Source organism: Nitrospirota bacterium (assembly GCA_016178585.1).
Classification (GTDB): domain Bacteria; phylum Nitrospirota; class Nitrospiria; order JACQBW01; family JACQBW01; genus JACOTA01.
This window is the reverse complement of record JACOTA010000013.1, coordinates 1-100,094: the sequence shown is the minus strand read 5'-3', so window position 1 is coordinate 100,094 and position 100,094 is coordinate 1. Positions and strand designations below refer to the sequence as shown.

Below are 100,094 nucleotides of genomic sequence, written 5' to 3'. Positions count from 1 at the left end.
TCATCCGGAAAGCGGTGGAAGAGTATGGATACAGTCAGAGGGAGGTTGCAGATTATTTGGAGATGCATTACTCTTCCGTTAGCCGGATTGTCAATGGGAATAAGATGGAAAATTCAATAATAAAGACCTGACCCTCTACCCCATGCGAAAAATAATCAAGGAGAAAAAATGAAAAGATCGTTCTGTCTGGTTGTTGTTTTAATACTGGGAATATTGCTATTGGGATCGAGCTGGGCTCTTTCCGTGGATTTAGGAAAAGATGGAGGAGAAATTACGCTGGAGAAGGCGGCAGCGGTGGGGGACGAAAAACGTGTCATAGAGCTATTAAACAAAGGGGCGGACGTTAATGCCGGGGATCAGGAAGGGAATACTCCGCTCCACCGGGCGGCCGGGGCCGGTCATCCCAGGATTGTAAAAATTCTTTTGGCCCATCATGCGGAGGTGAATGTCAGAGATAACGAGGAAGATACGCCGCTTCACTGGGCCGCCGGAGGAGGGCACCAGGAAGTTGTAGAACTTTTGTTAACGCATCGGGCAGAAGTCAACGCCCGGGATAAAAATCGGACGACTCCGCTTCATCGGGCGGCGGGATGGGCTCAAAAAGGGGTGGTTGAACTCCTTTTGAAACATCATGCAGAAGTAGATGCCCGGGATAAAGACGGAACCACTCCATTGCACTGGGCCGCCGGAGGAGGGCACCAGGAAGTCGTTGCGCTATTATTAGCCCATGGTGCGGATGTCAACACCAGAGATAAAGATGGCGGAACAGCGCTTCATCGGGCGGCAGGGTGGAACGTGAAGGAGGTTGCAGAGCTCCTTTTAAGTCACAAGGCGGATATTAACGCCAGAGATCATGATGGAACCACTCCCCTGCATTGGGCGGCTGCAGGAGGACATGAAAGGATGGTAAGTCTCCTTTTGGCTCGCAAGGCGGATGTCAATGCCAGAGATAATGATGGAGATACCCCTCTTCATAAGGCCGCGGGGTGGACCGACAAGAAAATCATCCAGCTTTTATTATCCTTTAAGGCAGATATCAATGCGAGGAATAATAACGGGGAGACCCCTATGGATGAGGCTGTCACAGGCGGAAATCCGGAAGTGTTTGATCTCCTTAAGCAACATGGCGGAATTGAATAGAATGAACAATGGTCAATATCACACAGGCTCAGAAAAAGGAGAATTTTCCTACCTGTCTTGAGGCTCTTGATGGAATTTGAGTTTTTAAGTTCGCTGGTCATTATTTTTGGTGTTTCCGCTTCACCATTGGTATTGAGTTTTCAGTCGCAAACCTTTCCAAAATGAAGAAGGCGGTGATTGTCGGAGGCGGCGCTCAGGTCTTTCTGACCATTACCTTATCTGCGGCCATTGCTTATTGGGCGACCGGCAACATTTATCAATCTATTTTTCTCGGTTTTATCATCGCCTTAAGCAGTACCGCGATCGTTCTGAAGATGCTTTCTGAAAAGGGAGCGATGGATTCTCCCCATGGCCGTATCATGACCGGGATATTGATATTTCAAGATCTCTGTGTGGTGCCTCTCATGCTCCTTACGCCGGTTCTCTCAGGAGAGGAAGTCAATTATACCAACCTGTTATTGAAATTGGGAAAGGCGATGATGATCATCGGGATCATCCTTTTTTCAGCCAAATGGGTTGTTCCAAAGTTGCTCCATCACGTTGTCTCTTCCGGAAGCCGGGAACTCTTCATGACGATGATTATCCTGCTCTGTCTCGGTATTCCTCTTTTGACTTCAAGTTTTGGACTTTCGCTTTCGCTTGGAGCGTTTCTGGCCGGGCTTGCCATTTCAGAGTCAGAATACGCCCATCAGGCTACGGCAGATATCCTTCCGTTTAAAAACAGCTTTATCGGTTTATTTTTTGTATCGGTCGGAATGTTAATGGATTTCGGCTACATGACCCACAATCTTTCGCAAATTATTATTACGGTTATTTCGATTTTTCTGCTTAAGTTCGTAACCGGTACCGCCTCTGCGTTAATGATTGGAACCCCTTTGAGGACTTCGATGCACTCTGCCCTCGGCATTTTCCAAATTGGAGAATTTTCATTTGTTCTTGCCATAGCCGGAAAGGAATTAGGCATCATCTCAGAGGAGTTTTACCAGTTATTTCTCTCCTCTTCGGTGGTAACTATGATCGCAACCCCCTTTATCATGACCGTGGCACCTTCCGTCTCCGGTTGGATCGCGTCACGGCCTGTTTTGAGGGGTCTTACCCGGCTGAAGAAAATTCCTAAAGATGACCGTTTTCCGCGAAAAAAAGAGGGCCATGTCATTATTATCGGATTCGGGCTTAATGGAAGGAACCTTGCCCGGGTTTTGAAAGAGTCTGAGATTCCTTATGTGATCCTTGAAATGAACAGCGATACTGTGAGAGAAAAGAAACACAAGGGAGAGCCGATCTATTATGGCGATGGGACGAGTCAAGAGATTCTCCATAAGCTGGGGATCGAGAAAGCCAGGCTTCTTGTCGTGGCCATATCAGATCCTGCTTCTACACGGCGGATTGTTTCAACCGCGAGGCTTGAGAACCGGGAGATTTATATTATCGTCAGGACAAAATATGTTGCCGAGGTTGATGACCTGAAGGTGCTGGGCGCCGACGAAGTTATTCCGGAGGAGTTCGAAACCTCGATTGAAATTTTTTCGCGGGTTTTAAAAAAGTATCATTTTGGGGACAAAGTTATTCAGGATATGATCGATAAAATTCGGCAAGACAGTTATACCGCATTGCGGAAAGGGGAGCTTCCGAAATGAGCGTTTCATAGAAGAGCCCATCTAAAGCAACCTGTGAGTTCGAATGAAGTATTCTTGTTCCCTCTTGATCATCCTGATCTTTTTTTTAAGTGTTTCTAAAACGGCGTTTCCCGAAGGCGCCGATTCCTCCCTGACTCTTTCGAAGGCGGTGAGTCGGGCGTTAGAAGAATATCCCGCTATCCGGGCGTCGAGAGCCAGCCATCAAGAAGCAGAAGCAACGCTGGGGATAAACTCGGCAACGTATCTGCCTCTGGTCAAGTTAAACGCTTCAGCCACGCAGTTTGAAAAGCCGATGATCGTGACCCCTCTGCACAGTTTTGGCCTTTCCCAGGTTCCGCAGTTTGATCAAACGCTGTATCAGGGAGGTTTAATGGTTAACTATTTGCTCTTTGATGGCGGGGTACGCAATGCAAGGGTTCAACAGGCCCGCGCCCAGTTGGATTCTGCCGATACCGATCTTAGCGTCGTAATCCAGGACGTCATCGCGCGGGTGGTTTCAACCTACCTGGCCATCCTGACCAATCAGAAAATTCTTGAAGGCCACAACCAACGGATAAACGCACTTAAAGCGGAACTTTCCCGGGTTCAGCAGTTTTACAAAGCTGGCCGTTCGCCCCGGGTGGATATCCTTAAAGTTCAGGCCTCCATAGCAAATGCTCAGGCCGATCAGGTTAAAAACATAGAGAAATTAAATCTATCTAATAAGGAGTTAAGCCATCTTCTTAATGTTTCACTTGAAGAAATAAAATATTCAAAATTGGTTCCGGTCGGGCTTTCAAACCCGTTTCTTGATCCTCAAGAAAATTTAAAAAAAGAGGGGGGACAGTCGAGTCTGTCGGTAAAGCAGAGGCATAAAATAGAAATTGCTGACGCTGGTTTGGGAGCGGCGAGGGGAGGGCGTTGGCCGGACCTTAATCTCGTCGGCAACTATTTATATTTTGGGAGCAGTCAAAGCGAAAAAGCGGTGGAATGGCAGGCAGGAGCGCAATTGTCTTATGTTCTCTTTAACGGTGGAGCCATCCGGCTGGAAATGGCCAGGGCCGAAGCGGTGAAACAAAATGCCTTAGAGCGGCTCAGGCTGGCAGAAATTCAGACCCAACAGGAGATCGACCGGGCCGTTTCTGCCATCGAAGAAGCCCATGCCCGGGTGGAAAGCCTGGAGACTTCGGTAGAGCGATTGGAAGAGGTGGCTCGAATTGAAAAATTGCAGTTGGAAACGGGTTCTGTGACAGAAACAGATTACCTCAACGCAGAGACTGATCTTCTGGTCGCGCGTAATAATCTGATCGAAACACGTTATAGTGAAATTTCAGCCTATGTGGAATTGAGACATGTGACAGGACATCTTAATCTTCGCTGGTTGACTGAAACCGTAAAGGACTTGCCATGAACAAAAAAAAGAGAATGATCCTCCTGGTGCCGGGTGTTCTTCTTATCGGGCTGGCGGTTGGATATTTTATTAAGCGGCAAGGCCTGGGACCCAATGAACTGGTGGTATCAGGGGTTGTGGAAGCGACTGACGCAAAGCTCGGGTTTCAGGTGCCGGGCCGGATTGAAACCCTTACTGTCAAAGAGGGGGAAACGGTAAAAAAAGGGATGGAGCTGGGGTATCTCGACCGGACCGAGGCCGAAGCCCGCCGCCAACAGGCCGTTGCCCAGGTTGCCGGCGCCCGCGCAATGCTTCGGGAGCTTGAAAGGGGTTTTCGACGGGAAGAAGTTTCCCAGGGAAGGTCGGGATTTTCAGCCTCTTTGGATAAAGTCAAAGATGCTCAAAGAGATTTTGACCGGGCCAAACAGCTTTTCGACGGGGGAGCAATTAGCCAGGAGGCTTTCGATAAGGCAAAATTTGCGCTCGATTTGGCGAAGAGCCAGAATGCGCAGGCTGGGGAACAGCTGAAAATGTTGGAATCGGGTCCTCGAAAGGAAAAAATTGAAGCTCAAAAGGCGCAGTTAAAACAGGCTGAAGCGGCGGTAAGCCTGGCTGAGGCGGTGTTGGCCAATATGGTGATTGTTGCCCCCTTTGACGGGTTGGTGACCGTTCGCCACCATGAATCGGGTGAAATCGTTCCGGCTGGATCGCCCATTATCACTTTAATGAATCCCGACGACCGTTGGGCGAAAATTTATATTCCTGAATATCGGATGGGAATCGTTAAAATCGGTCAGCCGGTTACCCTCTCCGCAGACACCTTCCCGAAGAAAAGGTATCAGGGAGAGGTGACTTATATTTCCTCGGAAGCTGAGTTTACCCCCAAGACGGTTCAAACCGTTGAAGAGCGGGTCAAATTGGTTTACGCCGTAAAGGTACGCATTAAAAATGATCCTGCCTTTGAACTGAAACCGGGCTTGCCTGTTGATGTTCACCTGAATGGGCATGATGCAGGATAAACCCTTCGTCCAAATCGATCAGCTTTCGCGCAACTTCGAAAGCAATGTCGCGGTGGATCATCTGACCTTTAACGTCAATCAGGGAGAGCTATTCGGCCTTGTTGGACCGGATGGAGCGGGAAAGACAACCACTTTGAGGATGCTGGCGGGAGTTTTAAGACCCACCTCGGGGGATGCCATGATCGGTGGTTTTAGCGTCGTCCATGACTCCGAAAGGGTCAAACACGAGATTGCCTACATGTCTCAACGGTTTGGTCTTTATCACGATCTGACCGTTTTGGAAAACCTGATCTTTTATGCTGACCTCTATCAGGTTTCCAGGGCCGAGCGCGGCGCGCGGATGGAGAGGCTCTTTTCTTTTTCAAATCTGAAACCGTTTAAAGACCGTCTTGCGGGACAACTTTCTGGCGGAATGAAACAAAAGCTGGGGCTCTCGTGCGCGCTGATTCACCAGCCGAAACTCCTTTTGCTGGACGAGCCGACCTTTGGCGTAGACCCGATTTCGAGAAGAGATCTCTGGCTGTTCGTTCATGACATGGTTGCCGGGGGGGTAACAGCCATTATCAGCACCGCCTATATGGATGAAGCGGAACGTTTCGACCGGGTTGTCCTTTTACAGGAGGGGCGGATACTGACGATGGATTCGCCCGAGGCGATGCAGAAAGGTTTGGAAGGGGAAGTGATTAAGTTGAAAGTGGAAAATGTGCGGGAGGCCCGGACTATTATCGAAAAACTCCCGCAGGCGAGGCGTGTGGCTATTTTTGGGGAACGGCTCCATATCACAGTCAAATCTTTTGAGGAAAGCGGCCCGGAAATAGAAGCCGTCCTCCGCCAGGCGGGCATTCCAATTCTGGATCAACGGGTTTCGGTTCCGACCATGGAGGATGTTTTTATCGATCATGTTGAAAAAATGAAGAAGAAAAATGCCTGAGTTAGAAAATAAATCTGTGTCGGTTGAAGGATTAACGAAACTCTTTGGAAGTTTCACGGCTGTCGACAACGTGACCTTTCACGTTCGAACCGGGGAGATTTTCGGTTTCCTGGGTCCCAATGGCGCCGGGAAGACCACGATCATAAAGATGCTGACAGGTCTTCTGCATCCCACCCGTGGAACCGGCAGCGTTTCTGGATTTACCCTGGGTAAAGAAACGGAAGCCATTAAACGGAGCATCGGCTATATGTCCCAGCTTTTTTCGTTGTATGGCGACCTCACGGTAGAAGAAAATATCGCGTTTTTCTCAGGATTAAACGGAGTGGCCAGAGAAAACCGATCGGCAAGACGCGATTGGGTGCTGGAAATGGCCGGTCTGACCGAACATCGGAATCGGATGACCCGGGACCTTCCCCTCGGCTGGAAACAACGTTTGGCTCTCGGTTGCGCCGTCTTACACGAACCGAAAATCCTTTTTCTTGACGAGCCAACCTCCGGCGTAGACCCCGTTTCGCGACGACGGTTCTGGGACCTGATTGATCTCCTCGCCGGGGAGGGAACCACGACCCTGGTCAGCACCCATTACCTGGAAGAGGCTGAATATTGCCACCGGCTTGCCCTGATGAACCGGGGAAAACTGATTGCCTTGGGATCGCCCGATCAACTTCGGGCCGGTATGAGCGGACAGATTTTCGAATTACGAACGGGCGATGACCTGGGGGCTGTAAAACTCCTCCAGGGGTCCCCCGGGATTAAGGAGGCGGCTCTTTTTGGACGAGCTCTTCATGTGACGGTTGAAGACCCCTCCCGGGTGATCGATTCAATCCCCCTTCAGCTTTCTGCCCATGGGATCACGGTGAATCAAATGGAGAAAATAACCCCCTCTTTGGAAGATGTTTTTGTCTGTCTCGTTCAAAAAGAAGGGGGCGCCCGTCTGGGTTGATGGAGCTTTGAAATGTTGAATATGACCCGTTTGTTGGCCATTACGCGTAAAGAGATCCTCCAGCTTCGCAGAGACAAAAGGAGCCTGATTCTTGCCTTTCTTCTACCGGTATTTCTTTTAATTTTATTTGGATATGCGATTAGCTGGGATATTAAAGACGTTCGGACGGCGGTCCTGGATCAAGACCATTCTGCGCTCAGCCGGGAGCTTTTGGATTCTTTTCAATCCTCCGGGTATTTTTCAATTGTCAGGACTCTCAGCCGGGAATCTGAAGTCTCCTCTTTATTAGACCGCGGCCAGGTTGCGATCGTCCTTATTATTCCTCCTGATTTTGAGGAAAAATTCGGGACGGGAGAGGGCGCTAAACTTCAGGCCCTGGTCGACGGAAGCGATGCCAATACGGCGACGGTTGTTCTCGCTTATACCCAGGCGATTGTAAGGGCCTTTTCTCCAAATTTCGAAGCGCAAGGAACGACCTTTCAACCCCTCATCATAACGGAAAGCCGGATCTGGTACAACGAAGAGCTCCTTAGCAGGAACATGATTGTGCCCGGACTGGTTGCTGTGATTATGATGATTATCGCGGCGATGTTGACCTCGCTCACCATTGCCCGGGAATGGGAAAGGGGAACCATGGAACAGCTGGCCGCTACCCCTGTCTCGCGGGCAGAGGTCGTGCTGGGAAAACTTCTTCCGTATCTATTAATCGGTTTGGTCGATGTCCTTCTCTGTACGGTTTTGGGTGTCTTTCTCTTTGAGGTCCCGTTTCGTGGAAATTCTCTTTTATTCATGGTTTTAACCCTTTGTTTTTTGACAGGGGCTCTGGGTTTGGGAATGTTTATTTCCGCCGTGGCACGGTCCCAACTGCTGGCGACGCAATTAGCCATGGTGCTCACGTTTCTCCCGGCTTTTCTTCTTTCCGGATTCATGTATGCCATTAATGTAATGCCGAAGGCGCTTCAGATGATTACCTACTTCATTCCAGCCCGTTATTTTTTGGTGGTCACCCGGGGAATTTTCCTCAAGGGGGTTGGCCTGGAGGTGCTCCGGCTCCAGGGATTTCTCATGGTCGTTTTTGCTTTATTGGGGATTCTCCTGGCCATCCGATTTTTTAAGAAGGAACTTTAATGGGCATTTCAAATAAGTTTGATCGGGTATGGCAATTGGTCTGGAAGGAGTTCCGGCAGATTTTCAGGGATCCCCGTTTAGCCCGGCTGATTTTCGTAGCGCCGATCATTCAACTGGTTATTTTCGGTTATGCGGTTTCGACCGATATTCGAAATACGCCGGTTTTTGTTGTGGATCACGACCCGAGCCGGTTTTCAAGAGAGGTCGTTGAGGCCTTGACCGTTTCAGGCTTTTTCAAGGTGGTTGGGCGATCCGACAAACCTTCTGATATCGTTAAGGCGCTGGACTACGGAGACGCGATGATGGGCGTAGAAATCCCCGTTGATTTTACAAAGCGGCTGGAGGAGAGAAGTGGAGCGGAGATCCAGCTTTTATTTGATGGAACCAACTCCAACACAGCGATGGTTGCCCGTTCGTATGCCGAGCGGATTGTGCAGAACTATGGAAACCGGTTTGGGGTCGTAGAGAGGCCGTTGACGATCGATTTGCGGGAGCGGGCGTGGTATAATCCTTCTCTCGTCAGCCGGAATTATTATGTGCCGGCGGTTGTGGGGATTATCATCCTGCTGGTCTGCCTTCTCTTGACTTCGCTCGCCATTGTGCGCGAGCGGGAAATCGGAACCCTGGAACAGATTCTTGTTAGCCCCTTGACGGCGGGTGAACTGATCACAGGCAAAACCATTCCCTTCGCCATAATCAGCCTGGCCGATATGACCCTTGTGACCGCAGTCGCACTCCTCTGGTTCAGGATTCCGTTTGAAGGAAATTTTTTTAACCTGTTTTTCGCGAGCATTCTTTATATTCTTCCAGCCCTGGGAATTGGATTGTTTATCTCTACCATTTCGAATACCCAGCAAGAAGCTTTTATGACGAGTTTTCTCTTTTTTCAACCAGCCGTTCTTCTTTCCGGGTTTATGTTCCCTGTTTCCAGCATGCCCGATTTTTTCCGCTGGCTGACTCTTTTGAATCCGGTGCGCCATTACCTGGAAATCGTTCGGGGAATTTTTCTGAAAGGGACGGGTCTGCTGGAGCTATGGCCGCAGTATACGATTCTTTTAATCATGGGGGTCGCGACCCTCTGGTTTTCGGCCCTGAGGTTTAAAAAAAAGGCTGTGTAAAAGGCGGCAAAAAGGAAAAACAGCCGTCTATTGGATTAGACAGGTAAAAATCTCTTTTAAAATCAAAGGCAATCCCCTATTCTTCTTTTCCCTGTCTAATTTTTTAGACATGTTTGGTTTTTAGATCGACAGTGGAAGCGTTTACATAGGGTATAGAGGGACGATAAAAGTCTCATAACTCATGATTATTTAATAATATTTTTTAAATTATTTGAAGTCTTTGATTCCTCCCGTTGTATGGCATGGTGGTTGCAGTTTTTTAGAGTATGATCATCTTTTCACTTAATTTCAATTTGCCATGGGAGTTAAGAAACGGACTTTCTCCTGAAGGCAAACTTATTCCGTGACAAAGGAGAAATTCATATGAATCTCGTGCGATGGGATCCATTTAAGGAAATTGCCGAGGTCTCCGATCGGCTAAAAAATATTTTTAGCGGAACGTTGCCCCGGCGCGTAGGGGACAAAGAAGCTCTCACACTGGTGGATTGGGTGCCAGTGGTCGATATTAGTGAAACAGAGAAGGAGTATTTGATTCAGGCCGAGTTGCCTGAGCTGAAGAAAGAGGAGGTTAAGGTTTCAGTCCAGGATGGTGTGCTGACCCTTCAGGGAGAGCGCCATCAGGAGAAAGAAGAAAAAGGGAAAAAGGTTCATCGGATTGAACGTTCGTATGGATGTTTCGAACGGAGTTTTACGATTCCCGGTGATGCGGACGAGAATCAGGTTTCAGCCGAATTTAAAGAAGGCGTATTGAATATTCACCTCCCCAAATCGGAAAAATTGAAACCAAAAACGGTGGAGGTGAAGGTAACCTGATCGACCCTTTAGGGAGGAGGTTATTAATGAAAATACCATTACAGATCACTGTCCACAATCTCTCGCTTTCCGAGGCGGCTGAGATAGATATTCGGGAAAAGGCGGCGAATCTTGATTCTCTTTATCCTAACATTACCGGTTGCCGGGTGGTGGTAGATGCTCCTCACCGACACCAGCAGAAGGGGGTGTTATACAACGTCCGGATTGATTTGACCGTTCCAGGCAAGGAGTTCATTATCAGGCGGGAAGCGCATGAGGATGTCTATGTTTCCATTCGGGACGCCTTTGACGCCGCGCGGCGTCAACTGGAAGAATTTGACCGGCGTCAGCGGGGCGTTGTGAAGACCCACGGAGAGGTGTTGCCGGTCGCCCAGGTTATTCGCCTCTTTCCAGAAAAAGGATATGGGTTTATTGAAACCCATGACGGACGCGAAGTTTATTTCCATCGTAACAGCGTTTCAAATGGAAATTTTGAGCATTTGAAAGTTGGATCTGATGTCCGTTTCGTGGAAGAACTGGGAGAAAAGGGGCCTCAGGCAAGCACCGTCCAGGTTCTGGGAAGGCTCCACTGACCGTCAAATGTGTCATTTCAAGTAAAAATGTCATCACTAAAACCCGTTCATTTCAGGGGATTCGTCTCCTGGAATGAACGTTTTTCCAACCCACCGAAGTTTACCGTAACGTCTTTATTAAATTTTTATTTTCTTGAGATCAACCTTACCCACCCCCAGTTTTTTAAAATAGCCGTCTTTTCAGGCCAGAGGAGGGAGTTTCCGTCACGGGTCAAAACGTCTCCCGTTATTTCTCCTCTGTCGTGATTGCAATGGCCTGAAGCGCTCATGAAACGCGTTTCAGGCAGGTGGTTTGTCTAGTAAAGGGTTGTTGGCGTACGCCCCATTCCTCCAACCCCCTCCCCTGGCCTTGGTCCCGGTTTTATGGACGAAAGTTAAGTTAGGAATTGAACTGAACCGACCGTTTAAAGTATAATAACCAAGATAACAGCATCTTTCTGGAATCCTTTAAATAACGAGTATCAAACATGATTAGTCAAGAGACATTAACCTCTTTTATCCGCAAAATAATGCCTGATGCGGTTGTCGAGGTCGTGGATCGAACAGGAACCATGGATCATTTTAAAGTGTCCATTATTTCTAATGGTTTTAAAGGAAAAAATCTGTTAGACCGGCAGCGGTTTGTGTATCAAGCTTTAGATGAGCCAATGAAAGATGGCAGAATTCATGCACTTGAAATTAAATCTTATACGCCTGAGGAGCGTCCGAGCTAGCTCTGGGAGCGTTTTTACAGCGGACATAAGCTTTTAAAACATAGCTTTGCTGCAGAACTGCTCGCGAGCAAGCTATGTGGGATGGGATGCACTGCCGCAGGTAGGCGTGAGTCTCAATAAAAAAAACAAAGGAGCAAAATTAAAAATGGAAAATTCAATCGAACAGGAAATTAAAAAAGAAATTGCTGAAAATAAAATTTTAATTTATGGAAAAGGAACCAAGGGGATGCCCCAGTGTGGTTTTACCATGGAAACGATTAAATTTTTCAGCAAATATGGTTATCCTTTTGAAGTGGTTGATGTTTTAAGAAGTCCGGAAAAGAGGACCTTGCTTTCACAAATGACCAATTGGCCCACCCTTCCCAAGGTTTTTATTAATGGGGAGTTTTATGGTGATACAGATATATTGGATGAAATGGAAAAAAAGGGGGAGGTTAAACCTCTTTTAGATAAGTCATTTGGTAAAATAACTTAAACGGTCACATTTAAAGTGTTACTTAAAGTAAAGGTTTAACAATGTCAAAAGAAAATAAAAACAGCCGGGTGATTTTAGAAGGCACGGACAGAGCTCCTTCTCGGGCGATGTTAAAGTCCGTTGGTTTTACCGATAAGGACCTGGATCGTCCGATTATTGGAATTGCCAATACCTGGACAGAAGTCGGACCTTGTAACTACCACCTGAGACGTCTTGCAGAGAAAGTAAAGGAAGGTGTCCGGGCCGCCGGGGGAACCCCGATGGAATTTAACACCATTACCATTTCCGACGGAATTACCATGGGAACAGAAGGGATGAAAACGTCTCTTATCAGCCGGGAGGTTATTGCCGATTCCATTGAATTGGTAGGCCGGGGGAATATGTTTGACGGCGTCGTTGCCCTTTCCGGCTGTGATAAAACCATTCCCGGAACCGTGATGGCTTTGATTCGGCTGAATGTGCCCTCGCTCATGCTTTATGGCGGGTCGATTATGCCCGGTCATTATCACGATAAGGATATTACCATTCAAGATGTCTTTGAGGCAGTAGGGGCGCATGGAAAAGGGAAAATAAGCGATCAGGAATTAAAAGAAATTGAAGAAACCGCCTGTCCTGGTGCAGGCGCCTGCGGGGGCCAGTTTACGGCCAATACGATGGCTACCGCGATGGAAATTATGGGAATCTCGCCGGCCGGAAGTGGAAGCGTTCCCGCGATGGATCCTAAAAAAGATGAAGTGGCTTTTAAGGCCGGGATCACCGTTATGGAAATGGTTAAGAATAATATTCGGCCGAGCCAGATTATTAAACGCCATTCGATTGAAAATGCGATCTCTTCTATCGCGACAACCGGAGGTTCGACCAACGGCGTTCTTCACCTTCTTGCGATTGCCAAAGAGGCCGGAATTCCCTTAAAAATTGAAGACTTTGAGGATATTAGTTCAAGAACTCCTTTACTTGTTGATTTGAAGCCGGGAGGACGGTTTGTCGCAAACGATCTTTACCAGGCCGGTGGAATAACCCTGGTCGGCAAGAGGTTATTGGATGGAGGAATTCTTCATCCTGATGAAATGACGGTTACCGGTCGAACCATTGGGGATGAAGTTCGTCAGGCTAAAGAGACGCCCGGACAAAAGGTGGTTCATCCGCTTTCAGACCCGATTAAAAAAACCGGAGGACTGGTGATTTTAAAAGGAAATCTTTCCCCGGAAGGTTCTGTGGTGAAACTGGTGGGCTACGAAAGACTTTTTCACGAAGGACCCGTTCGTGTGTTTGATCGCGAAGAAGACGCGTTTAAGGCGGTTCAAAAAGGGGAGATCAAGGCTGGCGACGTGGTAGCGATTCGATACGAAGGTCCGGTCGGAGGACCCGGAATGCGCGAAATGTTAGGCGTGACCAGCGCTCTTATGGGAGCAGGCCTGGGAGATTCCGTAGCTTTATTGACCGACGGGAGATTTTCCGGGGCCACCCGCGGCCTTATGGTCGGGCATGTCGCTCCTGAGGCCGCTTGCGGCGGGCCGATTGCCGCCCTGCGGGATGGCGATATCGTTACGTTTGACATCGCAAAAAGAGAACTGCGTGTAAACTTGACCGGAGAAGAGATCAAAAACCGGTTGAAATCCTGGAGTCCTCCGCCGCCCCGCTATAAAAGCGGTGTGATGGCGAAATATGCCAGGCTGGTTTCATCTGCGGCAACAGGCGCCACCACAGGGTAATTGTTTTGTTTAAACCGGCTGACGGATTTTGTATTTTTTTGTTACAAATTGAGAAACAAAAATTTAACCTTCCATCTAAAATTTTCTAATTTTTTAAAATTTTAAAAGTAAAATGCCTTGATTTTGTTTGACAAATCAAAGGTTTTTGATATTCTTTAAGGAGTTTATTTAAATAGCCTACATTTTTGTTAGTCCGGTTTAAGTTCTTATTTGAAGTAAGGAATTATGTTCTTTTTTCATCAAAAAAAAGAAGTCTCGGCAGAATCCTATCTCACCTTTTTTATCATTACATTTTTTTATTTTGCAATTTTAATTTTTTTGTCAACTGATTGGTATTAGTAATCTGATAAGAGGAAAAAGAATATATGGCATCTAAAAATGGTAAAAACTATGAGCGACGAAAGCAGAATACCAATGTTGAGTTCAATGATCGTAGAAAAACGGAGCAAAGAGGGCAGGAAATGGTTGTTTCTGAGGATCGGCGGCGGTTATCTTCTCAAGTTCGTAGCCATGAGCGGGAAGTTTTTAAAATTCCCGTAAGTTTACAGATAGAAGAAAAAGAGATACGAGGATATACACATGATATCAGTCCGACAGGCCTTCTTGTAATCTGTGACATGAAATTAAGGATAGACACTCCGATAACGCTTCAATTTTCATTTGGAAATGTGTGTAATTTGAATATATCAGGGCTTATTGTTTCTTGTCGCGGAAATTCAATTGGGATTAAATTTTCTGAGATTCGGGAATGGGAACAAAAAATATTGGATTTTGCCGTAAAAGAACTAAAACAAAACCCATACACTAAAGATCAATCTGTTTTAAATATTATCATTTCCCAAAAGAAATTGGATGATACCTCAAAGCTAGAGGGAAAATCTAAACAGTCTCGCCGTTCTTCCGCTCACACTTCTAAATTTATAGGATGGGGATCCTTTCTCCCTTCTAATGAAATTCTAGCAAAGGATATTAACCTAAGGGTTAATGCCAAGGGATATAAAAACGTAGGCGAAGTAGTTGAAGCTCTCACGGGAATAAAATCCAGACGGTATGCAGATTCAGATGTTTATCCCTCCGATTTAGCTGCGCTCGCGGCAGAAGAGGCTTTAAAGAATGCAGGTATGGACCCGATGGATCTAGATGTTATTATTTTCTGCGGAATTTCAAAAGATTTCGATGAACCGGCAACAGCGGTTGTGGTTCAAGATAAAATTGGGGCAAAAAATGCTTATTCTTTTGATTTAACCAATGCTTGTAATGGTTTTGTCTCTGCTATAGATTTGTTGGATAGCTTGATATCTTCCGGCCGATGTGAGAATGGCATAGTGGTGTCCGGGGAAAAAATTTCAATAGCCATAGATTGGGCACCTAAGACTAAGAAGGATTTTAAATTAAACATTTTTTCATACACGATTGGAGATGCCGGAGGAGCGGCCGTAATGAGCCGGACTAAAACAGGAGAAAATAGGGGAATCCAAGGACGATGGTTTTCTACGGAAAGTTCTTATTGGAGATTAGCTTTAGCAGGGACGTTAGAGGGTTTTAATTCCCATAATAAATTCTTTCGATCTGAAGGATTAGATCTGGAAAAAGCAGCAATAAAATGTGTTCCTCAGGGAATTGAGGAAATCACAAATCAACTTGGTTGGTCAGTTTCCTCAATTGATATGGTTTTCCCACATCAAATTCCAGTTACATTAACCGAAAATTTATATCATAAAACCTTAGGGATTGCTCCCGAGAAACTTTTTTGGACATTCCCAAAATATGGAAATCTTGCCACCGCAAGTATGCCAGTTGCTGTTTGTGAAGCAATTAAAGCCAATAGGGTAAAACCTGAAGATAAAATATTATTTCTTGGTGTGGCCGCTGGTTTTAGCATTGGAATTGTAGGGCTAAGATTTTGATGAATACTTTTCTTTATCATTTATTGGGGGGGTTGTATTTAACCTCTTTTACTACATTCCTTCTAGGCCTTTTCGTTTTATCTAAAACAAAAAACAGATCCCTGGGTTTAATTTTCTTTTTCTACTGTTTTTCCCTCTCCTGGTGGAGTTTTCTTGAGGCTTCGATTACGTCAAGTTCCGATCAAAAAAGTGCATTAATACTTGGGAGATTAGCGGAATTTGGCGCTTTCTTTATTCCAACTCTTTTTGTTCATTTCGTCACCATTCTTTTACAGCTGAGATTTTCCTTTTTGAAAATACTTACTTTTTATGGTTTAAGTATGTTTTTTAGTTTTCTTTGTTTTACTCCCCTTTTGATTTCCAAGGTTGTTCCAAGAACCGATATTAATTTTATGATAATTCCCGGGCCTTTATATATTCCCATGCTTTTCTTTTTTGCTTTTTGTGTAATTTATGGGAATTTTAAACTTTTTGACGCTTATAAAAAATCAAATTCACCGTCGAAAAAAATACAGATGGGATATCTTTTCTGGAGTTCTATTTTTGGTTATATAGGGGGAAGTTCTAACTTTTTATTGGTATTTGATCTAAAAGTGCCTATTTTAAATGAATACGGTACTTATGCTGTTCCCATTTATGTTGGAGCAACTACTTATGCGATTGTCCGATATCAATTAATGGATATTCGGACAGTTGTCCATAAAACAGCGATGTGGCTTGGTATGTCTTCATTGGTTTTAATTCCAGTTGGAATCGGGTTTTATTTCGGGCATGGTGTAATACAAACCTTGTCCCCACTTCAACATGGCTTGCTGGTTGGGGTCCTTGCTATTTTATTAATTCCTTATGTAAAAGGTATTCAGCCTCGCATTGATAATATTTTTCATCGGCGAAAATATGATATGCAGGCAATTATTCAAGGATTGGTGCGGGAGCTTGCGGCATTAAAAAACCTTGATCTTTTAATCGCAAAAATTGCTACCAAAATAAAAGAAGCGCTTTATGTTTCCAGAATAACGATTATCGTTTTGGATGATAAGAATCAGAATTTTAAGGTGATTGGAGCCGAAGAAAAACTTCAATTGGATGACCCTTGTTTGTCCTGTATTAGAAAACTGGACGGGGTGATTGAATGGGAAGAGATAGAGTTAAACCCAAAATTTGAACCCATTCGTCAAGTGGCAAAATCTTATTTTCAAAAATTTGACGCGAAAATTGTCCTTCCTTTAATTCATGATGGAAAATTAATAGGTGCTATCAATTTGGGAGAAAAAGATAACTTAAAGTCTTTTTCGAAAGTGGATATAGACTTTTTATCCAATTTAAAGACCGAAGCCTCAATTGCGCTCAGTAACTCTTTGCTTTATGACAATGTCAATAAAATGTCTAAAGAGCTAAAACAATGGTCTATTGAACTGGAACAGAAAGTCGATGAACGGACCAGTGAATTAGCTGAACGTAAAAAGGAACTAGAAGAGTCTTATGAAAAATTAAAAGAACTGGATCAATTTAAGACCGAATTTTTTGCCAATGTGAACCATGAACTCCGCACGCCGTTGACGTTGATCCTTCTGCCGGTCGAGATGGCTTTGAATAAAGATTATGGCGAACTTTCTCCCGCCCTTGAAAAAAACCTGATGATGGTAAAAACGAACGGGTTCCGTTTATTGAATCTCATTAATGGACTCCTTGATCTGGCAAAAACAGATGCAGGTAAAATGGAGTTATTTAAAAACAAATATGATTTAAGCCTGATTACCCAGGGCATTGTCTCTTCTCTTGCCTTAATGGCTGATAAGAAAAATATTAAGTTAACCTTTTTGGCCAAATTCCCCCTTCCTGAATTTTATTTTGACAGGGAAAAAATCGAAAGAGTTTTAATTAATTTAATTTCAAATGCTTTGAAATTTACAGATCCAGATGGCCTTGTTGAAGTGTCTTTAGCCCAAAAAGAAGGAAAAATTGAAATCAGAGTGAAGGATACGGGGATCGGTATTCCTGAAAGTTTTCGAGAAAAAGTGTTTGAAAGGTTTACACAGGTAAATAGCTCCTCAATTCGAAAATACCAGGGAACCGGCCTTGGGCTTGCTCTTTGTAAGGAATTTGTAGAGCTTCATGAAGGAAAAATTTGGGTGGAAAGCGAAGAGGGAAAGGGGTCGACTTTTGTTTGTCTCCTGCCGGTCGTTGCGAATATTGAGGAGGGCGGGTACCCAATCGACCGGAGGGTCAAGGATTTTGAGAACGCGGAAAAACGCCGGAACGTCGATTTAACCAAATCGCTCTCTATAAACGCTTTGTACCAATCGCCTGATTTATCAAAACCGGAGGAAATACAGGAAACGCCGGTTGAGAATGGAAATAAAAAATATCAAATTTTAATTGTCGAAGATAACCTGGAAATGCAGGCCTATATTCGCTTTATTCTTAAGGATGACCATCTCATTTTAACCGCCAAAAATGGAGTTGAGGGAATTGAAAAGATTAAACTCTTTAAGCCGGACATGATCATCTCTGATTTAATGATGCCTTTAAAGGACGGGTATCAGCTTTGCCGGGAGGTTAAAACAGATAAAGAAACCCGTCATATTCCCGTTATCCTCTTGACCGCGAAGTCTGATGTTTCATGCAAAATCGAAGGCCTTGAAGCGGGAGCGAATGAGTATCTCTCAAAACCTTTTAATGCCGAAGAGTTAAAAGCCAGGGTAAGGTCGCTTCTTCAATTAAAGGCGCTGGAAAAAGAAAACGCTCAAACAAAAAAAATGGCGGCAATGGCGGTAATGGTAGCGGGTGTGATTCATGAAATTAATAATCCGATTAGTTTTACGAAGACCTCCTGGCAGACAATTTCCGAAGCCCTTGATCAATTAAAGACCATCGCGGCCGATTCGAATTTAGAAGCCCATCGGGAAGAAGTGTCCGAATTAATGGGATCAGCCGATCTGGCCCTTGAAATTGTCAAAAAGGGGCTGGATCGCATTCAACATGTCGTGGGCCGTCTGCGAATCTTTGAAGGGAACCGTTCTCTTGATTTTGAGCCGGTCAATATCAATAATTTAATTACCCGCCTGGCGGGACAGCTCTTAGTCTTAGATAGAACCGGAGGGTTATCAACGGATAAAGAAACGATTTTTAAAAAAGATTTTCATGTTGAAACTCTCATCGAAGCGATCCCTGTTTTGTTAACCCAATCTTTGGAAGTGATCATGGATAATGCTTTAAAAGCCACAGAAGGGGCGGGCCCGGTGTCGATTAAGACCTGGGAAGAACCAGGAGAAAAAGTATTTATCTCAATTAAAGATCGTGGCAAAGGAATTAAAAAAGAGAAACTCGAACATTTGTTTGAACCATTTTTCACGATGAGAGACGTGGGAGAAGGGATGGGTCTGGGCCTTTTCCTTGCTTATCAGGTCGTTCAAGCCCACCATGGCTTTATATCCGTAAAAAGCCAGGAAAATGTTGGCACCGAAATGATCATTCAGTTGCCGGTCAGCCAGCCTAAGCCTGATTTTCTTCCAAACGAGCAGTCCGTTCAATCTAGCCTTTAATTTTCTTTGACGGGTTGCTTTTTTAACACCCTGCAAGGGTTATAAAAATGACTGAAATCGATTTCAAACAGTATCCGATTCTTTTCGTGGATGATGAGGATCTGGCCGTCAGCAGTTTAAAAAAATATTTCGAAAAAGAGTTTACCGTTTTTACCGCCACGCAAGGGGACGAAGCCCTTGACCTGATTGACCGCCATCCGGAAATCGTCTTGATTTTAACAGATCAAAGAATGCCCAAAATGACAGGTATCGAACTTTTGCGAAAGGTCATGGAAAAACGGCCGGATATCATTAGAATGCTGATGACGGCTTTTACCGATTTGAAGACCCTCATCAATGCCGTTAATCTTGGCCAGGTGTATCAATACGTTGAAAAGCCGTATGAACCGAGTCAACTTAAACAATATTTAAAGAGCGGAATCGAGAGATATTTTCTGATTAAAGAGAGGGACGGTCTTTATTCTGAAAAAGTTGGAACGATGCAGAAAATGGCCAGAATGAACCGGTTGGAGGCCATCGGGATTCTCGCGGCAGGAATGGCGCATGAAATCAACAACCCTCTTGTCGCCATTCAAACTTTTCTGGAAATGGCGCCTAAGAAAAGGACGGAAGCCGATCCCGATTTTTGGGACACGTTTCATAAGGTTGCGACCAAAGATGTCATCAGGATTCGAAAAATCGTTTCTAAATTATTGACTTATGCGAAAAATAAAAAAGAAACCCGGTTATTCCTTGTAAAAACAGATTTAAACAAATTAATTAAAGAAACGATTGTTCTTTTGGAAAAAGAGGCGGCGAAGAAAAAGTTGTTGATCAAGGGAGAGTTTATCTCAGCGTTGCCCCTTATTTCCCTCGATATTGAAAAAATGAAACAGGTGATAATTAATTTAATTTTAAATGCCATCCATGCTGCTTCTGAAGGGTTTATCACAATAAAAACGGCAAACCTGGATGAAAATTTCGTCCAGTTCTCCATTTCCGATACGGGCATTGGAATTTCCGAAGAAAATATGGAAAAACTGTTTAATCCATTTTTTACCACCAAAGAAGCCGGAACCGGTTTAGGCTTGATGACCTGCCATGACATCATTGACAAGCATCGGGGATTCATTAATGTCAAATCTGTTTTATCAAAAGGAACAACCTTTATCATTCAACTTCCGGTCGACCCGGAAAAACATGAAAGACGCAAAAATCCCCGTTAAAATCCCTTAAAAAAACCCGCCGATTTTCGCGAGCCCGTCAAAATTCATCCATGGCCTTTGTTTTTTAAAGATGTTATAATTTTTATATGTTAAGAGCGGGCATTCAAGTACAAGAAATCGTTGATAAAGTTTTGGAATATAGTCCGAAATCTGATGTGGCTTTGATTAAAAAGGCCTACGAACGTTCGTTGGGAGCTCACCAGGGACAGATCCGAAAATCGGGAAAACCCTATGTGGAGCATCCACTTGAAGTGGCCCTCATCCTGACCCAGCTTCGGCTTGACGTCCCCTCCATCGTCGCCGGGCTGTTACATGACACGGTAGAAGATACGACCCTGACCCAGGAAGAGGTGGCGCAGGAGTTTGGGGCGGCAGTGGCCTATCTGGTAGAAGGGGTGACCAAGATTGGGAAAATTAATTTTTATAGCGACGAGGAAAAGCAGGCTGAGAACTTTAGAAAAATGTTGTTATCCATGTCGAAGGATATTCGGGTCATCTTAATCAAGCTCGCCGATCGACTGCATAATATGCGAACCCTGGAGTTTCTTCCCGAAGAAAAACAAAACCGGATAGCCAGAGAAACATTAGAGATTTATGCTCCTCTTGCAAATCGGTTGGGTATCGGATGGATGAAAGGGGAATTTGAGGATCTGTGTCTCCGGTATTTAAAGCCCGATATTTATTTCAGCCTGGTGAAAAAAATTGCGAAGAAAAAGGAAGACCGGGACGCTTTTGTCAAAGAAGTCATTGAAAGCATTAATAAAAATTTAAAGGAAAATCACTTTTCAGCCGAGGTGACCGGACGGTCCAAGCATATCTTCAGCATTTACCAAAAAATGGAAAAAAATGGTATTTCCTTTGAAGAGGTTTTTGATCTTGCGGCAATTCGGATTATTACCGATACCAAATTTAATTGTTATGCCATTTTAGGTTTAATCCATTCCCTATGGAGACCGGTGCCCGGTCGGTTTAAGGACTATATCGGCGTGCCAAAATCGAACCTTTACCAATCTCTTCATACTACGGTGATTGGACCGCGGGGCGAGCGGGTGGAGTTTCAGATTAGAACTGCTGAAATGCATCAACTCGCTGAAGAAGGGATCGCCGCTCATTGGAAGTATAAAGAAAAAGGGAGTTTTGACGAGAAAAATGATGCTGTTTTTGCCTGGTTAAGGCAGTTAGTGGAATGGCAGCAGGATCTTTCCGATAACCGGGAATTCATGAATTCCGTAAAGATGGATCTCTTTACGGAAGAGGTTTATGTGTTTACCCCCAAGGGCGCGGTCAAAGAGTTAGTCAAGGGGTCAACGCCGGTCGATTTTGCCTACAGCATTCATACCGAAGTCGGCGATCACTGCGCCGGTGCAAAAGTAAACGGCAAGATCGTGCCTCTTCGATATGAGTTGAGGAACGGCGACATGGTTCAGATTATCACTTCTCCAACCCAGCTTCCGAATAAGGATTGGTTGAAGTGGGTTAAAACACCAAGAGCTAAAACGAAAATCAAGCATTGGATTTCCGTTGAAGAGCGCAAGCGAAGCCTGGAAATCGGTAAAAAACTCCTCGAAAAAGAGTTAAGAAGAAATCATTTAAGCCCTGCCTCAATCTTAAAAGCAGATATGTTTCAAACCATATTAAAAGAACTGGGCGTTTTATCTTTAGAAGAATTGTGGGTTTCGTTAGGATACGGCAGAATTTCGCCTCACCAGGTCATCCAAAAACTTCTTCCCGAGGCCTCTTTTAAAGAAGGGCTAAAAGATAAATTAGTTCAGAAACTCGGCATGGAGAAACAAGGCGTTAAGATCACAGGGATGAATGATATTTTAATTCATATTTCCAAGTGTTGTAATGCCGTTCCGGGCGATCCGATCATCGGTTTTATAACCCGCGGAAGGGGATTGTCGATTCATTCCGTGGAATGTCCGAATATTGACGAACTGGATTATGACAAAGAACGAATTGTCGACGTCGATTGGGAAACTAAAACCGATTCAACCTATCCGGTTAAAATTTCGGTCTTAACGGTGGATAAGCCTGGAATTCTGGCCAGCGTTTCTCAGGCCATCGCCTCTTCGGAAGCTAATATCACCCATGCTGAAATTACGACCTCCGCCGAAAATAAAAAAGCCAGTTTGATCTTTATTATTGAAATTAAGAATATCCAGCATTTGGACAGGGTTTTTAAAAATATCGAAAAAGTGGATAGCGTCGTCCAGGTTCGCCGGGTCCGCGGCTCATGAATTTGTACCAGAGTCAGAAGGCTTATTTTAAAACGGCCTATGAGAAGGAGAAAACCCCATGGCCGAATTCCAACCCCACTCCCCAGGTTAATGAATTTTTATCTATTATCAAGAGAAATCTCCCGTCTGGAAAAATGCTTGATATGGGGTGCGGAGAAGGGCGCCATTCCGCTCTCTTTCAAGAGAACGGTTTTATCTCGTTTGGTGTCGACTATCAACCTCAGGCGTTGAAAAAAGCCTTGCTCCGAATCCGCGAAGCCAGTGGAGAGAAATCCGGCGGACCTTATTTTCTCGCCGGGGATATCTTTAATCTCCCCTTTTCACCCCAAAACTTCGATGTCATCCTCGATTACGGTTGTCTCCATCATATTCGAAAAAGAGACTTTAAAATTTATTTAGGCATTCTTTTAAAAATGCTGAAACCGGGAGGATTTTATATTCTATCCTGTTTTTCAACCGGGTATAAGCATTATCCAGGAGAAAAACGGACCCGGGACTGGCTGACGCATAAGGGGCATTATGACCGATTTTTCAACCAATCAGAATTTCCGATTCTTTTTGGCGCGGACTTTGATATGATGAGGCTCCTGGAGGAAAAAGAGGGAATTCATGAATTTTTCCACGTCCTGATGAGAAAAAAATAGCGTCATTGTAGGGGCAGGCCCCTGTGCCTGCCCTGTATGAAAAAGGGGAAACGGTTTGTCCGATATTTATTTTATCAACGGTCAATTTCTTAAGCTCGAAGACGCCAGGATCTCAATTAACGACCGGGGATTCCAGTTCGGAGACGGTGTTTACGAGGTTATTCGCAGTTATAACGGGAAGGTTTTTCATCTTGAAGAACATTTAAAACGGTTTGAGAAGAGCGCTTCAGAAATTGAGCTTCCGCTTCCGGTATCTTTAAATGAAATTCAGCGATGGATTCAGGAGGCTTTTTCAAGATCCCAATACCCGATGGCCAAAATATATATTCAAATGACCCGGGGACTTGCGGAGAGGAGCCACCCGTTTCCGGTTAAAATTCAGCCAACTTTTTTAATTACGGTACTGGAACTGCATCCCCTCTCGCCGGTTTTGACGCAAAGAGGAGTTGAGATAATCACCACGGAAGATTTACGCTGGGGACGCTGCGATATTAAATCGCTGAATCTTCTTCCAAACGTTCTTGCCCAGCAAAAAGCTAAAAAAGCGGGGGTGTACGAGGCTTTAATGATCCGGAATCAGCGAGTGACCGAGGGATCGATCAGTAATTTTTTCATGATTAAGAACGACACCTTAATCACTGCTCCTCTCAGTCATTTTATTCTACCCGGTGTTACCAGAGACCTTGTTTTAAGTCTTGCCCGTTCTTTAACCTTTAAAGTGCTGGAAAGGGATATTTTCGTTCAGGAGCTTTATCAGGCTGATGAAGCCTTTATCAGCGGAACGACCATCGAAATTGTTCCGGTCGTCAAAGTCGACGGAAAACAGATCGGCAATGGGATTCCGGCGGGCATGACTCAAACGCTGATAAAGGAATTTCAGGCCCTTACTCTGGCTTGATTTTTCATTGGTAAATTTGTTGTTGCAATTGATATTATTTTTATGATACAAATATCACTCGTTGTAGGGGGTTTTTTTGAAAGTGGGCTTGTCTTCTGCCCACTTTTTTTGTTTAAAATCCTGGGGTTCCAACAAAGAATTTTCTATGATGCAGGATCAGCTTTCCCAGATAAAAAACTCCATTATTTCGATCTTAAACTCACTCAATCTGGAATTGGTTGATCTCGAATACCTTGGGAATGCCCGAAAGGGGATATTGAGAGTGACGATAGATAAGCCGGGGGGGGTGACCCTGGAAGAGTGTGAGAAGGCAAGCAGAAATATCGCGCCGGCGCTGGATGTTTACAATATCATTGACCATTCTTATGTTCTTGAAGTATCTTCTCCTGGTCTTGACCGCCCGTTAAAAAACCCGGAAGATTTTCAGAAGGCGGTGGAAAAATTGGTTCGAATAAGAACCGTTCCCCGAATCAATCCCCAGGCAGTTTTTGTGGGACGGTTGATTTCAGTGCAGGAAAATGGGACAATTGAGGTTTTAATCGAGGGCAAAAAGGAAGAAAAAATAACGGTTTTATTTAAAGATATTGCAGCAGCAAACCTCGAAGTCGAGTGGTAGGACTGAAGCAATAGAGTACTGAAAGACCTGGCCGTTGATAACGGGTCAGGGTAAAAGGGGAAAAAATGAATCGAGAATTACTTTCAGTCATTCAACAAATTGAAAGAGATAAAGGTATACCGGGAGAAAGGATTATAAAAGCCGTGGAATTGGCTTTAATGTCCGCCGCCAAAAAGAAATTCGGTTCTTCCGAAAACGTGCAGGTCAAACTGGATCCGGAAACGGGTGAGATTGAAATGGTCTCACTTAAGAAAATTGTTGAAGACGTCATAAACCCCAAGACTGAAATCTCGCTCGAAGAAGCGAAAAAGGTTGATGAAGGGGCTGAATTTGGAGATGAAATCGGGTTTCTTCTCGAGATGGAAGATTTTGGACGTATTGCCGCTCAGGCCGCCAAGCAGGTTATCTTTCAAAAAGTCAGAGAGGCCGAATGGGACGCGGTTCAAAAGGAATATGGCGGCCGGGTCGGTGAAATCGTTACCGGGACGATTTTAGGGCAGGAACGGCGCAACTATATCGTGGAGATTGGAAAAACGGAGGCTTCCTTGCCGAGACAGGAACAAATGCCCCGTGAGAATTTTCATCGCGGAGATCGGATACGGGCCTATCTGCTCGAAGTGAGAAGCTCTTCAAAAGGCCCTCAGGTTATTTTGTCAAGAAGCACCCCGGCTTTTGTCGCAAAGATGTTTGGGTCGGAGGTTCCCGAGATCGCCGAAGGAATTGTTGAAATTAAGGCTGTGGTAAGGGAAGCGGGAGATCGGACTAAAATAGCGGTTTCCTCAAAAGACCCGGCCGTTGATCCGGTCGGCGCCTGTGTCGGGGTAAAAGGGTCCCGTGTGCAGTCCGTCGTAAGAGAATTGAGAGGCGAGAAAATAGATATCATTACCTGGACGGAAGATCCGCGGACTTTTATCGGTGAAGCCTTGAGTCCCGCAATTGTCGAAAAAGTCGGAATTAACGAAAAGGAAAAGTCCGCGATCGTTGTTGTAGCGGATCAGCAGCTTTCTCTGGCAATCGGGAAGAAAGGCCAGAACGTCAGGCTGGCTTCCAAGCTGACGGATTGGAAGATTGATATCATTAACGAGAGCGAATATGAAAAAGAGCGCTCGAAAGAGAGAGAAAAAGAGGTTTCTCTTGCGTTCGCACAGGAACACAAGGCTCAGGAACTCAAGGAACAACTCTCCCTTTCCCAGAATGTTTTGCCCAGAATATCTGATCTGCCCGGCGTGGGTGAAAAACTGGAAGAAGCTTTAAAAGAGCATGGTTTCGATACGTTAGAAAAAATTGCCGGGGCCACAGAAACTCAATTAAGCGATATCCCGTTAATTGGGGAAAAAACCGCAAAAAAAATTATAGAGTCGGCTATTGATATTTTAAGAATCAAGCAGAGTACGACGTAAGAGAGAAACCTCGCTTTTAAGGGATTTTTGGAAAATCAGGCATGAGAGTTTTTGAGTTAGCTAAAAAATTAGGCATAGGGAGTAAAGATCTTTTAACGGTGCTTCACGATTTAGAGATCAAGGCAACCAATCATATGAGTTCGATTGAAGCTGGAGATATCGATCTCATTACCAAAAAAGTAACCGGAAAAAAGGAGACTGCCAAAAAATCAGGTTCCGCGATAAAACCAAGCAAAGAAAAACAAAAACCATCGGGCCAAAAAATCGTTGAAGAGAAACCGGTTGAAAAGAAACCGAGGATGCTCTTAAAGAAAAAGGCCAAAGTTGAAGAAGTAATTGAACCCCCGGTTTCAGCCCCTTTACCGGCATTAGAAGATTTGAACTCATCGATTTTACCGCAGGAAACCTCCGATGTAAGACCCCCTGAAATTCTCCGCGGGCCGAAAAGCGATGAAATTTCACACCAGGAAAAAGGCGCGGTTCCCCCGGCCGCCGACGCGTTGACGGGAAAACCTCTATCTCCCGCCGCTGAAAAAACGGATGAAAAACAGAAAAAGAAAACGGTCGAAGAAGAATTGTTGCTCCAAAAAGAAAGCCTTGCTAAATTCAAAGACAAATTCAAGAAGGTCAAGAAATCGAAGGAAAAGGACGCGACCCTCACCCAGGTTCCTTCAGAGACCCGTGACTGGCAAGATTTCAAACCGATTCACAAGAGGGATGATCGAAAAGCGGGACGAAGAGTTCACTCGCCCGCCCCTGTCATTGATATAACAAAACCGAGAAAAAAAGTGATTAAACTGATCGAGGGAACAACCGTTAAAGAATTCGCGGAATTAACAGGAATTAAGAGCGGAACGCTTATTTCAAAATTAATGGAAATGGGGGCGATTTCCACTCTCAATCAACCCATTAACCTGGATGCGGCTTCTTTGATCGCCGAAGGGGTTGGAATTAAGATTGAAGTTGTTCTTGATAAAACAGAAGAAGAAATAATCGATTTTCAAGAGGATAAGGCGGAAAATTTACAGCCGCGGCCCCCGGTCGTGACGATCATGGGTCATGTGGACCATGGTAAAACGTCTTTATTAGATGCCATCAGGCAATCCAAGGTGACCGATTCGGAAGCCGGGGGAATTACCCAGCATATTGGCGCGTATGTGGTAAACGTCGGGGAGAAGAAAATTTGTTTCCTGGACACACCGGGACATGAAGCTTTTACGGCCATGAGGGCAAGGGGCGCCAGGGTCACCGATATTGTCATTTTGGTGGTCGCGGCCGATGATGGCGTAATGCCTCAGACGATTGAAGCCATTAATCATGCAAAAGCCGCCAATGTTCCCATTATTGTGGCTATTAATAAAATTGACAAGCCTGAAGCAAATGTGGATAAGATTAAGAACAGCCTTTCAGAATATCAGTTGATATCCGAAGCATGGGGAGGTCAAACGATTTTTGTTGAGGTTTCCGCTAAAAAGAAAATCGGGATAGACACCTTGCTTGAAATGATTCTTCTCCAGGCTGAAGTCCTCGAGTTAAAAACTGACCCGAATAAGTTAGGAAAAGGCACGATTGTTGAGGCCAAACTCGACAAGGGCAGAGGTCCTGTCGCTACGGTTTTAATTTCTGAAGGGAAGATTCAGATCGGAGACTTTTTTGTAACGGGAATTTACTCAGGAAAAATTCGGGCATTGATTAACGACCGGGGACAGCAGGTGAAAGAGTCGGGTCCATCCTGTCCTGTCGCGGTGATCGGGCTTGACGGGGTTCCTCATGCCGGCGATTCTTTTTTCGTCGTTAAAGAAGAAAAAGTCGCCAGAGAGATCGCTTCCTCAAGAGCTTTGAAGCAACGGGTGGTAGAGATGAACCTGACAAAAAAAGTGACTCTGGACGAGCTGTTCGCTCAAATCAAAGACGGTGAAGTTAAAGAATTAAAACTCGTGATCAAAGGGGATGTGCAGGGTTCTGTAGAAGCTTTAAGGGAATCTTTAAATAAGTTAATCACACCTGCGGTTAAGGTGGTTGTGATTCATAGCGGCGTGGGTGGAATTAACGAAAGCGATGTCTTGCTCGCTTCCGCGAGTAATGCCATCATTATTGGTTTTAATGTAACGGCTGAATCAAAGGGCTCCCAGCTGGCTGAAAGAGAAAAGGTCGATATTCGCTTTTATAATATCATCTATAACGCCGTGGCAGATGTTAAAGCCGCAATGGAAGGACTGCTTGAACCAACCCTGAAGGAAAGGATTCTCGGAAGGGCCGAAGTGAGGCAAACCTTTTCGGTGCCGAAAATGGGAACCATTGCCGGGTGTTATGTGGTCGAAGGGGTCATTACCCGGTCTGCCGTGGGCGTCCGTTTGATCCGCGATAATATCGTTATTTATGATGGCAAACTCGGTTCTTTAAGAAGGTTCAAAGACGACGTGAAGGATGTGCAAACGGGGTATGAATGCGGAATCGGCATTGAAAATTATAATGACCTTAAGCCCGGCGATGTGATCGAAGCGTATACGATTGATAAGGTTGCGGGAAAGCTTGATTAATGGGATTAAATGATTATAGGAATTTTAAGCGTCAGCATTCATATACCAGGGAGTCAATCTTTAAAGGATAAAAGACAGGTTATAAAAAGCGTGATGGAACGGACCAGAAACAAATTTAACGTCGCTATAGCTGAAATCGGAGATAATAACTTGTGGCAAAAAGCAGTTCTTGGAATTGTCTGTATAGGGAATGAAAAAAAGTTCATTAATCAGGTCATTGACAGCGTTCTTAATTTCATAAGATCTTTTCCTTCTCTCTCTCTGATTGATTTTCAAATAGAACTTTTATAATTGATTTTGAAGTTTTGAGAAAATGAACAAGGGAAACACGTATAAGAGAGCAGAGCGGGTCGGGGATCAGATTCGGGCGGAAATTGCTGACATTATCTCAAAAAAAGTTAAGGATCCCCGGATCGGGCTTGTGACCGTGACTTCTGTTGTTTTAACGGATGATTTAAAAAACGCCAAAATTTTCATTTCTCCTTCTATGGGCGTTGAGGGGAAAGAATCGTTAAAAAGTCTCTCTCGTGCAGCTGGATTCATCAAGAAAGAGTTGGGAAGCCGGTTACAACTCCGTTTTATACCGGAGTTGGTGTTTAAATTAGAGGCGGATTCGTCTTCGCGTTTATTGGAATTGTTGGAACAGATTAAAAATAAGTGAAGTAACAGGCTTAGCCTGTGACGGACTTGGGAATGGTCGTAGTTAGACCGAGCGTAACGCGGGGTTCGGGGGCAATGAGAGTGATTTTCTCGAAGGCCCCTGAGTATAATAGGAGGAATCAAATTCCGGAGACAATCATGGATAAGGCGATTCAGATTATTAAGAAATATCAAAATTTTATGGTCACCACCCATTGCAATCCTGAAGGAGACGCACTCGGTTCGTCGCTGGCTTTAGCGTTATTTTTAAAGCAACTGGGTAAAAATGCCAGGGTTGTCATCCATGACCCCATCCCTTATTTTCTGGAGTTTTTACCCGAAAAAAACATCATTTTTCAATCTGAGACGATTGATGAAAGATTTGATGTCATTTGCGTATGTGATTGCGGAGATATTGCAAGGACAGGTTATTTTAAAAACCCGGCGCCCGGCGAGAAAATCAACTATCCGGCCGCTGAGGTCATTAACATCGATCATCATGTTACGAATAAGAACTTTGGCACCGTCAACTGGATTGAAGGTGAAGCCAGCGCTACGGGTGAAATGATTTATGATTTAATCCATGCCATGAACGGAACGATCACGCCGGAAATCGCAACCGCGATTTATACGACGGTTATTACGGAAACCGGTTCATTTCATTATTCTAATACGACTCCCAAAATGTTTAAAATAGCTTCTGAATGCGCGGAAAAAGGGATTGACGTGAATCTCATCGCGTGCGGGATTTTTGATACCAGTTCAAAAGGACGTCTCACCCTCCTGGCAAAGGTTTTAGAAACCCTGGAAGTGAGCAAAGAGGGTAAAGTCGCAACCGTCTTTGTCACCGGTGATATGTTTAAGAAAACAGAAACGACGGCAGAGGATACGGAAAACTTTATCAGTTTTCCAAGGTCTATTAACGGGGTTGAAGTGGCGATCCTTTTTAGAGAAAATAACCCAAAAGAATATAAGGTGAGTTTACGGGCACAGAAAGATCTGGACGTGTCCGAAATCGCCGAGTCGTTTGGAGGCGGGGGACACAAAAAGGCGGCAGGGTGCACCATTCAGGGAACCCTGTCTGAGGTGAAGGAGAAAGTTCTTCAAGCCGTTGGAAAAAGGATAAAACATTTGTGATGGTGGAGGGTGTTTTAAATATCGACAAGCCCGCGGGATGGACTTCCCATGATGTGGTCGCCAGGCTCCGGAAAATCCTCAAGGTTAAAAAAATCGGACATGCAGGCACCCTTGATCCGGATGCGACCGGTGTTTTAGTGGTTTGTGTCGGGAAGGCCACAAAAATCGTCGAATATTTAGTAGGCCTGGATAAAGAGTATGAGGCGGTGATGAGGCTGGGTGAGACGACGGATACCCAGGATGCTTCAGGAGTCGTTTTGGAAAAAGCCGCCTGGGAGCATGTGACGGACAAAGATCTTTTAAATTGTTTTAGCAGGTTTACTGGAGAGATCACCCAAATTCCTTCTGCCTATTCCGCCATTAAGGTTCGGGGAGTTCCTTCCTACAAATTAGCCAGAAAGGGAGAGGAAGTTGAGATCCCCCGGCGGAAGGTCAAAATTTACAAAATAGAATTCCTCAAAAGGGAAGGTGCGGACATATTCTTTAAAGTTCATTGCTCAAAAGGGACTTATATTAGAACCCTATGTCATGATATAGGGCGCGATATTGGCGTTGGGGCGCATTTGCGCGCATTAAGGCGAACCCGTTCGGGAAGTTTTCTCATTGGGGATGCCTTGTCTCTGGAATATTTATCCGGTTTGATGGAGACCGGCCGGTTGGATAAGAAATTTTATGGAATGGACGAAGTCATGGCCGGTTTTCCTTCGATTATTCTCGATGAGGAAAGGGAGAAAAAAACTGTCCATGGAAATCCTGTTTTTTTAAACGCTGAACAGGGTGCAACTCTTCTGTCCGGTAGTTTGGTCAGGCTTAAGAACCAGAACGGCAGTTTAATCGCCCTCGGAGTATTGGAAGGGGAGAAACTTAAAAAAGTAAAAATAGAAAAGGTTTTAATTCATTAAGAAAGGAGTCTAGGGGAGTCTTATGTTAGCTAAAGAACAAAAACAGGAAGTCATTCACCAGTTTCAAACTCACAAGGATGATACGGGTTCTGCGGAAGTGCAGATCGCGATTTTAAGCACCCGGATCACTTATTTAACCGAGCATTTTAAAATTCACAAAAAAGATCATCATTCCCGCCGCGGGTTGATTCGATTAGTGAGTCAAAGAAGAAAAATGCTTGATTATTTAAAACGGTCAAACCTTGAAGGTTATCAACAAATTATTTTGAAATTAGGAATCCGCAAGTAACGTCCACACCTTCCTCTTTCGGAAGGGTGGCTTTAAGAATATAAAGGGTTTTTAGAATTTTAAAGGGAAAAGAGAAAAAGAATGGTGCATAAAGTTGAAATGATGCTGGCCGGCAAGAAGCTGATCCTTGAAACAGGGGTGTGGGCAAGACTTGCCGATGGAGCCGTAAAAGTCCAATATGGAGATACCGTTGTTTTGGTCACTGTGGTAGCTTCGAAAAAAAGTAAACCCGGAATTGATTTTCTTCCTCTCACGGTGGATTATCAGGAAAAAGCCTACGCGGCCGGAAAAATCCCGGGAGGTTTCTTTAAAAGAGAAGGAAGGGCTTCAGAAAAAGAAATCTTAAATAGCCGCCTGATTGACAGACCTCTCAGACCGTTGTTTCCGCAATTCTTTTATAAGGATGTGCATGTGGTGGCTTCTGTCTTATCCGCGGATCAGAGCGCCTCAACCGATTTTCTCGGAATCATCGGCGCTTCAGCGGCCCTTTTGATTTCAGATATTCCTTTTACAGAACCTGTGGGGGCCGTTCGGGTGGGGAGAGTGAATGACGACATCGTCATCAACCAGGATGCTTCGGAAGCAGATAAAAGCGAATTAAACATGATTGTAGCGGCGACGAAAGAGGCCGTGATGATGGTCGAAGGGGGTGCCCTGGAACTTTCTGAGGAGGTGGTTTTAAAATCAATTAATCGCGCCCATCAGGAAATCCAAAGCATTTTGGAAATTCAAAAAGAGCTTCAGGCAAAAGCCGGGAAGAAAAAAGAGAAAGTCCTTTCCGTTGAAATTAATTCAGAACTAAGAGCCGGAGTTGAAAAAGCGGTTTTAAACCAGATTCGGGAAGCTGTGCAAATTACTGAAAAGAGTCTCCGGCAGGAGGCCCTGGATTCGATCCTGGCTAAAGTTCAGGAAGCTTCTAAAACTGAGGACAAAAAGGAAAATGAAGATCGAGTGCGGGATATTAACGTGATTTTTCACGATTGCGAGAAAGCGCTTGTGAGAAAAGGGATTCTTGAAAAAGGGATACGTTCCGACGGCCGTGGAACAACCGACATTCGCAAAATTTCTGTCGAAGTGGGAGTATTGCCAAGGACCCATGGGTCAGCCCTTTTCACCCGCGGAGAAACCCAAAGTTTGGCGGTTGTGACGCTTGGGACTTCCGACGATGAACAGAGAATTGACGGCCTGGAAGGGCCGACGACGAAGAGCTTCATGCTTCATTATAATTTTCCTGGTTTTAGCGTTGGCGAAGTACGCGCAATGAGAGGTCCGGGAAGGCGGGAAATCGGTCATGGCGCTCTGGCGGAGCGCGCGATACGGGCGGTCCTTCCTGACAAGAGCAAATTCCCTTACACGATTCGCATTGTTTCGGATATTTTAGAGTCGAACGGATCCTCCTCAATGGCGACAGTTTGCGGCGGCATATTGGCGTTAATGGATGGAGGCGTTCCTATTAAAGCGCCGGTTGCCGGAATTGCCATGGGGTTAATTAAAGAAGGACAAGAGACTGTGATTTTGTCGGATATCCTGGGCCAGGAAGATCATCTCGGAGATATGGATTTTAAAGTGGCCGGAACCCGGAATGGAATTACTGCCATCCAAATGGATATCAAAATTGGAGGACTTGACAGTACCGTGATGGCCCGGGCCCTGGATCAAGCAAAGGCTGGAAGATTGCATATTCTGGAAAAAATGGACGCTGCTCTTTCCGAACCCAGAAAAGAGTTTTCAATTTATGCTCCCAAAATTTTGATCATGAAAGTGAAGCCCGAAAAGGTTCGAGAAGTCATAGGGCCTGGCGGTAAAATGATTCGAAGTATCATTGAAAGAACCGGGGTTAAAATCGATATCGCGGACGATGGAACCATTTCAATTGCTTCCAACGATGACGCTTCCGCAAAAGCTGCGGTGGAGATCATCAATAAAATCACCGAAGATGTTGAAATCGGAAAGCTCTATCTCGGAAAGGTTAGTAAAATCATGGACTTTGGAGCGTTTGTTACGATTCTGCCCAACGTCGACGGGCTTGTTCATATATCCCAGTTAGCCCATCATAGGGTAAAAAATGTTACGGATGAAGTCAAGGAGGGAGACGAGTTTCTCGTTAAAGTTCTTGAGATCGACAAGCAGGGAAAAATCAGACTCAGCCGTAAGGAGGCGATGGCAAATAAAGAAGGTCAAGAGGCCGGTTGACCCTCTACCGGAAGCCTTTTTCCGCCGCCCAAATCCCAATGTTTAAAAAAATGGTTTTAGATAATGGGATCCGGCTTGTCACCGAAAGGATTCCGTCGGTAAAATCTGTTTCCATCGGAATCTGGGTTAATGTCGGTTCCAGAGATGAAGAAGGGAAGGAGCACGGGCTTTCCCATTTTCTGGAACATATGTTTTTTAAAGGGACCCGGAAGAAATCGGCCAAAGAACTTGCCCAGGACATGGATTCTCTGGGCGGGGAGATGAACGCTTTCACCTCGAGGGAAACCACGACGTTTTATACTAAAGTCCTGGATGAACACCTGCCCAAGGCGATTCAAATCCTCTCAGATGTTTTTCACCATTCGATTTTTGATCCAGACGAAATCAAAAAAGAAAAAAAGGTTATCCTCGAAGAGATCAAGATGGTTGAGGATGATCCGGAAGAACTTTTAAATGATTTTTATCTGGAACAGGTCTGGAAAAAAAATCCTCTTGGACGCACCATTCTTGGAACCCTCGACACGGTTTCTTCACTTAAGAGGGAAGATATTCTTTATTTTCTTGAGAAATATTATCATCCCTCACAAATTGTCATTTCCGCGGCGGGGAATTTTAACCCGACCGTACTTTTCAGGCTTCTTAACAAAACCTTCGGAAAGTATAAAAACCAGACACCCTTTGTTCCCAGGAGGATTCCTCCCCGGATGGAAACCGGCGTATTCAGCAAGAAGAAAAATCTTGAACAGATTCATTTTTGTCTGGGGCTGCCGGGGGTTTCTCATACTGATAAAACCCGGCACGCCCTTTATGTATTAAATACCGTGTTGGGAGGGAGCGTCAGCTCCCGCCTTTTTCAGGAAGTCAGAGAGGAACGAGGGCTGGTTTACTCCATTTATTCATATCTTTCCTTCTTTCAAGATACCGGTTTATTTACGATTTACGCGGGAACCAGCGTTAAAACAGTCCGTCAGGTTGTCCAGATCATTCTTAAGGAACTCAGGAAACTGAGGAATGAAGGCATTAGTTCCTCGGAACTTAAAAAGGCAAAAGACCATTTAAAAGGAAGCATGATGCTGGGGATGGAAAGTACCAGCAGCCGGATGGCCCAATTAGCGAAAGATGAAATTTATTTCGGACGTTTTTTTACTCTGGAAGAAGTCATTCAGGATATTGAGGCTGTTTCAAAAACTTCAGTCCATCAAATCGCCCGGCAGGTCTTTGATCCCGCTTTTTATTCGTTAACCTCACTCGGTCCTTTAAGTAAAACAGATTTGGGTCTGGATATTTTGTCTTCCTGATGAACCTGAAAACGTCCGCCCCAAACCGCTGTCATTGGACTTTTTTCCTTCCACTGATTTTGACCGGCCTTCTGGCCAGCGCCTTTATTTTTCTCTCCATTCAACCGGCCTTTGCCGGCGACATTCAAACCTACTACGGGCCTGAAGACCATCTCCAGTCTCACATGATCTCTTTATACCAAAACGCTGAAAAGTCAATTTACATCGCCTGTTTTAACATGACCTCTAAACCCATTACCAGAATGCTGATAAGAGCCAGGAAAAAAGGGATTGACGTCCGGATTATTACCGATCATGGGGAATTGGAAAATGAGCATACCCGTAAGGCGATTCATTCCCTGCGTCAGGCCGGGATTCCGATTAAGGTAAACCGGCATGAAGGGTTAATGCATATTAAACAGGTGATTATTGACGATCAAATCAACACTTCCGGTTCATTTAATCAAACCTGGAGCGCCAACACGCTGAATGATGAACGCTTGGACGTGATTATTGATTCTTCTAATACCCGGAAGGCCAGAGAAAAATTTTTATCGATGTGGAATGATCATGTCCGGTTTGTTGACTTCAAGGATTGATGGTCTTGTAAAAATTCGTCATTCCCGCGAAAGCGGGAATCTAGGGAGAACATAACGACTTGAAAAAACTGGATTCCCGTTTGCACGGGAATGACAAAAAAACCACTTTTTCGGTCTAACTACGACCATTCCACAATCCGTCTCAGACTTTTTACGAGACCGTCAGGATTAATTCGGATCGATTACGGCCAGAAATAAAGAATAAGGCGCAACAACAGGTTTGTAATAAGTCCTGCCAAGCAGTCATCCAGCATGACCCCCCAGCCTCCTTTTAGCGATTGAACCTGAGCAATTAGAAATGGCTTTTTAATATCCAGAAACCGAAACAAAATAAAAGCGGCCAACAGAAGATTCCAATGAAATGGGATGAGGTAAAGGGATATCCAGACTCCGACGATTTCATCCACCACAATAATTCCAGGGTCTTTCTGCCCAAGGGCTTTTTCAACCGAAAAAGAACACCAGACTCCCAGGCTAAATAGACTCAAAATCATCACGATTTGAATCACCGGGGAGAATGAAACTATTGGATAATATAACAATATGCCAACCCTAGACCAGCGATAGACTTCGCACCCACTTATTAATCATGTCATTGCGAGCACCGAAGGGTGCGTGGCAATCTTATCGTAAAGTCTTGAGATTGCTTCACTTTGTTCGCAATGACAGCTTTCTAACTCTGTTCTTGGGAACCATTCAGTCAAGGGTTTTCAAGGACCTGGAATGACCGTCTCTCCGACGCCGACGAAGTTATCCTCATTTCTGGACTTTACATTATGGAGGGATCAACAAACTTCGCCGAAGTCTCCGTTCAGGTCACACCAGGCCCTTTCGTGTGTATCGCCCCGTTTCACTGAAGGATTACAATAAGTCATTGATTTAACTTGACTTAAAGAGGCTTTTTTTGATAAGTTTCCATGCTAGACTTGAAAGCAAAAGGGGTATAATAAAGTGAAGCACTTGGCTTTGCCAGTCCGTAACGCGGGGTTCGGGGGCATTTGGAGCCTCCGAGCCTGCTTTGGGAGCGATCCCGTAGCGGACATATGGTTTTAATCATTTCTCCGCACGGGCCCCTGAATATAATCGAAAAGGAATTTTAGGAATGGCGAAAAAAATAAATTTTGTTGTAAAAGTTACCGATGCAAAACTGCTTGATATCAAAAAAGCGCTTGAAGCCAAAAATATTAAATTAGACAGCATTATCGAAGTTTATAAAGAAGAGATTGTCGATCCATCTGCAACAGCAAAGGCCCCTGAACAGCCCAAAGCGGTTGCGGCAGCTCCGGCCGCTCAACCGGCGGTATCCTCCTCTCCTCCTTTGAAAATTTCGCCCGATTCGGCCAAAAAAGAAGTGCCCAAACCGTCGTCAGATTCTTCCCCGGCTTAACCTTCTGGATGGCTGACTCTCAATTTAAAGAAGAGCTTCTGTCTCTAATGGATCAAAAAGACCATTGGGCATGGAAGTTCTTTTCCCAGGAAAAGATTTCAAAAGATCAGTTGAAAACTCATTTTAAACAGGAATATCGTGTTTACGTGCGGGATTTTCCCATTTTTTTGAGCCGGATTTACAGTAAAGGTCCCCCCACAGACGTTCGTCATGACCTCGCGGAAAACATTTACGAAGAAGAAACAGGAGGGCTTTCTAAAACGGGTCCGCATCCTGTTTTGTTTCTCCAAATGATGACGGGTTTAGGTTTTGATCCTTTGGAATTTCAAAATGTCGAAATGCTTCCGGAGAGTATAAAATACCGGAATTGGCTGGACGAGGTCACCTCCGATGGCGTATGGTATGAAGCGGCTGCAGTCATTGCCATTTTTGTAGAGGGAAGTGTAAAGGATCGGCAGGAAATTCAATCTTCAGGTCAGACCTCGCACCAGGATATTGAAAACACGATTTTAATACACCCTTTGGTTAAAACTCATGGTGTGAATCCAAAAGATATGGATTTGGTTAGAGCTCACAATCTTGTTGAACGGGGCCATCGGAAAGCCGCCTGGAAAATGGTTCTCGATTATGTCGATACGTCTCTCAAACAGAAAAAGATCAAAAGCCTGATTCAGAATACCCTGGACCTCTGGTTGGCATACCGTGACGGAGTTGCAAAGGCGTGTCACCTTATTTCATCCTGAAAATGGAGAGTGTGGTCTATGGTAACGATTGAACAGCATATCATTCAGCAGCAAAGGAAATTTCCGGAATCGACAGGCGATCTTTCAGATTTGCTTTATGATATCGCCCTGGCGGGAAAGATTCTGTCCAGGGAGGTCAACAGGGCGGGTCTGGTCGATATTATGGGATCAACCGGAAAAATGAATATTCAGGCCGAGGAAGTGCAAAAGCTCGACATTTTTGCCAATTCTGTTTTTTTCAAATTATTTGAAAAAAACGGAAGAGTCTGCACGTTTGGGTCTGAGGAAGACGAAAAATGTATTTGCATGGAATCTGATCAAATGTCGGGTAAGTATGCCGTTAATCTTGATCCGCTGGACGGTTCTTCCAATATTGATGCCAATTTGCCGATCGGCACGATTTTCTCCATTCATCGGAAAGTTTCTGTTGGTAAAACGGGGACCGAAGAAGACAGCCTGCAGAAAGGCTCTCTCCAGGTGGGCGCAGGTTATCTCGTTTATGGATCCTCCACGATGTTGGTTTATTCCACCGGACAGGGTGTGCATGGGTTTACCTTAGACCAGGCCTTAGGGGAATTTCTTCTTTCGCATGAAGATATGAAGTGTCCTGAACGCTGTACGATTTACAGTATTAACGAATCAAATCATCATTATTGGGACCGGGCGACCCAGGAATATGTCAGCTATGTCAAGTCGGTCGACCCGGCAACACAAAGACCTTACAACGCGCGTTATGTCGGGGCATTGGTGGCTGATTTTCATCGGAATTTGATCAAGGGTGGAATTTTTCTTTATCCCGTGGATCATAAAGACCCGAAAAGAAGCACCGGGAAGTTGAGGCTCCTTTTTGAAGCGGCCCCCCTTGCGTTTATCGCGGAACAGGCCGGGGGTTATGCGTCCACCGGTACAGAAAGAATTTTGGATATTCAACCGGAAACCCTTCACCAGAGGGTTCCTTTAATTATCGGAAACCGTGAAGAAGTTCTAAGGTACGAAGCCTTTATCAAAAAATACCAAACCTAACTTCGCTGAATCTCGGATTCCAAAGAGGGAGGTACCGTCACTAAAGGGATGATTTTTTTGACCTGGTCGTAGGTATCGATAGATTTTAATTTTTTAAAAAGAAAGTCGAATTTATCTTCTAAAGCTTTTCCGATCTTTTCTTTGGCTTCTTCTGGAAGGTTTGCGATCTGTTTTTTAAAGAAGCCAAATCCCTTTTTCCGGGTTTTATAAATAAATTGTTCATCCGTTTCGTTCGGTTTTTTCTCCTCGCTTAAATTGGTCCGAAGGTATTGATAAATCTCTTCTTTTAAGGCGGGAGGGAATTTTGGGTGGTCGTACATCAGGTTTTGAAACCCCGTGGCGAGATGAATTTCAGATGTTCCGGTATCCGGAAAACGATCAAAGGCCTCATCGGGCAACGTAGAGGCGCCGTGCTGAACCGCTCCGGAAATATGATATTTTTCCCTGGCGATTTTTGACAGACTTTTCAACGTTTCGAAATCGAGTTTAACTTTCGCGATTGTTCCATCTGCCAGGGGAATTCCCCCATGGGATGTGCCTGTCTGTATGCTGATTTTACTGATTCCTGTTTTTCGATGATACCGATTTATCAGAACGTCAAGGTAATTATCCATATAAACTTCTAATTCCTCAACGGTGCTGTTTTTTCCTCCGACTTCGCCGATTTCTCCCCCGATTGAAATGGTTACGCCTTTCGGTTCGAGGGAACGAATATAATTGCTTAACTCCGCGGCCAGTTCAAAATTGACTCTTTGTTGTTCCTTTATCGCGGGTTTGTTTAAATCGACCAGGGTTGAGGAGTCGATGTCGATGTTATAAAAACCGGCTTCGATCGCCTCTTTAATCAAGGTTTTAAGCCCGGCTACCTCTTCTTTTGGATCTTCAAGATATTTTTTGGCATTGGCTTGAAAGTGATCGCCCTGAATAAAAACCGGGCCTTCGTATCGTTCTCTCATAACGGCGGCTAAAATGACAACGGCAAATTCGCTCGGGCTCTGTTTGGTGTATCCGATTTCAGATTTTGCGATTTCGAAGATAAAAGTTCCAGAGTGGTTCTTTTTGGCGGCCCGAACAATAGCCCGCGCAACCTCGTAAGTCAGGCCTCGAATATTAATCGCGGGGACGGTGTACCCGCCTTCTTTTTGATTTCCCATCGCTTCATAAAGGTTTTGAATAGAGGAAGGGATTGCTTTTAATTCGCACGCCGCTTTTTTGAGGAGCCAGCGCGCGGTCCCCTTTACTTTTTTATCAGGATTGAAAACAGCCTGGTAAACAAGCGAATCAAGGGCTTCTTCAATAAACCTTGATTTGTCTAATAGCGTCAAACCCTCCTGATCAACTTTTAAAATATCCGAAAAGTGGCGATATAAATGGTCAATAGATTGATGTAATTCCATAGCATTACTCATTAATCAGGTTCACCTCAATCTTTCGGATTAAAGAAAAAGCAGGTTCGAGGGAAGGGTTAATTTCAAAAGGAGGGACACCCGTTATAGTAGGTTTGGTTTCCCTAGAACTGACAAAGGAGTAACCGCACAGGAAATTGACATCCGCTAAATCTTTTGGATCGATGGGAAATGCCCCGCAGGGTTTAGGTCTGCCGATATCATAAATTTTACAGCGAGACTGTTCTTCCGATCCTTCCAGAAAGACACATTTAAAAACCAGGGTGCAACACTTTCCGCAACCGACGCACTCTCCGACTCGAGTGGCTTCAGCTTCTTTGACATAGTCAGGGTTAAAGTAACAGAGGTAGGTCCGTCTTATTTTATTGAGGACCATTTTCCACCAGGAAGGCGTGGAAAGGGTTGGGCGAAACTTTAGACGGCGTTTAAAAAAAGACATAAATTATTCCTTATGAATCCTGTCGATGATTTACTTTGTAAACAGGTGTTGTTGCTGAAAATTGATATAGGTCTATCATATTAAGAGGTAATGGTAATGGCATATCCTAGCACAACAAAATTCAGACAATCAAGGGAATTTGAGCGTTAGGCCTTTCTGGAGATGCAGTAAATTAGACGATCCGTCTTTTATTTCTAAGACATAACGTGAAGGAAGTTCCGGTCCGAAGACCTCGCACGGATCGTTCGAACAGGGCGGGGCCGATTGAACGATTTCGATTATTTCCTTTTTTTCATTCAACCAGATAATATCGATCGGGATTAACATGTTCTTCATCCACATCAAATGAGGTTCTGTGGTTTTAAATAAAAAAAGCATTCCTTCATTCAGGCCGAGGCGGGAACGCCCCATCAACCCGGTGGATCGTGCCGTGGTCGTGTCCGCGACGACGGCTTCGATTTTTTCACCCCCCGGGAGGATAATGCTGATTTTTTTTTGATCAATGTTGGCCGTTTGCGAGGCATCGACAGGCCGGCCCAGGGCAATAAACAGATAAAAAAGGAGGAGATAAAAAAACCGGGACATAAAGGTCTCTTTCATTTAAGGGTAAATCAAAAGGACATGTTTTTTTGATTGCTCCCAGGTGGTTGGAAGCGGTTTTGCCTGTTCGCCGTCAAATTCCACGGGGACCGGCGTTTCGGACTCGGCTTCTAATTGACTGAAAAAGATAAACGGGGTTTCCGAAAGTGTCATGTGACAACGGAATAAAAACGCAAAGAAAAACCTGGCGATGCTCCAAATTCCTTTTTTGGTAAAAACAAAAACCCCCATTTGACTTTCCTGCAACGAAAGAGTGCCGGCCAGGGTGAAAGGTCCAATTTTAGCTTTTGCCTTCATCACGAGTAATCCGTAACACCGGCAGGGTTTTCCGTCAATTCTGGCGGTTATGGGAGAAAAAGGGTATTTCCACCCAACGGCAATTCCTACCATGATATAGGAAAGAAAACCGGTTATCTTTTTAAGCCGGGGGTGGTGGAAGTCTGTTTGATAAGAGACGAACGCGTCAAAACCTGCGCCGGAAACCAGAAAAAATCTATGGTCATTAATCGTTCCAGGATAGACCGGAATGACCTTGCCGTTAAGAACCTGATCGACGGCCTTTATCGGATCAAGGGAAAGCCCTATCTCCCTCGCCAACCCGTTTCCAGTCCCAACCGGAATAATACCCAGCAAGACGGCCGTACCGTAGAGTTGGTTGGCCACCTCATTAATGGTTCCGTCTCCGCCGGCACAAAAGACCAGCTCAACTTTTTTAAGGAGGCTGTTTTTGACCAGAGCAGCGGCGTCTCCGCTTTTTTGAGTAAATACAATTTCGAGTTCAGGAAGGTAATCTTGAAGGTAAGAAATGACCCGGGGGATAGCTCTTCTTTTATGAAGGGGACCTGAATTGGGGTTAACAATCAAGAGGGTTTTTAACGAATTCAGTCGCATCTGCCGCATTATACAACATTTTTTAAAGTGCTTGAAAAAATAATGAGGTTATTATACAAATATGTCAAATGTCTTCAGTCGATATCCTTAAAGGTAAATTAAAAGCGCAAAACCGGGAAATCTGGGCCGTTGGCGGAGGAAAGGGAGGAACCGGAAAGACCTTCTTATCCGGAAACCTTGCGATTTCTCTCACCCGATTAGGGAAAAAAGTCATTTTAATTGACGCGGATTTAGGCTGCGCCAATCTTCATACCTGTTTGGGAATTTCCGTGAAAGGGGCCACCCTTTCGGATTTTATACGGGGAAAAGTAAAGTCCATCCATGAAGTTTTGCTCGAAACGCAAATACCCAATTTATCGCTAATCAGCGGGGCCCAGGATTTTTTGGAAATCGCGAATCCAAAATATCGCGAAAAAATGAAGCTTATCCGGCAGATTCAGGAACTCGATTTTGAGTACATCATTCTTGATTTGGGGGCGGGAACTTCTTTTAATATTTTGGATTTTTTTCTGATTTCGGATGTCGGAATTTTGACGGTCCTCCCGGAGCCGACGTCCATCGAAAACGTTTATCGGTTTATCAAAAGTTCTTTTTACAGGCGGTTTAAAAAAGTTGTCAAAGATCCCGCGATTAAAGCCGTTATTACGCAGGCGATGGACCAGAAAAATGACCTGGGAATTCGAACTCCTTTTGATTTAATCGAACAGGTGGAAAAAATCGATTTTGAAGTCGGAAGGACATTAAAGGAACAGATTTATAATTTCAAACCTAAAATCATCGTTAACCAGGTACGGTCAAAAGATGATATCGCGCTCGGTTTTTCGATGCGTAGTTCCTGTTCCAAATATTTTGGAATTCAGATAGAATATGTAGGCTATGTCGAATATGATGATTCGGTATGGAGGGCAACGAAAATGAGCCGTCCGCTGATGCTCGAATATCCCTATTCCACTTCGGCGCAGGGGATTAATCGAATATCGCATAACTTATTAAAAAAAGAACAGCTAAGTTTTGACTTTTTAGTCCAGTGAAGCAACTGGCTTTGCCAGTGACGGACTTTGGAATGGTCGTCGTTAGACCGAGACGGACTTTGGAATGGTCGTAGTTAGACCGAGACGGACTTTGGAATGGTCGTAGTTAGACCGAGTGGAACGCGGGGTTCGGGGGCATTGAGTGTCGTTTGCGAAGGCCCCTGAATAGAATGGATGAAGCAACTGGCTTTGCCAGTGCGGAACGCGGGGTTCGGGGGCATTGAGCGTCGTTTGCGAAGGCCCCTGAATAGAATGGATGAACAGATACCAGGATTCTAATTATTACGAGCTGCTCGAAGTCCCGCAGGATGCGACTTTAAAGCAGATTAAAACCGCTTATTTTTTAGCAAAAAAGACTTTTGGAGAAAAGAACCTCGCAACGCTCTCGCTTTTCTCCGAGGAAGAAAGAGCCGCCATCTGGCTGAAAATCGAGGAAGCTTACCACATTTTGTCTGATTTTGACCGGAGGAAAAGTTATGATATCTTTCTTGCGAGAGGATCAGATTCTCCTGATCCATGGGCTCCGGTTCAGAAAGAGTCTGAACTCAAAACGCCGATTTCGTTTCCCGATTCAATAACAGGTTCTTTTTTAAAAAATCTCCGTGAGCAAAAGGGAATTAGCTTGCAGAACCTGGTGTCACACACCCGGATCGGAGTGAATTATTTGGTGGCAATTGAGGAAAACCAATTTAAAAATTTTCCCGCTGAGGTCTATTTAAAAAGTTATCTTTCAGAATACGCCAAATATTTAAACGTTGACCCCAAAAACCTTACCCGGAGTTATCTCAGGCATTATCATTCTCAGGATATTAAAAAGAAATAACTTTTTAACAGGGGTTTTTATTAAATCATTAAATGGCTGTTCTTATAGATTCCCCCAAAATGCTGATTATTTCATGCAACTGGCCGGGAGAAGCGGATAAGGGGGGCATTAAAACAAGAATGTTCCCCAGAGGCCGAATTAAAAGGCCTCTTTTTCGGGCCTCCTGACAGACCTTCATACCTTTTTTTTCTTTTAACATGAAAGGTTCTTTCGTTTTTTTGTTTTTAACCAGTTCGATAATTCCAATCAAGCCGATTTGCCGGATATCTCCGACCCCCTTCAGGTTGTAAAGAGGCTCCAGCATTTTTTTGAATTGGTGAATTTTTCCTTGCAGAATCTGCAAGGTGTTTTCCTTCTCAAAAATCTCCAAATTGGCGATTCCGGCGGCGCACCCTAGCTGATTTCCCGTATAACTATGCCCGTGGAAAAAAGTTTTAAAGTCTTCATACGATCCTAAAAACGCTTCAAAGATTTCTTCCGTGGCCAGTGTAGCGGCCAGAGGAAGATATCCTCCCGTTAAACCCTTTGCAACAGCCATTAAATCAGGCGATACATTTTCGTGATTGCAGGCAAACATTTTTCCGGTTCTTCCAAACCCGGTGGCAACCTCGTCCGCGATCAATAGGCAGCCATATTTTTTCGACAATTCACTGACCCGGGTTAAATAGCCGGGCGGAAGAACGATCATTCCACCGGCGGCTTGAAGCCCCGGTTCTATGACAATGGCCGCTATTTCCTCATGGCGGCTTTTGAGAACCTCTTCCATGGGATCCAGGCAGGCGATCTGACAGTCGGGAAACTTTAAATTTAAAGGACAACGGTAGCAATAAGGGGACTCGACTTTGTAACTGGAAAAGTACAAAGACTTAAACAGATTCTGAAACAGAGGAATTCCTCCGACGCTCATCGTTCCAATGGTATCTCCATGATAACCATTATAGAGGGCAATAAATTTCGTTTTTTTCTGAAAAATTGCGCCTTTTTGGTGCCAGTATTGAAAGGCGATTTTTAGGGCAATTTCCACGGCGGTCGATCCATTATCCGAATAAAAGACCCGCGAAAGGCCGATTGGCGCAAGACGAATCAATTTCTCGGCGAGCTGAACGGCAGGGATATTGCTTAAACCCAAAAAAGTGGAATGAGCGACTTTATTGAGTTGGGATTCAATGGCCTGATTGATTTCTTCTCTTCGATGACCGTGGAGGTTAACCCAGACTGAAGAGTATCCGTCAAAATATCGATTCCCATCGGTATCCCAGAGAAAGATTCCTTCCCCTCTTTCTATGATCACAGGGAGTTCGTTTAACCAATCCCGCATCTGAGTAAAGGGATGCCACAGATATTTGTGATCACCCTCGATGAGTCTCTGTTTCTCGTTTTTGGAGAGCATTTTTTCCTGCTTTTTGTTTAATCATGAATTAAAAGATGAGCTTATCATAAATAAAACTGTCTGGCAGAAGCAAGGAATAGAAAAAAGAGGGGATGCTTTACTAAGACCCGAACATCCGATATAATAATCTCACTCATTTGTTTTAAAAATTTAAATTTTTTAATGGCTTATAAATCAATGTCTTAAATTTGATATAAGGAGTAGTGAATGCAAGACTATAAAACGGTTCGTAAATGGGTTTCCATCTCGATTTTTTTGATTGTTTTGGGTGTGATTTTAGGAATCACAATTTCTTCGAATTTAAACCTGACCCCTTCCGGAAAGGCGGTTAACAATGAGAAAAAATCCGCAGTGCCCCTGCTTCCGGGGTTACATAAACCCGACGAGACTTTTGTTGAAATTTCAAAAGCGGCGACTCCCGCTGTGGTTAATATTTCGACAACCCGTCTTGTGAAGAATGAAATGGGACCGAATCCTTTTTTTGAGGATCCTTTCTTCAGGCGTTTTTTTGGTGACGAGTTAGGGCGTCAATTTGAGCAGCCGAGAGAGCGCAAGGAACAAAGCCTTGGGTCCGGGGTGATTGTCGAATCCAATGGAATTATTATCACGAATAATCATGTGATTGCCAACGCGGATGAGATTAAAGTGTTGCTATCCGATAAGAGAGAGTTCAAAGGAAAGGTACTGGGGACCGACCCAAAAACAGATATCGCCGTCGTCAAAATAGAGGCCAGGGACCTTCCTACGATTCCCATGGGGGATTCGAGTAAAATGGAGGTTGGAGAATATGTGCTGGCGATCGGAAATCCGTTTGGCCTCAATCAAACCGTGACGATGGGGATCATCAGCGCCATCGGACGGGCGAATGTCGGAATATCGGATTACGAAGACTTTATTCAAACGGATGCGGCCATCAATCCGGGTAATTCAGGCGGAGCTCTGGTTAATACTCGAGGGGAACTGATCGGGATCAACACGGCAATTTTTTCCAAAAGCGGCGGCTACATGGGAATTGGTTTTGCTATTCCAACCGACATGGCCAGGGCTGTTTTGGAAAGTATCAAAAAAGAGGGCAAAGTGGTTCGAGGTTGGCTCGGGGTTTCGATTCAGGAAATTAATCCCAACCTGGCCAAACAATTTGGTATTAAGGAAAACGCCGGAGCGCTGGTGAGCGACGTCATGGAAAAGAGCCCGGCCGAAAAAGCCGGAATAAAAAGGGGTGATGTCATCGTTCAGTATCAAGGTAATCCGGTTGACAATCCCGGACACTTAAGGAATTCGGTTGCTCAGACGAGGGTAGGAACCCGGGTGAAAATGGCAATCATCCGTGATAAAAAAGAGATTTCAATCGAAGTTAATATTGGGGAACAGCCTAAGGATTTAGTGAAAACAAGCGGAGAGGAAGGGGGTAAAAACAGCGAAGAAAGCCGGGATATCAGCGGCCTGGAGGTGACGAACCTGACTCCTGAAACGGCCCGGCGATTAGGGGTTCCGTTTAAGGGGAATCATATCGCTGTTACCAATGTTGAAGCCGGTAGTCCTGCTGAAGAGGCAGGGATTTTGAGAGGGGATATTCTTTTGGAAATCAACCGGATCGTTGTTAAAAACACGGAAGATTACAATCGCATTATGAGCCAGATTAACAAAGGGACACAGGTTTTATTCCTGATCAACAGACAGGGGCGGACTTTATTCGTCACTTTTATCCCTTAACGACAAGTCATTGATTTAATTGCGTTGTTTGACGTCTGAATAAAATATTGTTATAGTGAAGTAAAGGATTATTATTTTAATGAAGGTCATTTTTATGAATTGAGGGCCTGAATGACGGGTGCTAGCTTTGAGGGGGAGGTGCAGGATGAAAATTATACGTCTTTTATATTTCATTTTGTCGGCAATTGGAGGGTTTTATCTATTTAATTATTTAAAAGGGAGTTTTGGAGTTGGTTTCTTTGAAGAATGGTGGGGAATTATTGCAGGCGGAATTTTAGCATCGATTTTGTTCGGGATTGAGTATTCGTTTCAAAAAACTTCCGCAAAAGTTTCGCTGGTTAGTTTATTGGGTCTCCTGCTCGGGTTGGCCGCTTCCAATTTCATTTATCATATTTCGGAATCATTTTTTGTAAAAGATTTAGCTTTTCTGGTCCTTTGGCATTGGGGTTTATTGATGTCGGGCGGGTATTTAGGCCTGATTCTGGGGATTAAAACAGGGAATGAGTGGTTGCCGCTTAACTTTCTTTCTAAAAACGAGAAAGAGCCCTTAAGCAGTAAAATACTGGATACCAGCGTCATTATCGACGGCCGGATCGCCGATTTATGCGAAACCGGTTTTTTAGAAGGGGCTTTCATTATTCCCCATTTTATTTTAAATGAGCTTCAACATATTGCGGATTCGTCAGATTCCATGAAACGGGCGAGAGGACGGCGGGGGTTGGATGTTTTAAACCGTATTCAAAAAATGGCCGGTTTAGATATCCGAATTGTGGAAGATGATTTTCCTTCCATTAAAGAGGTAGATGATAAAATCGTCGCCCTTGCAAAAAGGATGAATTACAAAGTCATTACCAATGATTTGAACCTGAATAAAGTTGCGGAATTTCAGGGGGTAAAAGTATTAAACATCAATGAACTGAGCAATGCGTTAAAACCGGTCGTCCTTCCGGGAGAAGTGATGAAAGTTTTTATACTTAAAGAGGGTAAGGAATCGGGTCAGGGAATTGCCTATCTTGACGATGGAACCATGATTGTTGTCGATGACGCGAGACGATGGATCGGAAAAAATGTCGAAGTGGTTGTTACCAGCGTTCTGCAAACCACCGCAGGCAGAATGATCTTTACCCGGCTGAAAGAAGATCAGGAAAGAGAAGAGCTTCGGGTAGCCAGGTGATTTTCAATTGAGAGTGGCGGCGATTATCCCGGCCGCAGGTCTTGGAACGAGGATGAATGCCGGCCTGCCGAAACAATTCCTTTCCCTTGGAGGAAAGCCGGTTCTTTATCACACTTTGGCTGTTTTTAATCTGTGTCCCGTCATTGATGAAATTGTCGTCGTCCTTTCCAAAGCAGACCGAAAACTTGCGGAGGAGGAAATCATTCTTTCTTCTCCTTTTAAAAAGATTTTAACGTTTGTCAACGGGGGAAAAGAACGTATAGAATCTGTTTTCAATGGGTTGAAAGCCGTTGATCCGGCAGCCGATTTCGTGGTCATTCATGACGGCTGCCGGCCTTTTGTAACGTGTCAGATCATTGAAAATTCTGTTGAAGCGGCCAAAGAAACCGGCGGAGCGATTGCCGGTATTCCCCTTGGGGATACTTTAAAAAAAACCGAACAGGGTTTCATTCAAAATACCATCGATCGGAAGGGGGTATGGCAGGCTCAAACACCCCAAACCTTTCGTTTCAGCCTTTTAAGGGAGGCTTATGAAAAAGCTTCCAGCCGGCAGATTTCTGCGACAGACGATGCGGGTCTTGTTGAACAACTGGGTCACCCCGTTAAAATTTTTCCAGGGTCGGTTTTTAATATCAAAATTACCGTTCCGGACGATTTGATTCTTGGCGAAATGATCCTTCAATATCAAAAAAGGCGAGGCCAATGAGGAGGGGGGTCAGCGGGTCGCAAGCCGCAGAGGCAAGAACGCAGCCCATGGCCCCTGATTATTGGCCGGGAGAATAATGAAAATCGGAATTGGGTACGACATACACCGGCTTGTTCCGGGAAGGCCATTGGTCATAGGCGGAATATCGATTCCATTCGAAAAAGGACTCCTGGGTCATTCCGATGGAGATGTCTTAATCCATGCGGTAGCCGATGCTCTGCTGGGGGGGCTCGGTCTGGGCGATATCGGGCATTATTATCCTGATACGAATCCGAAATATAAAGGAATGTCGAGTCTGATCATTCTTGAAGAAATACAAGAGCTTTTGGTGAAAAATGAAATGGGCATTGAAAATCTGGATACCATTGTTATCGCGCAGGAACCGAAGTTGGCTCCTTTTATGCCCCAAATGAAATTTACGCTTGCCAAAACGCTTCATATCGAAGAAAAAAAAGTCAATATAAAGGCAAAGACCGCGGAAAAATTAGATGCCATCGGGAGGGGAGAGGGAATCGCGGCACACGCGGCCTGCATCCTTTCCCGCCTGGAGGAATTAACTCAGTAATGTGGAACAAGATCAAAAAAGACTTTAAAGCCATTTTTGAAAGAGATCCCGCGGCTGTTAACAGATTTGAGGTGTTTCTGACCTATTCCGGATTTCATGCCGTTTTACTCTATCGTTTTGCTCACGTGTTATGGACTTTTAAAATTCCGCTTTTACCCAGAGTGTTATCCCAGTTTGCCAGGTTTTTAACCGGAATTGAAATTCATCCGGGAGCAAGGATTGGAGCAGGTTTCTTCATTGATCACGGCATGGGGGTTGTTGTGGGTGAAACAACCGAAATCGGAGAGAATGTGACCCTTTTTCAGGGGGTGACATTGGGAGGAACTGGAAAAGAACGGGGCAAGCGCCATCCCACTCTCGGAGATAACGTCATGGTTGGTGTCGGAGCAAAAATCCTTGGCGGGATCACCATTGGTGAAGGGGTGAAAATAGGGGCCAATTCGGTGGTCTTAAAATCGGTTCCCCCTTATTCGACTGTTGTCGGCGTTCCGGGAAGAATATTAAAGATTCGTGAAACGAAGCCCTCTCTTCTTAATATGAACCATGGGGATTTACCCGATCCGATTTCAGACCGTTTGGATCAGCTTGAGCTCGAATTGGCAGAACTCCGTTCCTTGATTCAAGATCATGAAGCAAAAAACCCCAAAAAACACCATTCCTCTTAAATCCACTCAGAGGCTTAACCTAGCGAGCGGAAGCGAGCGAGACGGGGAGGCTCCAGCTGGCTATGCCAGTGGAGGGGGCGACGCGAGCCCCTCTGATAGCCTTTTCCGGTACTTGACTTCGACCAGATAAAGCCCATGAGGGGGCGCTGTCGGTCCCGCTTTTTTCCGGTCTTTCAGTTCTAGAATTTGTTTAATTTCAGCGGGTTTTATTTTACCTAAACCAACCTCCACGAGCGTTCCGACGATATTTCGTACCATATGCGTTAAAAAACGGTTCGCGGTCAACCTGAAGATCAGCGAATGACGGTTTTGAACAATCTCGTATTTTTTTAAATGGCAGATTTTGGTCTCCGATTCCGATAATGAAGAAGCAAAAGAGGTAAAATCATGTTTTCCGGCTAAAAAAGAGAGCGCTTTTTTCATGGCCGGAAGTTTAAGTGGACGGCTAAAAGTCCATTCTCTATCGAATAAAAACGGTGATTTTTGAAAACCGATATGATAGGCGTAGGTTTTATCAATGGCCGTGTAGCGGGAATGGAAACCGTCCGGCACAAATTCGACTTTCCATACGACAATTTCAGGCGGAAGCAGACCATTTAGCGCGGCCTTCCACTTTTTTTCCGTCAAAGTTTTTTCGGTCTTAAAATTAGCCACCTGTCCTAAAGCATGGACTCCGGCATCTGTCCGCCCGGCGCCGATTAAATTGACATTTTTCCCCGACGTAATTTTTTCAATAACTTTAATTAAAGTCCCTTGAATAGTGTTTACATCAGGCTGTACCTGCCACCCATGAAAAGGGGTCCCATTATAGGAAATCGTTAATCTGACATTCCTGGTCATAACGGATGGATCACTTAAAAAGATGCCAGCGGGGAATTAAAAGAAACGTAATTTTGAATGGCTTCCAAAAGCGATTCAGCCATTTTTTGCCGATAACCGGGATTTTTTAAACGCTGCTCTTCAACCGGATTACTGATGAAGGAGACCTCTGCCAGGATACTCGGCATGGAGGTATGCATCAACACATAGAAGGGGGCTGTTTTTATACCGAGGTCCACGACCGGGTAGAGAGGACGTAAAATATTCAAAAAAGAAGATCGTGTGATATGGGCAAGTTCCAGGGATTCTTCTTTTTTGTATTCCTGAGTAAGATCTTTCTTAATCGAGAAAAGATTTTTCTCCAGATCGACGGCTTCTTTTTCCGTCGAATTGTTTTCCCTGGCGGCTGTCCTTAATGCTCTTTTATCGGAGGATTGACCCAACAGGTAAATCTCGATACCGTGGGTAGTCCTGTGCGGGCTGGAATTGGCATGGATTGAAATAAACAGATCGACATTGGCTTCATTAGCCATTTCAGCCCTTTCTTCCAGGGAAATAAATACATCTTTAGACCGTGTCATGATGACATTCACTTTGAGCTGACTCATGACAAGCTCTTTTAATCGGAGCCCTATGTCCAATACAGCCTCCTTTTCAGGATATCCCGAAAGTCCAATCGCGCCAGGATCTTTTCCGCCATGACCGGGATCGATAATGATTTTATGGATTCCAGGCTTTGGAAACGAAAGGTCTTCCAGCGTTTTCTTTGGCGGTGGAATGGACAAGGCATCCTCTTCCTGTTTTGCTGAAACAGTCTCATCCGTTTTATGAAAATCGATCACCAATCGACCGGGATTTAAAAGCTCCGTTACGCTTAAACTTTTATATGACACATGGGTGAGACTCAATAGAGCACGGTCGGGTAATTGGGAAAGTTGGGCTTGCATTTGGGTTTTATCCAGCGGGAACACTTTAAGATTGAGCCCGGATTGAAGCGTTGTTTTGGGAAAATCAATTTGCACAGCGCCAGATTCTTTAAATTCGTGGATTTCGTATTTGACGGGACCTTTAAGGTCAAGAACGATCCTGAGATACTCCCGATGATTCCAGGTTCTTAGATTAAAAATCTCTCCTGAAGCGGGTATTTGCTCCGCCTTTTCCGGGGTCATTAATGGAGAGCCGGTCTGATTGGATCGGGAGGCCAATTTTAATTTCATTTCTTCCCAATATTTTTCCTTTCCTTTATCAGACTTTTTTCCTGAATACCGCCCTAACTGGTGGTAAAGATCAGTCAAGTCTGTATAGGCCTCGAGTTGAACTTCTTCGGAGGGTTTTTGTTTTAATGCCTGTTGATAAACCAGGACGCACAAGAGCCATTTTGACCGGATTCTTTTTTTTTGCGAGTGAAGGAGTTTGTTTTTACATGATTTCGCTTTTAAAAGCAGGACAGAAGAGGATTGAGTGTCTGCGGCGATAAGGAAGCTGGTTTTATTTTTACTTAACCCTGTAGAAGGAAAAATAGAAATGAAAAAGAAAAACGCAAAAAAAAGGAGTTTACATGCTTCCGCCCTGTTCTGTTTCACCGATTCCTCTCTTCTACAAATTGTAAATTATATGAAAGAAAAATTTTTGTCAATTAAATTTGACTCGGAGACCTTTTTCGGTTATTTTGAAGTTTTATTTTTTATGAGGTATTGGCTATGTTTGAATTAATGATCGAGGAGTCCTTTTCTGCCGCTCACAGGCTTAGAAATATAAAAGGCGCGAAGGAAAAGATTCATGGACATAATTGGAAAATTCAATTATACATTTTAAGTAAGGATTTAACCCCCAATGGAATTTCCATTGAGTTTGGCGAATTAAAAAAAGAACTTCGCGGCCTGATTGAACCTCTTGATCGATCCTGCATAAACGAAGTATTTCCTTTTACTGAAATTAATCCAACCAGTGAAAATTTATCAAGATGGATTTATGATACGCTGAGCAAACGTCTTGACACGGAAGACCTCGAAGTGTCACGTATCGTCGTGTCGGAGGTGGAAGGGGTCTCCGCCACTTATTTCGAGGATTAATTTTTATAAAACGGCTTTTTTAAAAGGAAGGATGGTTTAATGGAAATAACACTCTCTTTGATCAAACCGGATGGCGTTAGAAAAAAAGTCATCGGGGAAGTCCTCAGAAAATTTGAACAAAACGGATTACAGGTCATTGGTTTAAAAATGCTGCACTTGACCAAAAAACAAGCGGAAGGTTTTTATGTGGTTCACAAAAGCCGCCCTTTTTTTAATGATCTGACGTCATTTATGAGTTCAGGCCCTATTGTGGCAATGATCTTAAAAGGGGAAAACGCCATCAAGAAAGTCAGGGAGATTATGGGAGCAACAGATCCGAAAGCGGCTGAAAAGGGAACGATTCGAAGAGAGTTTGGCGGGGGAATTGAAGAAAACGTGGTCCACGGCTCTGACTCAAAGGAATCCGCTCAATTTGAGATTCCTTATTTTTTTGATGCTTTGGGATTAAATGACCAAACCCTTTAAATATGCGGTAAGAAGCGATGCGGTCATTATTGGCAGCGGATTATCCGGTTTAGTGGCGGGCGCCCTTCTATCAAAATCAGGAAAAAAAGTTGTCATTCTTCCTGAAGAAAACCCGGCCGCTTCTGTTGAGGTCCCATTTTTTCCCCAGACCATCGGGTTAGGGTTTGAGAGAGAGGGACCCGTGGACCGAATCTTTAACGAAATCGGAATTTCTATTCCGCTGTTAAGGCGAACCCAGGAGGTTTTCAAAAAAAAGTCATCCTTTTTGCAGATTCTGTTGTCTTTTTATCGATTTACGCTTTACCATGATCGTGAAAATACCCTGGACGACTTAAAAACCGGATTTGGCGGAAAGGTCCAAACCCTTAGGGTTTTGTTTCAAAAATCGGATGAATGGGAGGCGATTCTGTATCCCTTCCTTTATTCAACCTCTCCATGGGCGTTTATTCGGAAGGGAGCTGTCTTAAAACAATTGACCAGGGGGTTTGTTTATCAGGCGAAGGTCTTTAAATTACAAACCCAAAAAGCCCTGGAGTTTTGTAAAGCGCTGGGAATGGAGGAGGATCCCATTGACTTCCTTAATGCGCTCTCGCTTTTTTATTTTCATCATACCCTCCGGGATATTTCGACATTAGATTTTTTTAAAATGTTGCTTGTTTTAAAAAACGAACCTTTGATGGTCTCTGGAGGGATTTCCGGATTAAGAGAAATTTTTTTAAAAGTGATCAAGAAAAATAAAGGAGAAATCTGGTCTACGCCTCCCTCTTCCCTTTCTTTTCAAAAAAACAGGATTTTAGGAGTTGAATTTAAAGGAAAAGAATCCCTGGGTTGCGATGTGTTGATTTTAAATCCGGAGAAGGGAGGCCTCGCGAAAGAAAAGGCTGTCCGGATTTTTAATGGTTATTTTGAAATACCGGAAGAAGTCATCCCTGCCATGATGGGAGATTGTTTGATCTTGAAGTTTAATGATCGTTTTCCTTATCATTCCGGGAATTTTCTGATGTTTTCCCTGGCAACCGGGGAAACAGCGGGCTCAATGGAGGAAAAACGCTTTACCTCCAAAAGAGCGGTTTTGGCGCAATATTTTTTGCCCGCCAGCAAAAATCAGGTTTCAGAGGAGGAGTTAAAAAAAGAAATAGAACAACGCCTGATCTGGGTGATGCCATTTGTTGAAGGAAAAATTGAATGGATTAAAAGCTTTGTGGAAGAACAAAAAGAATGGAATTTCCCTTATCTTTCAAAAGAAAAGCTTCGGAAGGCGGCCTTTTTGCAAAAGGGCAATTATCCTGTTCTTTCAATGGATAAATCTTTTTATTTTCTCCCTCATCCGGTTTCGGATGTTTTGATCAATCCCTTTTTGATTAAGAGAGGGTACGATGTTGCTCATATCGTTAAAAAAAGAGGAATAAACCCTTAAACATATTCAATTCTAATAAGTGAAGCAACTGGCTTTGCCAGTGCGTAACGCGGGGTTCGGGGGCATTGAGAGTGTTTTTCTCGAAGACCCCTGAATATAAAATAGGAGGATTTAATGCGGCCTGAAGATTTAAAATTTTCGACAGATCATGAGTGGGTCAAAAAAGAGGGAAAGCGCGCGACGATCGGCATCACCGATTTTGCCCAGGAATCGCTCGGAGATATTGTATTTATCGAAACCCCCGAAACCAACATCGAATTAAGCGCTGAAGAAGAAATTATGGAAATTGAATCGACAAAAACGACCTCTCCTGTTCTTGCGCCTATCAGCGGAAAAATAATTGAGGTTAATCAGGAATTAAAAGAAAGGCCTGAACTGATTAATGAAGACCCCTACGGATTGGGCTGGATTGCGGTGATCGAAATGTCTGATCCATCTGAATTGGATAACTTAATGGATTATAAGGAATATGAAGAATTTATTCGAGAGGAACAGCAGGAAGAGGATTAGAGTATTTAAATTCCTTCTTTTTTTTCTCGCCCTGGGAACGGCCTTTGGTTTAAGGGGGTGGGTCTCGCAGCAAGAAATCGTTCCGCCTCAGCCTTCTCAGGACGCATCCGCTCTATCAGGAGAGGGAGCCGATGAGAAAAAGGTAAACCTGAACCAGGCCTCTCTGGATAACCTGATGACACTCCCCGGGATAGGAGAAAAACTTGCGAAGCGGATTAAGGAATATCAGGACTTGAACGGCCCTTTCCCCACCATTGAATCCGTGATGGAAATTAAAGGGGTGGGTTCAAAAAATTTCAATAAAATAAAACCCTATATTACAGTTGAATAAAAAAGATAAAATTGGCTGACATGTTTTCAGAAGTCGTAAAAAGGCAACTCGATATTCTTTCCAGAGGATGTGTGGAAATTATCCAGAAAGACGAGTTGATTCATAAAATTGAATACTCGATTAAAGAAAAAAAACCCCTCCGGATAAAGGCCGGCTTTGATCCGACGGCAAAAGACCTGCACCTCGGACATACCGTTTTATTGTCGAAACTAAAAGCCTTTCAGGATTTAGGACATGAGGTCATTTTTTTAATTGGAGATTTTACCGGTATGATTGGTGATCCAAGCGGCAGGTCTGACACCCGAAAAGCGCTGACTAAAACAGAGGTTTTAGAAAACGCGGAAACTTATAAGGAACAGGTTTTTAAAATCCTTGACCCTCAAAAAACAGTGATTGACTTTAATAGCCGCTGGTTAAGTAAAATGTCCGCGGAAGACTTAATTCATTTAAGCGCCCATTATAGTGTTGCCCGTATCCTGGAACGGGACGATTTTCAAAAAAGATATGCTTCTAATCAACCTATTTCCATTCATGAATTTCTTTATCCTCTCATTCAGGGGTATGACTCTGTTGCTCTGAAGTCAGATGTCGAGCTTGGTGGAACGGATCAGAAATTCAATCTTCTGGTGGGGAGGGATTTACAGCGCGCTTATGGTCAGAATCCCCAGGTCGTCCTGACTCTTCCGTTACTGGAGGGAACAGACGGGGTCCGAAAAATGAGCAAATCGTATGGAAACAGTATTGGACTGTTGGATCCCCCATCTGAAATGTTCGGAAAGATCATGTCGATAAATGATGCTGTCATGTTGAAATATTATGAGCTTTTGACGGACCTGCCCATCGTAGAGGTCAGCCGATTCCACCCAATGGAGGCAAAAAGAAAATTAGCGCGGGAGATTGTTGCCCGTTTCCATAGCGTGGCGGAAAGCTTAACCGCCGAAACGGAGTTTACCCAAAAGTTCAGCCGCAGAGAATTCCCCGACGATCTGAGGCCGATCCCGTTGTCGGAATTGCTGGATCCTCCCGGTTCGGCAACCGTTGGAATTGTGGCGCTTTTGGTTAAATATGGATTTGTTAAGAGTAACAGCGAGAGTAAACGGTTGATTGAACAGGGAGGCGTTGAAATCAATTCATGCCGGATTTCGGATCCGTTTTTTAAATTTGAACTTAAGAAAACGAATCAAACATTCCGAATTAAAATCGGAAAAAAAGGATTTTTGATTTTGCAAGACCAATAAATTTGCGTTTTTTTAATTTTTATCTTGCTTTTTTTAAAAAAATGCTTATTTTAGTATGGAAACACTGGCCGAAAAGCTATCGTTCAGGCTTTGGCCGGCTTTAAACTCAAACCGGGGAGGAATTATGGCTAAGTCCATGACAAAATCTAAAATATTGGAACATCTTTCCAAAAAATTAGTTTTAAGCAAAAAGAGAGTGGCCGAAATATTAGACGAAGTTATTTCGTTGGCATATAAAGAAGCAAAAAATTCTTTCACCGTTCCGGGTCTGGGAAAACTGGTGGTTGTTAATCGCAAGGCCAGGATGGGAAGAAACCCCCAAACAGGTGAAGCCATTAAGATTGCGGCAAAGAGGGTTTTAAAGTTTCGAGTGGCTAAAGCCTGCAAAGACGCTGTTTTAGGAAAAAAGTAATTTATTTTTTAAGATTTTATTATTTGTTTGGATGGATTCATTCAAAGACCAGTTGATTTTTCCCATTCAAAAATATAACGGGCTTCGCAAAAAGGTTTCTGAGGCGAACAAAAGTTTCGGAAATCATCTTATCATTAAAAAGGTTTCCAGACTTTTGTGCGCCTGAACGCCCCTGTTTCCCCAAATTTAACTTCGCCTTAAAAATCTAAAAAACAAAATTTTTCTGAAAACAAGACCTTGCCCATTTAAAGGCCCGGGAACGTGATTGACACGAATGGCGCCGGACTGTTAATCTAGTTTTTTGCGTTAAACAGGAAAGTTATTCGTGGACAAAGACGGAATACGAAAAGAACTCCTTGCCAGGAGGGCGGCTCTTTCTCCGGAAGAATGGAAACTGAAGTCTCGCGCCATTCAGGCAAGGCTATTGAATCGTGAGGAGTACCGGCGGGCAAAAACCGTTCATTTTTATATGGGCTTTAAAAACGAAGTTGAGACCGATGAGGTGATTCGGAAGTCGCTTGAAGCAGGAAAACAGGTCGTCGTGCCCTGGTTAAACGATAAAACCGATCAAATCGAACTCTCCGAACTCAAAGACCTGAGAACAGAGTTAAGGGAAAATAAGTATGGGATTAAAGAGCCCTATGGCCCGTTTATCAGGCCGGTAGATCGCCGGTCTGTTCAGTTGGCGGTCATTCCAGGGGTGGCATTTGATCCGTCAGGGAACAGGATTGGCTTTGGTAAAGGGTTTTACGATAAACTATTCAGCCAGAATCGAACCGCGCTCCTCATCGGGCTGGCCTTTGAATTTCAGATTGTGAAATCCATTCCTTCAGAGGAACATGACATTAAAATGAATAAAATCCTTACGGAATACAGGACGATTGAAATCACTCAAAAGGAGATCCGTTCGAAGATATGACTGCCAGGCTCATCGATGGGAAAAAAATTGCTTTAGAAATCAGGAACCAGATCGCAATTGAGGTCAAAGAGGTTGTCGCGAAAGGGATTGTTCCCGGCCTGGCTGCGGTTTTAGTCGGAGATCATCCAGCGTCTCAGGTCTACGTCCGGAACAAAAGGAAATCGGCCCGGGAGGCCGGTATGCATTCGGAGCTTCACGAACTGGATAAAAACGCCTCTCTGGAAGAGGTGTTAAAGCTGGTTGACTTTTTGAACCGGGATTCCAAAATTCATGGAATTCTCGTTCAACTTCCTCTCCCGAAACATTTAGACGAAAAGAAAATAATTAACGCCATTTCTCCGGAAAAAGATGTAGACGGGCTTCATCCGTTAAATGCCGGTAAATTGATGATGGGGGAAGCGGGTTTTGTTCCATGCACCCCTTTAGGCGTCATGAAGCTTTTGGAATACATGAAAATCGAAATAAAAGGGGCAAATGCGGTGGTTTTGGGAAGGAGCCACCTGGTGGGCAAGCCGGTCGCGTTAATGTTGTTGCAGAAAGATGCCACAGTCTCTATTTGCCACTCCAAGACAAAAGATTTAGCTGAAATAATTAAAAAGGCAGATATCGTTGTTGCGGCCGTTGGAAAAGCGCTTATGGTGACCGAAGAGATGATTAAAGCCGGGGCGGCGGTGATTGATGTCGGAATCAACCGTCTTCCCGACGGGAAGTTGGTAGGGGATGTTGATTTTGAAAAGGTTTCTAAAAAAGCGGGTTTCATTACCCCGGTTCCCGGGGGCGTGGGTCCTATGACGATTGCCATGCTTTTGTCCAATACTCTGGTCTCCGCTCAAAATGCCCTAAAAAGAGAAATCATGTCATGACGATTCCAGATCTTCAAAAAAAGAAAAACGAGGGTAAGAAAATCACCATGCTGACTGCATATGATTTTCTTTTCGGATCTATCGTAGATGAAGCGGGAATCGACGTGGTTCTGGTGGGAGACTCTTTGAGCGTTGTTGTCCAGGGAAATCCCAATACCCTTCCGGTGACCATGGACGAAATGGTTTATCATACCCGAATTGTTTCGCGAGGGGTCAAAAACGGTGTTTTGTTAGCCGATATGCCGTTTCTTTCCTACCAAGTCTCGAACGAAGAGGCCGTTCATAATGCGGGGCGGTTTTTAAAAGAGGGCGGCGCAATGGGGGTTAAGTTGGAAGGGGGCTCGCCCATGATCGACCGGATCAGGGCGATTGTGGATGCCGAAATACCGGTTATGGGGCATTTGGGCTTAACCCCTCAGTCGATCCACAAATTCGGGGGATATAAGGTTCAGGGAAAAGGCAAAAAAGAGGCCGATAAGATTTTATCCGATGCCCGTTTAATCGAAGAAGCGGGCGCTTTTGCCCTCTTGTTGGAAGGGATTCCGGCCGAATTAGCCAAAAAAGTTACGAAGAGTTTGTCGATTCCGACAGTTGGAATAGGGGCAGGTCCCGACTGCGGGGGACAGGTCCTTGTTCTTTATGATCTTTTGGGGTTGTTTGATCAGTTTGTTCCTAAATTTGTTCGGAAATATGCGGACTTTAAAAAGCTGGCAGAAGACGCGATTCGCCGATATAAAGGGGACGTCGAGGGCGGGAAGTTCCCTTCCAAAGAAGAAAGTTATTAAAGCGTATCGCGTTTTAAAAAATCTTTTTATTTAGGAGTTCGTTGTTGAAAGAGGAAATTAACGCAATTGAAGTAAACAATCCGGAAGAAATTCAACAGATATTAACACACGTTGTTTTAAAAGGTAAAGGGTTTACAACCGACTGTCTTCTGGCAGATGTTATGGAGGCGGGTTTAAGCTATCCCGACTTTTTTAAAGCCCACGGCGAAGACCCTCTGGCGGAGTATGAGGGGAAATCTCCGGCTTGGGCGACCTACCATGTACGTCAGGGGAAAAGAGTCTTTATGGTCTATGGGGACGGGCAAACCGGCAGGAGGACCCACTTTGCCGAAACCCCTTGATTTAAATAAAAAAATTGGATTGATCCGCTTCATTTTATCCTTCTGGTTATCAACCGTTTTTCCCAAAATTATCTTGACACCAGATCAAGAACTGGTGTAATTTTTAAAAAGACTTAGTTTTTATGAATATTCTGGGCTGAATTTCCATATCCATATCGTGAATAAATCCACAAGGAGGAATCTGTGTCTGAAGGAGTAGAAACAGAAGTAAAAACAAACCCGCAAGGGGACGTCATATCCGTAGCGGAGGCGCCAAAAAAAGAAAAAGTAAGCGAGGCTTCGTTACAACGGGTTGTTACCCCTGAACATATGTTCTTTGAAGCTCCCCGGGAAAGGGTTTTTATCACCGGCAGCGAGGCAGCCAAAGAGGCGATTCGCCGTTCTAATGTGGATATTGCCATTTCTTACCCGATTACGCCTCAGAGCGAAACGATGCAACAGGTGGGATATCTTTATGCGGAAGGTTATTTAAAGGATTATTATAGAGGTGAAGAAGAATACGGTGTCATGTCGGCGATTTCCGGGGCATCCCGTTCCGGTGTGCGTGCGCTGACGGCGACAGCCGGACCTGGCCTTTTAAGGGGCCTTGAAGTGATCGCCTCATGGCCCGGAGGACGCATGCCTCTGGTTCTTCTCGTGATGTGTCGCGTGGTGAATGCGCCGCTTGCCATTCAGCCGGACAACGTTGAACTGTCCTATCTTTTAAATACCGGAGTTCTTCTTTTCCACGCCGAAAATCAGCAAGACTTTTTCGACTATACCATGAAAGCGTTTATGATTACAGAAAAAGTCGATGTCAATATTCCTGTTGTCGTCGCGGTCGATGGATTCTTTGTGACCCATGCCCGCGGATATGTTGAATTACCTCCTAAAGATATCAAGCTTCCTCCGAGAGATCCTTATCGTGCCGCGACACCTTGTATGGACAACGAAAATCCTCCGGCCCGTATCTCCAGAGATGCGCCGATTCAAAAATCAAATTTTATCAGTTACCATATGCACGCTTCCTGGCAGCAGGAAGTTTTTGCCGCTCATGAAAGGTCCCGCCGGTATATTAACCAATATATGGGAAGCGCAGTTGAAGTCGTTAATCCCGGCTCCGATATTATGATTGTCGCTTCCGGAAGCGCCGTTTCCCAGTCCAGGGAGGCCGTTCGGCAGGCTGAAGAAGATCATGGCGTGAAGATCGGTCTTGTGAAAATAAAATCGATCCGGCCATATCCGAGACTTGAATTAATTGAAGCTTGCAAGCATGCCAAAAGAATTATTGTTCCGGAGTTTAATTATGTCGGATGGCATACCAAAGAAGTGCGAAATACCTTATACGGGCATACTCACGCGGAAATTGCCGATGGTCCCCGTGTTTTTGGTGGAATGTCGATGCCCACAGAGATGATTTTGGATTATATTTTCCCTCAGGCCGGCGGTAAACGCTTTTAGGTTCAAGATCGTTAATCCAAACTAAATTCTTCTTTAGAAGAAAAAACAGGAAAGGGAACAGATGTCATTAGATACCGTTAAAATAGCAGATGGTTTTTCCCATTATATGCCAAAAGAATATGTGGACCTGGTTGAAAGAGGCCCTTATGGCCGTCAGGTAAAAGTTTCCGAAATGGGAAGCTTTAAAGAGCTTTTAGAGGAACATCCGATGTGCGCGGGATGTGCCATGACCCTCTTTATCCGGTTGACCATGGTGGGGCTCCCCAATCCGGAACATACGATTATCATCGGGACTGCCGGCTGCGGACGTTTGGCTCTTTCTCAGGCTAATATTCCTTTCGTTTACGGAAACTATGGCGACACCAATGCGGTGGCCTCCGGTTTAAAAAGGGGTCTGTCGATTCGCCATGAAAATCAGCCAAAAGATGTCGTTGTCATGGCGGGCGACGGCGGCCTGGTCGACATCGGCTTTAGCGCCCTGATGCATTCCTGGTTTAGAAAAGAAAAATTTACAACGATCATGTTGGATAACGAGGTTTATGGAAACACCGGCGGCCAGGAAAGCGGCATGACCACCAAAGGGATGGTCCTTAAGATGGCTCCCTTTGGTAAAAAGTTTGAAAAAATGGATGTTATTGGCCTTGCCAAAACCGCCGGACTTCCTTACATCGTGCGGCTGGCTCCAACCAACCCAACCCGCATCGCCAGCGTGATTCGGAAGGCTGTTTTAATTGCCAGGGAGATCGGGCCGACCTATGTTCAGGCTTACACCTCCTGCAACATTGAATATGCGATTCCGACACCCAAGGTCATGGACGATGCGCGAGCAGTTGAAAAAGATCGTTATGGATTTATGGAAATTATTTCCGATGAGGCGAAAGAATATTTAGCGCGCGTCGAAAAGGAAAATAAAAAAACGGCGGCCGCTTCCTGAATTCGGTTTAACCATAAGATAGAAGGAATAAATTAATGAGGAAACGATATAATATTCGTATGGCTGGAATTGGCGGGCAGGGTGTGGTGACCGCTTCTCACATTCTCAGCAATGCGGTCATTGTCAGTGGCGGAGAAAGCACGCTTGTTCCGTTTTTCGGGTCTGAAAAACGGATGGCTCCGGTTGAAAGTTATGTGCGGATTTCCGAGGATCGTATTTATGAAATTGGAGAAATCATTTTTCCGAACGCTTTAATGATCTTCCACTCTCAGGTGATCACCCATGGAAAGTCTTACACGATGCCTTTTTATTCAGGCCTTAAACAGGGCGGAATCGTTCTCATTAACAACGATACGCCTCTTCCGCTTATTGAGGATGAAGAAAGAGAATTAAAGGAAAAAGAGGCCAAGGTATATTATCTGCCGGCCACCAAGATTGCCAGTGAAGTCGCGGGAACAGAATTAGCGACCAACATGGCGATGTGCGGCGCCATGGCAGGAATTATGGGAATGCCTGATCTTGTGTCCCTTGAGCAATCTGTCAAGGACAGGTTTTTGGGTAAAGGATTTGTGGTTTCCGGCGGGACCGCATCGTTAGATAACGTGATTGAAAAAAAGTTCGCCAAAAAAGCCCTGCTGATTCAAAAAAATATGGATGCGATTACCTTTGCTCATCATTATGCGATTGAGCAGGGGTGGCAGGTGGCTAAACCCGCGAAACAAAAGGTTACCGCCTAGGCTATCGAAATTAAATTATCAACTTGAATGAATTATTGTTAAAGGAGTTTCATGTACGTTGTAGCTGATATCAATGTATCCATTTGTTCAGAAACAAGTTGCCGCCTTTGCACGCAATATTGTCCGGAAGCCAATACAATTTTATATGATAGCGCCCGTAAAACGGCCTATGTCGCAGTTGACCGTTGCAAGGGGTGTGAAATTTGCGTAGGAATTTGTGATACTCTGGCCAAACACCATGCCATCAAAATGGTTCCCGTGGACCAGGTTGCCAGTCCTTTTGAAATGTCAAAAGAGGGATTCATCCCGCGGTAATAAAAAATAAACCGAGATTTTAAAAAAATCCCGCGAGATGCGGGATTTTTTATTTAAACAGGGTTTTAACCGGTATGATTCTTCATTGTCCAAAATGCGACACTCCGAATCTGAATCAATCGAGTTTTTGTGAAAAGTGTTTGGCCGAGTTTCCATCTTATCAATGGGAAAAACATTTATTTTGCCCGGAATGTCACTATGAAAACCCGGCAAAATATGAGTTTTGTGACCGGTGCCATGAGCCCCTACGGCCCGGTCAATCTGAATAACCCCTGAACGCTGATACGAGGCCATTTGCTGCGTTCTCGCCTTTCGGTCTCCTCGACGTACCGACAAAGTACGCCTGCGTCGCCCTCAAAGCTGCGGCCTTGCAACTGACCTCATCTCCACGTTCAGGACGTTCTATTGTTCGCCGCGGGTCATTTCTCTGACGATTTCGATATAACTGATCTCTTCAAACATCTGACCCCTTCTAAAGGTCGCAAAATAAATGTTTGCGTAAACCCCTCCGATCTGATGAATGATTTCATGCCTTTCCTTTCCCCCTTTTAACAGGTTATTAATGGCTTCGACGACCTCCATGGGGTCATTCTTTTCAATTTGCTTTTCCATGGCCAGGTGGAGGGCGGTATGAACAAAAGGATTAACGATTTGGCCATTGATCTCCTGCGGTGTCGCGGACATTTCTCCAAGTTCCCAAACTTGTTCAAATTCCGGATGTTGAGAGAGGATATCGGCAATCATCCCTTCTTCGCCTTCGTCCGGAGGAATACCGTTCTTTAACTGTTTTGCAATTCTGATAAATTTGTGTTGGTTTTCTTTGTCAAAGGCGCTCATTGAATACTCCTCAATTTCTAAACCATGGACGGGGTTTTCCAGTTATTAAGCGTGGTAAAAAGCTTCCAACGGCACATTTATTTTTAATCTTATTCGTTCGACAATTTCATCAAGCTCATGGTCCTCCAGGGGGGTGACATAGGGTTCGGCAGGAACTCGCGCAACGGTGTAGATCTGGATCAGCTTTAACTTGCCATGGTTCTCCAAAATTCGCCGGAATTGTTCTGCGTAAGCCTCTAATTCATCTTCTGATGGTCCTTTCCCATCGATTTTCATAAAACAGGATTGAATCACAATAGGTCTTTTTTGGGCGGCAAACTGAATATTATTCAAGATTTTTTGAAAACCTAACGGTGTCCGGCAAATTTTATGAAAGTAAGCCTCCGTCCCTGCGTCAAGTTTGGCCCAAATTTCCCCGTGATGATTATCCAATAAGTCAAGGGCTTTTTGAACCTCCAGACGGCCCAGACCTGAAGCATTGGTAATCACGACGACCTTGAGTTCGAAAAGACCTAATTCATTTTTCAGCGAAATCACTCCCTGGGTTAACTCTAAAAATAGCGGAAAGGTGGAAGGTTCTCCGTCTCCGGAAAAAGCAATATCCCTTAAAATAAGCTGATCACGCGGAATATCCTTAAACCGGGGGTCCAGGTAAAATTGACCCGACATGACCGATTCAAGGATTTCCTTAAGCTCATGGAGGATGAGAGGAATTTCGACCAGGGGTGGATGACCTGGAGCCCGTCGGTCAACCTGGCAGTAAACACAATCGAAGTTACAGACCTTGTCGGGGTTAAGATTAATCCCTATCGACAGCCCTTTTGACCGCCTTGAAATAACCGGATAAACATGCCGGTTACGATCGTAACTGCGACGATGGTCGGAAAAGGCTTTAGAAAGGTTAGGATTTTGCTTCACTTATTATATTCAGGAGGCCTTCGAGCACTTCACTCTCAATGCCCCCGAACCCCGCGTTACGCTCGGTCTCACTACGACCATTCCCAAGTCCGTCACTGGCAGAGCCAGATGCTTCACTTACATCATAAGGCAGGCGCAAAATCAGATCAAGGTGTTTCCACAATTTTCTTTACTCTACCCATGAATTACCTTATATTTAACCGTTTGTGGATGTATCGCTCACCTCAATAAAAAAATGGTTAGGGAAGGAATCGGGCGCTTGAAAAAATCTCCACTCGTTATTATTTTCGTTACTGTTTTTATTGATCTCCTCGGATTCGGGATTGTCATCCCCGTATTACCCTTTTATGCCGAAAAATATGGCGCGACCGGGCTAACGGTAGGCCTTTTAATGTCTTCCTATTCTTTCATGCAGTTAATTTTTTCGCCCATCTGGGGGCGCATTTCAGATCTGAAAGGGAGAAGACCGATTATTCTAATGAGCCTGGTTGGATCCTCCATTTCCTATCTTATTTTTGGTCTTGCCGATTCTCTCGCGGTTTTATTTATATCGAGGTTTTTTGCGGGAATTTTTGCGGCCAATATATCGACCAGCCAGGCTTATATTTCCGATTCGACGACGGCGGCAAACCGGGCGAAAGGGATGGGTCTTATCGGAGCGGCATTTGGTCTGGGATTTGTTCTAGGACCGCTGTTTGGAGGGTATTTCAGTCACTTTGGTTACCGAATTCCGGCGTTTTTAGCATCGGCTATTTGCGGCATCAACTTCTTTTTTGCTCTTTTTAGCCTGCCGGAAACCCTTAAACCCGAAATGATTGGAGAGAAAAGGAGTCTTAGTCTCGAGAGTATTAAAAAGACTTTTTCATTTCCTCTTTTAGGCATTCTTGTTTTCTTAATGTTTATCATCACCTTTTCCTTTTCGACCCTGGAAGCTACTTTTGCCCTTTTCGCGGAACAAAAATATCATTTCAGCTCGGTCGAAACGGGATATGTTTTTGGCTTCATTGGAATTTTAATGGCGATTATGCAAGGGGGGCTAATCGGTCATCTGGTTAAAAAATTTGGCGAGAAAAGGTTGGTGGTCGCCGGAACTTTTATGATGATTTTAGGGCTTATCTTGATCCCTTTCGCGCCCAACCTTTATTATCTTCTTGTTGTACTGGTTGTTCTTTCATTTGGTCTGGGAATCAACAATCCTTCAATTACGAGCTTGATTTCACAACATACGGATCCTCATTTTGTGGGAGCGACAATGGGCGTTTCGCAAGCGATGGGAAGTCTGGCCCGAATATTGGGTCCAATGTCTGGCGGATTTGTTTATGACCGATACGGAATCGACACCCCCTATATTTTCGCGGGGCTGACTATGGGTCTGGCCTTTATCATGGCCATCGTCTTTTTAATCAAAAGCCAGAGAAGCAAAGCGGTTGTCCAACCCAAATAAATCCTTTATAATACTTTTTAAAAAGGTTTTTATTTATTGTTTTTAAGGGCATTAGAGTTTTTCGATTCGTTCTGTTAAAATAGACTTTTCTATAATGCGCCTGTAGCTCAGTTGGTGCGAGTCACCAAGCTTGCTCTCGACATGGTTCCGCAATGTCGATAAGGTTTTGATTTATTGTTTTTGAAGGTATTAGAGTTTCTGGATTAGTTTTGTTAAAATGACTTTTCTTGAATGCGCCTGTAGCTCAGTTGGATAGAGTGGCAGATTCCGAATCTGTAGGTCGGGGGTTCAATTCCCTCCAGGCGCACTTTATTTTTCAATAGGTTAGAGTGTTTTTAATATCTCCCTCTTTTACCAGGTGGCGGTTTAGGTGGCGGTTGGAACTGGAGTTTGCTCCGGTTTCGGCTCCTGAACCTTCTTTTGGTCCAGTCTTAAAACTGCCTCGTTTAGATGGCTTTGACTTAAATGGGAATATCTCAGGGTCATTTCTATCGTCTTGTGTCCCATTAACTCCTGGACCGTCCTTAAATCCACCCCTGCCATGACTAACCGGCTAGCGAATGTATGCCTGAGTGAGTGCCACACGACTCCCTCAATTTTGGCCTCCTTCTTGGCTTCGTCCCCCTCCAGAGCCGGAATGAAAACCCGATTGTAGAAATTCTGAGCATCCCTCCGCATTGAGGGTTTTACTCCGGGGAACACCCAGGGGGAAGTCATCCAACTATTCAATCTGAAGTAAATAGTACCTCCCTCCGGAGTTGTGCCAGACCCTATCGGTGGCTCCATCAAATACCATCCTTGCCCTGCGTTTCCTATGCCATGAAGCAATCAATTTCATGGTTTACCATATCCATATCGGAACCTTTATAACGCTTACAATCTTCAACACGCTCAAATGACTCAACATGTTCCCACTTTGTTAGAGGGGCTTCAGAATCAAATTGATAAAATAAATAGCTATCAGGGTCTTGTGATTTTAAAGGTGGGTACATCAGATACCATCCCTGTCCAGCCCAAGCCGGAACCGAACAAAGAATAGCGATAAAAAGCAAAAAGGATACAATGCGCTTATTGATTTTCATGTTTTTTCTCTCGGATTTAAACCGAAATAAACCGATTTTCCTTCCCTGACATTCAGCGAGAAAAAGAGTTTCATTTTTTCTTCGTCCGAAACCCGATAGGAGTTAATTTGCTCTTTGAAGGTGTCATTAATTGCCGGATAGCCTCGAAAACTACCGCAAACTGTTGGTCATATTTCTTCTCAAGCGCATCGAGCTTGCGGGCCAGGTCTTTGTGGGTGGTTATCATTTCTTTAAGGCGGACAAAAGTCCGCATGATGGCGATATTCACCTGAATCGCGCGCTCGCTGTGCAATACACTTGAAAGCATAGCCACGCCTTGCTCAGTGAAGGCGTAGGGGGCGGCCCGGCGCAGTCCACCCCAACTTGAAGTCACAATCTGTGATTTCAAGTTTTTAAATTGTGCGCCCTGCCGGGCGCACAATAAAAAAGGGAGGCTTTTGGCCTCCCCTTTTTTTATCTTCTTATTTATATTTATTCTTCGTTTTCGTCCAACCCTTTTTCAAGATCATGGGCGAACCCAGGCGCATGGTCTTCAACTGCAGGGTTATAATCTTCACCCGTCAATCGCGCTTTTTGATAGGCAGAGGAGGGGATAATCCCTTTTCCTTCATATAAAAGGTTTTACACCATTCTTTTTAACCCGCCTTAAGGTATCACGGAATTTAACTAATTTGTCTATATCGCAATTGGGGACGGAGGACATCGCGTCTTCATGCCCTGCTTCCGCACAGAGAGCGATGGTGTAACAATTGGTTCCGCCGCGAATGATCTTAAGGGTCACATTGGCATAATGGCAATGAACGCCGATGAAAACACAGGCTTGAATCTTATTATGCCAGATGGTCAGGTTCGGATGGCAGGGATTAATCACCGCTTCAGGATCGATCTTTGGATAAATGGGGCGATAATCGGGCATCGGGATAATCCGGACCCCTGGAATTTCATGAGCGATTTCTAAAACCACCTTTGCTTTTTCATTGGTATGAGAAGTCCATCCCCAGACAACCAGCGGACCGGGAAAAAGCGTTGGATTTTTCCGGGTTAACATGGCGATAGCGGCGGCTTCCATTGCCTTATCTTCGCTAACAATCGCTCCTTCGAGCAATCCTTCTCCTTCTTCAGGGAGAAGAACTCCCATGTACGCGGCGGCGGGAGGAAGAATCCCCTCCGGACCATGGACAACCTTGTATTGTGCTTGTGTCGGCATTTTTTCTCCTTACTGAATTAAATGAAAATTAAACCTTTAAAATTTAATCGGCGGATTTAAAATAATCTTAAGAGGATAATAGCATGGAAAAAGTGTTGAGGTAAACCCCTCATTTTAAAAAAATAGACAATCTTATTTTTTGCACATGTGATTGATATTTCGTGATAAAATGAAAAAATGACAGCCTTGCCTTACCGTTATATTACGCTTCCCGAAGAGCGGGATGAAGCGATTTTGCGTCTTTCTTCCCACCCTGTGATCGGGGTCGATATCGAAGGAGATTCTCTTTATCATTATCAGGACAAAGTTTGCCTTGTTCAAATCTCCGGCGGAGAAGAAAATTTTATCTTTGATCCGCTTCTCCTCGATACGATAGAACCGCTTTCGTCGTTGTTCAAGAACGAAAAGATCGTCAAAATTTTTCATGGGGCCGAGTATGATTTGATTTCGCTTAAACGCGACTTTGGTTTCACGATATTAACGATTTTTGACACGGTCCTGGCGGCCCGTGCGGTTGGAATTAAGGCCTTTTCTCTTCAAAACCTGGTCTCCCTTTATTTTAATATCGCACTTGTGAAAACCCATCAGAAAGCCAACTGGTCAAAACGCCCCATTTCAACGGACCAGCTCGAATACGCCTATAAAGATACTTCGTTTCTTGCGGGGTTATACGAACGGCTTGTTGCGGAAGTGGAAAAAAAGGGGAGGCAAGACCAAATCCAGGAGGAATGTTTTCTGTTACAGGAGAGGGTTTGGGAAGAGAAGGAATTTTCGTCTGAAAAATATTTTAAAATTAAGGGAGCAAAAAATTTACCCGAGGGTTCTCAAAAAATTTTAAGGGAACTGGTTATCGCACGGGAACAACAGGCTAAAGATTTAGACCGTCCCCCCTTTAAGGTTATTTCGAATGAGGATTTATTTCTTTTAGCCAAACAACCTCCGCATTCCCTTGAAGAGCTTAAGGTTCTTTTTCCCAGACAAACCGCTTCCGTTTTTCGAAACCCCGTTTTTTGGCTCAAAACCCTTTCGCTCGGAGAAAAAAGCCATGAACCCCTTCCTTTAAAAGTTAAAAAAGGAGGAGCGCCTCCGACCCCTGCCCAGGAAAAGCGATTTACCGAGTTAAAGAAATGGCGGGATGCGCAGGCGGTCGAAGAGGGTGTGGAGCCGGCCATGATTATTTCGACGGATGTTTTGAGATCAATTACCTCCCGGGATATCCATAGTCCTGAACGACTATCCGAGTCGGGTCTTTTGCGCCAATGGCAGATAAAACGTTACGGCCAAAAAATTGATAGTATTTAAGGATTACCTGGGAATGAAGAATTCCTTTAAAGGAGTTGATCGATTCGGGAGAGCTTGGCTCTTAACCAATGGTCGGCAAGCGTTAAGGCCATCATGGCCTCGGCAATGGGTACCGCCCGGATTCCCACGCACGGGTCATGGCGGCCCCTGGTGGAGATTTTAGCAGGGCTGTTATTCAGGTCAATGGTATCCTGCTCCCGGGCGATCGAAGAGGTGGGTTTTAACGCCAGGCGGACAATCACCGTATCGCCATTGGAAATTCCTCCGAGGATCCCGCCGGCATGATTGGTTTTAAATCCCTTGGGCGTGATCGGGTCGCAATTTTCACTCCCTTTAAGCTCGACCACTCGGAATCCATCCCCAATTTCAACTCCTTTAACCGCGTTAATCGACATCATGGCTTTGGCCAGATCAGCGTCGAGCTTATCAAAAACCGGTTCTCCCAACCCAGGGGAGACTCCCGTTGCGATGACCTCAACTAACGCTCCAATCGAGTCTTTTTCGGCTTTGATCTTTTCGAGATAGCGGGCCATTTCTTTGGCTGTTTCAGCATCCGGACAAAAAAATGGGTTCCGGTTAATTTGATCGTATTCAATTTTATTGATTTTTACCGGCCCTAACTGCTTGAGGTAACCGATAATTTTAATTCCGGCGGAGGCAAGCATTATTTTTGCGATTGCGCCTGAGGCAACCCTGGCAACGGTTTCTCTCGCCGAAGACCGACCGCCACCCCGGTAATCTCTTATTCCATATTTTTTCTGGTAGGTGAAATCCGCATGTCCCGGACGAAAAAGGTCCTTTATGGCGGTGTAATCTTTGGATTTCTGGTCTTCATTGTAAATGACCATGGCAATCGGGGTGCCGGTTGTTTTCCCCTCAAAAACCCCGCTGAGGATTTGGACCTTATCCGATTCCTGTCTTTGTGTCGTCATGAGGCTTTGGCCAGGTTTGCGGCGATCTAATTCCTTTTGAATATCAGCAGGATCGACGCCGATTCCCGCGGGACATCCGTCCAGGATCACGCCCAAACCTGCGCCATGACTCTCCCCGAAGGTGGTTATCTTAAAGTGTGTTCCAAAACTATTTCCAGCCATAACCAGAAAATAGCATATTTGCGGTTGGATGAAAAGAGTTGATTAAAGGGGGTTATGTTTTTTTGTCGTTAAGAATTTGGTCGATAAATTGTTGAATGATTTTGGGAAATTCCTCGCCATCGAAAGAAAATTTAACACCAATTCCCTGACCCGGTCGGATACTGACCACCCTGGCTTTGGTTTGTATGAAAGTTTTCCGCGAGGAAATAAGATTAAAACGAAGAACGACATCCTGGCCCAAACCAAAAATTTTTTTGATTTCGATAAAACATCCGGAAATGCTGATATCCTTTATCAATCCAAACGTTTTATAGTTGACGAGCACTTCCTGGTTGAAGGGGATTCGGGTTCCCCAGCGCAGGTCTGTCTCTGTTGAAATCGGTTTGCTTTCCATCAAGGAATCCTAATTTCTTTCTGTGGGTTGGTTGTTGCCAAGACCAGCGATAGACTTCGCACCCACTTATTAATCATGTCATTGCGAGCACCGAAGGGTGCGTGGCAATCTTATCGTAAAGTCTTGAGATTGCTTCACTTTGTTCGCAATGACAGCTTTCTAACTCTGTTCTTGGGCTTGATACATGTCATAAACCGTCGCTTAACAAAAAAGAATACCATTTATTAAAATCATGATGTTTAAGAAGGACCCTGTTAACGAAAAAGATAATTTGCCTGCCTTTTCGCAGAAAAGGTGATTTTTAAAAGGACGGGATATCTGATAAACAGCGGAAAAAAATGGAGTACGTAATTGATTTCACTTAATAATATTTGTAAAAGTTTTGGTAGTAGAACCCTTTTTGCCGATATTTCTTTCCGGATAGGGCCGCAGGATAAAATTGCTTTAATTGGTCCTAACGGAGCAGGCAAGTCTACCTTAATGCTGATGATTGCCGAGATGATACCGCCTGACTCCGGGACCATCGTTAGAAACAAAAAAGCGGTCATTGGATATCTTCCCCAGGACATCACTTATTTCAAGGGAAAAACCGTCCTGGAAGAGTTGTTAACGGTTTCGAGCGATGCACAAAATTTGGAGCACCACCTTAAAGTTTTAGAAACAGAAATTTCAGAAACAACGAACCCTGACGAGCTTGAAAAATTAATTCAATATTATGGCGAGCTTCAAACCAGGTTTGAAAATATGGGGGGCTACAATTTAGAGACGGAAGCGAAGAAGATTTTATTTGGTTTAAGTTTTAAAGAACGAGATTTAAATCGAAAGACCGAGGAATTCAGCGGAGGGTGGCTGATGCGGCTGGCCCTGGCTAAACTTTTGCTTTCGGGCCCTGATCTGCTTCTTTTGGACGAACCGACCAACCATTTGGATCTGGAATCGGTCCTCTGGCTTGAAGGTTTCCTAAGGAAATATGAGGGTTCGATCGTGTTAATCTCCCATGACCGGAATTTCATGAACAATCTTGTGACAAAAGTCGTTGAGGCCGATCAAAAAAAACTCACCGAATATACCGGAAATTACGACCAGTATGAAAAGGCAAAGGCGCTGGCCAAGGAGATCCTTCTTTCGGCCTATCAAAACCAGCAAAAAAAGATAGAGGATACTGAAAAATTTATAGAGCGGTTTCGCGCAAAGGCAAGTAAGGCAAGCCAGGTTCAAAGCCGGGTTAAAATGCTTGAAAAAATGGACAAGATCGAGCTTGCCTCTGAACGAAAGAAGGTGAGATTTAAATTTCCTCAACCGATTCGGTCGGGAGAAGTGGTCATTGAATTAAAAGACATTGAAAAGCGGTATGACCAAAATGTTATTTATCCCTGTCTTAATTTAACGCTTCAACGAGGAGACAAAGTGGCATTTGTGGGTCCAAACGGCGCGGGAAAATCGACGCTTTTAAAGCTTTTGGCCGGGGCGACGCCGTTTCAAAAAGGAGAGCGGGTGTTAGGCCACCATGTCCAGACCGCTTATTATGCCCAGCATCAGCTGGAACTTTTAAACCCAAAAAACCAAATTTTGGAAGAAATACTCACGGTGGCCCCGATGGAACCGGTGTCATTTTTGCGGGGGATTTTAGGATCGTTTTTATTTACTGGCGATGATGTTTTCAAAAAAGTTTCCGTTTTAAGCGGTGGTGAAAAAAGCCGTTTGGCTTTAGCCAAAATGCTGGTGAAACCTGCTAACTTTTTGCTTTTGGATGAGCCAACCAATCATCTTGACATTCAATCGATGAATGTCCTTGAAGAATCCTTAAAAGAATATTCAGGAACTTATTGCCTTATTACCCATGATCGGCACCTGATCCGGGCCGTCGCGAACAAAATCATAGAAGTTTCTAATGGAAAGGTGGAGGTCTTTGTTGGAGATTATGATTATTACCTCCACAAAAAAGAACTTCAGGCCGCCGGTCAAAATGGCGTGGGCGAGGCTTCGCCCGGAATAAGAGAACCGGGGGCGATGCTTAAAACCGGCGACAACGCGAACCGGTCTTCCCGAAAAACCAAAGAAGAGAAACGGCTGGAAGCCGAATTAAGAAATAATCGGTTTCAAAAAAACCATTCCAAAAAAAACCAGATGGCAGAGCTGGAAAAGGTTTTGGACCAGAAGAACAAACGGATTGAGGAATTAACCGCGATGCTGGCCGATCCCGAACTTTATCGGGAGAAAGAAAAATTTTTTCAAGTCATAGAAGAACAAGAACAGAGTTAGAAAGCTGTCATTGCGAACAAAGTGAAGCAATCTCAAGACTTTACGATAAGATTGCCACGCACCCTTCGGTGCTCGCAATGACATGATTAATAAGTGGGTGCGAAGTCTATCGCTGGTCTTGGGTGGATAAAAGGTGATTGACCGGGTGTCACAGAATCCAGTATGATCGGATGGATGCGTTTATTGAAAAATGATTCGTTTTGGAAAGAATAAATGACGGTCAAAGACCAGATTGAACAGCAGTTTCAGGAAATTTTAAACGCCCTGGCAACCAAAGAAGGGAAGATCGAGTTTTTAAAAAAAGCGCTGAAGGCTTCAATTCCAAAGGCAGGACCGTTACTTATTTTGTCCTATGAGCAGGATGGGAAACTTGAAGAGGCGGGAAAACTTGCGAAACAGTTAGGCGACCCCCAGCGGTCTATTGCCCTGTACCGTCGGTTTTATGAACAACTGGTAAAAGAAGACAGAGCCGAGGAGGCGGGGAGAATCGCTTATTACCTTGGATTAAATGAAGAAGCGATTTTACATTATGAAAAGGCCGGGAAACTTCAAAAATCGGCAGAAATCGCCGAGGGGATGACCCAGGTCAACCGGGCGATCGAACTTTATGAAAAAGCGGGGTGGTATGACGACGCCGCCCGGTTAGCCGAAGAGGCCGGGCAAAAAGAAAAATCGGCTCAATTGTTTAAACGTCAAATTGATGACCTTGAAAAAGAAGGGATGATTGACGAAGCCTGCCAGTTGGCGGAAAAATTGGGAATGATTAACCGATCGATTGAGATATATCAAAGAGGAAATCAATTCGGACAGGCGGGACGCCTTTTTGAGATGACTGAAAAGTACAAAGAGGCGATGGCCTGTTATGAGCGCGCTGGTTTATTTGAAGAGGCAAGACGATTGGCTGAAAAATTAAGCCAGAGGCCCCAAAAGCAGTATTATGAGCTGATCTCGCTGCTGTAATGATAATCGTTCAGGTTTAGGGAGACCACCTGAAATTTAAGGATTGCCGGTAATCTTTATGGAAAACAAACCTAAAACCGGATTTTTAACAGACGTCCGTTACCGGGAACATCTCACGGGAACCGGCCATCCTGAAACACCTTCCCGCCTGGATTTTATCGACAGGAGAATTCACCAAAAAGGTCTGATCGATCAATTATTTCAGATTAAGCCTCGTTTTGCTGACCGTGAGTTTGTTTTAAAGGTTCACCAACGAGAGTATATTGAGCGGCTGGCATCTTTTGCATCCCAGGACGGCCTTTCTTATCTCGATCCTGATACGCCGGTTTCTTCTGTTTCTTTTAAGACAGCGCTTCTTGCGGCCGGAGGGGTTTGCCAGGCTATTGATGAGATGATGACGGGAAAAATTAAAAATGCCTTTTGTGCCGTTCGGCCTCCAGGGCATCATGCAAAAATTAACCAGGCCATGGGGTTTTGCCTGATCAACAATGTAGCTGTTGGCGCCCGTTATGTACAACAAAAATATAAGCTGGAACGGGTTGCGATTATTGACTGGGATGTCCACCACGGGAACGGAACTCAGGAGATTTTTTATGAAGACCCCGCTGTTTTCTATTTTAGTGTCCATCAATTCCCGTTTTATCCCGGAACAGGCCGTTCGGGAGAAACCGGTAAAGGCCCCGGGGAAGGGTATACCCTGAACTGTCCCCTTGATCAGGGTTCGGGAGATCGGGAATATTTTGACCCGTTTGAAAATATCCTTTTTCCCCGGCTTGAAATTTTTAAACCTCAGTTTATTTTTATTTCCGCAGGGTTTGATGCTCACAAGGATGATCCCCTTGCGGGAATGGCGGTTTCAACCGATGGGTTTGGCAGATTAACCTCTATCGTCAGGCAGATGGCTGAACAATTCTGCGACGGGAGGCTGGTTTCGGTTCTTGAAGGGGGATATCATCTTGAGGCATTGGCTGAGTCGGTTGAAAAACATATTTCCGTATTAATGGAGTAAGAGTGCTGAAGCAACCGGCTTTGCCGTTGCGGAACGCGGGGTTCGGGGGCATGAAAACATAGCTTCGCTGCGGGAACGCTCGCGAGCAAGCTTTGTGGCACAGGCCCCTGAATAAAATAGATTGATTACAAAATTATTGCATACACGGTTAAGGGTTAATAATATGGACGAGCATGTTCATTTTTTTTGCGATATCCTCGGCTTAACGTTAGTCAGCCGCCATAAGTCTCCGCGGGGTTCTGAATTGGTTTTTCTTAAGGTTCCGGGAAGTGAAGCGGAGATTGAACTGTGTCACTATCCCAAAAGCGGAAAAGTCGAGGTCCAGGAAGACCTGGTCCATCTGGCTTTCGAAGTTAAGGACTTGAAGAAGTTCGCCGCATACCTGGCTGAAAAAGGAATTTCTCTGACCGACGGGCCGACAGAATCTTCAGGCGGCGGTTGTTTTGCTTTTATAGACGCGCCCGACCGTTATGAAATTGAATTAGTTGAAAGAAAAAGATGAAAAAAACCCCGCCGGCCAAAAGTTTTGACCAGCTTCAAGCCTCGCTTTTGTATTGTCCCAAATGCGCGAGGGCTGTTCAGATTAGAGAAAGGTTATTGTTGGTTCTTCCCGATGGGCAGCTTTTTGAGTATCGGTGTGTTTATTGTGGAACCTCGATAGGGGAACGGACGGAGAAGACCACAAAACCGGTTAAAATCATTATTTAAATTTTTCTCAATTCAACCCTTAAACAATGTAACAATGAAACAGCTCAGCTTAACTGGGCGACGTCCTTATCACTGATTCCCAGTAAATAGAGGATGGCGTCAAGATTTTTCTGGGTAATACTGTATTGCGCGGCTTCCCTGACTTTTGGTTTTGCGTTAAACGCAATTCCCAAACCGGCTTTGCCAATCATCATTAAATCATTCGCCCCATCACCGATCGCAATAACCTGGTCGAGCGAAATTCCCTCTTTAGCCGCGATCTCCTCCATCAGGTCCGATTTTTTTAACCCGTCGACAATTTCGCCTAAAACTTCCCCGGTCAGTTTTCCATTGATGATTTCCAGCTGGTTGGAGTAGGCGTAATCCAATCCCAGCTCTTTTTTCAGACGATCGGTAAAATAATTGAATCCTCCGCTTAAAACCGCGGTTTTATACCCCATTTTTTTTAAAATCCGGACCAGCTCTTTGGCCCCTTTGGTAAAGGGTATTCTGGCGTATACCTTTTGAAGAGTTTCCTCGGGGAGGCCTTTTAATAAACGTACCCGTTCCCTTAACGCCTCTTGAAAATTTAACTCACCGTTCATGGCTCTTTCGGTAATTTGCGAAACCTTTGGTCCAACACCGGCCTCTTTGGCCAATTCGTCGATTCCTTCCATTTGAACAAGCGTGGAATCCATATCCATGACGATTAACCGTTTTGCCCGGCGGAACAACGACTCTTTTTGAACGGCGATATCGACGCCAAATTCGGCATTTAAATGGAGAAGCTTTTTCGTCATTTCCCTGGGGTTGATGTTTTTCTCAGTGTTGATCGTCATTTCTATGCAATTGAGTTTATCCTGAGTCAGTTTTCCGATCTTTTCTATATTGATTCCTTCTTCAAAGAGAAGTCCGCTTAATTTAGCGATGACTTTAGCGTTGACCTCTTCACCCAGACAGGTGATGACGAAGTTCTGTTTATCTGCATGTTTCTTGAGTTCCGTTTCCTCCAGCACATGGAAAGTCAGGTGAACGCCGAGTTCATGAGCTTTGAAGAGGAGCTCTTTGATCAGGTCCTGGTGATTTTTTTCTGAATCAAGGCTGACGATCATGGAAAGGGAAAGAAGGGAACGGGTGACGACCTGTTCGATATCGATCAGGTTGGCGCCCAGGGTTGAAATGAGACCGGTTAACCCGGCGGTGATGCCGGGTTTGTCTTGTCCGGAAACAGAGATGAGGATATTCCGTTGCTGATTAATAATTAGACTCCTTCGAACGGGTTATCGAAAATATTCAGGTGTTTTTGTTATTTTTTCACTTTTCCTTCGGTTTTAAGACGATGAAGAACGACCGGTTTTCTCTATTAACATAGATCAGGACGGATTCGTTTTCCTTGATCTTTTTAACCGCCTCGTTAAAGTCGTTGATGGTTTCTATTTTATCATCCCTCATTTTCTTAATGACGTCGCCTTCTTTCAACGCATCTGTATCATAACGCCCTTCAGAATCGAGTTTTGAAATTAAAACTCCTTTTTCAATTTTTAATTTATATTTCTCCTTCAGATCAGGATTGATTTCAGTCACGGTAATTCCGAGAAGATTGCCGGTTTCTTTTTGAGCGCTGGCAACCTTCTGTTCGTCTTTTCTTTCACCCAGCGTGATCGAGATCGTTTTAGGTTTTCCATCGCGCAAAATGACCATATCTGTTTTTTTACCCGGTGGCAGGCTTGCAATGAGCCGGGAGAGGGTGCTGGTGGAGGTGATGTCATGACCGTTTATTTTTGTAATAATATCACCGGGCTGAATTCCTGCGCGGGCGGCGGGGTCTCCTTCAAAAACTTCGCTGACCAGGATGCCTTCCCCTTCCTTAATGTGGAACTTTTCGGCTAAATCCGTGCTGACTTCCTGAATGCCGATTCCGAGCCATCCGCGGGTCACTTTCCCTGTCGAAACCAGTTGGGTGACAATTTCCTGAACCATGTTCGAGGGTATGGCAAATCCTATTCCCTGAGCAAAATTAATGATCGCCGTGTTGATGCCGATGATTTCACCCTTTAAGTTTAAAAGAGGTCCCCCGCTGTTGCCCGGGTTGATCGAGGCGTCGGTTTGAATAAAATCCTCATAGCGGGACAAATTAACGCTCTCCCGGCCTGTGGCGCTGATAACCCCCAGCGTCACGGTTCCTTCAAGCCCGAAAGGATTTCCCACCGCAATTGCCCATTGCCCGACTTTAACTTTCGACGAATCGCCGACGGCAAGGGTCGGTAAATCAGACGCCTCAATTTTCACCACAGCCACATCGGTATCGCTGTCTCTTCCAATAACCTTTCCGGTAAATTTTCGTTTATCCGACAGACGGACTTCAACCTCTTTCGCGTCTCCCACGACATGCTGGTTGGTGATAATGAGTCCTTTTTTATCAATAATGACTCCGGAACCCGATCCCTGGGGGACTTCCGGTCTTCTCCTTTCCGCCGGCGCCTCATCCTGTCTTCCGGCATGGGAGAGCGCCTGAGCCGGAGAAATATTCACCACCGCCGGTTTAGCTTTTGCCGCGATATCAATAAAAACATTTTGGGTTTGGTCCAGAAATTTAATGGCATCCTCCAGACCGGCGGTCTTTGCTAAAAGAGGAAAGCCGGAAATCAAACAAAATAGAGCGGAAAATAAGACCAAACTGGACTTCCATTTTTTTACCGAAATCCTTGTATTATTTAAAGTCATTTAAAAACCTCCATTAATGTGATTTTAAATTTATAGCATATTAACAGGGGCTTTTAAAGAAAAATGAAAGGGCCCCGCTGATTCCAGTTGACTCCAATCCGTTTTATCTTTTAAGATTACCTTGCCGTTAAAACGGGTTTTGAGTAAATACTCATTATTGATGAATTCTTCCTCAATAATGAGTAGGATTAAAAATTATTATCTTGACTTATCATGCCCCGGGGTTTTATACTTTTGAAAAAGGCTTTTATAAAAAATAATGAAAAAGGAAGGTTTTATCCGTTTTAATTTTAATGTTTTTTAAGAAAAAAATACGAAAAACACCAGTAGATTCAAATAGATCTGTTAATTTTAGTTTTACATAAAAATTCCGCTAATGAGGGAGGAAAAGTAAAATGGGTGGGAATAATCTGATTGGAACGTTAAATAAGAAGGGACAAAAGTTTGTTCAACCAGAATATATGTTTTTCGAAGCTCCCAGGCAGGAATTTTTCTTAACGGGGAGCGAAGTGGTAAAAGAGGCGATCAGGAGAGCCAGTGTTGACATCTCCGTGGCTTATCCTATTACCCCTCAGAGTGAAGCTTCAGCTTTAATCGGGGAGTTATGGACAGAAGGGTATGTCGGGGATTATTTCAGAGGTGAAAACGAATTTGCCGTGATGGGTGAATGCGCCGGCGCCGCTTTTGGAGGCGCAAGGGTTTTTACCACGACGTCAGGCCCCGGCACGTTAAGAGCGTTTGAAAACTTTCCGATGTGGGCAGGGTCAAGGCTTCCCATTATGATTAACGTGATGGTTCGCGGTGTCAACTCACCTTTGAATATTCAGCCGGATACTCTGGAGATGGCATTTTTATTAGACACCGGAATGCTCATCTGGCACGCTGAGACCGCCCAGGAATTGTTTGATATGCTCCTGAAAGGATTTATTGTGGCTGAACAGCCGGATGTTCATCTTCCCATTGCGGTTTGTATCGATGGTTTCTTTGTCAGCCATACCAAAGAGATGGTTTCCTTAACCGGCGCCGACATCTGTATTCCCCATTATGACCCTTATCGTTCTCCCGTTCCCTGTATGGATATGGAGACTCCGCCTGTCCGGATGATGAGAGACCCCTTCGTGATGAAGAGCAATTATATCAGCTACGCGACCCACGCAAGCTGGCAGCAGGAAATTAAGGCTGCCATTGAACGGTCGAGAAAATATTCGCTCCGTTACCTGGGAGGAAGCTTGATTGAAGAAGAAAACACCGATGCCGACATTCTGATTGTTTCTTCAGGAACGGCGGTTGCTCAAGGACGGGAAGCGATTCGTTTATTGAACGAAGAGGGAATTAAAGTCGGACTGGTTAAAATTAAAACCATTCGTCCGTTCCCCACCGAGGAAATCCGTCGGGCGACAAAGAATGCCAAACTCATTTTTGTGCCCGAGTTTAACGTGGCCGGCTGGATGGCGAGAGAAATTAAATCGGTGATTGACCGGAACGATCGCGTGATTGCCGGCCCTCACGTTGCCGGTGGAATGACCCTGCCCCCTGAAGTGATCGTTGAAGAGATTAAAAAGCAAATCCATCTTAGGAAAAAGGAGCTTGTCCATGGGTAAAGATAAAATCAAGATTTCGAAAGATTTAGAAGATATTATGCCGGTTGAATATAGAGAGCTTGTTGCCGACGCAACCTATGGAAAAGAAAACCGCGGATGGAAAGATATCGGCAGTGCAAAAGAACTGATTGAGGAACATTCCCTCTGTGCGGGCTGCCCGGAGTCAATTGCCTTTCGGTATGTTTTGGCCTCGCTCCCGAATCCTGAAGATACCGTAATGGTCGGGTCGACAGGGTGTACCAGTCTCGTATTTCCCCATGTCGCGGTTCATAATATTCATTCTCTCTTCGGAAATCAAAACGCGGTTGCCTCAGGTTTAAAAAGGGCGCTTAAAGTCAGATTTCCTGAAAAAGAAAAAGATGTGGTTGTTCTCGCGGGCGATGGTGCGACGGTCGATATCGGTTTGGACATGACCCTTCAATCGTGGTTCCGCCAGGAGAAATTCACAACCATCTGTTTTGACAATGAACTTTATGCAAATACCGGCGGGCAGGAAAGCGGGTTGACCCAGAAAGGGTTTGTCATGAAAATGGCGCCTCAGGGGAAAAAATTCAACAAAGTCCGTATGCCGGAAATTGCGCGGGAATCGGGCTGTGCCTATGTCGCCATTTTAACCGTCAGCAAGCCGAATCTGGTCGAAAGGGTTCTAAAAAACGCGATTTTAATCGCGAGAACCATCGGTCCGACTTACGTGCAGATTTACACCCCCTGCATTCTTGAAATCGGAAAGCAGAGCATGGAAGGTCTTCAGGAGATGAGAGATTCTGAAGGGCCCGCTGACCGTTTCGCATTTAGAGAATTTATTACTGACGAAGCCAAAGCGTTTTTGGCCGAACTGGATGCCAAGAAAAAATTAGCGGCTGCCGCCGCAAAAATTGGAACGGCCGTACCGGCAGGAGTGAAATAAAGATGAGAAAAAGAATCAATGTTCGAATTTCAGGGTTAGGAGGACAGGGGGCGGTCACTTCCGCGCATGTTTTAGCCACAGCCGTTTACAAAGAGGGAAGGAATGCGATTTCAAATCCCTTTTTTGGAGCTGAAAAACGGATGGCCCCGGCGGAAAGCTATGTCAGAATTGCTGACCAAAAAATTTATGACAGAGGCGAAATTGTCTATCCCGACATTATTATGATATACCACCCTCAGGTCTACACTCAGGGAAAATGTTACACCATGCCGTTTTATTCTGGCCTGAAACGGGGCGGGCTGGTCATTATTAATACCGATCACCCTTTGCTCAGTGAGGAAGATACCGCCCGGCTTGGAGAGTTGGAAGCAAAGCTTTTATACATAGACGCGACGCAGATCGCCGTGGATATCGCAGGAACCGAACTGGCCACCAATATGGCCATGTTAGGCGCCCTGGTGGGAGCCACAAAAATCGTCAAGATGGAATCGATGGAAAAGGCGCTTGCCGACCGGTTTGGAAAAAAATACGTCGCTTCGGGCGGAACTGCGACGTTGGACGAAGCCATTAAGAAAAAATTCGCTAAAAAAGAACAGCTTCTCCAGAAAAACCTCGAAACAATTGTGAAAGGGTATGAAATAAGTTCCGCCTGGGCGGAGTCTCAATCAGCCATGTTGGTTTAATTTTCGAAGAAAAAGGAGAATTTCTGAATGTACGCTGTTGCACAGGTTGATGACGATAAATGTATTGCCAACAAGGGGTGCCGGCTCTGTATTCTTTATTGCCCGGAAGCCGATACGATTAAACTCGACCCTAACAAAAAGAAAGCCTATGTTGTCGAAAATCGATGCAAAGGGTGTGAGCTCTGCGTGGTCGTTTGTGATAATGCAAAACACATGGCGATTACCATGGTCATGCGATAACCTTATAAAAGGGATTCCTTAAGGGAATGGCCACATGCGGAGTAAAATATATGATTGAAATGGATCCTGAAATCGAAAAGTCATTAACCAACGTGCTGAAAGCGTTGCAGGATTTCACATCAGTTTATGACCATAAAGTCGACGAGCTCCGCGTAAAAGGATTCAGCGATGAACAGCTAGGGCCGATGATTGAGGGGTCTGAGTCTATGAAAGACAGCGCTTCTATTTTTTTGAGCTGGGCCAGGCACTATGTGCAAAAAATCAGCAATCCTTCCGCTGAAAAGCAAACCGAGAATTTTTATACCGAAACCTGAATCTATCATTCGCATCTGAATGCTTGGCTGAAGAGTTTGACGATTTTCCGGTCAGGCAAGTAGTAAGGTGCTTCCCCATGGCCATCGGCCTGGAATACCCCTCCAGCAATAATCATTTTGACAAGCCTTGCAATTACGAATATAATTCATGCGTTTTATGAATGAAATCCAAAACCACATCCGAAATTTTTCCATTATCGCCCATATTGACCATGGCAAGTCAACCCTGGCAGATCGTCTTCTGGAATATACCGGTGCTTTGACCAAAAGAGAGCAACGGGAGCAGTTTCTTGATGACATGGATCTTGAGCGGGAACGGGGTATAACGATTAAAGCTCATGCGGTCAGGCTGGTTTACCAATCAGATTCCAACGAAAAATATATTCTGAATTTAATCGACACCCCCGGCCATGTAGATTTTACCTATGAAGTTTCCAGAAGCCTTGCGGCCTGTGAAGGCGCTCTTCTTGTCGTCGACGCCACGCAGGGCGTTGAAGCCCAAACGATCGCGAATGCCAATCTGGCGATGGACAACAGGCTCAAGATTATTCCGGTGATCAATAAAATCGACCTGCCGAGCGCGGATATTGTAAAAGCAAAAGAGCAAATTGAGGATATTTTAAGCCTTGAAGCGAACGAGGCGGTCCTGGCAAGCGCCAAAGAGGGGATTGGAATAAAAGAGATTCTTGAAGCCGTCGTTCACAGGGTTCCTCCCCCTTCAGGTGATCCGGAGGGCCCTTTAAAAGCCCTTGTATTCGATTCATGGTTTGACAATTACGAAGGGGCCGTGGTTTTGGTCAAGATTGTCGAAGGCACCCTGAAAGTTGGAGACCGAATTCTTTTTATGTCCCACCGGAAGGAGTTTGAAGTGATCTCGCTGGGTATTTTCACGCCCGCCCGGACCCCGGTTTCCGAACTGAGCGTCGGAGAGGTCGGGTGTTTTACGGCGGCGATAAAAAAAGTCGGAGATACCAAGGTCGGAGATACAGTCACCTCCGCAAGCCGGCCGGCAGAAGTCCAGATTCCGGGTTATCGGGATGTTAAACCGATGGTTTTTTGCGGACTTTATTGTCAGGATACGGCCGAATATGAAGATTTAAGGGACGCGTTAGAAAAACTCAGCTTAAATGATTCTTCCTTTCGTTATGAACCTGAGACCTCTCTTGCTCTTGGTTTTGGCTTTCGGTGCGGTTTTTTGGGGCTCCTTCATATGGAAATTATCCAGGAGCGTCTGGAACGGGAATATAACTTAAGTTTAATCAGTACGGCTCCGACCGTTGTTTACCGGATTACAACAATAAAGGGAGACCTTCTTCTCATCGATAATCCGGCCAAACTCCCTGATCCGCAAAAAGTCAAAACGTATGAAGAGCCTAACATTCTTGCCTCGATCATTACCCCGGAAGAATACATGGGTTCGTTAATAAACCTCTGCCAGGAAAAAAGAGGCATTCAAAAAGACTACAAATATCTGGACCGAAAACGCATTTTGATGTCCTACGAAATGCCTCTAAACGAAGTGATTCTGGATTTTCATGATAAATTAAAATCGCTGACCAAAGGATATGCATCCTTTGATTATGAATTGATCGGTTATAAGGAATCGGATCTGGTTAAAATCGATATTTTGTTGAACGGCGAAACCGTAGACGCCCTTTCCTTTATCACCCACAGAACAAAAGCGGCTCAACGCGGCCGCCAGATTGCCGAAAAAATGAAAGAACTGATTCCCCGCCAAATGTTTGAGATCGCTGTTCAGGCGACCATCGGCGGCAAGATTCTTGCCCGTGAAACAATTGCCGCCATGAAAAAAAACGTGACTGCAAAATGTTATGGCGGAGATATTTCAAGAAAACGAAAATTGTGGGAAAAGCAAAAAGAAGGCAAGAAAAGAATGAAACAGATCGGCAGGGTTGAAATCCCTCAGGAGGCTTTTCTGGCAGTACTTAAAATAAAAGATTAAGTAAGAAATGAAGTGAAGCAACCGGCTTAGTCGGTGCGGAACGCGGGGTTCGGGGGCATCGGAGGATTTCACGGAGTGAAACCGCACGGGCCCCTGAATAAAATAAGGCTTAAGGAATGAAATGACCAAAAGAAAAAATGAACCTTCAATGATCAGGGAATATGTAGAAGCGATTTTAACCGCCTTGATTTTGGCTCTGATCGTGATGACCTTTGTCATTCAGGCTTTCAAAATACCTTCAGGATCGATGATTCCAACCTTGAAGGTTGGGGATCATATTTTTGTTCTGAAATTTATTTATGGCGTTAAAATCCCTTTTTCAGATACAATTTTAATTCACACTTGGCAGCCGAAACATGGCGATGTGGTGGTCTTTAAATATCCGAGAGATGAAAAAACAGATTTTGTGAAAAGGTTAATAGGAGAACCCGGGGACACGATTGAAATTAAAAACAAACAGTTGTTTGTCAACGGGGAGGCCATGAAAGAACCTTACATCATCCACTCCGATACAGCCATTCTTCAGGACCGGGACAATTTCGGTCCCATCACCGTTCCGGAAGGTAAATATTTTATGATGGGAGATAATCGCGATCAAAGTCTTGACAGTCGTTTTTGGGGATTTGTCAGCGAAAATAAGTTAAAAGGAAAAGCGTTTATCATTTATTGGTCATGGGATGGGAAGGATGAGTGGGTGCGCTGGAATCGAATCGGAAAGTTCATTCAATAAGTCCGAAAGGAGCGTCAATTTATGAAACCTGGGAATGAACAAAGAAAACGCGCTGAACATCCGTTAAGGTCTTACGTTAAAAAATTTTCAGAGTCGCGGATTCTTGTGATTGGCGATTTAATGCTGGACCATTATATCTGGGGAACCGTGAAACGGATCTCGCCAGAAGCGCCCGTTCCCGTGGTGAATGTAACCTCTGAAACCATGTTATTGGGCGGGGCGGCCAACGTTTGCCATAATATTTTTTCTCTTGGCGGTAAAACGGATCTCGGAGGGGTTATTGGACAGGACGCTTCCGGCGAATGGATTACCCGCCGTTTAAGGGAGATGAAGGTCAGCGGACAGGGCATTATTCAGGAACCCGGACGCCCAACGACCCGGAAAACGAGGGTCATCGCCCATAGTCAGCAGGTGGTTAGATTTGATCACGAAAAACGGGGAGATATTTCCGCCGAAAGCCAGAAAAAACTCCTCTCCTGGCTGGAAAAAAATCTTGATCAATATCAGTCGATTGTCATCTCCGATTACGAAAAAGGGGTTGTCACTGAAAGTTTAATCAGGGGGGCAATTAATTTTTCAAAAGAACTTAAAATCAAAATTATTGTCGACCCGAAAATCAGTCATTTTTCAATCTATAGGGGTGTCACGCTCCTCACCCCCAACCATCTCGAAGCTTCCCTGGGTTCCGGGATTGAAATAGAGGATGAAGCGTCGTTAATGAAAGCCGGTCAGACCATTTTAAAGAAGCTCGATTGCGAGTCGGTACTCATTACGCGGGGAGAACATGGGATGAGCCTCTTTGAAAACTCCGGGGAGGTCACGCATATTCCGACTGTCGCCAAGAAAGTTTTCGATGTTACAGGCGCCGGGGATACGGTTGTAAGCGTATTATCCCTGGCTCTTTCGGCGGGAGCCAATTTAAAAGATTCCGCGGTTTTGGCAAATCATGCCGCCGGAATTGTCGTCGGGATTGTCGGAACGGCAACTGTGACTCAGCAAACCTTATTGGATGATCTTAACCATTCTTTATGAAAGTTTCGGAAAAAGATAAAGCGACGGTCATCATTCCGGCCAGATTTCAATCAACCCGGTTTCCTGGAAAACCTTTAGCCGAGATCGACGGCAGACCGCTGATTTATCATTGTTATCATTCTGTTACCCGGTCCGATTGGATTAAAGAGGTGATTGTCGCCACCGATGATCCGAGAATTAAGACAGCGGTGGAAACATTCGGCGGAAAAGCGGTGCTGACCTCTTCTAACCCTAAAACCGGAACGGACCGGCTTGCCGAAGCGGTCGAGAAACTGGAGGGGGAGGTTTTTGTGAATGTTCAGGGGGACGAAATTCTTCTCCAGCCTTATTTTCTGGATTCCCTGGTTGAATCTTTTGCTCAAAAACCGGAAGTTCAAATGGCGACCTATAAAAAAGAAATTACCGATTGGGAGGACCTGAACAATCCAAACATCGTCAAGGTAGTTTGCGATCTGGACGGAGTCGCCCTTTATTTTTCCCGCTCGCCCATTCCGTTTGTCCGGGATCGAAAAGCGGGAGGGCCGGTTCCCGGAAAAACTTTTTTTCGGCATTTTGGAATTTATATTTACAGAAAAGCCCTTCTCCGGCAATTTTCACAATGGCCGGAGTCATTTTTAGAAAATCTTGAAAAGCTTGAACAGCTCAGAGCGATGGAGCGGGGCGTAAAAATCTGGGTAAAAGAAACAACGAATGACTCTTTAAGAGTCGATGCCCCGGAAGATTTAAATCGAGTTAAAGATTATCTTGAGAGGACCCATGGGTAAATTTATTTTTGTCACAGGAGGCGTCATTTCTTCACTCGGAAAAGGGCTCGCTTCCGCTTCGATCGGAGCTTTGCTTGAAGCGCGGGGCCTGAGAGTGACCTTTTTAAAACTCGATCCTTATATCAACGTGGATCCCGGGACGATGAACCCCTATCAACATGGCGAAGTTTTCGTAACGGATGACGGCGCTGAGACGGATCTCGATCTGGGACATTATGAGCGGTATGCCTCGGTGACCATGTTAAAAAGAAACAACTATACCACCGGAAAAATCTACGACACGGTCATTCGAAAAGAGAGGCGCGGAGATTACCTCGGCGGAACGGTCCAAGTGGTACCCCATATCACCGATGAAATTAAAAAGTGCATTCGAAATGTCGATTGGGGAGTCGACGTTGTTATTGTCGAAATCGGCGGAACGGTGGGTGATATCGAATCGCTCCCTTTCCTTGAAGCCATTCGTCAAATTCCTTTCGATGTAGGAAAAGAAAATGTTCTGTATATTCATTTAACCCTGGTCCCTTATATTCCGACCGCGGATGAACTCAAAACAAAGCCAACCCAGCATAGCGTGAACAAGCTTCGGGAAATCGGTATTCAGCCCGATATTCTCCTTTGTCGGTCAGATCGGCACCTGTCATCGGATCTCAAAAGAAAAATTGCCTTATTCTGCAACCTGAGGCCGGAAGAGGTGATGTCAGCCCAGGATGTGGAAAGTATTTATGAAGTTCCCGTTCTTCTGAATATTGAAAAACTCGACGATATGATTTTGACCAAGCTTCATTTATCCGGGCATCCGGTCCAACTGGAGAAGTGGAAAGAAATAATCGAAATTGTAAAACATCCTCAAGAGACGGTTGAAATCGCTTTGGTGGGTAAATACGTTGAGTTGAAGGAGTCCTACAAAAGTCTTCTTGAAGCGTTGGTTCATGGCGGAATTGGAAACCTGTCAAAAGTGAAGATTCAGTGGGTCGATTCGGAAGAGATCGAGAAGAACGGAACTGAGGCCTATTTTAAGACCGTCCATGGGATTTTGGTTCCCGGCGGTTTTGGCGACCGCGGCATAGAAGGCAAGATTACGACGATCCGCTATGCCCGGGAACATAAAATTCCATTTTTTGGAATCTGTCTGGGGATGCAATGCGCCGTGATTGAATTTAGCCGTAACGTCGTTCACCTTTCCAAAGCCAATAGTTCGGAGTTTGACAAAGATTCCCCGGATAAAGTCATTTCATTGATGACCGATCAGCAGGAGCTGACGGATAAAGGGGGGACGATGCGGTTAGGGGCCTATCCCTGTGTGTTAAGCGTGAATTCGAAGGCCTATCAATGTTATCAGAAAACAGAAATTAGAGAACGGCATCGTCATCGGTATGAGTTTAACAATCACTATCGGGACCAACTGCAAAAGACGGGCCTGAAAATCAGCGGAACTTCGCCGGATCACCGCCTGGTCGAAATCATTGAACTCGAAGATCATCCCTGGTTTATCGGCGTGCAATTTCATCCGGAATTTAAATCAAGACCGCTAGACCCGCATCCTCTATTCAAATCTTACATTAAAGCTTGTTTGGAATACCAGAGGTCGGTTAAATGATGACGAAAACCATTCAACTCAATCATTTAAAATTAGGCGGTGGAAATCCCCTCTTTTTAATCGCAGGCCCCTGTGTCATTGAAAAGGAATCTTTTATGCTCGAAACGGCCAGGAGGATTAAGGAAATCGCCGACCGGCATCAGGTTCCGTTTATTTTCAAATCGTCCTATGACAAGGCCAACCGATCAGCCCATAGCTCATTTCGGGGACCCGGAATTTTAAAAGGGCTTGAAATCCTTCAAAAAATCAAAGACGAACTCCACATTCCGGTTTTATCCGATGTCCATACCGCGGAAGAGGTCGAAAAAAGCGCCAAAGTTCTCGACATCCTCCAGATTCCCGCGTTTCTTTGCCGCCAAACCGATTTGTTGACTGCGGCGGCTCAAACCGGCCGAATCGTCAACATCAAAAAAGGACAATTTTTATCCCCCTGGGATGTTAAAAATATCATTGAAAAAATGGAAGCCATGAACCACGACAAATTTATGATTACCGAACGGGGTACGACCTTTGGTTACAACAATCTGGTCAGCGATATGCGGGCATTGCCTGTCATGAGGCGTTTTGGATATCCGGTAATTTTTGACGGGACCCATTCTGTCCAACTGCCGGGAGGCGCGGGAAAAGCTTCCTCGGGGCAAAGGGAGTTTGTGGCCCCTCTTGTTAGGGCCGCGGCAGCCGCGGGATGCGATGGATTATTTTTGGAGGTTCATCCGGATCCAGACCATGCTCCCTCGGATGGGCCAAATATGATTACGCCTGATGATCTGGACGCCCTTCTCGGACAGGTTAAACGTATTGAAGGGGCTTTAAAAATTTAGCAGGTTGATTCCTGGGTCTCGGCCAACCCACGGACTCCATTTTACAAAGGGTTTATGGACATTATTCAAACCGGAAAAAAAGTCCTTCAAACTGAAGCGAACGCTCTGACCCGTCTTTTAAGTTCCGTTAATCAGAATTTTGTTGAGGCGGTTGAGGCGCTGAACCAATGTCAGGGAAGGGTCGTTGTGACCGGAATGGGAAAATCCGGAATTATTGGAAAAAAAATTTCAGCCACACTGGCCAGTACCGGCGCGCCTTCTTTTTTTCTTCATCCTGCGGAGGGGCTTCATGGCGATATCGGGATGATTTCAAAAGGAGATGTTATCCTGGCGATTTCAAACAGCGGGGAAACCGAAGAGCTCCTTAAAATTCTCCCATCGATCAAACGACTCGGTTTATTTTTGCTCTCCATGACCGGAAATATTAAATCGACTCTTGCCAGGGAAAGCGACGTCGCTTTAGACGTCAGCGTTCAAGAAGAGGCGGGGGCCATGGGGATTGTTCCGACCGCCAGTACCACTGCGGCGCTGGCAATGGGAGACGCGCTGGCCGTCGCCCTGTTTGAATTAAGAGGAATCAAAGAAGAAGACTTTGCCTTTTTCCACCCCGGCGGAAGTTTGGGAAGAAGACTCCTCCTCCGGGTAAAAGATATCATGCACCAGACGGCCCAAATTCCGATTGTAAGTGAAGAGAGTTCCTTAAAAGAAGCCTTGTTTGAAATGACCCGGAAAAAAATGGGAATGACAACGGTAACAGGCCGGCAGGGGAAATTGACCGGCGTCATTACCGATGGTGATTTAAGGCGGCTGTTGGAAAAGGAAGAAAAAATATTTGAAAAAAGGGCCAAAGAAGTCATGACTAAAAACCCCAAATTTATCGGGGAAAAGGAGCTGGCGGCCAAAGCGGTTCAGGTGATGGAAACCTATTCCATTACGGTTTTACCCGTCATGGATGAGAATGAAAAGCTGGTAGGGGTTGTTCATTTACACGACCTTCTGAAAATGGGAGTTGTCTGAGCTGAAAAACGATGAAACGGGAACTGATTGAAAAAGCCGGACAAATCAAGTTTTTCCTCATGGATGTCGACGGAGTCTTGACCGACGGCCGTCTTTATTACGACGATCAGGGAAAAGAGATTAAAGTATTTCATATCCATGACGGCCATGGCATCCGGCTTCTTTTGGAGCAGGGAATTAAAGTCGGAATCCTCTCGGGGAGAAAGTCAAAAGCGGTTGAAATCAGAGCCAGAGAGTTGGGGATCGAGGAATGTTATCTGGGCGTTGAAAATAAGATTAAACAATACGAAGAAATTTTAAAAAAGCACCACTTGAAAGATCATGAAATGGCCTATATTGGCGACGATCTGATTGATTTGCCGGTAATAAAACGGGTCGGCCTTTCTCTTTCCGTTTCCAATGGAATTGATGAAGTAAAAGATCAGTGCGACTGGGTGACCAAAAAAGCAGGAGGTCTGGGAGGCGTTCGCGAAGCGATTGATTTTATTTTATCGGCGAGGATGGGTGAGAAAGGCCTCAAGCCGGTTGGCTTTCTCTCGCCTGATCGTCGATAAGTGGCCATTTGCTGCGTTCTCGAATCTCGGCTTCCTCAACGTACATTTAACGTACGCCTGCGTTGCCTCGATTCTGCGGCCTGGCAACTGACCACTTCTCAACGTCAGGACTGTTGTAGACTGATTGATATATGAAACAAAAAGTGGTCAGATGGCTGATTATTGCAGGGCTGAAAGTCGTTTCTGTTCTCATTCTCCTGATACCCTGGAAAATCGCTTTGGCAACGGGCGGTTTTTTAGGGAGGGTTGCTTACCAGCGATTAAAAAAAGAGCGAGACAGGGCCTGGAATAATTTTAATCTCGCGTTTGGTGACGGGTATAATGACAGCCAGAAAAATGAAATCCTCAAAAAGAGTTTTGAAAATCTCGGAAAGAGTCTGATAGAGGTTTTAAAGTTCAGTCAAATCAATTCCCGGAATATCGATCGAATGGTAACCTTCGAAGGGGAGGCCTGCTTAAGGGAAGCCTTCGCGAAGGGAAAAGGAGTTGTCTTTGTTACAGGGCACACCGGAAATTGGGAGCTGATGGGGATTGCCCTTTCGATTAAAGGGTATCCGACGAATGTGATTGCGGCGCCCCTTTATGATTCCCGGCTTGATCGAATCATGAATCAATTTCGCTCGCTTCACGGGGTGCAAACGATTACGCGAGGGGGAGAAAAAGGGGCGAGAAAAATCTTGTCGGCGCTTAAAAACAATCAGATTTTGGGTTTGTTAATCGACCAGGATATCGAAGCGGAAGGAGTTTTTGTAGATTTTTTTAACCGAAAAGCTTTTACCCCTTCTGGCGCCGCGTCTTTAGCCCTGAAAAGCGGGGCTTCGGTGATTCTTGGTTTTATCCATCGTGAACCCGGCGATCGTCATGTGGTTTCATTGACCGGGCCTGTTCCTTTGATTCAGCAGGGGACATTGGAAGAAAATATTTATGCAAATACCGCCTATTTTACGAAGGCTATCGAAGAAACCATCAAACGGCATCCTGATCAGTGGGTCTGGATGCATAACCGTTGGCAAACCCGGTACGGATCCGCGAGTCATGAATCTTCCTAATTTTCTGACGCTTCTCCGAATAGCCATGATTCCCGTTTTTATATTTATTTATTTGGACCCGACTCCCATCCGGTCTTTTTTTGCAACCGTAACGTTTTTGCTGGCATCCCTGACAGATTTTCTTGACGGATATCTTGCCAGGAAAAGAGGAGAAGTGACCAAATGGGGAAAACTCATGGACCCGATCGCAGACAAACTTCTGGTCATTTCCGCGTTAATCCTGCTGGTCAATTTTCATCGCGTTGAAGCGTGGATTGTGGTCATCTTAATCGGCAGGGAAATGGCGGTGACCGGGCTTAGAGCCCTTGCCGCGATGGAAGATATTATCATTCCCGCTGATGTTCTCGGAAAGTATAAAATGGGGGCTCAAATTACCGCGATTTCGCTCCTCCTCTGGAATTTAACTTTCCCTTTAAATTTTCAACTCCTGGGGACTTTTTTTATGTGGGTCTCGCTTTTCCTTGCAGTCATTTCCGGCATTCAGTATTTTGTCAATTACGCCAGACAGGCCTATAAATAGGTAAGGGAAGCAACCGGCTAAGCCGGTGCGGAACGCGGGGTTCGGGGGGCATCGGAGCATCCGCCGAAGGCGGGGCGCACCGGCCCCTGAATATAAATAAGGATTAGAAATTTGGATTCTTCAATTGTATCCGGAATAATGATCGTGACAATCTCCTGCCTTTTAGGCGGTATTCCATTTGGCCTGATCTTATCGAAAATATTTGCCGGGATGGATCCCCGGAAAGGAGGAAGCGGTGGAATTGGCTTCACCAACGTCATGCGCACCACCAATAAAAAAACAGCGTTTATGACCCTGACCCTTGACACACTGAAGGGAACACTTCCTGTCCTAATCGCAAAGCAGATGACGCCCACCGTTTTCTGGATTTCGACGGTAGCCCTTGCTGCTATCCTGGGACATATTTTTTCAATTTATCTGAGGTTTAAAGGGGGAAAAGGGGTTGCCACCAGCTTCGGTGTTCTTTTAGGAATTTCCCCCGCGGTAGCCATTATTACCTTCATCATTTGGAACGGGGTCTATTTTACCTGGAAGTATTCCTCACTCGGGGGGCTTGTTTCATTTGGGCTCCTTCCCTTGACCTTCCTGGTTTTGGGGGAAAAAGATTATCTTTTCTTTGCGGTCCTGGTCGTTTTAATCATCTACCTGAAACACGTCGAAAATATCAAAAGACTGTTGGCAGGGACTGAAAAACAAATGACCTCTCAATCAAAATAGGTGCTTAAATTTAAAAAGTTGACAATGAATCCGAAGGTATGATAAAAATATGATGAAACAAAAATATACCAACTAGTAGGTTTGTGAATATGAAGGTCATTAAAGAAATTTCTGCCACTAAAGAAAAAATCCTTGAAGCCGCAAAACAATTGATGCTGAAGCAGGGATTTCCGGCTACAACCGTCGACGAAATTTGTGATGCCTCCGGGTTTACCAAGGGAAGCTTTTTTCATTATTTTGAGAGCAAGGAAGAGCTTGGAAAAGCGGTTTTAGAATTTTATTCCAACAAGATGTCCGAAATGATAGAAATGGCACCTTTCAATCAGGAATTCGATCCGCTTCAGCGTGTTTACGGATATCTTGATTTTTTAATTCAATTGTCAAAACATCCGGAAGCCCCGAAAAGTTGCATTCTCGGAAATTTTACACAGGAACTTGCCGAGACCCATGCTGAAATCCGGTCTTTATGCGCCGCGCGATTTGATCAATGGGCTAACAGATTTAAGCGGGATTTGGATCAAGCAAAGGACCTTCATGCTCATAAGGCGCCATTCGACACTCTGAGTCTTGCGGAGCACTTGATTTCCCTGGTAGAGGGCTCTTTCATCCTTGCGAAGGCCAAAAAGGATAACGGAATTTTTGAAAGAAACATTCTGCAGTATAAACTTTACCTAAAATGTTTATTTGAAAAAAAATATCCTGACGGATCCTTTCTTAAATAGAAGCGCAGATAAGAACAGATTTTTTTTATCAGTGACAATAAACTGATAACAATATTAGATGGGTGAAAATAGCTAAAGGAGAGAGATCGTGATGACCCAAATATTTCGCCGCTATACAGAATTCATCATTCGTCATCGCCTGTTTACAATTTTAATGATTACAGCCGTAACCCTGTTTCTGGGATCAAGGCTTACCAGCTTGAAAATCGATATGGATCCGGATATCTGGGCTCCGCAGGCCCATCCCTATGTCAAGGCGACCAAACAGCTTGAAAATGTTTTTGGCGGGAGAAACTTTACGGTGATTGGAATCATTCCGAAAAATGGGGATGTTTATCAGCCGGCTGTCCTGGCGAAAATTCAGCGCATCCAGCAAGGGATTGAAGAAATTCCGGAGGCGGTTCGGCATAACATCATCAGTTTTGCCGCCCGCAAGGTGAAAGAAATTAAGGGAACTCCGGAGGGAATGGAGGTCCGGCAGATGATGGAGACGATTCCCCAGACTCCGGCCGAAATTGAACGTCTCAAAGCGGCGGTGGCTTCCAACCCAATCTATATTAATTCATTGGTCTCTCCTGATGGAAAAGCAGCCGCAATCATCGCCGATTTCAGAGTCAATAAGGAAAACCCCAGTTATGCCGCGCTTTATGAATCGATCAGAAAGGTGGTGGATAGGGAACGGGACGACCAGGTGAATATCTCTATGGGAGGCCTTCCGGTCGGCCTGGCCTGGTTTGAATACCACATGTTTAAAATGCCGATTTACTTTGGAATCGCCCTTTTAATTATTATGGGGATTCAATATTGGTCCTTCAAAAGTTTTCAAGGAATGTTTTTGCCCATTCTAACCGCCATTTTGAGCGTGATCTGGGGCTTGGGCTTCATGGGAGTGCTGGGCGTCCACATGGATGGGATGAATACCACGACGCCCATTTTAATTATGGCGGTTGCGGCCGGCCATGCTATTCAGATTTTAAAGCGTTACTATGAAGAATATCACAAGCTTCAGGAGAGAGAGACGATGTCTCCGCGGGACGCCAGCAAAAAGGCTGTCATTGAATCGCTGGTCAAGGTGGGACCCGTCATGCTGACCGCCGGTTTGATCGCCGTTGTGACCTTTTATTCGTTAACGACGGCGGGGATTTCGGTGGTCCGGCATTTTGGCGTTTTTGCGGGTTCGGGCGTCCTGGGGGCGTTGATTTTAGAAATGACCTTTATTCCGGTTCTCCGTTCGCTCCTGCCCGCGCCGAAACGCCGGGAGGTTGAACGCGAGCAGAAGGCCGATTTTCTCGATCGGATGCTTTTAACATTATCGAAGAACCTGGTTGGCGGAAAATCCGCGTGGATTCTAGGGGCCGCGGTTCTGTTTATTGGCTTTGCGTTTATGGGAATTACACGGCTTCATGCCGACAGCAGTATTAAACGATATAATAGCGTTAATAGCGAAGTCCGAAAAGACGATGTGATTCTCAATAAAAGGTTTGGCGGAACGGATTCTATCTTTTTCTTAATCGAGGGACGGGAACAGGATAGCATTAAAGATCCGCGTGTTCTTCAGGGGATGGCCGCCCTTCAGAAGTTTTTGGACGGTCAGCCCTATGTCGGTAAAACCCAGTCCCTGGCGGATATGATGAAACGAATGAACCAGGCGATGCATGGAGATGATCCGGCTTATAACAAGCTTCCAGAAACCCGGGAATTAATCGCCCAATACCTCTTGCTCTATTCCATTTCGGGAGATCCCCAGGATTTTGATAACTTTGTCGATAACGATTATCGGCAAACGGTGGTTTGGGTCTATCTAAAAGATGACAGCACTGTCAATGCCGAAACCATTTATAAAAAATCCAAAACCGTTATCGCGGAGAATTTTCCTCCGGGTATAACCGTTAGCATCGGAGGGAGCCTTCCCCAGACGATTGCCATCAACGAGGAATTAACAACCGGTAAGTTTAAGAATATGGCCCAGATGGCGCTGGTCGTTTTTTTACTTTCAAGTCTGGTTTTTCGTTCCTTTGTAGGCGGCCTGTTCGTTGTCACGCCTCTTTTGATGATTATTTTGGCGAACTTTGGCTTGATGGGTTGGATGGGAGTTCCCCTGGATATGGGAACCGCCACCACCGCCGCCATGGCCATTGGCATCGGGGCTGATTATGAGCTTTATCTCTTATTCCGTTTCCGGGAGGAATTAACAAGGTCTAAAGACTTGCTTGCGGCGACTCGAGACTCGCTTCTAACCTCCGGAAAAGCGATTATTTTTGTGGCGATGTCGGTGGCCGGCGGCTATTCCGTTCTCCTCTTTTCCGGTTTCGGGTTTTACACCCGGCTTTCTGTGATGGTGATCGCGACGATGGTGGTGAGCGCCCTTTCTGCGCTCCTTTTCCTTCGCGCAATGATGATTTTATTTAAACCCCGTTTTGTCTTTGGAAATCTAAGGGAAGTGGTCTTTGCGCCTCGTCCGGTCATGGCAGGAGAACAAAATGAATAAACTCATCGGGTTATTGTTTTTTTATACCACTATTTTTATCGGGTTGACGGCCGTTTGTCCGCGAGAAGTATCGGCGGAATATACGGCCCGTGAAATCATGGAGAAAAACTTTTATGTGACCAAAATAAAAGCGTTTACCAGTGACGCCACGATGATTTTGATCAACGATAAAGGTCAAACGCGGGAGCGTAAAACAACGACGGTGACAAAACTGCAGAAGAACGGCATCGATTCTAGCCTGGTGGTTCGCTTTCTCTCTCCAGCCGATATTAAAGGAACCGGGTTTCTTCAAATTGAACATTCAGACGGGGAGGACGATTTATGGATTTACCTGCCCGCGCTCAAGAAAACCCGGCGGTTGGTCGCAAACAATAAGAAAGACAGTTTTGTCGGATCAGATTTCTCTTACGGCGACATTCTGCTTCCAAAGGTCGATCTTTATAAACATAAATTGCTTCGTTCAGAAGCGGTAGACGGTCAGGATGCTTATGTTATCGAATCGGTTCCCAGGGATGAAATGGTCAAGCGGGACAGCGGCTACAGCAAAAAGTTGACCTGGGTCCGCAAGGATAATTTCCTGGAATCCAGGGTTGAATTTTATGATACCGCCGGCCGGTTGTTGAAAACCGAGATTTCCCGGGATCATAAACTCGTTGAGCCCGAGAATCAACGCTGGATTGCGATGCATCGGGAGATGGAAAACCACCAGACAGGCCATAAAACGATTTTTACTTTTGACCGCATTGATACCTCCCGCCCCGTAGCGGACGAGCTTTTTACCACGCGTTTCATTGAAAAAGAATAGGATGATGGGTGTTTTACGGGTTGTCGTTCTTTTGACGATGGGGGTTGTTGCTCTGGAACAACTCCTTTTTGCTCAGGAGGGAGACGGAGGAATTCGTGCCTGGACATTGTTACGCGAACAGGGATTGACCGGTTCACTCCGTGTCGATTATTTTCGCTCGTCCAAATTACTTGATGATGAAACCGATTTTACCGGGGGGACGGCTCAATTTAAACTCTTGCCTGTTTTTAACGAGATGTTAACCGGTAAAGTTGAAGCCCGTCTGACAGACCCCGCGATTGGGAAAGGGGCTGAAACAAGCGGTTCCCTGTTAGAAGGATTTGTTTCCCTGCATTTCGACAAGGGGGATCTCCGCATCGGAAAACAGATCGTCGCCTGGGGCAGGGCCGATGGGATCAATCCCACCGATAATCTGACCCCCCATGATTATGTGGTTCTGCTCCCCTTTGAAGAAGACCAACGGTTTGGCACAATGGCTTTAAAGGGCGATGGTTATTTATCCAACGATTACACCCTCACTCTTTTTATCAGCCCCTTTTTCGAGCCTTCAAAAATTCCACTTATTGCCCCGGCCGGAACGATACTGATCGAGAATAAACCCACGTCTAACTTTTCCGATACGGAGGTTGCGGTTAAACTGAATAAATCGGGGGGTGCTTTTGACGGTTCGATCAGCTTTTTTCATGGGTTTGATCTTCTTCCCGATGCTCGCGCGAGTCTTACGCCTATGGGGCCGGTGATCGAACTTCGGCATACCATTATCGACGTGATTGGAATCGATATGGCGCGTAATTTTGGAAAATTCGGATTTCGGGCAGAAGGGGCTTACTTTATCACGGAAGACCATAATGGGCTCGACCCGACGATTAAGAACCCGTTTTTATTTTATGTGCTGGGCGTTGACCGGACCTTTTTGGAAAACCTGAATATCAATATACAGTTCGTTGGGCGATATATCCGGTACTATCAAGACCCCGAAGCGATCAACGATCCATTTCTACGGAGTTTGGCCGTTCAAAACGCAATCGTTAATGGCCAGCAAGATCAGACGAGCTATGGTCTGACCTCCCGTATCGGGGATAAATGGTTTAATGACACGCTGGAAGCAGAACTTCTGATGTTCATTAATTTCAATCGAACCAATTCTTATTTCAGGCCTCTGGTAACGTATGCATTTACCGATCATGTTAAAGGAACGGTCGGTGGAGAGGTCTATCAGGGCCCGGATGATTCGTTTTTCGGGAGATTAAAGAAAAACGAAAGCGTGTTTACGGAAATCCGGTACAGTTTTTAATCCAGCTGAGGCCTCTATTTGAACAGAGGCCTCAGGCAAATTATAAAATATAGGGTCAGGTCTATTTACTTGACATAGTTTTCTGATTGGGGTAGGGTGTCTTCATGGCACGACCCCTTCGCATCCAATATCCCGGAGCTGTTTATCACATTACCTCACGTGGCAATGAAAAGAAGCCCGCGTACAAAGATAATCAGGACCGCGAGCGCTTTCTAACGATACTTCAACACGTCAACCAGCGATATCACTGGATCTGCCATGCCTACTGTCTCATGAGCAACCATTACCATCTCCTCATAGAAACTCCGGATGGCAATCTCTCTATAGGGATGAGGCAACTCAATGGCGTATACACTCAGCTATTTAATCAGCGACGCCGCCGGACAGGTCATTTATTTCAAGGAAGGTACAAGGCGATCTTAATCGAGAAGGATACCCATTTGCTGGAAGCCTGCCGGTATGTGGTCTTAAATCCCGTCCGGGCGCACATGAAGAAAGGGCCGGGAGCGTGGAAGTGGTCCAGTTACCGAGCGACAGCCGGACAGGGAGAGGCCCATCCCTGTTTGACGGTAGAGTGGGTACTGGGCCAGTTCAGCAGAAA

Annotated in this window: 102 protein-coding genes and 1 tRNA gene; 85 read left to right on the top strand and 18 right to left on the bottom strand. The window is 44.9% G+C overall.

Annotated elements, in window-relative coordinates:
* The 31 genes from HYR79_02380 to HYR79_02230 form a co-directional block, all read left to right on the top strand.
* The coding region (locus tag HYR79_02380; GenBank protein MBI1820534.1) for a helix-turn-helix transcriptional regulator at window positions 1–131 on the top strand (131 nt) is incomplete at its 5' end.
* A gap of 37 nt (window positions 132–168) precedes the next feature.
* The gene (locus HYR79_02375; protein ID MBI1820533.1) at window positions 169–1,140 is read left to right on the top strand and encodes an ankyrin repeat domain-containing protein; all 972 of its coding nucleotides are present in this window, start codon (window positions 169–171) and stop codon (window positions 1,138–1,140) included.
* Between the two features lie 161 nt (window positions 1,141–1,301).
* Window positions 1,302–2,777: a cation:proton antiporter gene (locus HYR79_02370; protein ID MBI1820532.1), complete on the top strand. Its 1,476-nt coding sequence runs from the start codon at window positions 1,302–1,304 to the stop codon at window positions 2,775–2,777.
* A 43-nt stretch (window positions 2,778–2,820) separates the two neighbouring features.
* On the top strand, window positions 2,821–4,167 hold the full coding sequence (locus HYR79_02365; GenBank protein ID MBI1820531.1) for a TolC family protein: 1,347 nt from the start codon (window positions 2,821–2,823) through the stop codon (window positions 4,165–4,167).
* Window positions 4,164–5,165: an efflux RND transporter periplasmic adaptor subunit gene (locus HYR79_02360; GenBank protein ID MBI1820530.1), complete on the top strand. Its 1,002-nt coding sequence runs from the start codon at window positions 4,164–4,166 to the stop codon at window positions 5,163–5,165. The genes HYR79_02365 and HYR79_02360 overlap by 4 nt, the downstream gene beginning before the upstream one ends.
* Entirely contained in the window at window positions 5,152–6,096 is a 945-nt protein-coding gene (locus HYR79_02355) for an ABC transporter ATP-binding protein (protein ID MBI1820529.1), read from the top strand. The genes HYR79_02360 and HYR79_02355 overlap by 14 nt, the downstream gene beginning before the upstream one ends.
* The gene (locus HYR79_02350) at window positions 6,089–7,039 is read left to right on the top strand and encodes an ABC transporter ATP-binding protein (GenBank protein ID MBI1820528.1); all 951 of its coding nucleotides are present in this window, start codon (window positions 6,089–6,091) and stop codon (window positions 7,037–7,039) included. The genes HYR79_02355 and HYR79_02350 overlap by 8 nt, the downstream gene beginning before the upstream one ends.
* A gap of 15 nt (window positions 7,040–7,054) precedes the next feature.
* Window positions 7,055–8,167, top strand: a complete 1,113-nt coding sequence (locus HYR79_02345; protein ID MBI1820527.1) for an ABC transporter permease — start codon at window positions 7,055–7,057, stop codon at window positions 8,165–8,167.
* Window positions 8,167–9,285, top strand: a complete 1,119-nt coding sequence (locus tag HYR79_02340) for an ABC transporter permease (protein MBI1820526.1) — start codon at window positions 8,167–8,169, stop codon at window positions 9,283–9,285. Before HYR79_02345 ends, HYR79_02340 begins: the two co-directional genes overlap by 1 nt.
* Before the next feature lie 363 nt (window positions 9,286–9,648).
* The gene (locus HYR79_02335) at window positions 9,649–10,098 is read left to right on the top strand and encodes an Hsp20/alpha crystallin family protein (protein MBI1820525.1); all 450 of its coding nucleotides are present in this window, start codon (window positions 9,649–9,651) and stop codon (window positions 10,096–10,098) included.
* Window positions 10,099–10,124: 26 nt separating this feature from the next.
* The gene (locus tag HYR79_02330) at window positions 10,125–10,670 is read left to right on the top strand and encodes an HPF/RaiA family ribosome-associated protein (protein ID MBI1820524.1); all 546 of its coding nucleotides are present in this window, start codon (window positions 10,125–10,127) and stop codon (window positions 10,668–10,670) included.
* Between the two features lie 467 nt (window positions 10,671–11,137).
* The gene (locus HYR79_02325) at window positions 11,138–11,383 is read left to right on the top strand and encodes a BolA family transcriptional regulator (protein ID MBI1820523.1); all 246 of its coding nucleotides are present in this window, start codon (window positions 11,138–11,140) and stop codon (window positions 11,381–11,383) included.
* 145 nt (window positions 11,384–11,528) lie between these two features.
* Window positions 11,529–11,858, top strand: a complete 330-nt coding sequence (locus HYR79_02320; protein ID MBI1820522.1) for a glutaredoxin — start codon at window positions 11,529–11,531, stop codon at window positions 11,856–11,858.
* 41 nt (window positions 11,859–11,899) lie between these two features.
* Window positions 11,900–13,570: a dihydroxy-acid dehydratase gene (ilvD, locus tag HYR79_02315; GenBank protein MBI1820521.1), complete on the top strand. Its 1,671-nt coding sequence runs from the start codon at window positions 11,900–11,902 to the stop codon at window positions 13,568–13,570.
* A gap of 365 nt (window positions 13,571–13,935) precedes the next feature.
* Window positions 13,936–15,477, top strand: a complete 1,542-nt coding sequence (locus HYR79_02310; GenBank protein ID MBI1820520.1) for a PilZ domain-containing protein — start codon at window positions 13,936–13,938, stop codon at window positions 15,475–15,477.
* Window positions 15,477–19,022 (top strand): response regulator, encoded by a 3,546-nt coding sequence (locus tag HYR79_02305; protein ID MBI1820519.1) that lies wholly within the window; start codon window positions 15,477–15,479, stop codon window positions 19,020–19,022. Before HYR79_02310 ends, HYR79_02305 begins: the two co-directional genes overlap by 1 nt.
* A gap of 47 nt (window positions 19,023–19,069) precedes the next feature.
* The gene (locus HYR79_02300) at window positions 19,070–20,227 is read left to right on the top strand and encodes a response regulator (protein ID MBI1820518.1); all 1,158 of its coding nucleotides are present in this window, start codon (window positions 19,070–19,072) and stop codon (window positions 20,225–20,227) included.
* Between the two features lie 86 nt (window positions 20,228–20,313).
* Window positions 20,314–22,467, top strand: a complete 2,154-nt coding sequence (locus HYR79_02295; GenBank protein ID MBI1820517.1) for a bifunctional (p)ppGpp synthetase/guanosine-3',5'-bis(diphosphate) 3'-pyrophosphohydrolase — start codon at window positions 20,314–20,316, stop codon at window positions 22,465–22,467.
* On the top strand, window positions 22,464–23,111 hold the full coding sequence (locus HYR79_02290) for a class I SAM-dependent methyltransferase (protein MBI1820516.1): 648 nt from the start codon (window positions 22,464–22,466) through the stop codon (window positions 23,109–23,111). The genes HYR79_02295 and HYR79_02290 overlap by 4 nt, the downstream gene beginning before the upstream one ends.
* A 55-nt stretch (window positions 23,112–23,166) precedes the next feature.
* The gene (gene dat, locus HYR79_02285) at window positions 23,167–24,009 is read left to right on the top strand and encodes a D-amino-acid transaminase (protein ID MBI1820515.1); all 843 of its coding nucleotides are present in this window, start codon (window positions 23,167–23,169) and stop codon (window positions 24,007–24,009) included.
* Between the two features lie 76 nt (window positions 24,010–24,085).
* Window positions 24,086–24,625, top strand: coding sequence for a ribosome maturation factor RimP (locus tag HYR79_02280; protein MBI1820514.1), 540 nt, complete (start codon window positions 24,086–24,088; stop codon window positions 24,623–24,625).
* A 65-nt stretch (window positions 24,626–24,690) separates the two neighbouring features.
* Window positions 24,691–26,025: a transcription termination/antitermination protein NusA gene (gene nusA, locus HYR79_02275; protein MBI1820513.1), complete on the top strand. Its 1,335-nt coding sequence runs from the start codon at window positions 24,691–24,693 to the stop codon at window positions 26,023–26,025.
* 41 nt (window positions 26,026–26,066) lie between these two features.
* Window positions 26,067–28,565 (top strand): translation initiation factor IF-2, encoded by a 2,499-nt coding sequence (gene infB, locus HYR79_02270; GenBank protein MBI1820512.1) that lies wholly within the window; start codon window positions 26,067–26,069, stop codon window positions 28,563–28,565.
* 9 nt (window positions 28,566–28,574) lie between these two features.
* The gene (locus tag HYR79_02265) at window positions 28,575–28,856 is read left to right on the top strand and encodes a DUF503 domain-containing protein (protein ID MBI1820511.1); all 282 of its coding nucleotides are present in this window, start codon (window positions 28,575–28,577) and stop codon (window positions 28,854–28,856) included.
* Between the two features lie 22 nt (window positions 28,857–28,878).
* The gene (gene rbfA, locus HYR79_02260; GenBank protein ID MBI1820510.1) at window positions 28,879–29,226 is read left to right on the top strand and encodes a 30S ribosome-binding factor RbfA; all 348 of its coding nucleotides are present in this window, start codon (window positions 28,879–28,881) and stop codon (window positions 29,224–29,226) included.
* Between the two features lie 542 nt (window positions 29,227–29,768).
* Complete coding sequence (locus HYR79_02255) at window positions 29,769–30,341, top strand: hypothetical protein (protein ID MBI1820509.1); 573 nt, start codon at window positions 29,769–29,771, stop codon at window positions 30,339–30,341.
* Window positions 30,338–31,243 (top strand): tRNA pseudouridine(55) synthase TruB, encoded by a 906-nt coding sequence (truB, locus tag HYR79_02250; GenBank protein ID MBI1820508.1) that lies wholly within the window; start codon window positions 30,338–30,340, stop codon window positions 31,241–31,243. Before HYR79_02255 ends, truB begins: the two co-directional genes overlap by 4 nt.
* A 22-nt stretch (window positions 31,244–31,265) precedes the next feature.
* Entirely contained in the window at window positions 31,266–31,532 is a 267-nt protein-coding gene (gene rpsO, locus HYR79_02245; GenBank protein ID MBI1820507.1) for a 30S ribosomal protein S15, read from the top strand.
* An 81-nt stretch (window positions 31,533–31,613) separates the two neighbouring features.
* Window positions 31,614–33,725 carry a polyribonucleotide nucleotidyltransferase gene (gene pnp / locus HYR79_02240; protein MBI1820506.1) on the top strand — a complete coding sequence of 704 codons (2,112 nt, stop codon included), beginning with the start codon at window positions 31,614–31,616 and terminating at the stop codon, window positions 33,723–33,725.
* Window positions 33,726–33,763: 38 nt separating this feature from the next.
* Window positions 33,764–35,023, top strand: coding sequence for an insulinase family protein (locus HYR79_02235; protein ID MBI1820505.1), 1,260 nt, complete (start codon window positions 33,764–33,766; stop codon window positions 35,021–35,023).
* On the top strand, window positions 35,023–35,601 hold the full coding sequence (locus HYR79_02230; GenBank protein MBI1820504.1) for a phospholipase D family protein: 579 nt from the start codon (window positions 35,023–35,025) through the stop codon (window positions 35,599–35,601). Before HYR79_02235 ends, HYR79_02230 begins: the two co-directional genes overlap by 1 nt.
* A 182-nt stretch (window positions 35,602–35,783) precedes the next feature.
* Here HYR79_02230 and HYR79_02225 read toward each other — a convergent pair whose 3' ends face one another.
* Window positions 35,784–36,143 (bottom strand): phosphatidylglycerophosphatase A, encoded by a 360-nt coding sequence (locus HYR79_02225; protein ID MBI1820503.1) that lies wholly within the window; start codon window positions 36,141–36,143, stop codon window positions 35,784–35,786.
* A gap of 560 nt (window positions 36,144–36,703) precedes the next feature.
* Between HYR79_02225 and HYR79_02220 the strand changes: the two genes are divergently transcribed.
* Genes HYR79_02220 through fbp form a run of 3 tightly spaced genes read left to right on the top strand, consistent with a single transcriptional unit; the run spans window position 36,704 to window position 38,754 of the window.
* Window positions 36,704–36,988: a hypothetical protein gene (locus HYR79_02220; protein MBI1820502.1), complete on the top strand. Its 285-nt coding sequence runs from the start codon at window positions 36,704–36,706 to the stop codon at window positions 36,986–36,988.
* An 8-nt stretch (window positions 36,989–36,996) separates the two neighbouring features.
* A complete protein-coding gene (locus HYR79_02215) occupies window positions 36,997–37,731 on the top strand; it encodes an iron-containing redox enzyme family protein (protein ID MBI1820501.1) in 735 nt (244 codons plus the stop codon).
* Window positions 37,732–37,749: 18 nt separating this feature from the next.
* Window positions 37,750–38,754 (top strand): class 1 fructose-bisphosphatase, encoded by a 1,005-nt coding sequence (fbp, locus tag HYR79_02210; GenBank protein ID MBI1820500.1) that lies wholly within the window; start codon window positions 37,750–37,752, stop codon window positions 38,752–38,754.
* Here fbp and HYR79_02205 read toward each other — a convergent pair.
* From HYR79_02205 to HYR79_02190, 4 genes are all read right to left on the bottom strand, one after another.
* Window positions 38,751–40,151, bottom strand: coding sequence for a class II fructose-bisphosphate aldolase (locus tag HYR79_02205; protein ID MBI1820499.1), 1,401 nt, complete (start codon window positions 40,149–40,151; stop codon window positions 38,751–38,753). The genes fbp and HYR79_02205 overlap by 4 nt on opposite strands.
* Window positions 40,152–40,155: 4 nt before the next feature.
* A complete protein-coding gene (locus HYR79_02200) occupies window positions 40,156–40,599 on the bottom strand; it encodes a hypothetical protein (GenBank protein ID MBI1820498.1) in 444 nt (147 codons plus the stop codon).
* A gap of 129 nt (window positions 40,600–40,728) precedes the next feature.
* The gene (locus tag HYR79_02195) at window positions 40,729–41,184 is read right to left on the bottom strand and encodes a DUF192 domain-containing protein (GenBank protein MBI1820497.1); all 456 of its coding nucleotides are present in this window, start codon (window positions 41,182–41,184) and stop codon (window positions 40,729–40,731) included.
* 15 nt (window positions 41,185–41,199) lie between these two features.
* Entirely contained in the window at window positions 41,200–42,090 is an 891-nt protein-coding gene (locus tag HYR79_02190; GenBank protein MBI1820496.1) for a hypothetical protein, read from the bottom strand.
* Window positions 42,091–42,158: 68 nt separating this feature from the next.
* Here HYR79_02190 and HYR79_02185 point away from each other — a divergent pair, with 68 nt between their 5' ends.
* Both HYR79_02185 and HYR79_02180 read left to right on the top strand, forming a co-directional pair.
* Window positions 42,159–43,121, top strand: a complete 963-nt coding sequence (locus HYR79_02185; GenBank protein ID MBI1820495.1) for an AAA family ATPase — start codon at window positions 42,159–42,161, stop codon at window positions 43,119–43,121.
* 256 nt (window positions 43,122–43,377) lie between these two features.
* Window positions 43,378–43,944, top strand: a complete 567-nt coding sequence (locus HYR79_02180) for a helix-turn-helix domain-containing protein (protein ID MBI1820494.1) — start codon at window positions 43,378–43,380, stop codon at window positions 43,942–43,944.
* Between the two features lie 28 nt (window positions 43,945–43,972).
* Here HYR79_02180 and bioA read toward each other — a convergent pair whose 3' ends face one another.
* Window positions 43,973–45,334 carry an adenosylmethionine--8-amino-7-oxononanoate transaminase gene (bioA, locus tag HYR79_02175; protein MBI1820493.1) on the bottom strand — a complete coding sequence of 454 codons (1,362 nt, stop codon included), beginning with the start codon at window positions 45,332–45,334 and terminating at the stop codon, window positions 43,973–43,975.
* 207 nt (window positions 45,335–45,541) lie between these two features.
* Between bioA and HYR79_02170 the strand changes: the two genes are divergently transcribed.
* The 5 genes from HYR79_02170 (at window position 45,542) to cysE (ending at window position 50,157) form a co-directional block, all read left to right on the top strand.
* A complete protein-coding gene (locus HYR79_02170; protein ID MBI1820492.1) occupies window positions 45,542–47,047 on the top strand; it encodes a DegQ family serine endoprotease in 1,506 nt (501 codons plus the stop codon).
* Window positions 47,048–47,192: 145 nt separating this feature from the next.
* Window positions 47,193–48,221, top strand: a complete 1,029-nt coding sequence (locus tag HYR79_02165) for a TRAM domain-containing protein (protein ID MBI1820491.1) — start codon at window positions 47,193–47,195, stop codon at window positions 48,219–48,221.
* 7 nt (window positions 48,222–48,228) lie between these two features.
* Window positions 48,229–48,927 (top strand): 2-C-methyl-D-erythritol 4-phosphate cytidylyltransferase, encoded by a 699-nt coding sequence (gene ispD / locus HYR79_02160; protein ID MBI1820490.1) that lies wholly within the window; start codon window positions 48,229–48,231, stop codon window positions 48,925–48,927.
* 76 nt (window positions 48,928–49,003) lie between these two features.
* Complete coding sequence (locus tag HYR79_02155; protein MBI1820489.1) at window positions 49,004–49,492, top strand: 2-C-methyl-D-erythritol 2,4-cyclodiphosphate synthase; 489 nt, start codon at window positions 49,004–49,006, stop codon at window positions 49,490–49,492.
* A complete protein-coding gene (cysE, locus tag HYR79_02150) occupies window positions 49,492–50,157 on the top strand; it encodes a serine O-acetyltransferase (protein MBI1820488.1) in 666 nt (221 codons plus the stop codon). Before HYR79_02155 ends, cysE begins: the two co-directional genes overlap by 1 nt.
* A 60-nt stretch (window positions 50,158–50,217) precedes the next feature.
* On the opposite strand, the gene truA is transcribed toward cysE, so the two are convergent.
* The gene (gene truA, locus HYR79_02145; protein ID MBI1820487.1) at window positions 50,218–50,997 is read right to left on the bottom strand and encodes a tRNA pseudouridine(38-40) synthase TruA; all 780 of its coding nucleotides are present in this window, start codon (window positions 50,995–50,997) and stop codon (window positions 50,218–50,220) included.
* A gap of 14 nt (window positions 50,998–51,011) precedes the next feature.
* Entirely contained in the window at window positions 51,012–52,559 is a 1,548-nt protein-coding gene (locus tag HYR79_02140) for an N-acetylmuramoyl-L-alanine amidase (protein MBI1820486.1), read from the bottom strand.
* 117 nt (window positions 52,560–52,676) lie between these two features.
* On the opposite strand from HYR79_02140, the gene HYR79_02135 reads away from it, so the two are divergent.
* The 16 genes from HYR79_02135 (at window position 52,677) to HYR79_02060 (ending at window position 64,024) form a co-directional block, all read left to right on the top strand.
* On the top strand, window positions 52,677–53,048 hold the full coding sequence (locus HYR79_02135) for a 6-carboxytetrahydropterin synthase (protein MBI1820485.1): 372 nt from the start codon (window positions 52,677–52,679) through the stop codon (window positions 53,046–53,048).
* 39 nt (window positions 53,049–53,087) lie between these two features.
* Entirely contained in the window at window positions 53,088–53,513 is a 426-nt protein-coding gene (gene ndk, locus HYR79_02130) for a nucleoside-diphosphate kinase (protein MBI1820484.1), read from the top strand.
* Complete coding sequence (locus HYR79_02125; protein ID MBI1820483.1) at window positions 53,497–54,930, top strand: NAD(P)-binding protein; 1,434 nt, start codon at window positions 53,497–53,499, stop codon at window positions 54,928–54,930. Before ndk ends, HYR79_02125 begins: the two co-directional genes overlap by 17 nt.
* A 114-nt stretch (window positions 54,931–55,044) precedes the next feature.
* Complete coding sequence (gene gcvH, locus HYR79_02120; GenBank protein ID MBI1820482.1) at window positions 55,045–55,440, top strand: glycine cleavage system protein GcvH; 396 nt, start codon at window positions 55,045–55,047, stop codon at window positions 55,438–55,440.
* Complete coding sequence (locus HYR79_02115) at window positions 55,400–55,771, top strand: helix-hairpin-helix domain-containing protein (GenBank protein MBI1820481.1); 372 nt, start codon at window positions 55,400–55,402, stop codon at window positions 55,769–55,771. The genes gcvH and HYR79_02115 overlap by 41 nt, the downstream gene beginning before the upstream one ends.
* Window positions 55,772–55,791: 20 nt before the next feature.
* Complete coding sequence (locus HYR79_02110) at window positions 55,792–57,009, top strand: tyrosine--tRNA ligase (protein ID MBI1820480.1); 1,218 nt, start codon at window positions 55,792–55,794, stop codon at window positions 57,007–57,009.
* A 124-nt stretch (window positions 57,010–57,133) separates the two neighbouring features.
* On the top strand, window positions 57,134–57,421 hold the full coding sequence (locus HYR79_02105) for an HU family DNA-binding protein (protein MBI1820479.1): 288 nt from the start codon (window positions 57,134–57,136) through the stop codon (window positions 57,419–57,421).
* 325 nt (window positions 57,422–57,746) lie between these two features.
* Entirely contained in the window at window positions 57,747–58,340 is a 594-nt protein-coding gene (locus HYR79_02100; protein ID MBI1820478.1) for a 5-formyltetrahydrofolate cyclo-ligase, read from the top strand.
* On the top strand, window positions 58,337–59,203 hold the full coding sequence (gene folD, locus HYR79_02095) for a bifunctional methylenetetrahydrofolate dehydrogenase/methenyltetrahydrofolate cyclohydrolase FolD (protein MBI1820477.1): 867 nt from the start codon (window positions 58,337–58,339) through the stop codon (window positions 59,201–59,203). The genes HYR79_02100 and folD overlap by 4 nt, the downstream gene beginning before the upstream one ends.
* Window positions 59,200–59,988, top strand: a complete 789-nt coding sequence (gene panB / locus HYR79_02090) for a 3-methyl-2-oxobutanoate hydroxymethyltransferase (protein MBI1820476.1) — start codon at window positions 59,200–59,202, stop codon at window positions 59,986–59,988. Before folD ends, panB begins: the two co-directional genes overlap by 4 nt.
* 56 nt (window positions 59,989–60,044) lie before the next feature.
* Entirely contained in the window at window positions 60,045–60,329 is a 285-nt protein-coding gene (locus tag HYR79_02085) for a hypothetical protein (protein MBI1820475.1), read from the top strand.
* Between the two features lie 309 nt (window positions 60,330–60,638).
* Window positions 60,639–61,769, top strand: coding sequence for a ferredoxin oxidoreductase (locus HYR79_02080; GenBank protein ID MBI1820474.1), 1,131 nt, complete (start codon window positions 60,639–60,641; stop codon window positions 61,767–61,769).
* Between the two features lie 61 nt (window positions 61,770–61,830).
* The gene (locus tag HYR79_02075) at window positions 61,831–62,703 is read left to right on the top strand and encodes a ferredoxin oxidoreductase (GenBank protein ID MBI1820473.1); all 873 of its coding nucleotides are present in this window, start codon (window positions 61,831–61,833) and stop codon (window positions 62,701–62,703) included.
* A 35-nt stretch (window positions 62,704–62,738) separates the two neighbouring features.
* Complete coding sequence (locus tag HYR79_02070) at window positions 62,739–63,440, top strand: 2-oxoacid:acceptor oxidoreductase family protein (protein MBI1820472.1); 702 nt, start codon at window positions 62,739–62,741, stop codon at window positions 63,438–63,440.
* 51 nt (window positions 63,441–63,491) lie between these two features.
* Window positions 63,492–63,755 (top strand): pyruvate ferredoxin oxidoreductase, encoded by a 264-nt coding sequence (locus HYR79_02065; protein ID MBI1820471.1) that lies wholly within the window; start codon window positions 63,492–63,494, stop codon window positions 63,753–63,755.
* 74 nt (window positions 63,756–63,829) lie between these two features.
* Complete coding sequence (locus tag HYR79_02060; GenBank protein ID MBI1820470.1) at window positions 63,830–64,024, top strand: zinc ribbon domain-containing protein; 195 nt, start codon at window positions 63,830–63,832, stop codon at window positions 64,022–64,024.
* A 133-nt stretch (window positions 64,025–64,157) separates the two neighbouring features.
* On the opposite strand, the gene HYR79_02055 is transcribed toward HYR79_02060, so the two are convergent.
* Window positions 64,158–64,592, bottom strand: coding sequence for a DUF1841 family protein (locus HYR79_02055; protein MBI1820469.1), 435 nt, complete (start codon window positions 64,590–64,592; stop codon window positions 64,158–64,160).
* 45 nt (window positions 64,593–64,637) lie between these two features.
* A complete protein-coding gene (locus HYR79_02050) occupies window positions 64,638–65,510 on the bottom strand; it encodes a radical SAM protein (GenBank protein MBI1820468.1) in 873 nt (290 codons plus the stop codon).
* Window positions 65,511–65,769: 259 nt separating this feature from the next.
* Between HYR79_02050 and HYR79_02045 the strand changes: the two genes are divergently transcribed.
* Entirely contained in the window at window positions 65,770–66,954 is a 1,185-nt protein-coding gene (locus HYR79_02045; protein MBI1820467.1) for an MFS transporter, read from the top strand.
* A 233-nt stretch (window positions 66,955–67,187) separates the two neighbouring features.
* Window positions 67,188–67,261 (top strand) — tRNA-Arg (locus tag HYR79_02040).
* 59 nt (window positions 67,262–67,320) lie between these two features.
* On the opposite strand, the gene HYR79_02035 is transcribed toward HYR79_02040, so the two are convergent.
* The 4 genes from HYR79_02035 to HYR79_02020 all read right to left on the bottom strand — a co-directional run bounded on the left by HYR79_02035 (window position 67,321) and on the right by HYR79_02020 (window position 69,243).
* Entirely contained in the window at window positions 67,321–67,740 is a 420-nt protein-coding gene (locus HYR79_02035; GenBank protein ID MBI1820466.1) for a tyrosine-type recombinase/integrase, read from the bottom strand.
* A 26-nt stretch (window positions 67,741–67,766) separates the two neighbouring features.
* Window positions 67,767–68,036, bottom strand: a complete 270-nt coding sequence (locus tag HYR79_02030) for a hypothetical protein (GenBank protein MBI1820465.1) — start codon at window positions 68,034–68,036, stop codon at window positions 67,767–67,769.
* Between the two features lie 70 nt (window positions 68,037–68,106).
* Window positions 68,107–68,511: an ORF6N domain-containing protein gene (locus HYR79_02025; protein ID MBI1820464.1), complete on the bottom strand. Its 405-nt coding sequence runs from the start codon at window positions 68,509–68,511 to the stop codon at window positions 68,107–68,109.
* Between the two features lie 132 nt (window positions 68,512–68,643).
* Window positions 68,644–69,243: a carbon monoxide dehydrogenase gene (locus tag HYR79_02020; protein MBI1820463.1), complete on the bottom strand. Its 600-nt coding sequence runs from the start codon at window positions 69,241–69,243 to the stop codon at window positions 68,644–68,646.
* 177 nt (window positions 69,244–69,420) lie between these two features.
* Between HYR79_02020 and HYR79_02015 the strand changes: the two genes are divergently transcribed.
* Window positions 69,421–70,545, top strand: coding sequence for an HRDC domain-containing protein (locus HYR79_02015; GenBank protein MBI1820462.1), 1,125 nt, complete (start codon window positions 69,421–69,423; stop codon window positions 70,543–70,545).
* 26 nt (window positions 70,546–70,571) lie between these two features.
* On the opposite strand, the gene aroC is transcribed toward HYR79_02015, so the two are convergent.
* Together aroC and HYR79_02005 are read right to left on the bottom strand one after the other, a co-directional pair.
* A complete protein-coding gene (gene aroC, locus HYR79_02010) occupies window positions 70,572–71,639 on the bottom strand; it encodes a chorismate synthase (GenBank protein MBI1820461.1) in 1,068 nt (355 codons plus the stop codon).
* A gap of 52 nt (window positions 71,640–71,691) precedes the next feature.
* Window positions 71,692–72,033, bottom strand: coding sequence for a PilZ domain-containing protein (locus HYR79_02005; GenBank protein MBI1820460.1), 342 nt, complete (start codon window positions 72,031–72,033; stop codon window positions 71,692–71,694).
* A gap of 351 nt (window positions 72,034–72,384) precedes the next feature.
* Between HYR79_02005 and HYR79_02000 the strand changes: the two genes are divergently transcribed.
* The 5 genes from HYR79_02000 (at window position 72,385) to HYR79_01980 (ending at window position 76,972) form a co-directional block, all read left to right on the top strand.
* Window positions 72,385–74,295, top strand: a complete 1,911-nt coding sequence (locus HYR79_02000) for an ABC-F family ATP-binding cassette domain-containing protein (protein ID MBI1820459.1) — start codon at window positions 72,385–72,387, stop codon at window positions 74,293–74,295.
* A 213-nt stretch (window positions 74,296–74,508) separates the two neighbouring features.
* Window positions 74,509–75,255: a hypothetical protein gene (locus HYR79_01995; protein MBI1820458.1), complete on the top strand. Its 747-nt coding sequence runs from the start codon at window positions 74,509–74,511 to the stop codon at window positions 75,253–75,255.
* Between the two features lie 58 nt (window positions 75,256–75,313).
* A complete protein-coding gene (locus tag HYR79_01990; GenBank protein MBI1820457.1) occupies window positions 75,314–76,264 on the top strand; it encodes a histone deacetylase in 951 nt (316 codons plus the stop codon).
* Between the two features lie 121 nt (window positions 76,265–76,385).
* Window positions 76,386–76,766, top strand: coding sequence for a VOC family protein (locus HYR79_01985; GenBank protein ID MBI1820456.1), 381 nt, complete (start codon window positions 76,386–76,388; stop codon window positions 76,764–76,766).
* Entirely contained in the window at window positions 76,763–76,972 is a 210-nt protein-coding gene (locus HYR79_01980) for a cytoplasmic protein (protein MBI1820455.1), read from the top strand. Before HYR79_01985 ends, HYR79_01980 begins: the two co-directional genes overlap by 4 nt.
* Window positions 76,973–77,016: 44 nt before the next feature.
* Here the strand turns inward: HYR79_01980 and serB are convergent, their stop codons facing one another.
* Together serB and HYR79_01970 are read right to left on the bottom strand one after the other, a co-directional pair.
* Window positions 77,017–78,210 (bottom strand): phosphoserine phosphatase SerB, encoded by a 1,194-nt coding sequence (serB, locus tag HYR79_01975; GenBank protein ID MBI1820454.1) that lies wholly within the window; start codon window positions 78,208–78,210, stop codon window positions 77,017–77,019.
* Window positions 78,211–78,265: 55 nt separating this feature from the next.
* Window positions 78,266–79,675 (bottom strand): Do family serine endopeptidase, encoded by a 1,410-nt coding sequence (locus HYR79_01970; protein ID MBI1820453.1) that lies wholly within the window; start codon window positions 79,673–79,675, stop codon window positions 78,266–78,268.
* 395 nt (window positions 79,676–80,070) lie between these two features.
* Here HYR79_01970 and HYR79_01965 point away from each other — a divergent pair, with 395 nt between their 5' ends.
* The 20 genes from HYR79_01965 to HYR79_01870 form a co-directional block, all read left to right on the top strand.
* Window positions 80,071–81,276, top strand: a complete 1,206-nt coding sequence (locus HYR79_01965; protein ID MBI1820452.1) for a ferredoxin oxidoreductase — start codon at window positions 80,071–80,073, stop codon at window positions 81,274–81,276.
* Window positions 81,269–82,183: a ferredoxin oxidoreductase gene (locus tag HYR79_01960; GenBank protein MBI1820451.1), complete on the top strand. Its 915-nt coding sequence runs from the start codon at window positions 81,269–81,271 to the stop codon at window positions 82,181–82,183. Before HYR79_01965 ends, HYR79_01960 begins: the two co-directional genes overlap by 8 nt.
* A gap of 2 nt (window positions 82,184–82,185) precedes the next feature.
* Window positions 82,186–82,866 carry a 2-oxoacid:acceptor oxidoreductase family protein gene (locus HYR79_01955; protein ID MBI1820450.1) on the top strand — a complete coding sequence of 227 codons (681 nt, stop codon included), beginning with the start codon at window positions 82,186–82,188 and terminating at the stop codon, window positions 82,864–82,866.
* A 27-nt stretch (window positions 82,867–82,893) separates the two neighbouring features.
* Complete coding sequence (locus HYR79_01950; GenBank protein ID MBI1820449.1) at window positions 82,894–83,106, top strand: pyruvate ferredoxin oxidoreductase; 213 nt, start codon at window positions 82,894–82,896, stop codon at window positions 83,104–83,106.
* Window positions 83,107–83,156: 50 nt separating this feature from the next.
* On the top strand, window positions 83,157–83,420 hold the full coding sequence (locus HYR79_01945) for a hypothetical protein (GenBank protein ID MBI1820448.1): 264 nt from the start codon (window positions 83,157–83,159) through the stop codon (window positions 83,418–83,420).
* Between the two features lie 157 nt (window positions 83,421–83,577).
* Window positions 83,578–85,383, top strand: a complete 1,806-nt coding sequence (gene lepA / locus HYR79_01940) for an elongation factor 4 (protein ID MBI1820447.1) — start codon at window positions 83,578–83,580, stop codon at window positions 85,381–85,383.
* Window positions 85,384–85,504: 121 nt separating this feature from the next.
* On the top strand, window positions 85,505–86,113 hold the full coding sequence (lepB, locus tag HYR79_01935) for a signal peptidase I (GenBank protein ID MBI1820446.1): 609 nt from the start codon (window positions 85,505–85,507) through the stop codon (window positions 86,111–86,113).
* A 21-nt stretch (window positions 86,114–86,134) separates the two neighbouring features.
* Window positions 86,135–87,145: a D-glycero-beta-D-manno-heptose-7-phosphate kinase gene (gene rfaE1 / locus HYR79_01930; GenBank protein MBI1820445.1), complete on the top strand. Its 1,011-nt coding sequence runs from the start codon at window positions 86,135–86,137 to the stop codon at window positions 87,143–87,145.
* On the top strand, window positions 87,142–87,909 hold the full coding sequence (gene kdsB, locus HYR79_01925; protein ID MBI1820444.1) for a 3-deoxy-manno-octulosonate cytidylyltransferase: 768 nt from the start codon (window positions 87,142–87,144) through the stop codon (window positions 87,907–87,909). Before rfaE1 ends, kdsB begins: the two co-directional genes overlap by 4 nt.
* Entirely contained in the window at window positions 87,902–89,506 is a 1,605-nt protein-coding gene (locus tag HYR79_01920; GenBank protein ID MBI1820443.1) for a CTP synthase, read from the top strand. Before kdsB ends, HYR79_01920 begins: the two co-directional genes overlap by 8 nt.
* The gene (gene kdsA, locus HYR79_01915) at window positions 89,506–90,327 is read left to right on the top strand and encodes a 3-deoxy-8-phosphooctulonate synthase (GenBank protein ID MBI1820442.1); all 822 of its coding nucleotides are present in this window, start codon (window positions 89,506–89,508) and stop codon (window positions 90,325–90,327) included. The genes HYR79_01920 and kdsA overlap by 1 nt, the downstream gene beginning before the upstream one ends.
* 54 nt (window positions 90,328–90,381) lie before the next feature.
* Complete coding sequence (locus HYR79_01910; protein ID MBI1820441.1) at window positions 90,382–91,344, top strand: KpsF/GutQ family sugar-phosphate isomerase; 963 nt, start codon at window positions 90,382–90,384, stop codon at window positions 91,342–91,344.
* Between the two features lie 11 nt (window positions 91,345–91,355).
* Complete coding sequence (locus tag HYR79_01905) at window positions 91,356–91,898, top strand: HAD-IIIA family hydrolase (GenBank protein ID MBI1820440.1); 543 nt, start codon at window positions 91,356–91,358, stop codon at window positions 91,896–91,898.
* A gap of 924 nt (window positions 91,899–92,822) precedes the next feature.
* Window positions 92,823–93,467 (top strand): CDP-diacylglycerol--glycerol-3-phosphate 3-phosphatidyltransferase, encoded by a 645-nt coding sequence (gene pgsA, locus HYR79_01900; protein MBI1820439.1) that lies wholly within the window; start codon window positions 92,823–92,825, stop codon window positions 93,465–93,467.
* Window positions 93,468–93,605: 138 nt separating this feature from the next.
* Window positions 93,606–94,184, top strand: coding sequence for a glycerol-3-phosphate 1-O-acyltransferase PlsY (gene plsY / locus HYR79_01895; GenBank protein MBI1820438.1), 579 nt, complete (start codon window positions 93,606–93,608; stop codon window positions 94,182–94,184).
* Window positions 94,185–94,273: 89 nt separating this feature from the next.
* On the top strand, window positions 94,274–94,906 hold the full coding sequence (locus HYR79_01890) for a TetR/AcrR family transcriptional regulator (GenBank protein ID MBI1820437.1): 633 nt from the start codon (window positions 94,274–94,276) through the stop codon (window positions 94,904–94,906).
* Between the two features lie 88 nt (window positions 94,907–94,994).
* Window positions 94,995–97,394: an RND family transporter gene (locus HYR79_01885; GenBank protein ID MBI1820436.1), complete on the top strand. Its 2,400-nt coding sequence runs from the start codon at window positions 94,995–94,997 to the stop codon at window positions 97,392–97,394.
* Window positions 97,387–98,199, top strand: a complete 813-nt coding sequence (locus HYR79_01880) for an outer membrane lipoprotein-sorting protein (protein ID MBI1820435.1) — start codon at window positions 97,387–97,389, stop codon at window positions 98,197–98,199. The genes HYR79_01885 and HYR79_01880 overlap by 8 nt, the downstream gene beginning before the upstream one ends.
* A 1-nt stretch (window position 98,200) precedes the next feature.
* Entirely contained in the window at window positions 98,201–99,493 is a 1,293-nt protein-coding gene (locus HYR79_01875; GenBank protein MBI1820434.1) for a hypothetical protein, read from the top strand.
* A 104-nt stretch (window positions 99,494–99,597) separates the two neighbouring features.
* Window positions 99,598–100,094 (top strand): transposase (locus tag HYR79_01870; protein MBI1820433.1); only part of this gene is annotated, 497 nt, incomplete at its 3' end.

Bases quoted from the DNA above. Each gene is read 5' to 3' on its own strand.
- HYR79_02015 (MBI1820462.1), top strand. From the start codon at position 69,421: ATGACAGCCTTGCCTTACCGTTATATTACGCTTCCCGAAGAGCGGGAT.
- HYR79_01905 (MBI1820440.1), top strand. From the start codon at position 91,356: ATGAAACGGGAACTGATTGAAAAAGCCGGACAAATCAAGTTTTTCCTC.
- HYR79_02335 (MBI1820525.1), top strand. From the start codon at position 9,649: ATGAATCTCGTGCGATGGGATCCATTTAAGGAAATTGCCGAGGTCTCC.
- pgsA (MBI1820439.1), top strand. From the start codon at position 92,823: ATGCAAATACCGCCTATTTTACGAAGGCTATCGAAGAAACCATCAAAC.
- HYR79_02030 (MBI1820465.1), bottom strand. From the start codon at position 68,036: ATGAAAATCAATAAGCGCATTGTATCCTTTTTGCTTTTTATCGCTATT.
- HYR79_02195 (MBI1820497.1), bottom strand. From the start codon at position 41,184: ATGTCCCGGTTTTTTTATCTCCTCCTTTTTTATCTGTTTATTGCCCTG.
- kdsB (MBI1820444.1), top strand. From the start codon at position 87,142: ATGAAAGTTTCGGAAAAAGATAAAGCGACGGTCATCATTCCGGCCAGA.
- HYR79_02205 (MBI1820499.1), bottom strand. From the start codon at position 40,151: ATGGAATTACATCAATCTATTGACCATTTATATCGCCACTTTTCGGAT.
- HYR79_02375 (MBI1820533.1), top strand. From the start codon at position 169: ATGAAAAGATCGTTCTGTCTGGTTGTTGTTTTAATACTGGGAATATTG.
- HYR79_02105 (MBI1820479.1), top strand. From the start codon at position 57,134: ATGGCTAAGTCCATGACAAAATCTAAAATATTGGAACATCTTTCCAAA.
- HYR79_02135 (MBI1820485.1), top strand. From the start codon at position 52,677: ATGTTTGAATTAATGATCGAGGAGTCCTTTTCTGCCGCTCACAGGCTT.
- HYR79_02075 (MBI1820473.1), top strand. From the start codon at position 61,831: ATGTCATTAGATACCGTTAAAATAGCAGATGGTTTTTCCCATTATATG.
- HYR79_02170 (MBI1820492.1), top strand. From the start codon at position 45,542: ATGCAAGACTATAAAACGGTTCGTAAATGGGTTTCCATCTCGATTTTT.
- HYR79_02365 (MBI1820531.1), top strand. From the start codon at position 2,821: ATGAAGTATTCTTGTTCCCTCTTGATCATCCTGATCTTTTTTTTAAGT.
- HYR79_02305 (MBI1820519.1), top strand. From the start codon at position 15,477: ATGAATACTTTTCTTTATCATTTATTGGGGGGGTTGTATTTAACCTCT.
- HYR79_01965 (MBI1820452.1), top strand. From the start codon at position 80,071: ATGGGTGGGAATAATCTGATTGGAACGTTAAATAAGAAGGGACAAAAG.
- HYR79_02295 (MBI1820517.1), top strand. From the start codon at position 20,314: ATGTTAAGAGCGGGCATTCAAGTACAAGAAATCGTTGATAAAGTTTTG.
- HYR79_02165 (MBI1820491.1), top strand. From the start codon at position 47,193: ATGAAAATTATACGTCTTTTATATTTCATTTTGTCGGCAATTGGAGGG.
- HYR79_02350 (MBI1820528.1), top strand. From the start codon at position 6,089: ATGCCTGAGTTAGAAAATAAATCTGTGTCGGTTGAAGGATTAACGAAA.
- HYR79_02035 (MBI1820466.1), bottom strand. From the start codon at position 67,740: ATGGAGCCACCGATAGGGTCTGGCACAACTCCGGAGGGAGGTACTATT.
- HYR79_02300 (MBI1820518.1), top strand. From the start codon at position 19,070: ATGACTGAAATCGATTTCAAACAGTATCCGATTCTTTTCGTGGATGAT.
- HYR79_02355 (MBI1820529.1), top strand. From the start codon at position 5,152: ATGATGCAGGATAAACCCTTCGTCCAAATCGATCAGCTTTCGCGCAAC.
- HYR79_02220 (MBI1820502.1), top strand. From the start codon at position 36,704: ATGGCGAAAAAAATAAATTTTGTTGTAAAAGTTACCGATGCAAAACTG.
- HYR79_02055 (MBI1820469.1), bottom strand. From the start codon at position 64,592: ATGAGCGCCTTTGACAAAGAAAACCAACACAAATTTATCAGAATTGCA.
- lepB (MBI1820446.1), top strand. From the start codon at position 85,505: ATGACCAAAAGAAAAAATGAACCTTCAATGATCAGGGAATATGTAGAA.
- HYR79_02215 (MBI1820501.1), top strand. From the start codon at position 36,997: ATGGCTGACTCTCAATTTAAAGAAGAGCTTCTGTCTCTAATGGATCAA.
- HYR79_01875 (MBI1820434.1), top strand. From the start codon at position 98,201: ATGATGGGTGTTTTACGGGTTGTCGTTCTTTTGACGATGGGGGTTGTT.
- HYR79_02185 (MBI1820495.1), top strand. From the start codon at position 42,159: ATGTCTTCAGTCGATATCCTTAAAGGTAAATTAAAAGCGCAAAACCGG.
- HYR79_02065 (MBI1820471.1), top strand. From the start codon at position 63,492: ATGTACGTTGTAGCTGATATCAATGTATCCATTTGTTCAGAAACAAGT.
- HYR79_02360 (MBI1820530.1), top strand. From the start codon at position 4,164: ATGAACAAAAAAAAGAGAATGATCCTCCTGGTGCCGGGTGTTCTTCTT.
- HYR79_02370 (MBI1820532.1), top strand. From the start codon at position 1,302: ATGAAGAAGGCGGTGATTGTCGGAGGCGGCGCTCAGGTCTTTCTGACC.
- HYR79_01880 (MBI1820435.1), top strand. From the start codon at position 97,387: ATGAATAAACTCATCGGGTTATTGTTTTTTTATACCACTATTTTTATC.
- cysE (MBI1820488.1), top strand. From the start codon at position 49,492: ATGTGGAACAAGATCAAAAAAGACTTTAAAGCCATTTTTGAAAGAGAT.
- gcvH (MBI1820482.1), top strand. From the start codon at position 55,045: ATGCGGCCTGAAGATTTAAAATTTTCGACAGATCATGAGTGGGTCAAA.
- HYR79_01945 (MBI1820448.1), top strand. From the start codon at position 83,157: ATGATTGAAATGGATCCTGAAATCGAAAAGTCATTAACCAACGTGCTG.
- HYR79_02290 (MBI1820516.1), top strand. From the start codon at position 22,464: ATGAATTTGTACCAGAGTCAGAAGGCTTATTTTAAAACGGCCTATGAG.
- HYR79_01995 (MBI1820458.1), top strand. From the start codon at position 74,509: ATGACGGTCAAAGACCAGATTGAACAGCAGTTTCAGGAAATTTTAAAC.
- lepA (MBI1820447.1), top strand. From the start codon at position 83,578: ATGAATGAAATCCAAAACCACATCCGAAATTTTTCCATTATCGCCCAT.
- HYR79_02080 (MBI1820474.1), top strand. From the start codon at position 60,639: ATGTTCTTTGAAGCTCCCCGGGAAAGGGTTTTTATCACCGGCAGCGAG.
- HYR79_02310 (MBI1820520.1), top strand. From the start codon at position 13,936: ATGGCATCTAAAAATGGTAAAAACTATGAGCGACGAAAGCAGAATACC.
- rpsO (MBI1820507.1), top strand. From the start codon at position 31,266: ATGTTAGCTAAAGAACAAAAACAGGAAGTCATTCACCAGTTTCAAACT.
- HYR79_02020 (MBI1820463.1), bottom strand. From the start codon at position 69,243: ATGCCGACACAAGCACAATACAAGGTTGTCCATGGTCCGGAGGGGATT.
- nusA (MBI1820513.1), top strand. From the start codon at position 24,691: ATGAATCGAGAATTACTTTCAGTCATTCAACAAATTGAAAGAGATAAA.
- HYR79_02005 (MBI1820460.1), bottom strand. From the start codon at position 72,033: ATGGAAAGCAAACCGATTTCAACAGAGACAGACCTGCGCTGGGGAACC.
- fbp (MBI1820500.1), top strand. From the start codon at position 37,750: ATGGTAACGATTGAACAGCATATCATTCAGCAGCAAAGGAAATTTCCG.
- HYR79_02200 (MBI1820498.1), bottom strand. From the start codon at position 40,599: ATGTCTTTTTTTAAACGCCGTCTAAAGTTTCGCCCAACCCTTTCCACG.
- HYR79_02125 (MBI1820483.1), top strand. From the start codon at position 53,497: ATGACCAAACCCTTTAAATATGCGGTAAGAAGCGATGCGGTCATTATT.
- HYR79_01980 (MBI1820455.1), top strand. From the start codon at position 76,763: ATGAAAAAAACCCCGCCGGCCAAAAGTTTTGACCAGCTTCAAGCCTCG.
- rfaE1 (MBI1820445.1), top strand. From the start codon at position 86,135: ATGAAACCTGGGAATGAACAAAGAAAACGCGCTGAACATCCGTTAAGG.
- rbfA (MBI1820510.1), top strand. From the start codon at position 28,879: ATGAACAAGGGAAACACGTATAAGAGAGCAGAGCGGGTCGGGGATCAG.
- HYR79_02060 (MBI1820470.1), top strand. From the start codon at position 63,830: ATGATTCTTCATTGTCCAAAATGCGACACTCCGAATCTGAATCAATCG.
- HYR79_02070 (MBI1820472.1), top strand. From the start codon at position 62,739: ATGAGGAAACGATATAATATTCGTATGGCTGGAATTGGCGGGCAGGGT.
- HYR79_01970 (MBI1820453.1), bottom strand. From the start codon at position 79,675: ATGACTTTAAATAATACAAGGATTTCGGTAAAAAAATGGAAGTCCAGT.
- HYR79_02320 (MBI1820522.1), top strand. From the start codon at position 11,529: ATGGAAAATTCAATCGAACAGGAAATTAAAAAAGAAATTGCTGAAAAT.
- HYR79_02155 (MBI1820489.1), top strand. From the start codon at position 49,004: ATGAAAATCGGAATTGGGTACGACATACACCGGCTTGTTCCGGGAAGG.
- HYR79_02265 (MBI1820511.1), top strand. From the start codon at position 28,575: ATGATTATAGGAATTTTAAGCGTCAGCATTCATATACCAGGGAGTCAA.
- HYR79_01950 (MBI1820449.1), top strand. From the start codon at position 82,894: ATGTACGCTGTTGCACAGGTTGATGACGATAAATGTATTGCCAACAAG.
- infB (MBI1820512.1), top strand. From the start codon at position 26,067: ATGAGAGTTTTTGAGTTAGCTAAAAAATTAGGCATAGGGAGTAAAGAT.
- HYR79_02230 (MBI1820504.1), top strand. From the start codon at position 35,023: ATGAACCTGAAAACGTCCGCCCCAAACCGCTGTCATTGGACTTTTTTC.
- ilvD (MBI1820521.1), top strand. From the start codon at position 11,900: ATGTCAAAAGAAAATAAAAACAGCCGGGTGATTTTAGAAGGCACGGAC.
- HYR79_01890 (MBI1820437.1), top strand. From the start codon at position 94,274: ATGAAGGTCATTAAAGAAATTTCTGCCACTAAAGAAAAAATCCTTGAA.
- HYR79_02115 (MBI1820481.1), top strand. From the start codon at position 55,400: ATGAAGAATTTATTCGAGAGGAACAGCAGGAAGAGGATTAGAGTATTT.
- HYR79_02255 (MBI1820509.1), top strand. From the start codon at position 29,769: ATGATTTATGATTTAATCCATGCCATGAACGGAACGATCACGCCGGAA.
- pnp (MBI1820506.1), top strand. From the start codon at position 31,614: ATGGTGCATAAAGTTGAAATGATGCTGGCCGGCAAGAAGCTGATCCTT.
- bioA (MBI1820493.1), bottom strand. From the start codon at position 45,334: ATGCTCTCCAAAAACGAGAAACAGAGACTCATCGAGGGTGATCACAAA.
- aroC (MBI1820461.1), bottom strand. From the start codon at position 71,639: ATGGCTGGAAATAGTTTTGGAACACACTTTAAGATAACCACCTTCGGG.
- plsY (MBI1820438.1), top strand. From the start codon at position 93,606: ATGATCGTGACAATCTCCTGCCTTTTAGGCGGTATTCCATTTGGCCTG.
- ndk (MBI1820484.1), top strand. From the start codon at position 53,088: ATGGAAATAACACTCTCTTTGATCAAACCGGATGGCGTTAGAAAAAAA.
- HYR79_02340 (MBI1820526.1), top strand. From the start codon at position 8,167: ATGGGCATTTCAAATAAGTTTGATCGGGTATGGCAATTGGTCTGGAAG.
- HYR79_02325 (MBI1820523.1), top strand. From the start codon at position 11,138: ATGATTAGTCAAGAGACATTAACCTCTTTTATCCGCAAAATAATGCCT.
- kdsA (MBI1820442.1), top strand. From the start codon at position 89,506: ATGACGAAAACCATTCAACTCAATCATTTAAAATTAGGCGGTGGAAAT.
- HYR79_02190 (MBI1820496.1), bottom strand. From the start codon at position 42,090: ATGCGACTGAATTCGTTAAAAACCCTCTTGATTGTTAACCCCAATTCA.
- folD (MBI1820477.1), top strand. From the start codon at position 58,337: ATGACTGCCAGGCTCATCGATGGGAAAAAAATTGCTTTAGAAATCAGG.
- HYR79_02180 (MBI1820494.1), top strand. From the start codon at position 43,378: ATGAACAGATACCAGGATTCTAATTATTACGAGCTGCTCGAAGTCCCG.
- HYR79_02235 (MBI1820505.1), top strand. From the start codon at position 33,764: ATGTTTAAAAAAATGGTTTTAGATAATGGGATCCGGCTTGTCACCGAA.
- HYR79_02330 (MBI1820524.1), top strand. From the start codon at position 10,125: ATGAAAATACCATTACAGATCACTGTCCACAATCTCTCGCTTTCCGAG.
- HYR79_01910 (MBI1820441.1), top strand. From the start codon at position 90,382: ATGGACATTATTCAAACCGGAAAAAAAGTCCTTCAAACTGAAGCGAAC.
- HYR79_02110 (MBI1820480.1), top strand. From the start codon at position 55,792: ATGTTTTCAGAAGTCGTAAAAAGGCAACTCGATATTCTTTCCAGAGGA.
- HYR79_01920 (MBI1820443.1), top strand. From the start codon at position 87,902: ATGGGTAAATTTATTTTTGTCACAGGAGGCGTCATTTCTTCACTCGGA.
- HYR79_01955 (MBI1820450.1), top strand. From the start codon at position 82,186: ATGAGAAAAAGAATCAATGTTCGAATTTCAGGGTTAGGAGGACAGGGG.
- panB (MBI1820476.1), top strand. From the start codon at position 59,200: ATGACGATTCCAGATCTTCAAAAAAAGAAAAACGAGGGTAAGAAAATC.
- truA (MBI1820487.1), bottom strand. From the start codon at position 50,997: ATGACCAGGAATGTCAGATTAACGATTTCCTATAATGGGACCCCTTTT.
- HYR79_01960 (MBI1820451.1), top strand. From the start codon at position 81,269: ATGGGTAAAGATAAAATCAAGATTTCGAAAGATTTAGAAGATATTATG.
- HYR79_01990 (MBI1820457.1), top strand. From the start codon at position 75,314: ATGGAAAACAAACCTAAAACCGGATTTTTAACAGACGTCCGTTACCGG.